Origin of the sequence: Schaalia radingae (genome assembly GCF_900106055.1) — a bacterium.
Taxonomy (GTDB): domain Bacteria; phylum Actinomycetota; class Actinomycetes; order Actinomycetales; family Actinomycetaceae; genus Pauljensenia; species Pauljensenia radingae_A.
The window spans coordinates 1-115,343 of sequence record NZ_LT629792.1; the positions used below are offsets into that span (position 1 = coordinate 1).

Here is a 115,343-nt window from a genome sequence, read left to right on the forward strand (position 1 = left end):
AACTGGCGCGTGAGTCGATGAGCGTTTTCGGCACGCTGTCCACGCCGAGCAGGTCGTCAATCAGGCCGGTCAGGCAGATTCGACCACATCACGCACTGGTTCAGCTCAGTCAGTCAGCGTCATCGGATCAGTGCTGTGGCCACGCTCATCGACTTTCGGGCTGTCCATGCTGCCGGAGTCAACTGGCCGCACGATCATTGCACCCGCCGGTGAAGTCGCGCCTCCCGAGGACGCCTCTTTCACATCCGTGACACGCGTCGAAGTCGATGCTGATGATGGTCACACCCACACGGAGGGCGCATCTGATTCGACTCGCACGGTGCTGACCTCGACTCGTGAGCTCACGGAGTTGCTGGCGTGGGATGCGCCTACAGACAGCGATGAGCTGGATGCGCGTCAGGCAGCCCAGGCAATGGGTGCTCTGATCACGCGTCAGCTTCCCAATATCGCCCGACCTCAGCTCGTGACCGTGGCGCGCAACACCGCCGTCAACTCCGAACTGGTATCACGTATCCGCTCCCTGACACAGTCGGACTGGATGGCACCGCGTTCCTTCGCCGAGATTGCAACGTCAGAGCCCACCGATACCGAGCGTGAAGACGTACATCCCACACCTGAGGTCCCTGACCATTGGGAGCACACACTGCACACGCTGAACGAAGTACGCGCTCAGGTTGCAGCCTTGGCGACCGCACTCGACGAACCCCACCAGCTGACGAGCGTCGTCAACATGGCGATGCTCAACGCCGTCAGTGCAGGACACGACGATGATCACGCCATTGAGGCGGCGAAGAACCTGCAGGGAGCGATCAGCGAGCTGTACTCACTGGTCCATGCCGAACCATCAGCGACGATCAATGTCATTAACAAGACGGCTGCGTTCCCTGTGCGCGTGACGAATAAGCTACCGTGGACAATCACCGTCACCGCAACGCTGAAACCTGACGATGCGCGTCTTCGTGCGACACCCAGCGCCGCTCAGCCCCTCGAGGCGAACTCCACTGGTAACGTCGAAGTTCCAGTTCAGGCCATCGGATCGGGGAATATCGACGTCACCTACATTGTGGCCACACCGCGTGGCACCATACTCGATAGCTCTCAGTCCGTCATGGTACGTTTGCGCGCACAGTGGGAGGATATTGGGACGTGGTCAATCGCGGGGCTGGTTGCAGTGGCGTTCTGCGTCGGTTTGATTCGCAATGTGCGCTCGCAGTGGCGATCACGCGACCCGTTAGTGTCGTCGCGACGCAAGCACACACACTCAGATGATGGAGACACACCATGAACCAGTCACACGATGCATCTGATTCGCGTGCCCCCAGGCAGACGTCCCTGCTGAAGTCGTCAGCCATCATGGCGTCAGGCACCCTGGTCTCCCGCATCCTCGGATTCGTGCGAACCGCGCTGCTGATCATCGCGATCGGTGAAGGTGCCGGCTCCGTGTCAGCGACCTTCCAGGTGGCCAACACGCTGCCCAACACGGTCTACAACATTCTGGCGGCAGGTGTCATCGACGCTGTCCTCGTTCCGCAGATCGTGCGCGCACTGAAGTCGCGTTCTGGGGATCGTTACGTCTCGCGCCTCCTCACGCTGGCCGGACTGATCCTATTCGGCGTCACCATCGTGATGATGGTGGGCTCGCCGCTCCTGGTGACATTGTTCGCCTCCAGTTACGAGGGTCCCGCCCGCGCACTGACCATCACCTTCACATTGCTGTGTTTGCCGCAGATTTTCTTCTATGGGGTGTACAACCTGCTGGGCGAATTGCTGAACGCGCGCGGCATGTTCGGTCCCTATATGTGGGCGCCGGTGCTCAACAATGTCATCGCCATCCTGGGTCTGAGCATCTTCCTGATCTTGTGGGGCCCTCACCACGGTGTCTTCCCGATTGAAGAATTCACCTCTTCTCAGTTCTGGGTGCTGGCCGGATCGGCCACGCTCGGCGTGATCCTCCAGGCATTGATCTTGCTGATACCGCTGCGTCACGCTGACGTGAAGCTGCGCATCGACTGGCATTTCAAGGGCACGTCCTTCAAGTCCGCCTCACGCGTGGCCGGCTGGACGTTCGCCACGCTCGGCGTGAGCCAGATCGGCATTATTTCAACAACGAACCTGGCTACGCAGGCTGACCACTGTGCCACTCTGCATGACGCGTCCATTGCCGGTTACGTGGCCTACACGGCAGCGTTCATGGTGTACATGGTTCCTCAGTCATTGATCTCCGTGTCGCTGGCGACCGCGATCTTCACTCGGATGGCCAATGCGGTCACCGAAAATGATCACCGGGAGGTCGCGCGGAATTTCCACACAGGCGTCAATGTCATCACCTTGTTGACGCTGCTGGCTGCGGCCATTTTGATCGCGGCAGCTGTGCCGGTCATGCAGCTGGTGTTGCCGATGGCCTCGCCGGAGAATGTGCGCGCCTACGCGGCAGTGTTGATCGCCCTGATGCCGGGCGTTGCTTCGACCGGCATGGTGCTGATGAGCCAACGCGTCTTCTTCGCCTACGAGGATGCCAAACCTGTTTTCCTGATGGGAATCGTCCCGACGATCATTCAGATCATCGTCGGATGGTCAGTTTTCTTCCTGGCAGGACCCGGCTGGTGGACGATCGGGGCCAGCGCAGCTGAAACGGTGTGCCGACTCCTCCAGGGCTTTATCGCCGTCTTCTGGGTTGCGCGAAAGATTCGCTACGTCAACCCGGGTCTGATTGTCGCCAGCTATATCAAATACTTCACTGCCGCCGGTGTGGGGGGTCTGGCCGGTGGTGTGGCTATCTGGCTGATGGGGGCTTCCACCCCGATCGATCAGTGGGTGGCGCGTTGGCTGGTCGCAGCTGTGAAAGCCGTGGTGGTCGCCCTCGTCGTCACCATCGTGTTCGCATTGATGATGCGTCTGCTTGATCCTGCCTCCACCAGTGATGCTGTGCGCAAGGTGAACCGGCGACTACCCGTACCAGCGTTGATCCGCAAGGTGTTCGTCGTTGAAGGAGCGGGCGCCTCCACTGCCTCTTTTGCTTCACACGCACGTACCACCGTGCCGCAAGCCCCCGACGCTGAGCGCGACGAGTCGGATTCAGCTGCCGCAGATCGCGCGCAGCCGACAGCAGATTCTGGTGAGCAGCAAAGCACGCAGGCCGACGCGGTGGTGGACGGGTCCTCGCACGATACCGATTCGCAACGCACGCAGATTCACTTCTTTGACTGGTCAAAGTTCCTGGGTCGCGAGCAGGCTGAGGTTGGTCAGGAACTCACCGACGCGCAATACGACACCACTCTTCATGCTGACCCGTTCCCCGCTGACGCTCATCACAGTGATGACCCGGCCCAGGTGGAAGAGGATGCACAGATCCTCTCGAGCATTCTGCAAAGAGGGTTTTCACCTTCAGATCCGACGAACACGGGTGAGATGCCGGTGGTCAGCAGGTGGGGTGCCGCGGCGCCGGAGCCGGATGCTCAAGACGGCCTCGCCTCGGCGGTGACGCCCGACGAAGAGACTCCACACTTAGTACAATCCCAAGCGAACGACCTGCGCGCCTCTGAACCGACGCCAGCTCACACACCTAAGGAGCATCCCGTGCCCTACCCACCCGAACCTGATGAGAACGACGAACTCGATCAGTTTGGCTCTCATGAACATGGCGCTCATCAGCCCGCGCGTCCCAGCTTCGATGAGATTGCGTTCGGCAGGCTCACCGATCATGCCTCCTCGGGTCACGAGTCGAGTGATCACTCCGTGCCGCCGGCAGCTGCCGCTTCAGGTGGCATAGGTGCGGCCGGCGCTCTAGGTACAGCCGGCACAGCAAGTACGACGGGAACAACCGAGGCTGCGGGAGCTGCGTCTGAGACCGGGCAATCTGCAGCAACCGAACAGCCCACAGCAACCGAGCAGCCCGAGCCGGCCTCGAACGCATCTTCGACGACAAGCCGTGCCCTCACCACGCGCATCAATCCCACGATTCCGACCGTGATTTTTGCGGCGATCCTGGTCATCGGTGGCGGGCTGTGGGGTGTCAAGACCATGCTCGCACCTGTATCCGGCGAAGGCTTCTCATTCAGTCCTACCCACAACGAGCAGGAATCCGGCCAATCTGCAGAACAGTCAGGATCCGGCCAGTCAGGATCCGATCAACCTGTCGAACCGGAAATCATCCGTCCGCAGGTCACCTCCGTGGATGCTTTGTCGTGGCGTAACGACAATGGTGACAACCCGGACCAGGCGATCTACGCCATCGACGGGAAACTGGACACCGCATGGAGGTCGCGTTCCTTCGACTACAACCAGTTCCCGCCCGATGAGATCGTCTCACTCAAACTGAACCTGCAGGAAAAGGCCACCGTGTCCAAGGTGACTGTCCACATGGCTCCGGGCACTACCGGAGGCGAGCTGGTCCTCACCTCCGTCGACCCGTCAGTTGACGTCACCGCTGCACGTCACGGCACAGAGCTGGCAACCACGGCAATGAGTCCGACAACTGACATCACATTACCGGAGCCTGTTGAGACCCAGGGCCTCGTGTTAATGTTCCGCTACATGCCCTCGTCTGACGAAGGTAGCAACCAGGCGTGGGTCTATGAAGTCACTGTGGAATGACAAGGTGCATCATGACTGATTTTTCCGTCTCCTCTATCCCCTCTATCAACGCAATCAGCCTGGGCGACAGTCAGGCGGACGATGCAACGGCCCCTCAAACCGCCGACCAGGCCACCGAGGCTACACAGTCTCACACCGACGGCACCGTTCATGACGTCATCATCGTCGGATCAGGCCCCGCCGGATACACGGCAGCTGTCTATACCGGGCGCGCCGGCCTGAGGCCCATCGTCATCGCAGGTGAACTGGACGCAGGTGGCGCCCTGATGAACACGACGGACGTGGAGAACTTCCCCGGTTTCCCTGAGGGTATCCTCGGGCCCGAACTCATGGAGAATATGCGTGCCCAGGCCGAACGCTTCGGTGCCGATATTCGTTTCGAGGATGCCCGCAGCGTCAGCCTCGAGGGCGACGTCAAGACCGTGACACTCGATGACGAGACACTGCAGACTCGCACCGTGATTCTCGCGACCGGCAGCGAATACCGCCACATGAACGTGCCAGGTGAAGATGAGCTTTCCGGCCACGGCGTCAGCTACTGCGCCACCTGCGACGGCTTTTTCTTCAAGGACAAGGACCTGGCGGTCATCGGTGGCGGCGACTCTGCAATGGAAGAAGCAACCTTCCTGACTCGTTTCGCACAGTCCGTCACGATCGTTCACCGTCGCGACGAACTGCGCGCCTCCAAAGTGATGGCAGACCGCGCCAAGGCTGACCCGAAGATTTCCTTCGCGTGGAACTCGACAGTAGCCAGCGTCGAGGGCGACACCGAGGTGGAAGGCCTCGTTTTGCGTTCCACCGTTGACGACTCTGAGACCACCTTGCCCGTCCAGGGCGTGTTCGTTGCGATCGGACACCTGCCACGCACCGACATCGTGCGCGGCCAGATTGACCTGGACGAAGCCGGTTACATTACCGTGAACGAGCCGTCGACCCACACATCACTGCCTGGCGTATTCGCCTGCGGTGACGCAGTGGACCACATGTATCGGCAGGCCATTACGGCAGCGGGATCAGGGTGCCGAGCCGCCCTCGACGCTGAACGGTACCTGGCAACACTGTGAAGCGTGTCGACCTGCGTGAACTCGACACGCTCCTTTCCGACGACCGCATCGTTTTCATTGCATGCCTGGCCCACTGGAGTCCCGAATCGCGCATGGTTGAGCCGGTTTTCGACGAACTTGCAGGTGAATTCGCTGCAGATGTCACGGTTGTGGCTGTCGATACCGACGCCCCGCAGTTCGTCACCTTTGCGAAACGATGGCATGTGACGTGGGTTCCCAGCGCCGTCCTGATCAATCCGTATGACGACGAGCAGCCCACCCGCACGTGGGATGGTGCGCAACCGAAAACCGAGTTGCGTCACGGACTGGACAGTGCTTGCGCGATGAAACATCGGCGCGCTAGTGTGACCTGATTCATCATATGTCGCCTCACGAGTGTCACCGTTACTGACCGTGTGTGAAGTGGTGGCACACTGGTGATAGAACGTGTGATCAGCACTTGCGTAGCACAATGGAAGGAAATCGTTGTGAGCCAGATGCCCGGCCGGGAAGCCGCTCAGCATGGAAACCGTCTCGACCCATGGTTTGACCATTATGCCGAGCGAGCTCACAACCTGCGCGCCTCTGAAATCCGCGCGTTGTTCTCGGTAGTGTCGCGCCCCGAAGTTGTCTCACTGGCTGGCGGCATGCCCAACCTGAAGGACCTGCCTATTGAGCGCCTGGCTGACTCGGCGCGCGACTTGATCGCACGCAACGGTTCGGTCGCAATGCAATACGGCTCCGGTCAAGGCTGGGAACCGCTGCGCGAACAGATCTGCGACGTCATGTCCTATGACGGCATCGCAGGTGCCGACCCGATGACGTTGTCATCACCACCGGTTCGCAGCAGGCCCTGGACCTTGTTTCCGAATTGTTCATTGACGAGGGTGACGTTGTCATCGCGGAGTCGCCGTCATATGTGGGAGCCCTTGGTGTGTTTCGTGCGCGTCAGGCCGATGTGGTGCACGTCGACATGGATGCCGATGGCATCATTCCGCAGGCGTTGGAGGATATGATCCACTCTCTGCGTAAGTCTGGAAAGACGATTAAGTTCCTGTATACGATTCCGAACTTCCACAACCCAGCGGGCGTGACGCTGAGCGAGGAACGCCGACCGCACATCGTTGAGATCTGCCAGCGTGAACACGTGCTGATCGTGGAAGATAACCCCTACGGACTGCTCGGCTTCGGGTCAGATCCGCTTCCCGCATTGAAGTCCTACGCACCGGAAGTCGTGGTCTACCTGGGATCGTTTTCCAAGATGTTTGCACCGGGCTTCAGGATCGGATGGGCCTACGCACCCCACGCAGTCCGCGACAAACTGGTCCTGGCCAGCGAGTCAGCGATCCTGTGCCCCTCGATGGTGGGTCAGATGGCGATCGGCGGGTACCTGGTTCGATTACGAGCACTGGTCACAGCCAGCGTGCCGAGAAGCACGCCTTCACGGTTCCATGTGTCACGTGCAGTGCGCGGCATGTACTTCATGCCAACGCCTTCATCATACATTGCGGATCGCAACGCTTCGGTGATACATGGAACGGAAGGTTTTGACCTGGCTGTACCAGTTCGTTAATCAACCAGGTACCCGCCGATCGCCATCTGACCCACCATCGAGGGGCACAGGATCGCTGACTCGCTGGCCAGGACCAGTTTTGTCGCGGACTGCGTGGGGTGCGTAGGCCCATCCGATCCTGAAGCCCGGTGCAAACATCTTGGAAAACGATCCCAGGTAGACCACGACTTCCGGTGCGTAGGACTTCAATGCGGGAAGCGGATCTGACCCGAAGCCGAGCAGTCCGTAGGGGTTATCTTCCACGATCAGCACGTGTTCACGCTGGCAGATCTCAACGATGTGCGGTCGGCGTTCCTCGCTCAGCGTCACGCCCGCTGGGTTGTGGAAGTTCGGAATCGTATACAGGAACTTAATCGTCTTTCCAGACTTACGCAGAGAGTGGATCATATCCTCCAACGCCTGCGGAATGATGCCATCGGCATCCATGTCGACGTGCACCACATCGGCCTGACGCGCACGAAACACACCAAGGGCTCCCACATATGACGGCGACTCCGCGATGACAACGTCACCCTCGTCAATGAACAATTCGGAAACAAGGTCCAGGGCCTGCTGCGAACCGGTGGTGATGACAACGTCATCGGGGTCGGCACCTGCGATGCCGTCATAGGACATGACGTCGCAGATCTGTTCGCGCAGCGGTTCCCAGCCTTGACCGGAGCCGTATTGCATTGCGACCGAACCGTTGCGTGCGATCAAGTCGCGCGCCGAGTCAGCCAGGCGCTCAATAGGCAGGTCCTTCAGGTTGGGCATGCCGCCAGCCAGTGAGACAACTTCGGGGCGCGACACTACCGAGAACAACGCGCGGATTTCAGAGGCGCGCAGGTTGTGAGCTCGCTCGGCATAATGGTCAAACCATGGGTCGAGACGGTTTCCATGCTGAGCGGCTTCCCGGCCGGGCATCTGGCTCACAACGATTTCCTTCCATTGTGCTACGCAAGTGCTGATCACACGTTCTATCACCAGTGTGCCACCACTTCACACACGGTCAGTAACGGTGACACTCGTGAGGCGACATATGATGAATCAGGTCACACTAGCGCGCCGATGTTTCATCGCGCAAGCACTGTCCAGTCCGTGACGCAACTCGGTTTTCGGTTGCGCACCATCCCACGTGCGGGTGGGCTGCTCGTCGTCATACGGATTGATCAGGACGGCGCTGGGAACCCACGTCACATGCCATCGTTTCGCAAAGGTGACGAACTGCGGGGCGTCGGTATCGACAGCCACAACCGTGACATCTGCAGCGAATTCACCTGCAAGTTCGTCGAAAACCGGCTCAACCATGCGCGATTCGGGACTCCAGTGGGCCAGGCATGCAATGAAAACGATGCGGTCGTCGGAAAGGAGCGTGTCGAGTTCACGCAGGTCGACACGCTTCACAGTGTTGCCAGGTACCGTTCAGCGTCGAGGGCGGCTCGGCACCCTGATCCCGCTGCCGTAATGGCCTGCCGATACATGTGGTCCACTGCGTCACCGCAGGCGAATACGCCAGGCAGTGATGTGTGGGTCGACGGCTCGTTCACGGTAATGTAACCGGCTTCGTCCAGGTCAATCTGGCCGCGCACGATGTCGGTGCGTGGCAGGTGTCCGATCGCAACGAACACGCCCTGGACGGGCAAGGTGGTCTCAGAGTCGTCAACGGTGGAACGCAAAACGAGGCCTTCCACCTCGGTGTCGCCCTCGACGCTGGCTACTGTCGAGTTCCACGCGAAGGAAATCTTCGGGTCAGCCTTGGCGCGGTCTGCCATCACTTTGGAGGCGCGCAGTTCGTCGCGACGGTGAACGATCGTGACGGACTGTGCGAAACGAGTCAGGAAGGTTGCTTCTTCCATTGCAGAGTCGCCGCCACCGATGACCGCCAGGTCCTTGTCCTTGAAGAAAAAGCCGTCGCAGGTGGCGCAGTAGCTGACGCCGTGGCCGGAAAGCTCATCTTCACCTGGCACGTTCATGTGGCGGTATTCGCTGCCGGTCGCGAGAATCACGGTGCGAGTCTGCAGTGTCTCGTCATCGAGTGTCACGGTCTTGACGTCGCCCTCGAGGCTGACGCTGCGGGCATCCTCGAAACGAATATCGGCACCGAAGCGTTCGGCCTGGGCACGCATATTCTCCATGAGTTCGGGCCCGAGGATACCCTCAGGGAAACCGGGGAAGTTCTCCACGTCCGTCGTGTTCATCAGGGCGCCACCTGCGTCCAGTTCACCTGCGATGACGATGGGCCTCAGGCCGGCGCGCCCGGTATAGACAGCTGCCGTGTATCCGGCGGGGCCTGATCCGACGATGATGACGTCATGAACGGTGCCGTCGGTGTGAGACTGTGTAGCCTCGGTGGCCTGGTCGGCGGTTTGAGGGGCCGTTGCATCGTCCGCCTGACTGTCGCCCAGGCTGATTGCGTTGATAGAGGGGATAGAGGAGACGGAAAAATCAGTCATGATGCACCTTGTCATTCCACAGTGACTTCATAGACCCACGCCTGGTTGCTACCTTCGTCAGACGAGGGCATGTAGCGGAACATTAACACGAGGCCCTGGGTCTCAACAGGCTCCGGTAATGTGATGTCAGTTGTCGGACTCATTGCCGTGGTTGCCAGCTCTGTGCCGTGACGTGCAGCGGTGACGTCAACTGACGGGTCGACGGAGGTGAGGACCAGCTCGCCTCCGGTAGTGCCCGGAGCCATGTGGACAGTCACCTTGGACACGGTGGCCTTTTCCTGCAGGTTCAGTTTGAGTGAGACGATCTCATCGGGCGGGAACTGGTTGTAGTCGAAGGAACGCGACCTCCATGCGGTGTCCAGTTTCCCGTCGATGGCGTAGATCGCCTGGTCCGGGTTGTCACCATTGTCGTTACGCCACGACAAAGCATCCACGGAGGTGACCTGCGGACGGATGATTTCCGGTTCGACAGGTTGATCGGATCCTGACTGGCCGGATCCTGACTGTTCTGCAGATTGGCCGGATTCCTGCTCGTTGTGGGTAGGACTGAATGAGAAGCCTTCGCCGGATACAGGTGCGAGCATGGTCTTGACACCCCACAGCCCGCCACCGATGACCAGGATCGCCGCAAAAATCACGGTCGGAATCGTGGGATTGATGCGCGTGGTGAGGGCACGGCTTGTCGTCGAAGATGCGTTCGAGGCCGGCTCGGGCTGCTCGGTTGCTGTGGGCTGTTCGGTTGCTGCAGATTGCCCGGTCTCAGACGCAGCTCCCGCAGCCTCGGTTGTTCCCGTCGTACTTGCTGTGCCGGCTGTACCTAGAGCGCCGGCCGCACCTATGCCACCTGAAGCGGCAGCTGCCGGCGGCACGGAGTGATCACTCGACTCGTGACCCGAGGAGGCATGATCGGTGAGCCTGCCGAACGCAATCTCATCGAAGCTGGGACGCGCGGGCTGATGAGCGCCATGTTCATGAGAGCCAAACTGATCGAGTTCGTCGTTCTCATCAGGTTCGGGTGGGTAGGGCACGGGATGCTCCTTAGGTGTGTGAGCTGGCGTCGGTTCAGAGGCGCGCAGGTCGTTCGCTTGGGATTGTACTAAGTGTGGAGTCTCTTCGTCGGGCGTCACCGCCGAGGCGAGGCCGTCTTGAGCATCCGGCTCCGGCGCCGCGGCACCCCACCTGCTGACCACCGGCATCTCACCCGTGTTCGTCGGATCTGAAGGTGAAAACCCTCTTTGCAGAATGCTCGAGAGGATCTGTGCATCCTCTTCCACCTGGGCCGGGTCATCACTGTGATGAGCGTCAGCGGGGAACGGGTCAGCATGAAGAGTGGTGTCGTATTGCGCGTCGGTGAGTTCCTGACCAACCTCAGCCTGCTCGCGACCCAGGAACTTTGACCAGTCAAAGAAGTGAATCTGCGTGCGTTGCGAATCGGTATCGTGCGAGGACCCGTCCACCACCGCGTCGGCCTGCGTGCTTTGCTGCTCACCAGAATCTGCTGTCGGCTGCGCGCGATCTGCGGCAGCTGAATCCGACTCGTCGCGCTCAGCGTCGGGGGCTTGCGGCACGGTGGTACGTGCGTGTGAAGCAAAAGAGGCAGTGGAGGCGCCCGCTCCTTCAACGACGAACACCTTGCGGATCAACGCTGGTACGGGTAGTCGCCGGTTCACCTTGCGCACAGCATCACTGGTGGAGGCAGGATCAAGCAGACGCATCATCAATGCGAACACGATGGTGACGACGAGGGCGACCACCACGGCTTTCACAGCTGCGACCAGCCAACGCGCCACCCACTGATCGATCGGGGTGGAAGCCCCCATCAGCCAGATAGCCACACCACCGGCCAGACCCCCCACACCGGCGGCAGTGAAGTATTTGATATAGCTGGCGACAATCAGACCCGGGTTGACGTAGCGAATCTTTCGCGCAACCCAGAAGACGGCGATAAAGCCCTGGAGGAGTCGGCACACCGTTTCAGCTGCGCTGGCCCCGATCGTCCACCAGCCGGGTCCTGCCAGGAAGAAAACTGACCATCCGACGATGATCTGAATGATCGTCGGGACGATTCCCATCAGGAAAACAGGTTTGGCATCCTCGTAGGCGAAGAAGACGCGTTGGCTCATCAGCACCATGCCGGTCGAAGCAACGCCCGGCATCAGGGCGATCAACACTGCCGCGTAGGCGCGCACATTCTCCGGCGAGGCCATCGGCAACACCAGCTGCATGACCGGCACAGCTGCCGCGATCAAAATGGCCGCAGCCAGCAGCGTCAACAAGGTGATGACATTGACGCCTGTGTGGAAATTCCGCGCGACCTCCCGGTGATCATTTTCGGTGACCGCATTGGCCATCCGAGTGAAGATCGCGGTCGCCAGCGACACGGAGATCAATGACTGAGGAACCATGTACACCATGAACGCTGCCGTGTAGGCCACGTAACCGGCAATGGACGCGTCATGCAGAGTGGCACAGTGGTCAGCCTGCGTAGCCAGGTTCGTTGTTGAAATAATGCCGATCTGGCTCACGCCGAGCGTGGCGAACGTCCAGCCGGCCACGCGTGAGGCGGACTTGAAGGACGTGCCCTTGAAATGCCAGTCGATGCGCAGCTTCACGTCAGCGTGACGCAGCGGTATCAGCAAGATCAATGCCTGGAGGATCACGCCGAGCGTGGCCGATCCGGCCAGCACCCAGAACTGAGAAGAGGTGAATTCTTCAATCGGGAAGACACCGTGGTGAGGGCCCCACAAGATCAGGAAGATGCTCAGACCCAGGATGGCGATGACATTGTTGAGCACCGGCGCCCACATATAGGGACCGAACATGCCGCGCGCGTTCAGCAATTCGCCCAGCAGGTTGTACACCCCATAGAAGAAAATCTGCGGCAAACACAGCAATGTGAAGGTGATGGTCAGTGCGCGGGCGGGACCCTCGTAACTGGAGGCGAACAATGTCACCAGGAGCGGCGAGCCCACCATCATCACGATGGTGACGCCGAATAGGATCAGTCCGGCCAGCGTGAGGAGGCGCGAGACGTAACGATCCCCAGAACGCGACTTCAGTGCGCGCACGATCTGCGGAACGAGGACAGCGTCGATGACACCTGCCGCCAGAATGTTGTAGACCGTGTTGGGCAGCGTGTTGGCCACCTGGAAGGTCGCTGACACGGAGCCGGCACCTTCACCGATCGCGATGATCAGCAGCGCGGTTCGCACGAATCCGAGGATGCGGGAGACCAGGGTGCCTGACGCCATGATGGCTGACGACTTCAGCAGGGACGTCTGCCTGGGGGCACGCGAATCAGATGCATCGTGTGACTGGTTCATGGTGTGTCTCCATCATCTGAGTGTGTGTGCTTGCGTCGCGACGACACTAACGGGTCGCGTGATCGCCACTGCGAGCGCACATTGCGAATCAAACCGACGCAGAACGCCACTGCAACCAGCCCCGCGATTGACCACGTCCCAATATCCTCCCACTGTGCGCGCAAACGTACCATGACGGACTGAGAGCTATCGAGTATGGTGCCACGCGGTGTGGCCACAATGTAGGTGACGTCGATATTCCCCGATCCGATGGCCTGAACTGGAACTTCGACGTTACCAGTGGAGTTCGCCTCGAGGGGCTGAGCGGCGCTGGGTGTCGCACGAAGACGCGCATCGTCAGGTTTCAGCGTTGCGGTGACGGTGATTGTCCACGGTAGCTTATTCGTCACGCGCACAGGGAACGCAGCCGTCTTGTTAATGACATTGATCGTCGCTGATGGTTCGGCATGGACCAGTGAGTACAGCTCGCTGATCGCTCCCTGCAGGTTCTTCGCCGCCTCAATGGCGTGATCATCGTCGTGTCCTGCACTGACGGCGTTGAGCATCGCCATGTTGACGACGCTCGTCAGCTGGTGGGGTTCGTCGAGTGCGGTCGCCAAGGCTGCAACCTGAGCGCGTACTTCGTTCAGCGTGTGCAGTGTGTGCTCCCAATGGTCAGGGACCTCAGGTGTGGGATGTACGTCTTCACGCTCGGTATCGGTGGGCTCTGACGTTGCAATCTCGGCGAAGGAACGCGGTGCCATCCAGTCCGACTGTGTCAGGGAGCGGATACGTGATACCAGTTCGGAGTTGACGGCGGTGTTGCGCGCCACGGTCACGAGCTGAGGTCGGGCGATATTGGGAAGCTGACGCGTGATCAGAGCACCCATTGCCTGGGCTGCCTGACGCGCATCCAGCTCATCGCTGTCTGTAGGCGCATCCCACGCCAGCAACTCCGTGAGCTCACGAGTCGAGGTCAGCACCGTGCGAGTCGAATCAGATGCGCCCTCCGTGTGGGTGTGACCATCATCAGCATCGACTTCGACGCGTGTCACGGATGTGAAAGAGGCGTCCTCGGGAGGCGCGACTTCACCGGCGGGTGCAATGATCGTGCGGCCAGTTGACTCCGGCAGCATGGACAGCCCGAAAGTCGATGAGCGTGGCCACAGCACTGATCCGATGACGCTGACTGACTGAGCTGAACCAGTGCGTGATGTGGTCGAATCTGCCTGACCGGCCTGATTGACGACCTGCTCGGGCGTGGACAGCGTGCCGAAAACGCTCATCGACTCACGCGCCAGTTCGGTCAGACGCTCATCGCCTAGCTCTTGCAGCCGAGCGGGGTCTGCATCCATGCTGGGCAGGGCAACAACCTGCCCCCCCGATCCGACGAGGGTGTCCAGTGCGCGCGAGACAAACGCGGAAGTTGCCGGTGAATGCCACCATGACGGTGTGGGGTACCTGGGTGAAGGCCAATGAGGAAACGGAGTCATCTCTGCTGGACCGGCGCTTCCGCTTTGAGGCTGATCGCCGGATTGAGAGCCTGCATCTGCCGCCGTGCCGTTCGCGCTGCCGGACTGAGTGCCTTCAGGTTGGCTGCTTTTACCGGATTGCGCCGGGGAGGCCGAATCAGAATCGGAACGGGCAGTGGATTGGGACTGGCTGGTCGGAGCAGTCGACTGCGGCTGGGCGCTTGTCCCGGCAGATTGAGCCTGGTCAGCGGTCGTAGTCGGTGAGCGCAGCCGCCCGTCGGCGTCAAGAATGCCGGTGCGCACAAAACTGGTCAACGCTTCAGGATCAACAGCCAGTGTCACGCCTGGTGTGCGGGCAAGTTCACTGAGAGCTTTCCACTGCTCCGTGGAGCCAAATGCCTGAGTCGACGTGAAAGGAACCAGCACCGATATGGGTGTCTGCTGACGCTCATAGTAAGAATCCCACACGACCACGGAGCGGTCCTCACCGTCTATATCACCCTCATCAGTCGTGGCCAGCGCCTGGACGCAAATACCGCGCGGCCCCCACTCAAAACTGTCATCCAGCGGCAGCTCCTCGGCGGGAACCGACAAGGTGAAACCCACTTTCTGACGCGGGCCAAGCTGCCTGTCGATGGTGCGTTCGGCTACCGGGATGCCGGCATCAGTGTGGCCCGAAAAGTATGCGCTCAGGTCAGGTGCCGCGACCGCTGAATGGACGGACATGAACAGGCGCAGCACAGTTGACGAGGTGGCCTGTGCACCCGAAAGGTTCGTCAATGTGCCCGACACGGTGAGCGTTGACGTGTCATCAAGGACAGTGGGTGTGATCGACGTGATCGACACCTGCAGATTGCCGCCCTCATCGGCTTCACCGAGCACGCTGGGGCGCGTGGTGTGAATACCGGACGGGTCACCCTCGGACGTGGAAGTAAAAGAAGCAACACGCGCACTGGTGTCAGTTAGTGGCATGCTCGAGGCACCCGCGGGCGCGCACAGGCACGCGGCAGTCACAATGGCAGTGACGACCGTGGAGAAAACGCGTGCGCGGCTCTTCATCACACGTCCCGGTACAAAAGATCCAATGCGATTCTGACGATACGACGCTCGTTCGGATAGGCGAGTTGGCGCATCAGCTGCTGCAAGGATACCCACGACGCGTCTTCAGCTTCGTGATCAGGGTCCATTTCCACGGTGATCGATCCCGACACGTAGCCCATGAGGAAGTGGTGCACCACCTTGTGAACACGCCGATCAGGAGAGGAAAACCAGTAGTCGATCGACGCGAGGTGACGAATGATCCGTCCGGTAATCCCCGTCTCTTCCGCAACTTCGCGCAATGCGGCTTCCTGAGCGGTTTCGCGTCCCTCCAGGTGGCCTTTCGGCAGGCACCATTCGATGCGGCCGGCCCGGTTACGTCGCGCAATGATCGCTGCGTAAGGGGTACCGTTGACAACATCGATAACGAGGCCGCCCGCCGATGTTTCTCCCACAATCGGCAGGCGGGAACTGGCAGAGTGATACGCCCGTATCGAGGCATGGTGGCGTGGGGGACGAGGTGTCCCCACACGGCGCTCATAACGACGGGCTGACATAGTTCCACTCTATTAGTCTTGGAGCGATGGCGGGTGACGTGACATTCCTGCGTCGCGGCTCCTGAGGTTTTTCGAGGCCTGAAAACGTGGCACTCTAGTACGTAATGGATACGCACAAGCACGGTTCCCACGCTGACCGCCAGCAACTGAAAGGACACGGTGTGAAGACACGCGCACTCGAGGGTGTCGGATCTCAGGACGTGCCAGCTTTGCTGGTCAACGCTCAACGCACATTCAGCCATCTACCTGCGCAAGTACTGGAAATGGCGCACCTTTTTGACGACGCTGGCCAGGAAATTGCGCTGGTGGGCGGACCTGTGCGCGACGCGTTCCTCGGCGTGACGCCGCATGACTTCGACTTCGCAACATCGGCACGCCCCGACGAAACCGAGGAGCTGCTCAGCAAGTGGGCCGACGCCGTGTGGGACATCGGCAAGAAGTTCGGCACGATCGGAGCACGCAAAGATCACATCGTTGTGGAAATCACCACATACAGGTGCGACGAGTATGACATCGGCTCACGCAAGCCTGACGTCACATTCGGAGACACGCTCGAGGGAGACCTGACGCGCAGAGACTTCACTGTCAACGCCATGGCGATGCGGCTGCCGACGATGGCACTTGTGGACCCTCACCACGGTCTTGACGATCTGGCCGACGGACGCCTGCGCACACCTGTCACCGCTCAACAATCATTCGACGACGACCCGCTGCGCATCATGCGTGCGGCGCGTTTTGCCGCCCAACTGGGCATCGACGTCGACATGGATGTGATGGATGCGATGGAGTCGATGGCCTCACGGCTGTCGATTGTGTCCAACGAACGGATCCGGGCCGAATTTGAACGCCTGATGGTCAGCCCGTACCCGCGGCGCGGCATCGAACTCATGGTGCACACCGGCGTGGCAGCTGTTGTCATTCCGGAGCTGGACGCACTGGTCGATACGCGCGACGAACACCGTCGCCACAAGGACGTGTACGAGCACACGCTGACCGTGCTCGATCAGGCGATGGACCTGGAAACCGGGCTCGATGGCGCTGTGCCGGCACCGGACCTGATTTTGCGGCTGGCCGCGATCATGCACGATGTGGGCAAGCCTGCCACGCGGCGCTTTGAAAAAGACGGCACCGTGTCGTTCCACCATCACGAGATTGTCGGCGCGAAACTGACGCGCAAACGCCTCAAGGCCTTGACCTTTGACAGACACACAGTTGATGCGGTGACGCATCTGGTGGCGCTGCATCTGCGTTTCCACGGTTATGGCGAACAGGCCTGGACTGATTCGGCTGTGCGCCGCTACGTTGCTGATGCTGGTGACCAGTTGGAGCGCCTGCACCGCCTCACTCGAGCTGACTGCACGACGCGCAACCGCCGGAAAGCGATGCACTTGTCGGCCGCTTATGACGATCTGGAAGCACGCATCGCTCAACTACGTGAACAGGAAGAACTCGATGCGATCCGGCCGGATCTGGATGGCAGTCAGATCATGGAAATCCTCAACATTCCACCTGGCCGCGATGTGGGTCGAGCACGCCAGCACCTGCTGGACCTGCGCATGGAGAACGGCCCGATGGGTCAGGACGCGGCACGTGAGGAACTACTGCGCTGGTGGACCGAGCAGGGTGCCAGGGACTGAAACACCCGCCGGCCGCCCAAGGCACGGCGTTCGCACCGTAAAACAGTGGCCGGACTGTACACTCAATGTGAAGGGCGTCATAGCGTGGATCGGACGCCCTCGCGCCACGACAAAGGATGAAAGAAGCTCACGATGACGATTACTTCACCTGAAACGGCAAGTGCTGATATTGGCGTGTATGGAATGGGCGTGATGGGGTCGAATCTTGCGCGTAACCTCGCACGCAACGGGTATCGCACTGCGGTGACGAATCGTTCACCCGGTCGCACGCTGCGCCTCATGGACCAACATGGCGACGGATCCGAGGGCATCTTCATTCCCTCGGAAACCACCGAAGACTTCGTGAAATCGCTCGAAAAGCCGCGCGTGGCCATCATTATGGTGCAGGCAGGTGAGGCCACTGACTGGGTCATCGAACAGCTTGCGGACCACATGGACGAGGGTGACATTATCGTGGACTGTGGAAACTCCCTGTTCACTGACACGATTCGCCGTGAAAAGTGGGTGCGTGAGCGTGGGATGCACTTTGTCGGTGCTGGCGTTTCAGGCGGTGAGGAAGGTGCTCTGTGGGGGCCGTCCATCATGCCGGGTGGAACCGAAGAGTCCTACAAGCGCCTTGGCCCGATGTTTGAAACGATTTCCGCCCATGTGGACGGCGAGCCGTGCTGTACGCACGTGGGTGCTGACGGCGCGGGTCACTTCGTCAAGATGGTACACAACGGCATCGAATACGCAGATATGCAGGTCATCGCGGAGGCCTACGACGTGCTGCGCCGCGGCATGGGTGCTACACCGTCCGAACTGGCGGACATTTTCGACGAATGGAATGCGGGCGAGCTGAATTCGTACCTCATCGAGATCACGGCGCAGGTGCTGCGCCACAAGGATGCAAGCACAGGTGAGCCGCTGGTGGATATGATCGTGGACCAGGCATCGCAGAAAGGCACCGGCAAGTGGACCGTGCAAACAGCGCTGGACCTGGCAGTTCCCGTCACCGCCATTGCTGAAGCAACCTTTGCGCGCGGCGCATCCTCGCAGACCACGCAGCGTGAAGCCGCACAACACATGGAGGGCCACGCCCAGGAACTGAAGGTGGAACAGGCCGATCATGACTCCTTTGTTGAGGACGTACGACGCGCCCTGTTCGCCTCCAAGATCATCGCCTACTCACAGGGATTCGATGAGATCGCTCAGGGGGCACACGCCTACAACTGGACGATTGACAAGGGTTCTGTGGCGCGGATCTGGCGCGCAGGATGCATCATTCGTGCCACGTTCCTGTCCGACATTGGGCAGGCGTACGACGAGGATCCCGATCTGCCTCTGCTCATGGCAGCCGAACCCTTCGCCTCCCGGATCGAGGAATGCATCCCGTCACTGCGCAAGATTGTGGCATTGGCAGCGACGCACGGCATTCCTACCCCCGTGTTCTCGTCGTGCCTGGCCTACTTCGACACGGTGCGTGCCGACCGACTGCCGGCAGCACTGATTCAGGGTCAGCGTGATTTCTTCGGCGCGCACACCTACCGGCGCGTCGATCGCGAGGGAACATTCCACACGCGGTGGGCTGACGAGGGCAAGCCTGAAGAACAGTGGGACTAGGCTCGGACCATACCCAGGTGTGATTCCCTTCATGGAAAAGCTGGGATTTCCATGTGAAACGAGGGGAATAGTGGCGCGGTTCATGGCGCGATCACCGTCGACATGCTTACGCTGAAGGGCAAGGCTCATAGAGACGGTGCCTGTAACGAAAGGTGAACGCGTGTCGAAAAACGGCAGGATGAATCCGGATGAGGCCAAGAACGGGCGTCACTCGTCCCGCTCATCGCACGGCACATCGCGAGGGGCGATGCGTCCCGATCCGGCATTCCCCAAGCGCGCAGCGCGACATGAAGGAACCCATCGGTCATCCGCTTCCAACTCGTCGCCCGGGACTTCCAGGCAGGCTGGCTCCGCTGCGGCAGGCAATGCCGGTGGGCGGAAAGGCGAAACCAGCCGGTCGAACTCACGCAAGACCAGTGGACGCACAGCGAATGGGCGCAAAAGGCGGTCATGGGGTAAACGCATCGGCCTTGCCTTCGTGTTCAGCGTCCTCGGCGTCATTATTGCCGGACTGGCATCCTTCCTGTTCCTGTACGCCACGTTGGATATTCCCAAGGCCGACCAGGTGGCCCTGGCTCAGACCAGCACCGTGTATTACGCGGACGGCACCTCCGAGATGGGGAAGTTCTCTGAGATCAATCGCTCCATCATCGACACGTCCACATTGCCGGACTATGTGGGGCAGGCCGTTGTTGCCTCCGAAGACCGCACTTTCTATTCCAACTCCGGAATAGATCTGAAAGGCATTGCGCGTGCCCTCGTCAATAATCTGAGAGGACTGCCGCGACAAGGTGGCTCCACGCTCACCCAGCAGTACGTGGAGCGCTACTACATGGGTGAGACTACTTCGCTGAAAGGCAAGGTCAAGGAAGCGGTCCTGGCGGTGAAGATCAACCGTGAGCAAACCAAGGACGAAGTGCTGGGCAACTACCTCAATACTATCTATTTCGGCCGGGGAGCCTACGGCATCGAAGAAGCCTCGAAAGTCTTTTTCGGACATCCGGCATCAGAACTGACCCTGTCAGAATCCGCGCTGCTGGCAGGGATCATCCCGGCACCATCGGCGTGGGATCCTGCAGAAGATCCTGATATGGCGCACTCACGGTGGGAACGAGTCATCTCACTGATGGTGCAGGACGGGTGGATCGACCAGGCGGAAGCAAATCAGCAGCAATTCCCGCAGACCATTGATTTCCAGGAGACGACCTCGTCAATGACCGGGACGACCGGCTACCTCCTGCAGCAGGTGCGTCGCGAGCTGGCCGAGACAGGTGCGTTCACTGATGAGCAGATCGATTCGGGTGGCCTGTCGATCATCACCACTATCGACAAGGCTCGTCAGGAAGCCGCAATCAATGCGGCCCAGATGATGAACGAGGTCGAGGGATGGAACCCTGATTCCATGCACGTGGCGCTGTCTGCCATTGACCCTGCAACGGGGGAGATCGTCGCTGAGTTTGCGGGCAGTGACTATCAAAAAGTTCAACGTAATGCGGTCACTGATGACATTGCACAGGCCGGTTCAACCTTCAAGCCGTTTACCTTGCTGGCGTATGCCGATCAGGGCGGTAGTGTCTACGATCAGGTTGATGGCAGTTCACCGCGCTCATTTGACGGCCTGGCTGAACCAGTGTCGAACGTGGGGAACACCTCGTGGGGTAATGTGTCGTTGATTAAGGCAACGTCCTATTCAATCAACACGGCTTTTGTGACGTTGAATGAGAAAGTCGGTCCGCAGGCGACAGTGGACACAGCCGTGAAGCTGGGAATCCCTGAAGACACGAACGGGCTCGATGCGACGCTGCTCAACACGTTGGGTGTGGCATCAACGCACAACATTGACCTCACCCATGCGTATGCCACTATCGCCAACGGCGGGACACGGATGAACCCGCATATCCTGCGAGAGGTGCGTGACTCTGTTGGCAACAAGGTCTACAGCGCGCAGCTTGAGTCGGAAAAGGTCTTTGATGCAGAGACGGTCAGCGCGATTATGCCGGCGCTCAAGGCAGTGATGGAGCCGGGTGGCACCGGTGAGAAGGCGGCAGTTCTGGGACGTGAAGCGGCCGGTAAGTCCGGTACGTCTGATGATCAGAAGTCCGCACAGTTTGTTGGAATGGTTCCGGGCCTTGTCGCCAGTGTCTCGATGTATCAGTCCGACGAGGCCGGCAACCCGGTTTCGCTGGATAACATCGGCGGCCTGTATCAGTTCCACGGAGGCGACTGGCCAGCTGACGTGTGGGTGAAATTCATGGAGGCTGCAACTGCTGACCTGCCTAACGGTGACTACTCGTGGTACACCGAACCGAACCCAGTTCAACAGAACACTCCACCAACGCCGACACAACCTCAGTCGGTCCAGCCCACCCAGCCGACTCAGCCCACACAACCCGAACCAGCTGAACCGACTCAGCCCACACAACCCGAACCAGCTGAACCGACTCAGCCCAGCCAGCCTGGTCAGGGTCACGATGACGACCACGATACGGGCGGCTCTCAATCCTCCTAGACGTCTGGCGCTGGTGGGCACGTGGGCCTAGCCGGTTGGCTATCCGACTGCATGAAAATCGAGCCGCACCCACAGTGTGGAAAAAATCCACTGCGCGGGTGCGGCCCGGTATGAATGTGCCCGGCGTCCCGGAGCCTCCTTACAGAAACGGAGTACTCATCGGAACGCCGGGATCACACTCGGTGGTGTGTCACTGTCACTCAGCGATGACGCGGACATGCAGGTTTGCAGACACCTCAGAGTGCAGGTTGACCTTGACGGTGTAGTCTCCCAGCGTCTTGATCGGAGCAGGGATGACGATCTTGCGGCGATCAATCGTCTGGCCGATCTGATCCTGAACGGCCTGAGCGATGTCGGCACTTGAAACGGCGCCAAAGAGTCGATCGTTGGAACCGGTCTTGCCGGAAACAGTCACGAACTTGACTTCCTGGAGCTGATCGCGCACGACGCGGGCATCGTCGACGGACGCGATTTCGCGCTTGCGGCGAGCACGAGCCATGTCGTCAATCTGGCGCTGAGCACCCTTGGACCATGCAGTGGCAAGGCCGCGAGGAACCAGGTAGTTGCGAGCGTAACCGCTTCTCACCTCGACAACGTCACCGGCTGAACCGAGCTTGTCGACATCGTGGGTCAAAATGAGTTTCGTTGTTGCCATCAGAAAAAGCCTCCCTATGAATCTCAGCGACCGGACGAAGAGTACGGCAGCAGAGCCATCTCGCGGGCGTTCTTGACGGCCTTGGCGATGCGGCGCTGTTCCTGTACGGATACGCCAGTGACACGGCGGGCACGGATCTTGCCGCGGTCCGAGATGAACTTACGCAGCAAAGCGGTGTCCTTGTAGTCAATGGATTCGATCTTGGCCGACTTCAGCGGGTTGGCCTTCTTCTTAATGGGCTTATTGCGAAGTTGAGGCTTCGCCATAGTGTTCTCCTTGGATCCAGGTAATCGCTGTGATTACCCCATACGAAAAATGAAGCGATAAGAATGCATTGCGAAAGCGCGTTGCGTCAGATCAGCGTCGCCCTCGTCAATTGAATTTAGAAAGGCGGCTCTTCACCGAAAGAGGACGCTCCCTCGGTGCGCCACGGATCGGAAGTGGACCCTCCGGCGGGCGCATTGTAGCTGCCTTGTTGCTGACCATATCCACCCTGCTGGCCACCGCCTTGCGAGTAGCCACCCTGGTAGCTGCCGGAACCACCTTGCGCGCCAGCGCCTGACTGGCTCTGGTATCCACCCTGGGAGTATCCGCCCTGGCCGGAATCGCCTCGAGGAATGCGGGTCACTTCAGCCTTTGCGTAACGCAAGGATGGGCCGACCTCGTCAACCTGCAGGGACAATTCACTGCGCTGCTGGCCATCGCGCGTTTCATAGGACCGCAAAGTCAGGCGACCCTGGACGATGACGCGCATGCCTTTGCGCAGGGTTTCGGCCACGTTCTCAGCCGCGTCGCGCCAGACGGAGCAACGGTAGAACTGTGTGTCTCCGTCGCGCCATTCGTTCGCACTGCGGTCGAACGAGCGTGGGGTCATTGCCACCGAGAAGTCGGCAACGGCTACTCCCGATGACGTGAAACGCAATTCGGGATCTCTGGTCAGGTTTCCGACGATTGTGACGACAGGTTCTCCAGCCATGTCAACTCCTTTGGTGGGTGGTCAAACGCTCTTAATTCAGCGTGCGTCAGGGCGCATCAGTTTGTGGCGCAGGATGGACTCATTCAAGCCCATCAGACGTGTTGCTTCCTGTGCAGCCTCAGGCGTTGCTGTCATGTTAATGACAACATAGATGCCTTCAGATTGCTTCAAAATGTCGTAGGCAAGACGACGCTTGCCCCAGACGTCCACCTTTTCGACGGAGCCGTCGCTGGCTTTCACAGGGGCCAGGAACTTTTCCATCATGGGGACGACGGTGCGCTCGTCGATCGTTGGATCGAGGATCACCATCAGTTCATATGTACGCACGTGTGTACCCACCTCCTATGGTCTTAGCGGTCACGGACTTTCCGTGACAGGAGGGTAATGCGTGGACAGTGTCCCTTATGCAGAACACGGTCCGAGTGTCTATTTTAGTCGCTTCGAGGCTCTCTTAGCTACCCCGCGGAGTGAATCTGTGCGGTCGAGTTCGCCACATCCGACGGCCGGCAAGGAGGCTCATGTTCAGTGCAGGTCGGCAATAGCGCGGCGCGGTGACCACCAGGTGCGCCACGCGTTCACGAGGCCGCGCACCCCCAGGAACACGAAACCGAAGATCAGCCACAGCGCCACCATTGCTATACCTTGATCCGCTGGGCTCAGTGCGTCATCAATGCGTTGGGCAGCCATCCATCGCTCCAGTGTCCACAGACACGGAAGGTAGACCACCATCATGAAGACACCGCCAAAGGCCAAGGTCTTGCCGTGCCCCGCGCCGATCAGGACGCCGTCAAGCAAAAACACGACCCCTCCCAACGGCATGGCGCAGGCGCTGGCAATCAGCGCCCATGTCGCAATGCGGTGCATCGATGGGTCAGAGCCGAAGAAGTGAGGCAAAAACGGGCTGGAAGCAGCGATGAGTACCGCGAGAATCAGGCCGACAGCTGCGCCCCACACGGTGAGTTTGCGCAGCAGGGTGCGCAGGTGCTCGCGGCGTCCGGCACCCAGATCGAAGCCCACCAATGCCTGCGCGGCGATGGCCAGCGCATCCAGTGCCAGCGCGGTGAACATCCACACGGCGTTGACCACCTGGTGTGCCGCCAAGGCGGTGACGGAAATGGAGGTGGCAACCATGAGGGTGGCGATGGTGGCGATCCTCATGGCGACGGTGCGCACGAACAGGGGAGCGCCGTCCAGAGCCGCATTCCAGATTCCCGCTCCTGATGGCCGCAAGGACACGTGCCGGCCTCGCGCTTTGGACAAGATGACGGCGACAAGGACGACAGCCATCAGTGTCTGAGCCAGCGCGGTTCCCAGTCCCGAGCCGGCGATCCCCATGTCCAACCCGTAGATGAACAGCGCGTTGAGGGCGACGTTGAGTGCTGCACCTCCGACGGCAACATACAGCGGCGTGGTCGTATCGAGCAGGCCGCGCAGTGTGCCTGTGGCCGCCAGGACAACGAACATTCCGACCAGGCCGGGAGAGGCCGTGTGCAGGTAGGCGAGCGCGTGCGGCATGACGTCAGGTGAATTGCCCAGGGTTTCCACGAGCGCCCGACCGCCCAGGATCAAGCCGCATGCGGTGACAATGCCGCATCCGGCTGCCAGCCACATTGCTTCAATACCGGAGCGAATGGCGCGCACGCTGTCACCGGCCCCGAGTGCCTGTGCAGCGAGCGCGGTTGTGGAATAGGCCAGAAAGACGAACAGTCCGACGATGGTTTGGACGATGGTGGTGGCGGTGGCCAGGCCGGCCAGCTCTTCAGTGCCAAGGTGGCCCACCATCGCGGTGTCGATGAGGGTGAAGATGGGTGCTGCGACGAGTGCTCCCAGTGCCGGGATTGCGAGGGACAGAATCTGACGGGTCAGTGACCCTGAGGGGGTGGTGGGGGCGCTGTGAGAGGAGTGTGACGCGGATGAAACCGCACCTTTATGTTCATCTTGAGGGTCGCAAGAATTCATCTTCTGTTCATCCACTGATTACGCTCCTATTTGTTGTCCACACATTGTGCATAGATCTGTGGACAACCTGGTGGTGATGTTCCGCATGAAAACGCCTCTTGAGCGATTCGCATGGTGGTGAGGATCAGATCCCTGTCCCAACTTTATCCACATGTGCTGTGGACGACCTGCCGAGTTGTCCACAGTCTATCCACACGTTATCCACATCAAGTGATCCTTGAGAGCTTCGCGTGAGGCGGAAAAAGAGGATAACCTCGCGTATGCGCGCACGAGCGGGCGCAGGCAATGGAAGGATTGGCAGGCCGATGGCGTCAGATTCAGATTTTGACCGGGTTCCACCGCAGGATCTGGATGCGGAGATTTCTGTGCTGGGCTCGATGATGCTGTCGAAAGAAGCCATCAACGACGTCACGGAAGAGATTCGCGGCTCGGACTATTACAAGCCTGCTCACGAAACTATCCACAACGTCATCGTGGATCTTTCCGGTCGAGGCGAACCGGCCGACGCCGTCACGGTGGCCGGCGAATTGCAGCGTCGCGGCGAGCTGCAGCGCGTCGGAGGCGCCACATATCTGCACACCCTGATTGCAGCCGTCCCCACAGCGGCGAACGCCGGATATTATGCGCGAATTGTGCGCGAGCGATCGTTGCTGCGACGCCTCGTCAGTGCCGGTACACGCATTGTGCAGCTCGGCTACGCTGATGCCGGCGGCGACGTCGATGAAATCGTCAACCAGGCGCAGGCGGAAATCTACGCTGTTTCAGAACGTCAGGCGAGCACTGATTACCTGTCGATGTCGGACGTGTCGGAGTCCATCCTCGACGAACTTGAGGAAATTGAACGCAACAAGGACAAGCTCAAGGGCGTGCCCACCGGGTTTGCTGATCTGGACCGACTCACCCAGGGTCTCCACCCCGGTCAGATGATTATTGTCGCCGCCCGACCGGCAATGGGTAAATCGACACTTGCACTGGACTTTTGCCGCTCGGCATCGATCCGCCACGGTGTCACATCGGTGATCTTCTCACTGGAAATGTCGCGCTCCGAAATTGCCATGCGCCTGCTGTCGGCAGAATCCGGCGTCTTCTTGCAGAAGATGCGCGCAGGTGAGATGACCAGTGAAGACTGGAGGCGCGTGTCTGCCACCACGGCGAAAGTGTCCGAAGCTCCGCTCTTTATTGACGACTCGCCCAACATGGCGATGACGGAGATTCTGGCCAAGTGCCGCAGACTGAAACAGCAGCACAACCTGGGCCTCGTTGTGGTGGACTACCTGCAGTTGATGACAGCTGGACGCGAGATGGAATCGCGTCAGCAGGAAGTGTCCACGCTGTCTCGCCAGCTGAAGCTGCTCGCCAAAGATATTGAAGTTCCGGTCGTGGCTGTCGCACAGCTGAACCGTGGGCCTGAGCAGCGAACAGATAAGAAACCGATGATGGCTGACCTGCGTGAATCCGGGTCGTTGGAGCAGGACGCCGACGTCATCATGTTGCTGCACCGCCCGGAGTACTACAACTCCGAGGAACGCCCCGGTGAAGCCGACATCATCGTCGCCAAGCACCGTAACGGTGAAACTGCGACGATTCGCGCACTCTTCCAGGGTCATATGGCACGTTTTGCGAACTTCACGGGACGTGAAGAACCGGGCGCATAACCCCTTCACTTCATCAGGGTTTACCCTGAATCTCCCCTTGCCTTCGGTTTGGAGGGTAGCCAAGCGGCGCTGAGTGTTGCACGGTAGAAGGCAAGGAAGGAGAGTGAAACCTGATGAGCACACTCCGCGACACTTTTCGTGGCACCACACCTATGACCCCGACGCTGCGGTCATTCGACCAGACTGATCGTCGCCATGTTCAATGCACGAATGCGCGCCATATTGCCGCCCGTAGTCACACCGACACGACGATGATTGACGTTGAGGAAGTGCGTATGCATATGCGCATGCGGGGCGCTCGCCCTCGAACCACAATGCTGGCCGGAGGAAACTAAGGGGTACGGGCCACCCGCTGGAACACGTAATACGCGGGAATAGCAAGCAGGAACCAGACGGCAATGACGAGGTGATGGCGCATGTCGTCAGCCGGTGGGAACACAGTCATGAGCGTATTGGCCATCCCGTGGAACACCATGCACCACAGGACTGATCTGGTGAAGGCGACCAACAGTCCCAACCACGCACTGAGCGCGAAAGAGGTCAGTGCGAATGCCGCAAATGAGGATCCCTGATGCGGGTTGCCGTCGATCCACCACAGGGGGATATGCCAGCATGCCCATACCGCCCCTACAACGAGGGCCGCTACTAGGTCTGGCGCTATGAAATTGTGAAAGCGGCGCGCGAGCAGAGGCTGCATGATTCCACGCCAGCCCCACTCTTCATTGCCGCCGGCCACCAGCGTCACGACCAAGAAGATGGACACGATGGCGATCAATGAGGTGCCTGCCGAGTCGGCGGGTGCACTCCATCCGTGTGATGACAGCCAGAATGCGGCGACCTCAAGCAAAGCGCACAGGAGAAAATAAAGCGCAGCGTGCGGGGCACGACGGGTCAGAAAATGCGCGAGATTTTTCCACGAAAAACCACCCGGCAGGCACACGCAAGCGGCGATGGTCGGGCCGAATCCACCCAGAACAAACAACGCCATAGCGGGAATGTCGGTGGCGCGAAGTGATGTGAAGTGGACCAAGAGTGCTGTCGCGCCCCAACAGATCCATGTGATCGCGAATGTCGTGAGTAGATATGTCACAAGACGGCGCCACGGATTATCGCGCACGGCCCTGCTCCTTTCACGTGCAGCGTCGAGCGGGCCGGGCTCTTCGGCGCCTGTTTATTCCGATGAGAGTGTGAACTTGAAGGAGTAGCGCTGGGCATCGTAGTAGTGAAGGCCGTATTCAACTGCTGCGCCCGCACCGTCATATGCCGTGCGCTCCATTGTCAAAAGCGAGCTTCCAGTTCCTATGTGTAACAGATCCGCTTCGACCTCGCTGGCGTTTCGGGCACCGACAGACTGGGTGGCGGACAGCAGCTCGATGCCGCGCTCGCGGATGCATGAATACAAGCCCTGGTGCGCCAGATCTGTGAATGAGGGGGCGTAGCGAGCCGGCAGCAGATTCGTCATGATCGCCAGTGGCTTGTTGTCGATCCAGCGGCGGCGGGTGACGCGAACAATTTCCTCGTCGACGGTGCATCCGAGTTTGGCGGCGTCATCCTCGTCGGCCAGGAGAACTTCATAGCGCAGCACTTCGGTGCGTGGGGTGAAGCCGGCTTTTGTCAGGTCGTCGTTGAGGGAGGTCAGGGCGAGGGGGCGGCGGACGTGTTTGGGGGTGACGTGTGTGCCGACGCCACGCCGGCGGGTCACTAGGCCACGGGAGACGAGTTCCTGGAGTGCGCGGCGCGCGGTGGGGCGGGAAACGGACAGGCGGCATGCCATGGAGATTTCATCTTCGATCAGTCTGCCGGGTAGGAGGGTGCCGGTGGAGATGAGATGTTCGAGAGGTTCGGCGATCTGGGTGTACAGGGGCGTTGAACTGGTACGGTCCAGATCGATTGACAGCTCAAAGGGTTCGTCGAGATTTCCTTGGTCACTGGCCATTGTGGGTTCCTTCAGATCGTCTCATGATGGGTTCATGTCATTGAGCGAATCGTATCACCTGAGGACAAACGAATATTTGTTATGACATGCGAGGTTGGTCGGTGCGGAGCGCGGAAAGCCGATGGTGTCCGCCTTGACAGAGGCCTTCATGCTCTATATTGTTTTAGTGATTAACAAATTGAAGTGATGTGGCGACAGAGCTGCGTACGTGCACATGGAGGTGTCTTTACTATGAGTGAATTGTGGTCAAACGGTCCTATCCCCTTCGTCGGGACCGACGATCCGAAAGCGGGCATGGGATTCAGGTACTACCAGCCAGACCGCGTCGTTGCCGGAAAGACAATGGCAGAATGGCTGCGCTTTGGCGTGGCATACTGGCACACATTCAACCAGCGCTTGGTTGACCCGTTCGGAGATGGAACCGCTCAGCGTCCCTTCGACCGCTATACCGATCCGATGGAACTGGCACTGGCAAAAGTGGACTACGCATTCGACTTCTACACCAAGCTCGGTGTGCAGTACTTCTGCTTCCACGATCGCGACCTCGCTCCCGAGGGTGACACCCTGCGTGAGAGCAACAAAAACCTGGATAAGGTCGTCGACCGGATCGAACAGCTCCAGCGCGACACCGGCATGAAACTGCTGTGGAATACCTCGAGCCTGTTCACTAACCCGCGGTTCCTGTCCGGCGCTGCCACCTCGCCGTTCGCGGACATCTATGCGTACTCAGCCGGCCAGCTCAAGCACTCTCTGGAAATCGCGAAGCGACTGGGCGCGGAAAATTACGTCTTCTGGGGCGGACGCGAAGGATACGAGAATCTGTGGAACACCGATCTCAAGCGCGAACAGGATCACATCGCCCGCTTCTTCCACATGTGCGTGGACTACGCCAAGGAGATCGGCCTGGACGCACAGTTCCTCATCGAACCCAAGCCCAAGGAACCGACGACGCACCAGTACGACTTCGATGCTGCCACGTCGATCGCATTCCTGCAGACCTACGACCTGGCCGATCACTTCAAGCTCAATCTGGAAGGTAACCACGCGAACCTGGCCGGACACACCTACCAGCACGAGATCCGCGTGGCGCGTGCCGCCGGAATGCTCGGCTCGCTCGATGCCAACCAAGGTGACAAGCTCATTGGCTGGGACATCGATGAATTCCCATCTGACCTGTACGAAACCACTGCAGTGATGTGGGAAATCGTCGACGAGGGGCAGATCGGGCCGCGCGGTGGACTGAACTTTGATGCCAAGCCGCGACGTACCTCGTTCACCGCCGAAGACCTGTACCTGGGCCACATCGTCGGCATGGATACGTATGCCGCAGGCCTGCTGGTTGCCGCCAAGATGCACGAGGATCGATTCATTGAAGAACTGGTCTCCACCCGATACGAGTCATTCGACTCTGGAATCGGTGCGACAGTTGAGGACGGGTCGGCAACCCTTGCCAGCCTGGAAGAGCATGCCCTCGATGTGCCGCAGGCTGACCTGATGAAGGCGGTGCGCTCTGACCACCTCGAATGCGTCAAGGCCACCATCAACAACTACATCATCGACGCGCTCGCGCAGGCCTGATCCGGCATCGCCCCGGTGGCACGCCGGGTGAGGTCAATAAACCGAGCCAACGTGCATACCAGACAGCCCATGAACTTGATTAAATGGTTCGTGGGCTGTTTGGTATGCCAAATGAGTTCGCGAGCCTGCTGCGTCGCAGCGATGGCACAGTCAAGAGTGTGTGATGAGGCAGAACGGCAATCACACATCCTCCCATAATTTGTACTGACAAAGTGTGACTGCGTGGTTATACTAGGTGGTGAGTGCGCAGGCCACCCTCGTCCTCATCGAAACAAGGGAATACGAGGTGGCACGGGCGCGGGAAGTGTGGCCATGACAGTGGTCGCGAACGATGACAATGACGAAGGAGCTGTCACAGGTGAATACAATTAAGCACTGGATTGGTGGTGCCGAATACGAAGGCACGCCGGTCAAGACTCTCGATGTCGAAAATCCAGGCACCGGTGAGGTGGTCAGCCAGCTGCTCCTGGCAAGTGATGACGACCTCAACCACGCAGTTGAGGTTGCAACCGAGGCGCAAAAAGAGTGGGCAGCAACGTCACTCGCCAAGCGCACCGCGATCATGTTCAAGATGCGTCAACTCGTCCTGGATCACCAGGATGAAATGGCCAAGCTGATCGTTGAAGAGCACGGCAAGAACTACTCCGACGCAATCGGTGAAATTCAGCGTGGACGCGAAACCCTCGACTTTGCCACCGCCATTAACGTCGCACTGAAGGGCGAGCACTCCGTCAACGTATCAACCGGCGTGGACATCTTCACCACCCGTCAGCCTGTGGGCGTAGTAGCAGGCATCTGCCCCTTCAACTTCCCGGCGATGGTTCCCATGTGGATGCACCCGCTGGCGATCGCTACAGGCAACGCCTTCATCTTGAAGCCCGCCTCGCCGACTCCGTCGGCAGCACTGCTGACCGCACGCCTCTACAAGGAGGCGGGCCTGCCTGACGGCGTGTTCAACGTCGTGTCCGGCAACCGCGACATGGTGCAGTCAATCCTCAAGCACCCCGGAATCAACGCGATCTCATTCGTTGGATCCACCCCGGTGGCACACATCGTGCAGGACACCGGTGTGACCCACGGCAAGCGCGTCCAGGCACTGGGCGGCGCCAACAACCACGCGATCGTGATGCCCGACGCAGATCTGGACTTCGCTGCACAGCACATCTCCGCCTCAGCCTTCGGTGCGGCCGGCGAACGCTGCATGGCGCTGCCGGTTGTCGTCGCCGTCGGCGGAATCGGCCCGAAACTGGCCGAGATGGTCAAGAAGCACGCCGATGCAATCAAGGTTGGCTACGGCATGGATGAGGGCGTCGAAATGGGCCCGGTCATCTCCGCTAAAGCCAAGGAACGCATCGTTGGCCTGATCGACGATGCGGAAAAGCGCGGCGCCACAATCGTGCGCGATGGCCGTGACCTGGTCATCGAGGGGTACGAGGGTGGTCACTTCGTGGGACCGACCATTATCGATGATGTTCCGCTGGATGCGCCGGTGTACACCGAGGAAGTTTTTGGACCTGTCCTGGCAATCGTCCATGCCGACACCTACGAGGAAGCGATGAAGATCGTGAACTCCAGCCCCTTCGGCAACGGTTCAGCAATCTTCACTAACGACGGCGGCGTCGCACGTCGCTTCACACTCGATGTTGAGGCCGGCATGGTGGGCGTGAACGTCCCGATCCCGACACCTGTTGCGTACTACTCCTTCGGTGGGTGGAAGGATTCGCTGCTGGGCGATACCCACATCCACGGTCCGGAAGGTGTCCGTTTCTACACGCGCGCCAAGGCGATCACGTCTCGCTGGCCCAGTGAGAAGACCTATGAGGCGACGATGTCGTTCCAGCGTGAAGAGTGACGCCGGTCTTCCCGTGCGCTGATCTTTTTCATTGACGAGGGCGGCTGTGCGCGGCACTGCTAGATGTGGTGTTGCGTATGGCCGTCCTCGCTATGTCTCATCGCGGTGGATGGCACATGGTCGCAGGACCTGGTCGCAACCTGGCATCGCACCCTTATTGGAATGCTGCATGCTCACCCGAGCAAAGCAAAAGGCGATACCGAAAGGTATCGCCTAGGTGAAGCCGCGTCAGCTGGACGCGATCGGGATCAGTCAGTCCTGGGTATCAAGAACACGCGTGAACAGTGCGTGTACTCCCAGAGCCAGAGTGCACAGTCCGGCAATCAGTGTGATAACTGGTGAAGCGGCGGCAATTCCGGCAACGAGGGCGACCAAGCTGATCACAAGAGCAACAACAAAGATGCGATGCTGAGCCGGTGCTGACAGCTGAAGCGTCAGGGCAGGCTGTGCAATTGCATACGATTGAGTTGATGTCATGGTCTCTCCTGTTTATCTTCGTCGGCCATGCAGGAGACCCGATGACACACACCGTGCACCCGCACGGCATTGTGTTCAATCCGGTGGGGCAGATTCTTCCCCGTGGATCAATGCACTTCCATTATCTCCCGTTATCAGCACCGATGCTGGTTGAGTTGATCACAGTAATGAACGCGTGCTCACTGGGCCACGTGGTAGCGTGTGGTAGATCGAGTCCCCGTTGGCGTAGCTGATGCTGACGAGACTGACTCTTGCTAAATGGCGTACACATACTGGAAAGGTTCCTGCGTCGCAGTGCAGGGATACCTCTGTCGTGAAGCGTTCAGACTACTGACAACGTCACTTGATTTGCTGACGCCACATCCGATCTTTGGAGTAGACGAGATTGAAGGATTTTCCATCCAGTCGGGCTTGGCTTTCGTCGAAACGCTTGGCAATCAGAGCGCTGGAGCCCATGAACTCGAAGGGCACGTCATCAACATCCTCGTTCAGCACCTGGTCACACAACTCGATGGCTTCATCGAACAGGCTTAACGGCATATCCATCGTCATATGGGAAATGAAAAGCCGGTCGTAGGAATCTGCAGTGCGCTCTTTCACGCTCAGCACACTGTCGCGGTATTCTTCCACAGACGTTGAATTGTGGTCCCACAGAAAGGTGCGCTGGTTGCAGGCGTCGCCGGTGATGAGGATTCTTTCTTCTGGGATAAGAATCGCAGTCATGCCGGGAGTGTGCCCGGGGAAGTGAAGGGCTTCCACGCATATTCCGCCCAAGTCGAAGATCTGACCGTCGGTGAGATCTTCGAAGTTCAAGGGGTGAGGTGGCACAAAATCAGAGTCGTTCATTCGCGGTGATGCATCACCGAGAGACAAGTCGATGAATTCACGGCGAACTTTCAGGGCTGCCATTTCGTCGTATACCGACACGTCCAGAGAATTCATGTAAACGTTGTCAAACTCTGGACCGCCCATTGCATGATCGACATGGCCATGAGTCAAGATGGTCACGATCGGCTTTTTCGTCAGACGTTCGACGAAAGCTCGCAGGCCTCGTATTCCCAATGACGAATCGATGAGAGCAGCGCGCGTAGCACCCTCCACCAGATAGAGGAGTTCACCAGTCAATGTGCGAATAGCGGTCACACGGTTTGTGACACGTTGTGCGGAGAAGAAATCAGTCATCGTGATTTCACCGAACCTTTCGAATAAGCGGGGTGGTCACGCCCTCCGAGAATTGAAGACGCGTCGCCATGGTGGAGCATCGTCGCACTTTTTGGTCCATTCAGCGCCCAGGCTTCGGTTCATGCCAACGTTTCGGCATCAACCGAAAATACACAAAAACCTCCAGCCAACCCGAATATCACCCGGATTGACGTGGAGGTTTGAGATGAAGGCCTGTCGGCCTTACTCCTCGACGCGTTTGATGTGCTCGGCCTGCAGACCCTTCGGGCCCTGCGAGACCTCAAAGTCAACCTTCTCACCCTCGTTGAGAGTGCGGAAGCCTGACGCCTCGATTTGTGAGTAGTGAGCGAACACGTCAGCAGATCCGTCATCGGGAGTGATGAAGCCGTAGCCTTTGTCCGCGTTGAACCATTTAACGACACCAGTGGTCATGAAAGCGCTGTCCTGTCTACAAAAGCCCCTGCGCAGGGGAAAAACCTCGATCCCGGTTGAGACCGACACAGTTTCATGCCCACCGCAAAGCGGAACATAACGACTGCGACATCAACGCTACCGCACATTGGGCTAGAAAAAAGGCAACACAGGTCACAGCTCGGTATCAGTCGACACGGACGCGTTCCGACGCGACTCATGTTTGAGGATCTGACGGGGTACCAGCTTGAGGGGCTCGACGCAACCCTCATGCAGGAGCCCCGATGCCTCATCGTGTGGAAAGTCTGCCGCGTACCTATCGCCCACCGCCCGCCAGCCGAAGCCCCCACCCCGCCTCAGTCCAGCAGAACCCGCGGCCATGCATCCCCACTCACTGCCGGCCATCCGCTGCCCGGCGCTTGGCGTCTGTCTCTGACGGCATGGGACTTTCGTCGGATCCTGGTGTGTGAACCACTTCATAAAGTAGGTGCGGAGGTATAGACACAATGACGCGTCCCCCGTCCGATGACATGCCGCACGCTGACACGCCGCATCCTGACGCGGCTCACACCCACACCCAGCCCAACCCAGCCACGCCAACTTCGACGTCGAAGCGTTCGCGTGGCACACGAAAACAGGCACACGCCAGGCAACGCCCGAGGCGTTCACCGCGCCCCGAATCAGGGCGCCCCGCAACCCTGACCCGCAGCAAACTCGTCGGCCGCATCATCGCGGCCGCTGCCCTTGTGACATTCCTGTTCGTCCAGCTGCCCGGTCTTGATGCGAGCGGCTCACGCATGTTCGGCATTTTCATTGCAGCCATCGCACTGTGGGTCACCGAAGCTATCCCGCTGGCCGCAACGGCAGTTGGCGTCATCTTGATGGAAGTACTCCTGATCTCCAACCAGGCAGTGCTCAGCGTCTCGGAAGAAGCGCCCGCCGCAACCGCCATCTTCGGCTCATTGGCCAACCCCGTCATCATTTTGTTCATGGGCGGATTTATGCTCGCCGACGGAGCCGCCAAATACAACGTTGATAAAGCGCTCTCCGCTCTCATGCTCAAACCCTTCCTGCGTAATGCGCGCATGACCGTCATGGGGGTCATGATGATTACCGCGCTGATGAGCATGTTCATGTCGAACACCGCCACCACCGCCACCATGTTCGCTGTCATGATGCCGGTGATTACAGCCTTGCCGAAGGGACGCGCGAGAACCGGCCTTGCGTTGTCGGTGCCGGTGGCCGCCAATGTCGGTGGCATGGGAACACCTGTGGGCACCCCTCCCAATGCCATCGCTCTGGGCGCCCTTCAAAACCACGGCATCCACGTCACATTCATTGACTGGATGCTGGCCGCAGTTCCGCTCATGCTTGTTGTACTGGTCATCGCCTGGCTGTTCATCGTCTGGCGATATATCCCCTCCGACGTCAAGTTCGACGTCGACACATCCGCAACCTTCGAGCGCACCCCGAAAGCCATCATGTTCTACGTGGTCGCCGTGATCACGATCGGCCTGTGGATGACTGAATCGCTCCACCACATTTCCTCCAACACAGTGGGCTTCATCCCTGTCGCCGGTCTGATGATCCTGGGTGTCATGGGCGGCGACGACGTCAAGAAACTCGACTGGCCAGTACTGTGGCTGGTCGCAGGCGGTATCGCCCTGGGAGCGGGAGTGGGAGCAACCGGCCTGGACGAGTGGCTCATCGGCTCAATCTCCTGGCAGGCAATCCCGATGGCGTTACTCTTGCTGACTCTGGCAGCAGTGGGCTGGGTGACCTCGAACGTTATCTCCCACTCCGCGTCCGCCAACCTACTCATCCCGATGGGGATGGGGCTGGCAGCAACGGTCAGCACGTCCCCGAGCCAGATCGCGGTTGTCCTGGCTCTGGGATGCTCGCTGGGAATGTGCCTGCCGATCTCCACCCCACCCAACGCCATCGCGTATTCGACAGGCACGACACCCACCCCCGAAATGGTCAAAGTCGGCATGGTTGTCGGCATCAGTGGCGTCCTTCTGCTCGCCTTCGTCGCTCCGCTCACGTGGCGCGTACTGGGGGTGCTGTAGGTGATTGACGAGGGCACCCCATCCGCACTCCATCCGCGGCACGCAGATGCCTGCGCCATCCTGGTGATAGGCGACGGGTCGGACGGGATTGCCGCGACACTGGTTGAGGACTTAACGGGTGCTTTCAGCCATATCGAGGTTCGCTCAATCGCCGACGTCGACGGCATTGACGCCGAATGCGCATACCTGGCGCGCAGCCGTACGCGCCTCGTCCTGGGATTTGTCACCAGCGAGGTCGGCTCTCTCGACCGCGCCTTCGAGGCACTGAAGGCATACCCGTGCACGCAGCACAATGAATGGGTGGTGGTGACGCGCAGCCGCACGCACACCGACATGAGCCGCGCCCTGGCCTCGGGGCTGCTGGCATCTGTCATCTCCGTGCCGTGGACCCTTCCGACGCTGGTGGCGCAAAGCTACGGTGCAATCACGCGGCTGCTGTTGCGCTATGAAATGAACGAGGCTGAACGTGAACGAATCGCCGGCCCTGTTCCCGACAATGCCGTGCGAGGCCCTGTGCTCTTTGGCCTTGACCACAGTGAACGGGAAGTACTGAATGACCTTCTGGCCGGGGCTGAACGAGTCCTGGGGCCGCGCCCCATCCTGGAGGTTGGCCCTCATACCGATCTGACCACGCAGGGTCAGCCCGTGCGCGCTGTGCACCTGGTACTCGACGGTCACGTTGCCCTGCACCGCGATTCCGACCAGGGTGACATTCTGCTGCACCATGCCACATCGGGACCCCTGATAGGGTTGGTGTCCCTGGCGCGCGGCGAAAACGCATTCTTCACGTCGACGACCACCACGCCGGTCAAGGTGGTGCGCCTGACCAATGAACAACTCCAGCTGGTCATCGCTGAAGATCCTCCGATGGCGGCGACGTTGGCTGCCCTCGCCATTCAATCCCTGGCCCGCCGCCTCGTGCGCGCAGAATATCTGCACATCGAAAACCGCGTCCTGGTTGACGACCTGCGGCACACGCGCGCAGAACTTGTGGAGCGAGCCCGTTACGCCATGCTCGGTGAACTCAGCGCCGGCATCGCGCACGAACTGAACAATCCGATCACCGCGGTGGACCGGGCTGCCGACCATTTGCGTGACGACATCACAACGCTGATGGACAGTGCCTACGCGGACCATGACCCCAGTGACAAGCTGCGCGCCGCTCATGAAGCCATGACCCGCGCGCTCGACGCACATCCGCGTTCCACCGCCGATGAACGCCGACTGGTCAGCGAATTGATGTCGGAACTGAAAGTCAGCCGCCAGTTCGCTCGCCGCCTGGTGCGAGCAGGAGTACACGATGTGGCAACTGCGCGACCTCTTGTTGCGGCGTCAGCGCCTCCCTCGTATATGACGATGGTGGAGACCGGCGCGCAGATCGGATCCTCGCTGCGCTCGCTGACGGTGGCGGCGGGGCGCGTGGTGCAGTTGACCGATTCCCTGAAGGGCTACGCGCGGCCTGATGGTACCGATGCGCGCATCGTTGACGTGCGTGAAGGGATCGAGGACGTATTGCGTCTGACGGCGCACCGCCTACGCCACGTCGAGGTGCTCCGTGATTTCGAGGGCGAGCCGCTCGTGGTGGGTCATCCGGCCAAACTCGAACAAGTGTGGACGAATGTGTTGGTCAACGCGGCTGAAGCATTCGAAGACGAGGACGAAGCCGATGCCTACGCCCAGCCGGCGCGCGGAGATGAGCCACCGAGTATCACGGTCAGTGCGCGCACAGCAGGGCCGGATGTGGTGGTCGACATCGTGGATAACGGGCCGGGGATTCCCGCCAACGTGCTGGCAAAAATGTTCGAGCCGCATTTCACCACCAAATCGGGCCGCGTTCGTTACGGTCTGGGCATGGGGATGTCGATCTGCCGGTCGATTATCACAGACGCAGGCGGCACCATCAACGTGGCATCTCAGCCCGGACGCACACAGGTCACGATACGTCTGCCGAAAGCTGCCGACCACGAGGGCGGCCCTACCCACAGTGAACACAAGGAGAGATCATGACGTTAGCTGTTCTCATACTGGAAGATGAAGCGGAAGTGCGTGACGCTCTGGAACGCGACTGTGACGAGTTCTGGGACACGCTGCGACTGGAGACTGCCGAAGATGTTGACGATGCATGGCAGGCGATCCGCAGCATTGACGAAGACGGCGATGAGCTTGCGCTGGTCCTGGCTGACCACCGTCTTCCCGGACGGAACGGCGTGGACTTCCTGATCGACATGATGGATGAGCCCTCCACGGTCAATACGCGGCGCGTCCTGGTGACCGGTCAGGCCGATCAAAGCGACACGATCCGCGCCTTGAATGAAGCCAGTCTGGACTATTACATCGCCAAGCCGTGGGTACGTGATGAGCTGGTGGCAACGGTGCGCGACCAACTGACCACCTATGTCCTTGAATCAGGTGTTGACCCGTTGCCGTACATGCCCGTGCTGGATGCGGTTCGTATTATGGATGCCATGCGATAGTCCCCGCTCACAAGGAGGCGTCATGGATATTGCAGTGATCGGGTCGAACAATGTCGACCTCATTACCTACATCGATCGCATGCCCACCGAAGGGGAGACGCTCGAGGCGCCCTCGTTCCAACTGGGGTGCGGTGGCAAGGGGTCGAATCAGGCGGTGGCCGCTGCGCGCCTGGGATCGCGTGTCCTGATGGTGACCTGCGTAGGTGATGACATTTTTGCCGACATGACGGTAGAAAACTACCGCAATAACGGCATCGACACAGACCACGTCAAGCGTGCGCACGGCACGTCGGGTGTGGCGCCGATCTTTGTCGATCCACACTCGCGCAACTCCATCCTGATTGTCAAAGGCGCCAATAACGACCTGACTCCTGAGGACGTGGAGGCCTGCCGCGAGCAGATTGCACAGTGCGCACTGATCGTCTGCCAGTTAGAAATCCGTCTGGATACGGTCTATGTGGCGATTGCGCTTGGCGAACAGGTCGGTGTACCCGTGCTGCTCAATCCCGCTCCCGCCAGCCCTGATTTCAACTTTGACTGGGCGCGGCGCTGCACCTACCTCATGCCTAACGAAAGTGAACTGACACTGCTGACCGGCATGCCATGTGACAGTGATGAAGGTGTTGAGGCTGCGGCGCGCACCCTCGTTGAACACGGCTGCCGACACGTCATCGTCACGCTCGGGTCACGCGGGGCGTGGTGGTTCACGCGGGCCAACGAGGGTGGCTTGCACGTTGTCAGTCAGCGTATTGACGCACTCCGTGTGGATCCGGTGGATACGACTGGAGCAGGGGACGCGTTTATCGGAGCCTTTGCGCACCGGATCGTCCACGGCGATGCAATTCCGGAGGCTCTGGAGTACGCCAACAGTTATGCGGCAATGTCGGTGCTCAAACGCGGCACCCAGTACTCATATGCCACAGCCGACGAATTTGACCGGTGGCGTGCCCAACGCACGCAGTGAGACGCGAGTGCTCGTCTGCGCGCAGTAAGGCGCGAGCGGTCCTCAGCACTCAGTTGGGGGATGAGCGGCTATGACGGGACTACGACGCAGAAAGTGTGTCCCGGAGCGGCCCAGCCCGCCGGTCACTCGGGCCGAGTGGCATCTGCCCACACCTGACGCCACTTGTCGGCCAACGAGTCAATGTTTTCGTGCGCGTTCAGGCCGCTTGGCTGGGGAACAACCCACAGGGATATGCCGCGCGGCCAGTTGTCAATCGTGTCAGCATCTTGCTGCCCGAGCTTCGCGTGAGGTTGCCTGAACGCCGTGCGGTACGCGGTAATTCCGGCGATGGCAACGGCGCGTGGATTCAGGTCGCCAACCCGAGTCACCAAGTGGGCAGCGCCCTCGCGCAGTTCATCGCGGCTCAATTCATCTGCGCGTGCAGTGGGCCTGCCGACCAGGTTCGTGATGCCGATTCCGCGTGACAGAATATGTTCCTCATCTTCGGCGCTGAGGCCGCAGGACGCATCGATCTCATAGTCAGTCAGGCCCGCTCGAGCGAGAGAGGGCCAAAAGCGGTTACCCGGTCGCGCGAACGGTGCATTAACGGCCGCAGTCCACAACCCCGGATTGATTCCGACGATCAGGAGCGTCAGTTCAGCTCCAACGCAGTGCGGACCAGGTAGTACATCGTCAAGAGCCAGAGGATCATCGGTGGCAAAGTACGCCAGATCACTCTGGTGTGGCTTGCGTCCACCCAGAGGCGACGGTCGGCGTAAAGACTTCATCGCTATGGCCGTCAGGCACTTTCCTGCGACCGTTCCACGCGTGCTGTCCACGCCATCGGATCATCGACGAGGTGCTGTAGGACTCGGTGTGCCGCGCCGATCGTGGCAAGTGAAGCAGAGTGCTCGGCAATGCGGATTTCAGAGGGGCTGCCGGCAGAGTGGAGGACCCGTGTGCGCAATTCAGGCAGTGCCCGTTCGCGCAGTTCAGAGCCAATGTCAGCGACGGAGCCGCCCAACACCACCAAAGGAATGTCGAGCATGTTGATGACGGCAGACAGTGTGCGCCCCAGAGCGGCGCCACCCTCGTCCAATGCAACGCGGGCAGCAGCGTTGCCAGCTTGAGCAGCAGCGACAACATCGACATTTGTCGCGCCGCGTGCCAGACCTGCGCGCTCTACCAGTGCGCGCTGGCCGATGTAGGCTTCCAGGCATCCCGTCGCGCCGCATCTGCATGTCGGGCCGGCAGGGTCGGTGGAAATATGTCCGATTTCGCCTGCCCATCCGTGCGAACCGGGCAGGAGAGCGTGGTCAATGATGATGCCTGCGCCAATACCGACTTCACCGGACACGTAGACGAACGAGGGCGGCCCTGATGGGACGCCAGGTTGCGGACATGCTACGGCCCACGCTGCCAGGTCGGCCTCGTTCGCGACGGTGACGACACCCAGGTGGGACAGCGGTGCGAGCAGCGTGTGTAACGGCAGGTCACGCCACCCCAGGTTGGGAGCGAGGATCACAGCCTGAGCGGAAACAATGCCGGGCACGGCCAACCCGGTGCCAAGAAACAGTGTGTCGCCTTCTGCCGCGTCATCGGCTTGCGCTTTTACCCGATCAGCCAGCTCCCCCAGAGCGCGCATGGTCTGCTGCGGATCTGAGTCTGAAAAGTCGCCTTCCTGCACGCCTTCGGCCACGATCTGCCCTGACAGGTCCACGATGCGTGCAGCCAGGTAGGAGACGTTGACTTCCAATCCCAGTGCGGTCGTATATCCTTCCCGCGGGGTCAGGCGCACCGCTGGCCTGCCTCGTCGAGCATCAGTTGACGGGTCGAGTTCGGTGACCAGGTGAGCCGAGATGAGCTCGTCCACCAGGCGGGAGACTGTTGCTCGCGTAATGCCAGTTGTCGCCGCGACCGAGGCGCGGGTGACTGCTCCGGGATCGGCCAGGATATAGCGAAAGACGAGGGCGAGATTCATGGCGCGCAACGACTGAGCTTTGACGCCGCCGTTGCCACGTGAGGATGTGCGGGCACTGCGCGGCAGGGAGGTGAGGCGTGATGAGGACTTATGTGCTCGGGTCATTGTTCTCTCACATTCTGGTTATGTGTCAGCGTCGCGACGTGGCCTTATGGGTTGACTATACTCGCTCACACCGCTATTTTGTTTAGTAACGAAACACAATGGGGTTCTCGTGCACGCCACGCCTCTTCCAAGCAGCGTGAAATTATTCAACATGGAACAAGGAGCTGAACATGACGATGTATGGACCGTACGTTGCGGGCGTGGATACGTCGACCCAATCATGCAAAGTTGTCATCGTGGACGCCCTGCGCGGAACGGTCGTGCGTGAAGGTAAAGCGACGCACCCTGACGGCACGGAAGTGGACCCGCAGGCTTGGTGGGACGCGTTCAACGAGGCCGTCAAAGCAGCAGGTGGCCTGGAGGACGTGGTGGCGCTATCCGTGGGCGGACAGCAGCACGGCATGGTGTGCCTGGACAAAGATGGAGAAGTCATCCGACCCGCCCTGCTGTGGAACGACACGCGTTCAGCCGATGCTGCCCGTGACTTAATTGCGGAATACGGCGAGGGTGACGAGGAAGCCGGTGCCGCGTGGTGGGCTGATGCCACCGGATCAGTGCCCGTCGCCTCACTGACCGTGACGAAGCTGCGCTGGCTGGCAGACCACGAACCTGAGAACGCGCGCCGTATTGCAGCTATTTGCCTGCCGCACGACTGGCTGACGTGGAAAATCATGGGAACCGGTCGACTGGAGGATCTGCGCACGGACCGCTCCGATGCGTCGGGTACCGGTTACATGGACCGCGCTACGCCAACCTACCGCCGCGACATCCTTGCCCACGCGTTGCGCATCGACGAGGACGTCGCACGATCCATCATCTTGCCGGAAATCCTCGGACCATGGGACGTGGCCGGACGTGGTGATGAGTCGCGAGGCTGGGGTGAGATCATGCTGGGACCAGGGTGTGGAGACAATGCGGGGTCAGCGCTGGGTGTCGACCTCAAACCCGGTCAGGCTCTGCTGTCACTAGGCACATCCGGAGTTGTTGCCGCCGTGTCAGATCACCCGGTTGCTGACCATTCAGGACTGGTGACCGGCTTTGCCGATGCGACAGGAAACTGGCTGCCGTTGGCGTGCACGCTCAATGCCTCGCGCATCATCGACGCAATGATGGCGGTGATCGATGCGGGTTACGACGAGTTTGATAATCTTGCCTTGAGTGTGGACGATGCCGCGGGATTGACTTTAGTGCCCTATTTCGAGGGCGAGCGCACCCCGAACCTGCCTGATGCTACGGCTGAGCTGAAGGGCATGACTCTGAAGAACTCGGATCGTGCTCACGTGGCACGCGCAACGGTGGAAGGACTGCTGAACTTGATGAAGTTCGCTCTGGATGCGGTGCGCGCACTGGATGTGAAGCTCGAACACGTGGTCATGGTCGGCGGCGGAGCGAAATCGCGCGCCGTCCTCGAACTGGCCGAAGAATTCCTCGGCGCAACAGTTACGGTACCTAAGTCGGGAGAATACGTAGCGTTGGGCGCCGCCCGTCAAGCAGCGCGCGTGATGGAACGCGCAGGAAAGGCACAGTGATGACGCAGATTCCACAGACCATGAAAGCCAGCGTCCTGATTCGCCAGGGTCTCATTGAGATGGAGGAACGACCGGTTCCGACACCGGATGCGGACCAGGTGCTGATTCGCGTGGAGTCGGTGGGGGTGTGCGGCTCGGATGTGCACTACTACCACAAGGGCCGCATCGGTGACTTTGTGGTGAACGAGCCGATGATCCTGGGGCACGAAGCTTCCGGAGAGATTGTGGCCGTGGGCGATGACGTGGATCCGGCCCGCATCGGCCAGCGCGTTTCCATCGAGCCGCAACGGTGCTGCCGAGTGTGCGAATACTGCAAGCGCGGAGAATACAACCTGTGCCCCGATATCGAGTTCTACGCGACGCCGCCCATTGACGGAGCCTTTTGCGAATATGTCCTGATTCAGTCCGATTTCGCCTACGAGGTTCCCGACTCCATTTCGTGGGATGCGGCAGCCTTGATGGAACCCCTGAGCGTGGGTATTGTCGGAATCCGCAAAGCCCACGTGAAAGTGGGTGACCGCGTCTTTGTTGCCGGCGCAGGTCCGATCGGTGCGATCGTCATCCAGGTTGCGCGGGCATTTGGCGCTGCCGAGGTGGTCGTCAGTGATCCTGTTGAAGGTCGGCGCGATTTGGCACTGTCGCTGGGAGCAACCCAGGCTGTTGAGCCAAGTGACCCGGCACTAGATGGTCAACACTTTGACGCGTTCATTGACGCGACGGGCGTCACTGCAGCTGTGCAGGACGGCATCATGCGTCTGGCGTCTGGCGGCACCGCAGTGCTGATTGGTATGGGTGACGATGACATGTCACTGCCGGTTGGATTCATCACCGCGCACGAAATCAACGTGACCGGGATTTTCCGTTACAACAACACGTGGCCCACAGCCATCCACCTGGTAGCCAGTGGAGCGGTCGACCTGGATCGCCTGTGCACTGATCACTACGCCCTCGACGAAGCTGACCAGCCCATCATCAACAAGCCCGCGCCGACCACGCTGAAGTCGATCGTCCATCCCGGACAGATGACGCACAGCTCGCACTAAGAAGACCAGGGCGGAATGCCGGAGAGATCGACAGTCATGTTGAGGGCATTATGCAATGCATGTTTGCACGAACTAGCTCTGGGAACTTCAATTCACGAAAAAACTTTTGGGACCTACATATCTTTTGGTCCTTGGGGCTTGATTAGTCTGCAGGACACGGTTTAGGAGCGTATATGGGTGGCATTTTGTATTGACAACAATGTTTGTTTAGTTGTATTATTAATCAAAACCGAGATGCCAATGTGGGCGTGATTGGAGGGCTCGATATTGAGTCGGAAGATGAGGTTTTAGCAGCACGATAGGCGTAGTGATCTGTGTACCGTGCGGATAATAATGCCGTGACACGGTCATGACTTCTAATGTTGCGATTTCATTTCGGTGAATATGTTCAAAGATGAGAAGGAAACTGCCATGAAAATGTCGCGTTACACCATCCCGTTGCTTGTGACAACGGGCCTATTGCTGACTGCCTGTGGAAGTGGAGGGCAAGGCAGCGCTAGTGGATCCTCGTCAGGTGATGCAGAGATCACGCTACGAACGGTCGACTATTACAATAACTCCCCGGATAAAGAGTTTTACCAAGAGGCACTTGATAATTGTGCGGCTCAAGTAGGGGTCAAGATAGAAAGGGAGATGATCCCGGGAGACAGCCTTATCTCCAAGGTCCTGCAGATGGCTTCCTCTAAGACTCTCCCTGATGTCTTGCAATTGGACAATCCTGATTTGGCGCAGATTGCAGAGACTGGAGCTTTAGCTGATCTATCCACCTTTGGGATTGAACCGGGCGAAAACGTAATTCCTGCAGTTAAGGATGCGGGTAGCTTTGATGGCGTGTTTTACGGCATGCAGCCCATCGCAAATTCATTGGCGTTGTTCTACAACGAAGAACTTCTCCAAAGTGCCGGAGTTGAGCCTCCAACAAATTGGAAGGAACTCGAGGAAGTAGCGGCCAAGCTTACTGACGGAAAGCAATATGGCATTGCGTTCGCAGCTCCTTCAAACTATGAGGGAACGTGGCAATTCCTGCCGTTCATGTGGACTGCGGGCGGTGATGAGAAAGACATTGCGGGTGAAGGTGTTGTAAAGGCCTTGACCTTGTGGCGTGATCTAGTTCGAAATGGATCTGCATCGGCATCAGTAGTGAACTGGACTCAAGCTGACGTGAACGACCAATTCATGGCAGGGAATGCCGCCATGATGGTGAACGGTCCATGGCAAATCCCTCTGCTAAACGACTCAGGCATCAAGTGGAAGGCAGTTCCGATTCCTGTTCCGGAAGGACAGACGGACCCAGTGGCGCCTCTTGGTGGCGAAGTGTGGACCGTGCCGAACACCGGCGACAAACAAAAGCAGGAAAAGGCTGCCGAATTGGTCAAGTGCCTCAATAGTGACGAAGTTGAGAAGGACTTGTCCATTAAACGGTTTACAGTTCCTACAAATATGAGCCTCCAAGAGGGCTTCCTGAAGGAGTCTCCCGATATGGAAGCGTTTGTGGAGATGTGCAATGGAGCTCGAGCACGTACAGGTGAGCTAGGAACGAAATGGCCAGCAACGGCCACCGCAATTCATAACGCCATTCAAGAAGCGCTGGTAAACGGTAAGGAACCCTCCGAAGCCTTAGAGGGAGCCGCTGCTTCCCTGAAGTAATGGAAGCGATCTAAGAAAGACGAATTGGGGGAGATGCTCTCCTGTTAAGACAGAAACATAGGAATGGAAATGAATGAAAGTAAACTCGGGAATCGGCAAAAGCTGATAGGAGTGGTTTTTCTCGCGCCCGCAGTGATCTATATGTTGGCCTTCTATGGCTTTCCTATAGTCAAGAACTTTGTCATGAGCTTTCAGGACTATAGTCCCTCTACGTTTTACACAGGAGAGGCCCCGTTCGTTGAATTCGAAAACTACAAGGCGGTAATGGGGACACCTCTTTTTGGAAAGGTTCTACTCAACACTGTCATTTTTACGGTAGGATCATTGTTCGGCCAATTCACAATTGGCTTAGCTTTGGCAATCTTCTTCAATAGAACCTTTAAAGGTGCGAAGGTCATGCGATCGCTTCTTCTCCTACCATGGCTTATTCCGATGATCGCTTCGTCTGCAATTTGGCGATGGATTTTGGATAAGGACTCGGGAGTTCTAAATAGGGCTCTTGAGAGTATTGGAATCACATCAGGTGATACAGGTTGGTTAACTTCTTCCTCTCTCGCACTGTTTTCCGTCATTTTGGTGAATATTTGGATAGGTATTCCATTTAATACAACAATTCTCTTCGGAGGTTTGCAAGATATTGATCAGGAATTATATGAAGCAGCAGCTATAGATGGAGCAAATGGTTTCCAGAGATTCCGCAAGATTACATGGCCACTTTTGCGTCCCGTAGTGAATGTAGTTTTGATTTTAGGAGTTGTATATACAGTCAAGGTTCTTGACCTCATTCTGGGATTAACGGGCGGTGGGCCTGCAAATGCCACCCAGACGTTAGCAACACAGTCTTACCGCCTCTCCTTTACGGAGTTCAATTTCGGACAGGGTGCAGCACTAAGTACGCTCCTAGTGGTTTTGTCGGTGATTTTCGCTGCGATATACCTTCGTGCAAATCGCAAGTCGAATCTTGATTGAGGGGCAAAGTGACAGTGATGAACTCTAAGAAAACGAGTTGGATAAGAACACTGATAGGAATTCTCATACTCCTCATCTTTCTGTTCCCAGTATATTGGATGATCAACATTTCGCTCCAATCGGCAGGGTCGGCTGTGGTGAGCCCGATTTATCCAAAGTCTCCAACTTTCAGTGGATATCTAGCAGCTATTAGGGCACAGAGCGGACCCCTCCTAACAAGTCTGATTGTGGCAATCGGTGCTACTTTGGTTTCACTTATCATAGCGACACCAGCTGCATACGCTCTTGCGCGTTATCGCATTAAGGGGTCTTCGACGATTCTCCTGGTTATTTTACTTAGCCAGATGATTCCAACGATCGTTGTGGCGAATGCGCTGTATTCTGCTTATTCTGATCTTGGTCTTTTGAATACAGTGATCGGTCTTATCTTGGCTGACGCGTCCTTAGGAATCCCCTTCTCGATCCTGATCCTGCAGACATTTATGAAGAACATCCCGCAGGCGATCATTGAGGCTAGCTGGATCGATGGCGCGGGTGCTTTTCGGACGTTTGTCTCGATCGCATTGCCTATGTCTCGTAACGCTATTGTCACTGCTGGCTTGTTCTCTTTCCTATTTGCTTGGGGCGACTTCCTCTTTGCCTTGACGTTGACGACAAGTGAGGAGGTCCGTCCTATAACGCTGAGTTTGTATACGTATGTCGGCGCGTATGTCCAAGACTGGGGCATGGTTATGGCTACAGCCGTCCTGGCTTCACTTCCGGCGATTGTTCTGTTGGTTGTAGCTCAGCGGTTTGTCTCGGCCGGCGTTGCCGCAGGAAGTGTGAAGTAGGGGTAATGAAACTGGTTTGGGCGAATGGATGGAGTCGCGATTTCTAGAAAAAGGGATGAGGAGGGTAGTCGCTCTACGGTAGCGAAATTTGAAAGTTGACATGACCGCAATTCAGGAATAGTGAATGAAAGGAAAGAGCCTTGCAGCAGGCGTTTGAAAAAGACGGTCTAGGACTACGGTGGCGTGGTGACGGAACAACACTTTCAGTTCAGCCTTGGGGAAAGGACGCAGTCCGTGTGCGTTCACGACTCATGGCAGATGTCATCGAATCGAATTGGGCTCTGCTCGATCAACCTGAAGATCAGGAATCGAGCGTCGAACTCAAGGGCGATGAAGCTGTACTCGAGGTCGGATCGCTACGCGTCATCTTGCGCCAAACCGCGATGTGTGATGGAAAAGTTGGGTACGAGACTTTCCATTGCAGTATCAGTTTTGAGAAAACGGATGGAACACCATTACTGCGTGAAAGGGATCGGGGCGGGTCTCTGGACTTGAAGGCTCGCGATCTGCGTCCCGTTCTTGGCGGCGATATCTCGCTGACAATGTCGTTCGAGTCTCCAGAAGAAGAACATCTGTGGGGAATGGGCCAGTACCAAGAGGGTATCGGTGATCTCAAGGGAAGCACTCTTGAACTTGCTCATCGCAACTCCCAGGCGAGCGTTCCTTTTGTGATTTCCAGCAAGGGCTACGGCTTCTTGTGGCACAACCCTGCCATCGGGCAAGTAAGCTTCTCATCGAACGTAACTCAGTGGTCAGCAGAGCGCTGCGATCAACTCGACTACTGGATCACGGCTGGAGACAGCCCGCGGGAAATCAGTAAGGCATATGCCGCGGCAACCGGATTCGCTCCCATGATGCCAGAACATGGACTGGGGTTCTGGCAGTGCAAGCTCCGTTACTGGAACCAGGAGCAGCTCCTTGAAGTCGCGCGAGAACACAAGCGCCGTGGACTGCCCCTGGACGTCATCGTGATCGACTTTTTCCACTGGCCCCACATGGGAGATTATCGCTTCGAGGAGGAATTCTGGCCGGATCCTCAGGCAATGGTTGATGAACTCCATAGCATGGGCGTTGAGCTCATGGTTTCGGTGTGGACCCAGGTTGCGCACGCATCCGAGAACTGGGATGAGCTGAAGAAGAACAACCTGCTAGCACGGGCAGAACGTGGCCTAGATGTCCATATGGCGTTCCAGGGACCGAGCGCTTTCATTGACATGACCAATCCCGAGGCAAGAAAGTTCATCTGGGAGAAGTGCAAAGAAAATTACGGCAAGTACGGCATCAAGATTTTCTGGCTCGATGAGGCTGAGCCCGAATACGGTGCCTACGACTTCGATAACTACCGCTACAACGCTGGCCCCAACGTCAAGGTCGGAAATATCTATCCGCAGAACTACGCCAAAGCGTTCTATGACGGACTGGTTGAATCCGGCACTGACGACGTTGTTAACCTCTTGAGGTGCGCCTGGGCGGGCTCTCAGCGTTACGGTGCTCTTGTGTGGTCTGGTGACATTAGCTCAACATGGAAAGACCTGCGGTGCCAGGTTGCTGCGGGAATCCACATGGGTGCCGCAGGAATCCCGTGGTGGACCACCGACATTGGCGGCTTCCACGATGGTGTCATCACAGATCCGAAATTCAAGGAACTTCTCATCAGGTGGTTCCAGTTCGGAGCTTTCTGCCCAGTGATGAGGCTGCACGGTGACCGACGGCCAGTTGAAGAGGTCAGCGCCAAGGATGGCTCCTACAGACTGCCCAGCGGTGCTGAGAATGAACTCTGGAGCTTTGGAGACGACGTGTATGCCGTGCTTGAGAAGTATATTCATCTGCGCGAAAAGCTCCGCGACTACATGCGAGACGTCATGTTGGAAGCCCATGAAGAAGGACAACCTGTGATGAGAGGGCTCTTCCAGGAATTCCCGCTCGACGAGAAGTGCTGGTCCATTTCCGACCAGTACCTGCTAGGCGGAGACATCCTGGTCGCTCCAGTTCTGGAAGCCGCTGCAACCTCCCGATCGGTGTATCTGCCGGCCGGAGCTTCCTGGACTGACGCGTCAACGGGTGACAAGCACGAAGGCGGTCAGTCGATCGATGTCGAGTGCCCTCTGGACAAGATTCCTGTCTTCCTCCGAGACGACACGCATAGTGAACTAGTTGGCATGATCTAGTTCAACTGGGGTGGGTCGCGACCGCAAGGTTCGCGGCCCACCCTTTTTAATGCGACATGACAGGTGGTTGCTTCAGGTGGAGACATCTCGCGCTGCTGCGTCGCTTTTCTCGAACCAAAATGGTCAAATAAACCTAGTTAGATGAACAGCTCGAACTAAGGAGATCACAATGGAATCGGTGAGCGCGCGACTGTCGCAGGCAGGATACGAACTTCCGGAAGTTGCAGCACCGGTTGCGGCCTATGTTCCGGCAGTTGAAGACCGCGGAGTGATTCGCACATCAGGCCAGCTGCCATTGGAGAACGGTGAGCTTTCCTGCATTGGTGCAGTCGGAGAGGACGGCGCAGACCCAGACGATGCTTACGAGGCAGCCCGCATCTGCGCGCTCAACGCGCTTGCGGCAGCAGCAAGCGTCGCCGGAGACGTCGACCGCCTGGCACGCGTCGTCAAAGTCACCGGTTTTGTATCTTCCCGCCCAAGCTTCACCGGCCAGGCTGGTGTTCTGAACGGGGCCTCTGACTTCTTCCAGGACATCTTCGGAACGCCTCACGCACGTTCTGCCGTCGGCGTAGCCGCATTGCCGCTCAACGCGTCAGTCGAGGTGGAAGTCGAGTTCGCTCTGAATAACTGAACCCAGCCCACACGTCTTCCCGTCCAGGACGTCCCCTCGGTGTCAACGCGCACTAAGGTGAGAAAAGGGGGATAGCGATGCACACGAATGCCACTGAATACCCACGCATTTTAGTCACAGGTTCCAGCGGATATGTGGGAAGCAACCTCGTGCCCGCTTTGGAAGCACGAGGTTATGCCGTGCGTTGTTTCGATCAGGTGGCACCTGCCAGTGGTACGCGGGGCTCCCTCGTTCATGATGGTGTGTGCAGTGCGCAGCGAGAGTATGTCACCGGATCAGTGTTGGAACCCGCCCAGGTGGATGAGGCGATGCGCGGCGTTGATGGTGTCATTCACCTGGCGGCCGCCATCACCTTGAAGAAACGTGACCCGCAGGCGTGGAGGTTGAATTCGGCTGGACCCGGAGTCGTGGCCAGGTCGGCGCTGAAACACCACATCCGAATGGTTCACTGCTCGTCCGTGCATGCCCTCGACAATGCGACTAAAGGGGTCATCACTGAAAAGTCGCCGCCTGCCGGGCCAGATCGCCCGCTGTATGACCGCTCAAAGGCGGCAGGAAATCGAGCGGTGCGTCGACAGATCGCGCGTGGACTGGACGCGGTGGTGTGTATGCCAACCGGAATTATTGGGCCGACCGACCCGACACAGTCGCGCGTCAACGAAATCATTTTGGATGCTGCACGAGGCCGGGTACCTGCGGTCGTGGCTGGCGGCTTCGACTGGGTGGATGTACGCGATGTTGCCGGAGGGCTGATCGACGCCTTCGAGAAGGGCCAAACCTCGCAGCAGTACTTGTTGCCTGGTGTTCGAGCATCCATGTCGACACTGGTACGAATCGCTTCCGCGCTCGCAGGACATTCGGGGCGTGCGGTGCCGGTATTTCCGTTGCGGTGGGTGGACTGGCTGGCTCCCGTGGGCGAAAAAATCGGATCGTGGGTCAATTCGGATATTTTCACATCGGCATCGCTGGGTGCCCTTGAGGATCTGCCACACGTTTCAGGCGCGAAAGCGCGCAACGAATGGGACTATCAGCCTCGGTCGCTGGCAGTGACCATTCGCGACTTGCTTGTCGACGTGGGAATCGACGTGGTGGATGATCCCGGTGCCATGGTGGAGATGCGCCGCGATCTTGAGGCGATGTAGTGCAGGTAATTGAGGAATTAGGTGAAACGTTCTCGGGGCTCATCGACAACCTGGGCAACAATCGCGTTGACTGCAAGCCGGGTGGACTCAACAAGGTCTACGTGTTCAGGATCGAGAAGCCACTGCGTCTGAATTCCGTCCATCGCTCCAATCAGCGCTGATGCCGCTGCACGTAGTCTGTCATCAGAAAAAACCTTGTCGGGGTACCATTGTCGGATGGCTTCGGCGATTTCTTCGCGCAGATTGTAGAAACGCTCAATGAAGTAATCCTTTGCCGGATGGCCATCGGTTACAGATTCGGCAGACAGGACTGCATAGGTTTGCACAACGCCAGGCCGCTTTGAATTAATCTGTACGGTTCTCATGAGATGCTGAAAGAGCTCTTCACCTTTGGGAACTTCTTCCCTATCGATTTCTTCCAGATCGGATTTGTCGCGAAATCGGACGACTTCAAGAAGCAGATTTGTCTTTGAACCGAAATGGTGAAGTACCCCTGAGTGCGTCATCCCGACTCGGTTGCCTATTTCCTGGAGTGAGCCATTGCGGTACCCATGCTCTCCAAAAACACTCATTGCGACTTTCAAGATCTCTCGTCGTGTGGTGGCGCGGTTGCCACGAGGACGTCGTGATGGCGATTCAGAGACTGACATGAAGACATCGTATCGCATTGGTAACACTTCGTCCGTAACTTACTGACTTGTCAGTAAGTTGTGTTAATCTAGCTCACACAAAGACGGAATGCGCATGACTTGCGTGAACTACTCGATCACTGGAGATCACAATGTCGGCTTACGTTGGACTTCGGCGATACACGTCGGAACAGGATATTGACGCGAAGATCGGTGCTCTTGATCTTCGCTCCAAAGTTGGCCTGCTCACTGGTGAAACCACGTGGAGTCTGCCAGCGGAACCGACAATCGGCTTACGATCTGTTGTCATGTCGGATGGTCCGGTTGGCGTGAGAGGGACTGGCGGATCCGACGAAGAAACCTCACTCTTATTTCCCTCTCCCACATGTATGAGCGCAACCTGGGATGCGGATCTTTTGGAACAAGCCGGGCGCCTCATGGCGTACGAGGCGCGACGACACGGCGTGGACGTTATTCTTGCTCCGCTCGTGAATATTCAACGTACTCCCGTATCTGGTCGGCATTACGAAAACTCTTCGGAGGATCCATTTCTTGTATCCCGATCAGCAAATGCGATAATCCGCGGAATACAAAGCTGTGGTGTGGGCGTATGCGTGAAACACTACGTTGCCAATGATTCGGAAACAGAGAGAATCCGCTACATTTCGACCGTGGATCCAGCTGTATTGCGGGCAGTATATTTGGCTCCTTTTGAGCGCGCCCTCGAAGAGGTACAACCGGCATCAATCATGGCTGCATACAACGCCATTGATGATGGAGTGGAATCTAATCGCGCTACTGATCACCATCACTTGCTCACTGATGTACTCAAGAAAGAGCTTGGCTTTCAAGGACCGATTATTTCAGACTGGACCGCTACTTTAACGACAGAAGAATCTGCAAATGCAGGTCTTGACATTGTGATGCCCGGCCCTGACGGCCCATGGGGCGACCAACTTGTTCAGGCAGTGGAGGAAGGGAAAGTTGACGAGTCGCTGATCGACGACAAAGTGCGTCGTCTGCTGAGATTGGCAGATCAAGTGGGTAAGTTGGGCGAACATGTACCTGCAGAACTGGAAGCCTCAGATCACGCTGTCCTGCTTGACCTTTCCACCGCTGGGACAGTAGTTCTGAAAAACCATAATTCGGTCCCACTCAGTACGCCGCCCTCCTCACTGGCACTGATAGGCCCAAATGCAGTGGATGCGTACGTCCAGGGTGGGGGTTCTGCGCACGTGAATCCAGCACATGTTGTGTCCCCTGAAGAAGGAATGCATCGCGCATTTCCTGATGCGAAGATCACACTCGCACAGGGAGTGAATTCCAGGATCCACGCGCCGGCTCTATCTGCTGAAAGGCTAAGTGACCCGGCTGGGTGCCCAGGAGTGTTGGTTCGACAATATGACAAAGATGGGCACGAGCTATCAAGTGAAACGCAAGCGTGGAGGGGAAATGTCCGCGACCTTGTCGACGGAGCAGAGACAATTCGCCTAACGGGAAACATCAATCTTCCCGAACATGGAACGCATCGTATTGGCCTGGGACATGTGGGTACACACCAGCTCACGTTGAACGGCAATCCTGTCGAGCAGTTTGAGCGCGAAGTGAGCGACGATGTTGTTCTTGATTCATCGATCAACCATCCGTTGACGAACTTGTTCGAGGTGGAGGGAGGCTCCTCAGTTACTTTTGATGCCCAATTCTCCGTAGTGCACTCATTGTGGGGAAACTTTGCCTTGGCCTATCTCCGGCATGAACTCCCCGGGCCGACAGATAACCAGAGGATTCAGGAAGCCGTTCAAACGGCCAGAAAAGCTGACACTGTCATCGTCATGGTGGGAACGAATGACGATGTCGAATCTGAAGGATGGGATCGAACAAATCTGGATCTGCCTGGACGACAGAATGACCTAGTCAATGCAGTCCTGGATGTAGCCCCTGATGCGATCATTGTTGTCAATGCCGGTGCTCCTGTGTTGCTGCCATGGCTTGAAAGAGCTCGCACTGTGTTGTGGACCTGGTTCCCTGGAGAAGTATGTGGCGACGCACTTGCTGCGATTATGGCAGGGGAGAAAGAGCCATCTGGACGGCTACCTTGGACCCTTCCCTCCCGGGCTGAAGATGTGCCCATTCCCAATGCCATCCCGAACGATGAATCACGCGTACTATACTCAGAAGGACTGAATGTCGGCTACCGTTCCTTTGGCATGGAGTCCGGACGCGTACCCGCCTGCTCATTTGGTCACGGGTTGGGCTGGTCCACATGGGAGTATTCCAACGCAACATGTGAACGATGCGACGATGGATGGACGCTCAGTGTCGACGTAAAAAACACGGGTACACGTGAGAGCAGGGAAGTGATCCAAGCGTATGCAGTTCCGACAAATCCGACCATTGCTCTGCCGAATTACTGGTTGATCGGCTACACCAAAGAAACTATTGCACCTGGAGGTCAAAACACCATCAAAGTAGAAATACCACGTCACACATTTAGAACATGGGATGACTCCGATCATCAATGGGTGAATGTACACGGAACCTATCGAATTCTAATTGGTAGGTCGGCTACAGACATTCGGGCACAAGTCATCTTGAATAACTGACTGATTCAAGCATTCATATCGATCACAGGAACCCATCAAGTGCAAGGAGGCACGCAATGAGATCGAAAAGAACACTGATGGCGCTGGTGGCATCGCTTGCAGGCGCTGCGCTGGTAGCTGGATGTGGTGGAGGAGCAGCAGGCGGCCAGTCTGGTCAGGCTGCCTCAGGCTCTAGCGCAGCTACTCAGGGCGGCGTAGCGCTCACAATTGGAAAGCCGGATGGAACTCAAACCAATAATTCCAATCCGTTTGTTGCCACGTCGTCAGGTCGCGTCATGGGCTACGTACAGGTTATTTATGAACCATTGGCCGATTTCAACGCAGTTAAACCGCAAGAAGACTCCAAGCCTCGTTTGGCAGAATCATGGGAATTCAGTGAGGACTACACGGAAGTCAAGATCAACGTTCGGCAAGGTGTGAAGTGGACCGATGGTGAAGACTTGACTGCCGATGACGTCGCCTATTCTTTCCAGATTCGGAAAGACAATGAAGCGTTGAACAGTGACGCCCTTCCCATTGGCGATATCGCGGTCGATGGAAATACCGTCACGATCAAATTCACTCGACCTGTGTTTGTCAATGCACAGAAAGTCCTAGGAACTTTTATTGTTCCTGAGCATATTTGGAAAGACATTGCAGATCCTGTTACCGACCTCAACCAAAATCCAGTGGGAACAGGCCCATTTGTTTTTGAATCCTGGTCAAATCAAGCCGTCATTTTGAAAGCTAATCCAGAGTATTGGAACGGAATGCCGAAAGTTCCTGAGCTTCGGTACACGTCCTATAATGATAACTCTGCGCTGACGACAGCACTGATAAAAGGTGACGCGCAATGGGGATGGACATTTATTGCCGACTACGAAAATGTGTATGTAGCCCCGGATCCTGACCATAACAAGGCGTGGTTTCCAACGAATCTGAGCGTCGATGCACTGTTCCTGAATACGACTAAAGCACCCTTTGACAACCCAGCTTTACGTAAAGCAGTAGCAATGGTCATTGATCGGGATGCGATTTCGACACAGGCCTCTTCGGGCGTTTTCCCTGCAACAAAGTCAGTGACTGGTCTGCCGAGCCCCGCTGGTGATGAATTCCAAACTGCAAACTACAAAGGCAAGGAATACACGCCTGATATTGATGGTGCTAAGAAAGTCCTCATGGATGCGGGATATACATATAGCGGTGACAAATTGATGGATCCCTCAGGGAATCCGGTGACGTTCACACTTGCAGATCCTGCAGGATGGGCTGACTACCTGACTGCGTTGCAGATCATTTCTGAAAACGTCAAAGAAATCGGTATCGATGCAACAGTTGATGCCCCAAACGTTGATACATGGAATACCAACATCGCAACGGGGCAGTTCGATGCAATTCTGCACTGGACAGACTCAGGATCAACGCCGTGGAATATCTATTCCAACATCATGGATGGACTGCAGCTCAAGCCATTGGGCGAAACTGCTGCTTGGAACTTCGGCCGCTACGACTCGCAAGAGGCAACGGACGCGCTGGCAGAATATGCGACTGCATCTTCAGATGATGCGCGTACGGCAGCGTTGGAAAAGATTCAACAGATTTTTGTTGATGAAGTGCCCGCTATTGTGACGACCGCCCGTCCGGCGCTTGCTGAGTACTCGACCAAGTACTACACAGGATGGCCCGACGAAGACAATCCCTACATGTCGCCGGACCCAACACAGCCAGGCGCAGCATTGATCTTGATGTCGCTTGAGCCTGTCAAGTAATCAAATTCGATATGCATGTTCTCATTGGAGATCGTGCGAAGCTAACGGTCTGCCGCACTTCTTCATGCGGAAGTGCGGCAGACGCTGGCCGCCCCTTCATCATGCTCTCAACCAATTGGTCCCGCCTGCAGCTTCCTACCAGCGTCACTGTATTTCATGTCAAGGAGATCGTCTGATATGCCAGCAACCGACATCACACGTCATGACCCTGTGATCGAAGCACGCAATCTCACTAAACACTTTCCTGTTCGCGGTATCGCCAATCGCGGCAAGTCCGTGCATGCAGTTGATGAGGTGAATCTATCAATTCATGCAGGTGAGGTAGTCGCCCTCGTCGGAGAATCCGGTTCCGGCAAATCAACGGTTGCCAAACTACTCTGCGCGCTTATAGGTAAGACGGACGGTGACATCCTTCTGGACGGGCATTCAATCCGAATTCGTGGGCGCCGCTCATATCGCAAACACGTTTCTGAGGTGCAGATGATTTTTCAGGATCCCTTCGCCTCTCTTAATGGAATCCACACAGTCCGCTACGTATTGTCGCGGGCAGTGAGAATTCACAACCGGCATCTGTCCAGATCTGAAGTTGACAAACGTGTTCTTGAGCTCTTGTCGCGAGTTCAGCTCAGCCCTCCAGAACGGTGGATCGACAAGTTTCCACACGAGCTTTCGGGAGGACAGCGTCAGAGGGTCTCTATCGCTCGCGCTCTAGCAGCTCATCCGAAAGTTCTTCTGGCCGATGAACCCATATCGATGCTTGATGTTTCGATCAGACTGGGAATATTGAACCTGTTGCAGTCCCTGCGCGACGACGATGGAATTGCCATCTTGTATATCACTCACGATGTGGCATCGGCACGCTACTTCGCCGACCGCACTATTGTGATGTATGCGGGGCGAATCGTTGAAGAGGGTCCTTCTGAAGACGTCACTCAAAATCCTCAACATCCTTACACACAGCTCCTCGTTTCCTCCGCACCTGACCCAGATCGCCTGGCTGAAGCAACGGAAGAGGACACAACCGGTGAGCCTCCCAACCTGATTACGCCGCCTCCAGGGTGCCGATTCCATCCTCGATGTCCTCTCGCCAAGGCGCAATGCTCCACAGAACTGCCACCATATGTGCCGGTTCATCGCCGAGATGGTCTCGCAGCATGCTGGTTACTTTCAGAGGAGGCATTATGAAACAGATCATTCGAAAGATCCTGTTTTACCTTTTTACTGCATGGGCGGCATTGACGATCAACTTCATTGTGCCGCGACTGATGCCTGGTGATCCTGTCCAATCTCTCATGACACGCTACCAAGGCAATCTGAGCACAGACGCCATCCAGTCATTGACGGTACTATTTGGCCTTGATAAGGAAACATCGCTGTGGGAACAATATGTCACCTATTTTCAACAGGTTTTTCGCGGTGATTTGGGCTTGTCCTTTACGTTCTTTCCCTCGCCAGTTATCAGCATCGTTGCACAATCCCTGCCCTGGACTATTGCACTGGTCGGTATTGCCACAGTTATCTCCTTTGTCCTTGGCTCAGCAATTGGAATGTATCTGGGATGGAGGCGAGGAACGTGGGCCGATTCGCTGATTCCGCTGACCACTTTCTTTTCTTCGGTGCCTTATTTTTGGATTGGGCTTCTTGCAATTGCACTACTCGCAGTAGCATGGCCTATCTTTCCTGCGTCCGGTGGATATGAGTCAGCACTGATCCCGGCATTTACATCGACATTTATCGGATCAGTGCTGTACCACGCGATACTGCCAGCTTTTACAATTGTTCTTTCATCCATTGCCGGATGGATACTCGGGATGCGCAACATGATGGTGACAGTTTCATCTGAGGACTACGTCACTGTTGCCCACGCAAAGGGCTTAAGCGAAGGTCGTGTCATGGTGGCGTATGCAGCACGTAACGCAGTTTTGCCTCAAATATCAGGGTTCGCATTATCCCTTGGTTTCGTAGTCTCGGGCACATTGGTCATGGAAATGGTGTTTTCCTATCCAGGCGTGGGATATGTGCTCTACCAGGCTGTTCAGTCCAAGGACTATCCACTGATGCAGGGAGTGTTCCTGGTGATCACGTTCTCAGTTCTGGTGGCGAACATCTTGGCAGACGTTGTTTATGCGTTCTTAGATCCCCGTATTAGGCAGGAGGCCTAAGAGATGACGATTCAACCGACAACAGAGATGACCGAAGAGCAAGGCCTCGCTCCGGATCCGGTCACCAACGAGGGCAAGGTGGAGAGTGTCCGTGCGCCTAAACGAGTACGCTTTGTCTTCCTGCGTAACGCTAAGGCGGCAACTGGTGTAGGGATCCTGCTTTTCTTCTCCATACTTGCTGTCATTGGTCCGTGGATCGCTCCATATGATCCCAACAAACTGGGGCCAGACATTATGCAAGGCCCATCGGCGGCGCACTGGCTGGGCACGACAAACACCGGTCAAGATATTCTGTCGCAAATTCTTGTCGGGACGCGCGGTGTCATGATCGTTGGGTTTTCGGCTGGAATTATCGCCACTGCTCTTGCAGTACTCGTTGGCGTGACTGCAGGATTTGTCGGAGGAGTCGGAGACGATATCCTTTCAGCTCTATCAAATGTGTTCCTTGTGATTCCCGCGTTACCTCTGATCATCATTGTGACGGGGCAATTGCCAACGTCATCTGAATTCACGATTGCTTTCGTGATTTCAATTACTGGTTGGGCGTGGGGAGCGCGTGTGCTACGTGCTCAGACGCTGTCGTTACGGCAAAGGGACTTCGTACAGGCGGCGCGCGCAAACGGCGAATCCATGCCACGAATCGTGTTATTTGAAGTCTTGCCGAATCTGACAGCGATTATTGCTTCATCTTTTGTCAATACCGTGAATGCGGCCGTTTTGTCAGAAGTGACGCTGGCATTCATTGGAGTGACGTCGATTTCGGATTGGAACTGGGGAACAATCCTGTTCTGGGCACAGTCGAACCAGGCGCTATTCAGAGGAGCATGGTGGTGGTTCGTTCCAGCCGGGTTGTGCATCGCCATGCTGGGAATGGCATTGGCATTAGTGAACTTCGGCATTGATGAATTCGTGAATCCTCGTTTGCGTTCGACAGGTATGAATGCGCGCACGTTGAGGAAACGCGGTATTCGACCAAGGATTGGATTCACCCCTGTTGCCGTGCCTGCCACGAATAAATCCGCGCGGCAACAGCGCTCACGGGCCGACGGCCACAAACGCTTACCTTCGGAAGAAGGAGGTCACAGATGAGGGATCATATGAGCGAAGCATCCGATGTTGTTCTCGATATTCGCGATCTATACGTTGATTATGGGTTTACAGAAAACCCAGTGAGTGTCCTGAAAGGCGTTTCACTGGAGCTACGACGTGGTGAAATCTTGGGCTTGGCGGGAGAATCCGGATGCGGAAAGTCAACGCTCGCGTACGCTGCGACTCGTTTGTTGCCACCGCCGGGGGTTATCGTCGGTGGCGAAGTGATCTTCACGGATCGAGACGGGACCCAGCGGAACCTGTTGCGACTGTCTGATTCGGAGCTTCGCCAAACACGCTGGGAGGACACTGCCATCGTTTTCCAGGGTGCGATGAACTCGCTCAATCCTGTTCACCGTGTTGGAGCACAGATTGCCGATGCGATTCATGCGCATCGACCTGGGGTGAGTCGACACCAGGCGTTGGTTCGAGCGCGCGAGCTGTTTGAGTTGGTGGGCATCTCTGCTGACCGTGTGATGTCGTTTCCGCACCAACTGTCAGGCGGCATGAGGCAACGCGCGATGATTGCAATGGCTTTGGCACTGGAGCCGCAGGTTCTGATCATGGATGAGCCGACGACAGCGCTTGACGTCGTCATGCAGCGCCAGATTCTGGGCCAAATCCTTAAATTGCGTGAAGAGCTCGACTTCTCAGTCATTTTCATCACGCATGATGTGTCGTTACTCATCGAAATGGCTGATCGCATTGCCATCATGTATGCCGGAGAAATAGTTGAAGAGGCTGGGGCCCAGGACATCTATCGACGTCCACGTCACCCCTACTCGAAAGCTCTGCTTGCATCGTTTCCACCTCTACACGGGCCGAGGCGTACATTGGGCGGAATTCCTGGAACTCCGCCGGACCTGTCACAAACAATTACTGGATGCCCTTTTGCCCCACGATGCGCTTACGCAATGGATCAGTGCCGTGAGAACGATCCGGAACTTCTCTTTCCCGTGATCTGTGGGCAGAAAGAAGACAGGCGCGTGGCGTGCCACCTTCATGATGGGAAATACAGTCAGCAGGAGGCTCCTGCCGAGTTGACGAAAAAATAGTGGAAGGATCGCGAGCGACATCCGATGAGCTGCTAGCACGAATCCTTTTTCTGGCAAACGAGGAACGGCCACAGAACCACGTACCGCTCACCAGTGTGAGTGTCACGGTGACGTGATATCTGTGGCCGTTGCCCGTATCAGGTTCAGCTTGGGCATCACAACGCAGAAATGATTGCTTCGACTGAGGCTTTGGCATCACCGAAGAGCATGTGCGTGTTGTCCTTGAAGAACAACGGGTTCTGTACACCCGCATAGCCGGTCGCCATCGAACGTTTGAAGACGATGACATCGTGTGCATCCCACACCTTTAGCACCGGCATTCCCGCAATCGGGGAGCCGGGCTGCTCGGCGGCAGGATTCACCGTGTCATTCGCGCCGATGACGAGGACGACGTCAACATCACCGAAATCATCGTTGACCTCATCCATTTCCATCACGATGTCGTAGGGAACCTTGGCTTCAGCCAGCAGCACGTTCATATGACCGGGCAGGCGACCTGCAACAGGGTGAATACCGAAGCGGACATCCACACCCGCCTCGCGCAGTCGCTTCGTCAGGTCCGCGACTGGATACTGTGCCTGAGCCACTGCCATGCCGTACCCGGGAGTGATCATGACGTGCTGCGCATCCGTCAACATCTCGGCGACACGCGCAGCGTCAATCTCGCGATATTCGCCTGTTTCGTCCGAGGCTGACGCAGTCGCACCTGTCGATCCGAAACCGCCCAGGATGACGGAGATGAACGAACGGTTCATCGCCTTGCACATGATGTAGGACAGGTACGCGCCGGAGGAGCCGACAAGCGCGCCAGTGATAATGAGCAGATCATTGTTGAGCATGAAGCCGGCCGCTGCCGCAGCCCACCCGGAATACGAGTTCAGCATGGACACGACAACGGGCATGTCTCCGCCGCCGATCGCGGCCACCAGGTGCACACCCAGTGCCAGCGCGATGAGAGTCATAATGATTAACGCTGCAATGCCAACTCCGGTGAAACCGTCCTGACGCACGAACAGTACCATCAGGATGAGGCAGACGACGATGGCAGCAAGGTTGATCCAGTTGCGCCCCGGAAGCATCAACGGTGCGCCCGAAATCTTCGCGGACAATTTGAGGTACGCGATGATTGAGCCGGTCAAGGTGACGGCACCGATGAAGATGCCCAGGAACACTTCACCGAGGTGGAATCCTCCCAGCAGAAGCGCATTGGCGTCGGGTGCCAGGTAGGAATTGAACCCCACCAGCACTGCTGCCAGGCCGACAAATGAGTGCAGCAATGCGATCAGTTCCGGCATGCCGGTCATCTGAACGTTGCGTGCCTTCCAGATGCCGATCACTGCGCCGATACTCATTGCCAGCGCAATCAGGATCGCGGTGACGACCACCCCGCGTGCCGGCTGCGACGTGAGAGCCAGGACTATGGTGGCGACCAGCGCAATCGCCATGCCGATGATGCCTGAATTGTTGCCACGTTGAGCCGTCTCATGTCGGGACAGTCCGGCCAGCGCCAGGATGAAGAATATGGCGGCAACAATGTAGGCGAAAACAACGAAGTGTGAAACGAAGCCGCCCGACAGGAGGTCGGCACCCGGAATTTCAGCTGACATGAGGTCCTGGGGAAACGGTGTGACAAGGTTGGTGAACACGGTAAATCTGCCTCAGTCTTTCTTGAACATCGCGAGCATGCGGTGGGTGACTGTGAAGCCGCCGAAAATGTTGATCGACGCGACGAGTATGGCGGCAAAGGAAATGATCGTGACCAAAACGTTCGACGATCCGATCTGAAGCAGAGCGCCGACCAGGATGATGCCGGAAATCGCGTTCGTCACCGACATGAGCGGCGTATGCAACGAGTGCGTCACGTTCGTAATGACGTAGAACCCGACGACCACTGCAAGCGCCAGCACGATGTAATGGCTGGAGACCATCAGCGGTGACGTCAAAATCAACAGGGCGGCCAAGGCTATCGCCACGACAATTCCGATCACGCGGTTACGCTTATGGGACGCTTCCTTTCGTGACTCATCAGCCGCTCTGGCAGCGACTGCCGCCGGGTCCTCGCGCGGAGTCGGAGCAGGAGCGGGAGCCGCCGACACGTTGACCGGCGGCGGTGGCCACATCACGTCGCCCTCGTGCGTCACAGTGATGGAGCGAATGATCTCATCATCCATGTCCAGCGTGAGCTGACCATCCTTGTCGGGCGTGGCCAGACGCAACAGATTCACAATGTTTTGCCCGTACAGCTGGGAGGATTGTGCTGGGAGTCTGCCCGCCAGGTCGGTCAGGCCGATAATGGTGACGCCACCTTCGGTTCGCACAATTTCCCCGGGTGACGTCAGTTCACAGTTACCGCCGTTGGCAGCTGCCATATCCACAATCACGCTGCCCGGACGCATCGCATCAATCGCGTCGGCACTGAGCAGGCGCGGAGCGGCACGCCCCGGAATGTTTGCTGTCGTGATGACAATGTCGGAGCAGGCAGCCTGTTCGGCGTACAGTATTTCAGCTGCGCGCGCCTGATCAGCGTCCATCTCCTTGGCATAACCGTCACTGGATTCCTGACGGCCCACCGGGATCGGAACGAATGTGGCTCCCATCGATTCAACCTGTTCGCCCACCTCGGGACGCACGTCGGTTGCGTAGACTTCAGCGCCCATGGAGTTGGCGGTGGCGATCGCTGCCAGACCGGCAACTCCCGCACCGATCACATAGATACGTGCCGGCGGCATTTTCCCGGCCGCGGTGACCTGACCGGTGAAGAGGCGGCCAAATTGATGAGCGGCCTCAACGACGGCTCGATATCCGGCAACATTGGCTTGGGAGGACAGGACATCCATCGCCTGAGCGCGTGAAATTCTCGGCACGGTGTCCATAGCCAGCGCGGTGATGTTCGCCCTCGCCAATTCGTCGAGCAGTTCGGGGTGGCGCGCGGGTGCCAGGCGGGAAATCAGTGTTGCGCCCGACTGCATCGCCGCGATCTGCTCGCTTGTGGGGGCGTCGAGAGTGAGGACAATGTCGGCTCCCCACGCACCGCGGTCATCGACGAGGGTGGCTCCCGCATCTTCGAATAATGAATCAGGAAATTGAGCGGTTTGCCCAGCGCCTCGTTGTACGCACACGTCGAAACCCAGTTTCTTGAGCTTGGTGACGGTGTCAGGGGTGGCTGCGACAAGTGGCTGATCAGCATTGCTGGCTGGTACTCCGACGAGCACGCGTACTCCTTTGTTCAAGCAGCGACTGTGCGATGCTCGTGGCACGCGCACAGAAAGGTGTTGTGAAGAAGGCACAGCGCAAAGTTGAGCGTTGCGCCGCATTCACGTCTTTATCGTATAGGTGGAAACCGTCATGCGCCGCATCTTTGATCTGCTAATGCGTCAAAAGCTGGAAAGTCGTGGTGGGCAACGATTACCGTTAAGACATGAATTACTTCGACGACGATGACGAATCAATGGACAAGGTGGACAACCTCGACGCGGTTGAAGCAGACATTTCAATTGCAGCGGACCTCGAATCCGTATGGAAAGCGGTCAGCGAGCCGGGCTGGTGGGTCAACGACGGGCCATTCGGCGACCATGAATTTGAGCGCGGCGAGGATGGCCTGTACCGTATCGAAGATCCGGATGCCGGTGCATGGCTGATCGAAAAGGAAGATGAAGATCCGATGGATCTCATTTCCTTCCGGTGGTACCCGCTGGCAGGGGACGAATTCCCTGAAGAACGCACCACGCGCGTGGAAGTATCACTGTCCGAGAAGGACGGCCAGGTACAGGTGCACGTCGAGGAATCAGATATTACATCCGTCAGCGATGACGAGGCTGAAGTGCGCCAGGCATGGGAAGATGCGCAGGGCACGTGGGATGTTGTCCTGCCGGCACTGAAGGCCTACCTGGAAGGCGCAGCCTGAGGCTGTGCCGCTGCGCCGTACACGAACTCAGTGCGCAGCGCAATGTCGGTATCTACTTGACGAGCAGGCGGTCGCTGATTCGCCCCTCCGGGTCAATCCACGGTTGAAAGTCGACGGCGCGCCCGTTGATGGTGAATGTGAACCGTCCTGTTTGCTGCACGTCGAGTTGATCAGCACCTGAGCGGCTGGCCACCTGGCAGAATTCCCGTATCTGCTGGCGTTCCGAATCTGTCAGCCAGCTATCTGGGTCAGAACATGAATGAACACCCATGACATGCCCGAGGTCCCGGGTGACGGCGTTGACCTGGTCAGAAAGCAGGGAGCCGCGTGTTCGCACGAATGCGACATCGGGATCTGGTGCCACCAGCGAGGTCAACCAGTATCGAGACAGCGCATTACGCAGCGCATTTCTGACGGCCGGACCACTTGGATCACGATGGCGTTCGGTGTTGTCCCAGTAGGGAGCCGTGTCGGGTCCCACTCGCATTCCATCAATCAGCCCTACAGACGATCCAATCAAAGCGCCAGACCCCATGATGTAGACATCTGGCACAGCTTGGCGAATCGTACGCAGACCCTGGCGGTAGGCTTCCTCTCGATCACAGTCCTGGTAACGGACTCCGGGGATGGCGGCACCATTGAGGAAATCGAGTTTGAAGTAGGTGAATCCCCAGCCGTGTGCGCGTTTCATGACGTTCGTCAGCCACTGCTGGGCACCGGGATGTGTGGTGTCGAGTCCGAAGTATGGTTCGCCCCAGTTATATCCGGCGTGAGCCAGTGTGCCATCGGCGTTATGAATGAAGTATTCGGGGTGTTCGCGTACGATCGGGGCACTGCTGCGGGCAATGAACGGCGCCATCCACAGACCCGGCCGCATGCCGGCGTTGTGAATGAGGGTGGCACAGTGGTCCATGCCGTGTTCAAAATCTGTGTTCGCCTGCCAGTCGCCAACTGTTTTCTCCCAGCCGTCGTCAATCTGCAGCACGCGATAGCCAGCTGTCTGCGCGTGCGGCACTTCGGTTTCAATAGTGTGTTCGGTGATTTCTTCGAACCAGGAGTACCACGATGACCACACAGGTCCGCAGTCCTGACGTGAATGAAATTCTGGAATCGAATCAGCCAGAGCGCGTGCATATGCGGCGAAGATTTCGCATTCTTCCCCTATGCCGATCCACCAGGTCAGCTCGCTGTTGTCGTGCTCTGGATCCAGCGGGGCAGATGCGACCTGCTGACCGGTCACGGTGAAGACGCCGGTGCGGCCTCCCAGTGTTCCGACCACGATGACGCGATGCGTTGACGAGTCGACTGTCCACGCTGTCAGCAGGTAGGAGCGGTGGTCAGTTGTTGAATCGGTGGCGGGATCTTCCGCCGTCAGGAGGCGTTCGTCGTTGTCCCACACGCGCCACGGTTCGCGATCGGTGTACCACCATGCTGTCGGCGACCAGGAGTTGATGCCGTGGCGGTAAAACTCACTGATGGAGTGGCCATCAACGTCAATCCTCAGCGTGTCAGCGCGCAGCTGTGCTCCGGTGACACTGAGTTCGAGGGGTGACATGGATGGTGCGTTGAGGACGCAGGAAGTGGTGGTGGTTTTGAGACGCAAATGCATGGGAGTGCTTTCGGATGGCGAAGAAAGTGAGAAGGGGCAGGGAGTGCTGGAGGTAGGAGGAGACTGCGGGAGGGCAGGGTGACGTGGCAGTGGCAAGGTGCCGCCCGCAGATTGCGGTCGGCGGGCGGCACCTGGTGTTGCTGAGCGTATGCAGCTCAGCAGTGGTATCTGGTCCGACTATTGATCTGCAAGGATGCCGTTAATCGTGTCGTTCAGCTTCGGCAGAGCTTCAGCTGGGTCAACGCTTCCGCGCTCGATCTGTTCGATGACGGTGTCTGCTTCACTGTTGATTTCATCAGCCTTGAAGGTGATGGGGTAGTACGACAGTGATGACGGATCCTTTGTGATGTCAATGTATGCGGAGACATCCACTCCGTTCGCTTCGTGAGCCTTGGCAGCTGCTTCAGACTGCGACGTGATGGACGGGAAGACCACTGCTTCCTTGGCGATGACGGACTGGCAGTCTTCCGATGTCAGGTACTGAACCCACTGGAATGCCTGATCCTTGTGAGTGGAGGATGCCATGATCGATGGTGCAATGCCGTTGATGATGGTCTTGCGGCCTTCTGGTCCCTTCGGCAGCGGTGCGAACTTGAAATCGCCTGCCTCGGAGTTTGCCCAGGTGTTGATGCGCCATGAGCCGTCTGGGATCAGGGCAGCTTTGTTCTGCTCCATCATCGGTTCGAGGCCGAGGTTGCCGGCCTGTTCAAGCGGAGTGACGTAGCCTGCTTCAATCTGCTTCTGCCACCAGGTGAGAGCCTCGATCAGTTTGGGATCGTTCATCTGGTACTGAGTGCCGAACGGGTTCTTGTCGAGGTATTGGAAGCCGTTTGAGAGCGCCAGCCATGACCATGGGCCCTGGCCGACAACGCCGCCACCGCTTTCAAGTCCCCATCCGTATGTGGCAACTTTGGTCTTGTCAAAGTCGGCCTCGTCGCCACGCACACCATTTTCGTCGATGGTCAGATGAGCGATGAGTTTGCCGAATGAACCGCCGTCCTGCGGGTTCCAGTCCAGGTCCTTCAGGGATTCGGGATCAATCCCGGCGTCTTCAACATCTTTGGCGTTGTACACCAGTGCGATTGTGTCCCAGTCCTGCGGAATGCCGAAGGTCTTGCCGTCGTAATCCCACAGGGAGGCAAGGTCGCCGGTGTACTGGCTCATGTCGATCTGTGCCTTGTCAATGTACGGCTTGAGATCCTCGAGGGCGCCCTTGGATGCGAGCTCCGGGTAGTGCGCAACGTGGTTTGTGATCACATCGGGAGCTGTTCCTGAGGAAATGGCAACTGACAGGTTCTGCCAGTAGTCATCCCAGCCTTTCTGGTCAATGGTGACCTTGATGCCGGTCTTCTCCGTAAAGTCGGCTGCGCACTTTTCGTATGCCGGCTTCTGGTTTGGATCCCACAGGCTGTAGGTGATTCCCTGTGAATCCGATTCGCCGGACATGCCGGCTGCACCGGAGGTACCTTCGTCTGTCAGTTCGGCAGGTGTGCAGGCGCTCAGTGCCAGTGCGGCCATTGCTGCCGCACATGTTGAGGCGACTACTTTCTTCATCATCTTCTCCTTTGAAATTGTGTTGGAAAAAACTTTGCGGAACGTCAAAAGGTTTGTGTTACTTAGCGGACGTCAGACCGATTGATCCGACAAGCTTGCGACCCAGCAGGATGAGCACCAGCAGCATCGGAAGAGTCTGCAGGGTGGCAGCAGCCATCAGCCCGGCCCAGTCGGGGCGCGTGGAAGGCGATGCCTGCTGGAAAACGGCCAGCGCAACGTTAAGCAGTCGTACTGCGTGCTTTTGTGCGACCAGTTGCGGCCACAGATACTCATTCCATGCGAAGACCGCCTGGATGATGGCGATCGTGGTCAGGGGTGCGGATGCCATTGGCGCGATGATCTGGACGAATGTACGCCAGTGCCCGGCACCATCCAGCGTTGCCGCCTCTTCAACTTCACGCGGAATGGACAGGAAGAACTGGCGCAGGAAGAAGATCGCGAACGGGCTGATGAAGAAATAGGGTGCCAGCAGGCCGGTGAACGTGTTGAGCAGACCGGCGTTCTTGATCAGGATGAAGTTGGGCAGCACGATGAAGATTGGTGGAATCATCATGCCGGTCAGGAACAGGGCGAACAGCGCGTTTTGGAAGGGGAAACGCAGGCGTGAGAATGCGTATGCCGCCATCGCGGAGGTCGTGACCTGGCCAACCACCAGCAGAGCCGTGAAAATTACGGAGTTACGCAGGTAGAGCCAGAAGTACATGGTTGCTCCGGATCCGCCTGCAGCGAGGTCCTCTTTTGGTGTTGCCAGACCGAGGACGCGTTTGAAGTTGATCCACGTTGATTGCTGTGGAATCAGTGAGTAGTCGCCGTTGAAGATCTGCGCATTTGGGGTGAACGCCGTGCGGATCATCCACACGAACGGCACCAGTGTAATGAAGAGCAGGATAATCAGGGCGATCCATCCGGCAACGAGACCCGGGCGAATGGGGCGGCGATTCTTCTTCGCAGCCCTGCTGGCCTGCGTGTCAGTGCGATCAGCTTTTCGAGACAGTGACGTCATGACTTCACCCCAGATCCGTTTCGGTTGCGCGGGTGACGCGCAGTTGAACCAGCGTCATCAGCAAGATGATGAGCAGCAGCACCACAGCCATGGCTGCTGCGTATCCCATCTGGCCTTGCTGGAACGCTTTTTCGTAGATGTAGAAGTAGATCACGCGCGTCGAGTTAACAGGTCCGCCTTTCGTTGCCACGGCCACGGTGTCAAAGATCTGGAATGACCCGATGGTGGAGACCACCACGACCATGACCAGAATGGGTCGGATCAGCGGCAGTGTGATGGAGAAGAATGTGCGCCATGTGGAGGAACCGTCAATTTCAGCAGCCTCGTACACCATGGTCGGAATGATCTGCATGCCCGCGAATATCAGTAACGCGGTGTAGCCCATATTGCGCCACGAATTGACGAGGGCGACGGTGTAGATCGCGATGTCAGGGTTAGAGTAGAAAGCGATCGGACCGACATTGAGATAGGACAGCATGTGGTTGAGCAGTCCAACGTTGGGATCGAGGACGAACAAGGTGATCACTGCGATCGTCACGTTGGGAACAAGCCAGGGGACGAGCAGCAGGGATCGGATCAGGGTTGAATGCGAGATCCGCTGCATCAGGGTGGCGATAGCCAGGCCCAGAGCTGTCTGCGTGGAAATATTGACGACCACGTAGATCGCGGTCACGACCAGTGCATGACCGAAGTGATGGTCGCCGATGAGTTTGCGGTAGTTGTCAAAACCGACCCAATGAGGCGTGCTGATCATGTCCCAGTCGGTGAACGAAATCTGCAGGCCGCGGATCATGGGCCACAGGTAGAACAGCAGGAAGCCGAAAATGGCAGGTGCCAGGAATACGAGCGCAACCGGAACATCGCGCAGTTTGCGTGAATGCCGGTGCGTCTGTGCGGGTGAATGCGCGCCCTTGCTTTGTACAGTAGTGCTCATGAGGTCCTTCGTCTTTGAGCCCTCGACGGGTTGAACAGTTACTATTATTAGGTTACTTTCTTTAATAAGTCAATGTGATGGAGAGAGAGTCGTGTATGCCTGCTCCTAAACGCCTTCAGCGGCGCGCGAATATGGCGCGTGTTTTGCGTTACTGCCTTGAGAGTCCGCGCACTCTCAGCGACATTGCTCAGCAGTGCAGCATCACCCGCCCCGCAGCGGAATCAGTTGTCAGCGACCTCGCGGATCTGGGATGGATTACCGAGGTCGCCCCTCCGCAGGGATTCACATCATTGGGACGCCCCGCAGCGTTCTACGGAATGGCTACCGATGCCGGCCACGTCCTTTCCCTCGATATTGGAGCCCACCACATCACTGCGATGTCTGCTGATCTTTCAGGCAAAATCCTGGATGAACGAAGCATCAACATTGATGAAGACTGCTCTGCCGATACGCGTATCGACGTAGCTGTTGACCTGACGAACGAGGTGCGCGAACACACCACCTGTGGGACAGCATGGACCTGCGCTGTCGCTTCGCCAGGGGTTCAGCATGATGGACGTGTGGTCTACTTCGGGGGTGAAGGCATGCCCGGTTGGCAGGGACTGGCACTTGATCAGATTTTCAGCGACAGACTTGGTGTGCGCGTGCGAACAGCTGGAGACTGTGCGCTGGGTGCCCGTGGCGAATCCTGGAAAGGCGCTGCCAGCCAGTATTCCGATGTCGTCTTTATCCTGGCGGGGCGTCGTACCGGTGCTGCGAGTGTCATCGACGGTCGTGTGCGTGAAGGCCTCATGGGCAGCGCCGGTCTGATTGGTGAACTCCCGTGCATTCGCTGGAAAGACCTTGAATCGGAAACATTCGTGTCGCACCGATTTGCGGGCCGTACACCCACGCGAGAAGAGCTGTTCGAAGGAGCCCTGGTCGCTCATGACGGTGACGCTGATTACCAAGGCGCGATAGCTGAATACGCACACATTCTTGCGCAGGGAACTGCTGCGATGATTCTTGCTATTGCTCCGCAATGCGTGGTGATCGGCGGACAGTTTGCGCGATACGCGTCCCTGTTTTACGACCAACTAGTTGACGACCTCACCGACCTATGTCCTTTCATGCCCCATGTCGCAGCCTCCACACTGGGCAGACGCGCCGTCGCATTAGGAGGAATTCGACTCGGCCTTGATGACATTTTTGACCAGATCACTCGTCTCGTCACGCACGCCGACTATTTTCCGTCAATTTCGCCGAATACGCTGTGGAAATAACTCTCCAGAGCCAGCACGTACTATACTCACGTTTACTGCCACGGGAGCCCAGTTGTGCTGGGTTGAGAGGAGGGGGAACAGGGCCCCTCGACCGTTGAACCTGATCCGGGTTAAAACCGGCGAAGGAAGGCTCTCTTCTCGTGCGCGTCTTCAAGGTCATACACGAGAAAGAGGACACGATGACTGACCAGAAGCCGCGCCTGAGCTGGCGCGTTGTTGATTTTGTGACAGCTGCAATCCTCGCGGTAGCCTGCGGCTGCATTTTCCTGCTGTGGAACCAGCCCGGTGATTTATGGACCAAAGCGATGGATGCCCTCACCCCGGGTCTGGGCGGAATCGCCGTTGGAATCTGGCTGATTGGCGGTGTTCTGGGTGGCCTCATCATCCGCAAACCCGGTGCCGCACTGTTCGTTGAACTCCTGGCAGCATGTATGTCCGCAGCTCTGGGATCACAATGGGGCATCGGCGCGGTGTATTCAGGCATCGTGCAGGGACTCGGAGCTGAACTGATCCTCCTGATTGTTCTGTACCGCCGCTTCACATTGCCGATCGGCATTCTGACCGGTATGGGTTCAGCTCTGGGTGCATTCGTCTGGGAATTCATCGCCTACAACCACGCCAAAGGCGCACTGTTCAACGTCACGTACTTCATCACCACGCAGATCTCCGGCGCATTGCTGGCAGGCCTGCTCGGATGGTTCATCGTGCGCGGACTGGCTCAGACCGGCGCGCTTGACCGTTTCGCAGCTGGACGCGAGCGCCACGAACTCGTATGAGTCCGGCGGCAACTACCCGCGTGGATATCGGAGCCTCCGTTCACATCGACAGATGGGGATGGCGGCACGCCGGTAGACGCGCATGGGCACTGAATCAGATCACCCTCGACATCAGGCCCGGCGAACACGTCCTCGTACTGGGGGCATCCGGGTCCGGCAAGTCAACACTGCTGTGCGGTATTGCCGGCGTACTCGGAGGTGACGACGAGGGTGAATCTCACGGCACGCTCACTGTTGACGGGGCTCGCCCCGAACAAATGCGTGGCTCCATCGGCCTGGTCATGCAGGATCCGGAAGCACAGGTCGTGCTGGCGCGGGCCGGTGACGACGTCGCATTCGGATGCGAGAACCTGGCGGTGGAACGTGAGGAAATCTGGCAGCGCGTCGATCAGTCGCTGCACATCGTGGACCTGAATATTCCGCTGGATCATCCAACGTCAAAACTGTCCGGTGGGCAGAAACAGCGTCTTGCCCTGGCAAGCGTGCTCGCCATGGATCCGCGTCTGCTGCTTCTGGATGAGCCGACAGCCAATCTGGATCCGCAGGGCGTCCAGCAGGTCCGCAACGCGACCCGCGCAGTACTGGAACGTACCGGTGCCACAGCAATCATCATCGAACACCGCGTTGACGTCTGGATGGAGCTGATTGACCGCGTCATCGTGGTGATCGACGGCGCAATCGGTGCTGACGGCACCGTGCAGGAAGTCCTGCATGACCAGGCTGATTACCTGCGTGAATGCGGGATCTGGCTGCCTGGTGACGAAGAAGCGGTGATCGGTGACAGTCGGCGTGACGTACGCAATCAGCACACTGACAGCATCGTGAGTGGCAGCCAGGCTGATCCGGTCACCACCAACACGGATGCCATCACTGTCAGTGACCTGACTATCGGATACGACCCGGATCATCCGATTCGGCGCGACATTTCGATGCGTATTCCGCAGGGCAAATGCACCTGCATTGTCGGCGGAAACGGGTTGGGAAAGACAACACTGGCTTTGACGATGGCCGGCCTGCTCAAGCCGCTTGACGGCAAGGTGCGAATCGATCCGGCGCTCACTGCAGCGTCGGATAAAACCTCTGCGCCCGGCGAGGGGCCCGAACAGACAGTCTCACGCCGCCCGGAATGCGCCGACCCGTACGAATGGCGCTCGCGAGACTTGGTCGGACGATTGTCCATGGTCTTCCAGGAACCCGAATACCAGTTCGTGTGCCGTACTGTTCAAGAAGAGCTCGAACTCGGGCCGACACTGGCGAAGCTGAAGGACGATCAGCGCGACGAACTGGTCAAGCGTTTCCTGAAAGCTCTGAAACTTGAGCACCTTGCTCGCGCGAATCCCATGACACTGTCCGGTGGAGAAAAACGCCGCCTGTCGGTGGCGACCGCGCTGATCAGCGCGCCGGACATTGTGATCGCCGATGAGCCGACCTTCGGACAGGACCGGTCCACATGGGTCGAACTGGTGGCACTGCTGCGCTCAGTGGTCGATGCCGGCACCACGCTCGTGGCGATCACGCACGACCACTCATTTGTTGAAGCAATGGCGGACAACGTCATTGATCTGAGCGAAGTTGGAACCGACGCACGCACAGATCCGGCATCTGCCGGTGGTAGTGAGAGCACAGATGGCGTGGACGCCCTCGGCAATGAGGGGCATTCGCGTGCACACAGGCGGGGCGCAATGCTCAAAAAGGTCAACCCTGTGACGCAGGTGCTGGGAATCGCTGCAATGACGACCCCGCTGATCGCTTCCATTGACACAGTCAGTGCAGGCATTGCGCTGATCTGTGAACTGCTGCTGCTCCCACTGGTGGGAATCAGTGCGAAACAGATAGCAGTGAGAATGATCCCGGTCATCATCGCCGCACCGCTGGCGTCTGTGTCAATGCTCCTGTACGCCGACCCGGGTGGAACGCTGTACTGGCACTGGGGGCCGATGGCGATCAGTGACCGCTCCATCGCGTTGGCAGCAGGAATATTCCTTCGTATCATCGCCGTCGCAATGCCGGCGATCGTTGTGTTCTCTCACATCGATCCGACTGACATGGCAGATGGACTCGGACAGATACTGCACCTGCCGGCACGCCCCGTCCTGGCATCCCTGGCAGGTGTCCGTATGGCCGGACTCATGATGGCCGACTGGAAAGCGCTCATGCAGGCTCGACGCATGCGCGGCCTCGGTGACGCCAACAGGTTCATCGCGTTCTTCCAGGGAGCGTTCGCACTGCTCGTCTTTGCGCTGCGCCGCTCCGCCAAACTGTCGGTGACGATGGAAGCACGAGGATTCGGTGCAGATACGCGGCGCACTTGGGCGCGCCCCTCCACAGTCAGCTGGGCGGACATGGTCTTCATGGTGCTGTGCATCGTGATCCCGGTGATCGCACTGACCACAGCAATCCGTTTCGGCTGTTTCGAATCAATCGGCACCTGAACAGGAACGAAGACAGACGAGCCGGCCGCAGGTACCTCACTGGGTACAGCGCCGGCTCGTCTGTCTGTCTGCGGCGCATCACCCATGCAGTAGGCTGACTGAGTGCCGACTTCCCATATTGCCAAAACTGACGACGTCAACCCTTTCGAGCGTGCCACGTCCTCGTATGGGCACATCCGCCCCGGATACCCGGCTGCAGCGGTCGACACACTGATCGGTGCCTGCGAGGCGAGCGGCCTGCAGACCGAGTCGCCAGTGCGTATCGCAGACATCGGTGCCGGCACAGGAAAAATGACGTTCGCACTGGCACGGCGTGAAGTCGATGTTGTTGCCGTTGAACCGGCCCGGGCAATGCGCGATCAACTCACCGGCGTTCTTCATGGGCATGACGTCGCCGACAATTCGGCCATGAACGAGGGCGACCCAGCTGCGGATGGAACACCATGGCATCAGGCGCACTCAGGGCTTATCCGCGTGACTGATGGAACCGGGGAGCGGACCACATTGCCGGATCGAAGTGTCGACGGTGCAGTATTTGCACAGTCGTGGCACTGGGTCGATGCGCATGAGGCGAGCGCCGAGCTGGCGCGAATTGTTCGACCTGGCGGCGTGGTGGCAGCAGTGTTCAACCAGATGGATGTGCGGATGCCGTGGGTGCACCGCCTGACACGGATCATGCGTTCGGGCGACGTGCACCGGCCCGACAAACCACCCAGGTGGGACCCGCCGATCACACCGGCGACGCTGCATACCTGCAGGTGGATGCACGTCTTACTGCCCGAACAGGTGATGGAACTGGCACGCACCCGCTCCTCGTACCTGCGGGCGAGCACGGCCATGCGCAAACGCATGCAACGCAACCTGCACTGGTACCTGTACGAACACCTGCGCTACGAAAGCGACCAGTGGGTGTCCATCCCTGTCGTCACGATGACGTGGATTGCGCGCAACGGACTCAACTAAAGTGTGCCGGCAGCTTTAACAGTGATGCCGGGGCGATTCTTACGCGCTGCCACCAGCGCAAACCCTACCCATTAATTCCAGGATGGCGGATGTCGAGCTGGGCACGCACCTGATCGATCATGTCCATGACCTCCACCGTTGTGCGCCACGGCATCACACTGCTTTGGGTGTGACCCTGGGCCAGGCAGCGCGCCACTTCAGCCGCCTCATACTGGAAGCCGCCGGGAATGCGGGCATCCCACTGTTCCACGACTTCGTTCCCCTCGTCATCCCACGTGCGCAACTGCAGGATACCGGGCTGGTAGAACTGCTCAGGCAACTCCAGGCACCCACCTGCACAGACCACTTCGGCCGCTGTAGCTGAACGCGCATCCATCGCGGCGCGAGCCACACCCAGCGCATCGCCTGCGCGCACAGTAACAACCTCAGCGGTGTCAAGGTGATCAGGACGCATCCGGCCGTGCGCCGACAGCTCCTCGGGCGCACCGAGCACCTGATGGACAAAAGACAGGGAATACACGCCCAGATCCAGCACGGCTCCGCCACCCAGCTCAGGGCGAATGAGGCGCGGAACGTCAAGGAGGCGCTGCCCGTGATCAGCATGAACCGAATGCACCGCTCCCAGACCCCCTCCGGCGAGGATGGCGCGAAGAACGTGATGGTGAGGCAAGTGGCGCATCCACATAGCCTCCATCGCAAACAGGTGCGCTCGTTCAGCCGCATCGAAAACATCGCGTGCCTGCTGTGCCGTCATCGTGAACGGCTTTTCCACCAGCACAGGCTTGCCCGCACGCAGAGCCATCAGCGCGCAACGTGCATGGTAGGGGTGGATCGTCGACACATACACCGCGTCCACGTCATCGCACGCCACGAGTTCCTCGTACGAATCCACAGCCCGCTCGACGTCATTGTCACGTGCAAACGCCTTTGCCCTGGACGGTTCGCGGGCAGCGACCGCGACGACGCGTGAAGTCGTGTACGAATTGATCGCGGTACACATCGTGCGGGCAATGCCGCTGGCACCAATGATTCCCCACTGAATACTGGGAGCATCCATCGGGTCAGGGATGTGCACGTCGCCAGCCAGGCGGCGCATCGCAGGCGGCAACTCCGGGAGGGTTTGATGGGGGGACGAGGGTGTCTTCGATGTATCTGGCGTCATAATTCGATTCTGTCACATAAGTGTGCCGACTACGTGCGGTCGAAGGTGACGCCAACGTCAGGTGAATCGTGGTGATGCGGTGCGATGTTCGTACAATAAAGAGGACACGGACGTGAACGTATCCCCACGTCTGACATTCCATGCAACACGGAGGTGACGGGTGCTCGACAGTCCATCTCTGCTCGGCATTATCGCCGCGCTGGTGATGTATGCAGTGTCCGTGTCGCCGTCCCTGCTGCCCAGATCCTGGTGGTGGCAAGCCGTCGTGTCCGGCGTTCTGGCATCGCTCGGATACGTGGTGGGAGTGGTGATCGAGAGCGCGGGAACGTTAATTTTGCGCCTGACTGACTTAACCATCAGTGCCTCGCCTGCCACCGAAACCGGGTTGCGGTGGGCCGCATTCGTTATTTTCATGATCTGGTTCATCCGATCAGTTGTTCAGTCATTCATCCACGCCCGCTCAGCTGCGCAACTGGTGGACATGCCCGGTCCGCGAATCAGTTCCATCCTGCTGGGAATGGTCGGAGCATTTGTGCTCTTCCACGTGATCATCGGTGTACTGGATGCGTTGCTGTGGATGCTGGCCACCCTGGTCACTTTCCTGGCGCGATGGATACCGGTGTGGATCGCGTTGGCGGTGGGATGCGCAATCATTGTGGCGCTGCTGATCCTGTTGACCTCAAAAGTGATTATCGCTGGAGGTGTCACGTTCTTTTCCCGAAAGGCATGGGAAATGAACAACCGCACCGCCAAAGGGATCTTTCGTCCCGAGGTGCCCGAACGATCCGGATCCCACCATTCCCTGGTGTCGTGGGCATCCGTTGGCGGTCAGGGCCGCGTGTTTTTGGGACGAGGCCCCTCGCGCCACGACATTGAAGAGGTGACCGGGCGCGAGGCCCTCGAACCTATTCGCGTCTACGCCGGCATGCCGACAGGCGGGCAGACCCTCGCTGACGCAGCTGACATGGTGGTGCGCGAATTGGAACGCACCGGCGCATTCGAGCGGGCGGTCATCGCCGTCAATACGTCAACGGGATCCGGCTGGGTTGACGAGTGGGAAGTGCAGCCTCTGGAGTACCTGAGCTGCGGCAACTGCGCCACAGCATCGATGCAGTATTCCTACGCACCCTCGTCCCTGCATTGGATGACCGGATTGGACCACTGCGTCGAAGCCGCGATCATGCTGTACCAGGCAGTCAAGAAGGCAGTGGACGGTCTGCCTGCTAATCAGCGGCCGGCGTTGTATATCACTGGAGAGTCGCTCGGCGCATTCGCCTCACAGGCTGTGTATACCGACCTGGCCGATGTGATGCGTCAGGTGGACGGTGCGCTGTGGGTGGGGACGCCCTCGTTCACCCCGATGCATCAGGAGCTGACAGAAAAGAGGCATCGCGGATCGCCCGAGGTGGCACCTGTTGTGGACAATGCGCGGCATGTGCGCTTTGCGACAGGTCCGGAGGATCTGCGCCACGATATATACGGCCGTGAACTCGGGCCGTGGCACTTCCCGCGCATCATCTACGCACAACACCCGTCCGACCCGGTGGTGTGGTGGACGGGCCGCCTGGCGTGGTACCAGCCGGACTGGATGCGTGAAAAAGCCGGCCGCGACGTGTCACTGTCCATGGAGTACACCCGTATCGGGACATACCTGCAGGTGCTGGCTGATTTGCCGGTGGCGGGTCGGGCACCCGGTGGGCACGGGCACACCTACCACCACGAACTGATCCCCATGTGGAAGGAACTGCTGGGGCTTGGGGACGCAGAACGTCCCAACACGCTGCCCGATGGCCAGTGGGCTGATGATGCGATGCTGCGGAGGATCGGGCACGCCATTTCCGCCAACATTGCGCTGTCCGAACGCCAGTAGGCGGCGGTCAGGCAGGCTGCCGGAGAGCGAGTCCCTTGAGCGTTACTGGCGCGGAACTGCGATATCGACGGCAGACTCGTCAACCCTGACATGTACCGTCGAGGCTGTTCCGACCGGATCCCCGTCGACTTGCACGATGCACGGCTGATCGACGTCGACCTTGACATCGCGGCACTGGCGAGCTGTCATGTGGCCGGTCGAAGCAGGCAGATCCAGTGGTGTCCATCCTGCTCCCTGCGCAAGAATCTTCCCCGCAACGTCTGCCCAGCCAAGCAGACCTGCGCGCACGTCCACTGCCACCACGTCGAGGAGTCCGTCAGTCGGATCCGCATCAGGCACCAGCACCAGGTAGGGCAGCTCACCACAGTTGGCAACCATGATGGTCCGTGCCGGCACATCGCTCAGTTCTTCAACATCAGGGCGGTCACCCTCGTCTGCCTGCGCGTCGGGGTGTTCTGCCAGGTCAGGAGCCACCGTCGACTGGTCGGCGGAGACAGCATCCTTCAACTTCAGTGACGCCTTCATGCGTTTGCCGTGCAGCGCCTTCACACCGGAAATGACGTAGGCAATCCACCCGATCTTCTTCTTCAGACCAGAATCCGTGTTCGCCATCGTCTCGCCATCAAAGCCCATTCCTGCAATGACCGTATAGGCGAATTCATCATCCTCTGCGATGGTGTCACCGTTCGCATCCAGGCGTTCGCGTGCTTCGCGGATCAGCTGGCCTTCAGCGGTCAGGTCGCCAACCTCGTCCGGATCTTCCATCCGCAGCCACGCCAAGTCACCGTGAATAAAGGTGCTGCCCAGCGCAATACGGATGGCTTCATCCAGGTCGTCGGTGGGAATATTCAGGTTGCGTGCCAGCAGGTTGCCGGTTCCGGCGGGGATGATTCCCATCGGCACGCCGCTGTGAGCCAGGCTGGCCGCAACTGCACGCACGGTCCCATCACCGCCAGCAGCGATGACCAGTGATGCGCCCTTCGTCAGGGCCTCAATGGCCTGCCCGGTGCCGGGATCTTCCTCGCTTGTCTCAATCCACTCGATGTGGGAGACGTTGCATGAGCGCGCTACTTCTTCGACGTGGGCCTGGAACTGTTCAGTATCGGACTGTTTGGCAGGGTTGAACACGACCCACACGTTCTCCAGCGTCTTGTCGCTCTCATGGGTGTTGACGTCGAACTGGGCGTCCTGGCGCGCATTTGAGCGCGATTGCTGGAAGGCGAGCCAGCGTACGACCAACACCAGACCAGCTGCTGTAGCGCCAGCCGTGGCCAAACCGATCCATCGTGAAAGATTGATGCGTCCCATGAAAAGCTCCTATCTGACGGTGCGACTGTCTGGACTGTGCAGCTTCGAGTTCCCAGCGGTGCGGACGGGCCGGCCCGCCAGTCCTGTTCGACTCTCTGGTACCTTCTACCTCTATTGTCGGGCAAAGTGGGCGCAGGGGCGCGGCGGTTAATCCTTCTGCCTACTTCTCGGCCGCCGGCTCGATCGCCTTGCCGGCTTCAGCAGCCTGATTCTCGATGGTGCGGATGAAGTAGTCAACAGGGTAGACACCTGTCAGGTACGCGTTGTTGATGAAGAACGAGGGTGTTCCCGTCAACCCCACTGATTTGCCGTGCTGCGTATCAGCCTGGACGGCGTCCTTGATCTTCTCGGACGTCAGGTCGGCGCGGAATTGATCCAGGTCTGCCACACCTACCTGCTCAGCAATCTGCGTGACGGACTCTTCAGTGTAGGACGCATGATCTTGCGTGGGAGCCTGAGCGAAAACCGCTTCGTGGAATTCGACGTACTTGCCCTGCAGGCCGGCTGCCCGCGCAGCGGCGGCAGCGATGTCAGACCCCTTGTCGGAGAAGATCACCATGTCGCGGTACTCGATGCGCAGCGTCCCATTGTCAATCAGTTCCTGAAACTTGGGCTCAACCTCCTGGGCGTACTTGGCGCACATGGGGCACGAGTAATCCGAGTACTCGACCATCACGACGGGAGCGTCGACCTCGCCGCGCGCCATCGGGTCGTTGGGATCGCGTCGTGGCTCATCGGCCAGAATCTTCAACGCCTCCTCATTGGTCTGCGAGGGAGCGTAGTCCAGCTGCTGTTGAGTGGTTGCGGATTCAGAGTTTTCACCTTGCTGCGATGCCGCCTCGTCCTGTGTCTGCGAGGACGCCTCGCTTTGTGCCTGTGACGGCTGCGGCGCGGTGCTTCGCCCAACGAACACTCCGGCGGCGAACGCCAGGACCACTGCCAAAACAGCGGCAATGGCGACCAGGACGGATGACGAGGAGCGCGACGACTGTGAGCGCGCCGCACGAGCATCAGTGCCGTGCGTAGCTGATCCTGCTGGTGCGGAATTCTCGTCTGCACCAGCAGAGCCGGTGGAGGAGGCTTGTGAGCCGGAGACGGGCACGGTGCGCGTCAAATGTGAATCTGCGCGACCAGGTGATTCAGAATCAGAAGAAGTACGCTGAATGTCCATACACGCACATTATCGCGTTTTACGTGGCCACGTCGGTCGAGCCACCTCCGGTGCACAACGCGATGCGATCCGAAGATTCAGAGCAGATCCTTCTTCTGCATGATCTTGAGGGCCGCCCATCCGAAGGGGATACGACCGTAGAAGGTCACCAGTCGGTACAGGACGGCAGTGGACAGTGCCACCGAGACGGGGATGCCGGCAACCTGCAGTCCGCCGGTCAACGCAGCTTCCACCGGACCGATACCGCCAGGCGAGGGGATCACTGATCCCAACGAGTTCGACGCCAGATATGTCACCGCCAGGGTCAGCAGGTTGAGCTCACCGCCGAAAGCCTTGAGCGCTGCCCAGAACGCGCCGACGAAGCCGATATTCATCACGATGTTTCCACCCAGGACGGCGGCGATACGCTTGGGCTGACCCACGATCCAGATCAGACGCGGGTAGATCTGCTTCCACGTCGGCTTGATTTTTGCCCACAGCCACCTGCGCAATTTCGGCACTGCGAGCGCTGTGGCCACCACCGCCAGTACTGCGACCACGATCAGCACGATCGTCGACGTCGGCAGGGAAATGTTAAGCGGTGTGGATGATGCTCCGGTCAGCAAGATGATGAGAAGCAATGCGACAGTTGTCAGGAACTGGGAGATCTGCATGAGCGTGACCGTGGTGATCGCCATCGGTGTCTCAACTTTTTGTTTATTGAGGAAGCGCAGGTTCAGCGCCGCAGGACCGATACCGGCAGGAGCCACGACCGTCACAACGGACGCGGCGATCTGTGCCAGGGTCGCGTCAGACAGTTTGATCTTCTCGGTAGACAACGCCACCAACGGCACGGCAGCACCGAACCACGTGAGCGCACCCAGGATGAACGCGATAAGAATCCACACCGGGCTGGCAGACGTAACAGCATCAGCGATTTCGCGGAAGTTCATCGAGCCGAGCACGACGATGAGGGCCACCGCGAGGATCGCGACCGTGATAATCGTCTTCGGGGCGAAGCGTTCAAGTTTCAAAAGCTGGGCGGATTCGTTCTTCTCATCGCCCACAATCGCAGTTCGCAGATTTGCCAACGTTTCACTCTTACGCACGGCACGGCTGATCTGCGCGGGCAGCACCGCGCCTTGCAACACCGGCGCGCTGGCCTTGAGTTCACGGATGCCTACCGCGCGCACCGCACTTTCCAGGGCGCGTTTTTCACCCACGCACACCGACAGCAACACCAGCATCTGAGCAATGTCGATCCTGCGGTTGAGCTCGTTCGTTGCCACTTCGCCCTGATCCCAGCCGAGCAGCCATACCTGTCCGGACGCGTCCAGCATCACCGAGTCGAACGTGAGATCGCGGTGCGTGATCGACCGGGAATGCGCCAGGAGTAACTGATTCCACACCTGATCCAGTACGTCGTCAGACAGGAGGTGATCAGGCGAATCCTTGAGCGTTGTCACCGGCGGGATCGCCTTGGATGCCACCAGGATTGAATCGCCTACCTGGGCCATTCCCAGTGGTTCAGCAACATGCACGCCAGCTCTGTGCGCAGCCAGCGTCGTCAGCGTGGAGCGTTCAGCGTTGGCTTTCAGCGACGGCGAGACCCATCGTGATATCCCGCGCAGACGCAGATTGTTCCATACGTCGATCAGCGTGCCTGTCAGTTCGCGACCCGGATCAAGCACCTGTACTTCCCACAGCCTGCCGTGGTCATCCCACACCGCATAGTGGCGGGCGTCGGGGCGTTGCGGGTAACGCGTGACGGTGTATTCAACCAGGTCCACATCGGTGGTGAACATGTGCAGATCCTGGCGCGTGGAAGTGACGTCAGCTTCCTCATCAGTGGAAGTGGTCACCTCATCGGTCACGTCAGTTTCAGGCGTGCCGGCATTGGTCGTCTCGCTGCCGGCTTGCACCGCGGTCGATCCTGGCCGAGCACCCACTAGTGCCGTATCGCGCCCCGGCTGCATGTCGGCCCCACTGATTACCGAGGCAGACCCGTCCCCTGTTGGATGGCGATCCGGATTGACGCGCCGTGAGTCTACCTCGTCAATCTTCCACGTCACCAGCGGCGAGGTTGACGTTTCCAGGTCGGAACGGATGATCCGCGAGGGGACAATGCCGATCGACAGCAAGCCTTCGACAATGTCGATTCCAGTGGCACGCTGATCCTCGAAACCGAGGACCCATCGTGCCAGTGAGCCGATCATACGGCCAAGCAGCAGGGAGACGAGCGCTGACGGAAGGCTCATGGTGCCGCGAATGACGCCGAAAAATGCGACGACCGCCAGACCGAGCCAGCCGTAGCGGATGGAACGCATATGCGTCGTTTCGCCGGCTGTGGTGAATAACGCGGCAAGCGTCATGAGGACCAGGTTGATGGCGGCGTGTGCGCCGAAGGTGCCGGTGGCACCTAACGGAGCCGTGAAATCGGCAGGTACATGATCGAGCACTATCATCAGAACCCAACCAGTGAACGTCGCGATCGCCGCGGTCAGGAGTGTTTCGATGATGGTGGTGAGTCTTCCTCGCCGGGCAAGCGCGCCCACGATGACGATAGGGCCGGCCAGAATGATCAGGCCCTCGATCAGCGTGACGGGCAGCAGGAAAATGGCTCGCAGAGCGCCGGCAAAGACGTTGCGCACATCGTCGGTGACCCCTTGCGTGGTTGAATGGGCGTACATACCCAACACCCACACCAGTGCGATTCCCAGGAGTGCGAGGATAACGTCGGTCAGATCCTCACGTCGGCGCGTGCGCTCCTCATGACGGTCAGCGAAATACGCGGGCCGCGACAGGCGCGGAAGGGGAGCGGTCGCGCGTTGAGTGGCGGCGAGCTGGTCGATCGACAGGTCATCGATGGACGCGTCGGGGTTTGAGCCGGGCGGCTCAGTGTCAGTCTTGGCAGAAGCGTTCGTGGTGGATCCGTGCGGTGTGGGCGTCGACGGGCCTGACGTCGCGGAGGGCGATGCGGATGTGGGTGTGGCTGAGCCAGGTTCGACCCAATCGGATGTCGTCGACTGGGGTGCCGTCGAATCCGCGCCCTTCAAAGTCATACGATCTATCCTAATGGCGCAACGCCTATTCGTGCAGTAACACATATAGGGTAGTGCGTGCACCGTTTTGAGGTGTTATGCCCCGCTAATGAAAGGGAACTTGTGCTGGCTGTAACCGTGATGCCAACCGATCAATCGTGGTTGACAACCGTCATCGGTTGGTTCCACGATCCCGAATCCTTGCTGCTCGCGATGGGTCCGTGGGTGCTGTGGGGCACGCTGCTGATCGTCCTGATCGAATCGGGCATTCTGTTTCCGGTGCTGCCTGGCGACTCCCTGCTGTTCACGGCCGGTCTGCTTCATGAGCGCCTGGGGCTGCACCTGCCGACCTTGATTGCACTGACGTTCGTCGCTGCGTTTATCGGCGCACAGATCGGCTATTGGCTGGGGCATCGATTCGGGCGGCGTCTCTTTTCCGACAATGCGCGGATTTTGAAGACCGAGCATTTGCACCAGGCTGAACGCTACTTCGTGAAGTATGGCGGGCGCTCGCTGGTGATCGGGCGTTTCATCCCGTTTGTGCGCACATTCATTCCGCTTGCCGCCGGTATCGCGCGCTACCCGTACGGCAAGTTCGTCATCTATAACTCGCTGGGCGCTCTGGCCTGGGGCGTGGGCATCACATGGGCCGGCTCCGCGCTGGGCGGTATCCAATTCGTTCACGATAATTTGTCAGTCATTATCATCCTGATCGTCGTGGTCTCGGTCATCCCCATGATCGCCGAGTTCGCCATTCAGCGTGTCCGTCAGTCTCGCAAAGGTCGCGCTGAAGCAGCCGAAGCATCCGCGCAGGTGTCGGATGCAGTCGATGCCGACTCCGAGGCTGCTGATCGCAGGTCCGGGTCAGTCAGCTCTGGTCCCGAAGCTGTCGACCCGAAGCCTGAGGCATTTCGGCGGGCCGGCAGCATCGCAATTGACGAGGGTGACCCGACCGGCACCGATCGCGCCACAGAAAGCTGATTCATGAACTGGGTTGCATGGTTGGGGCTGATGCCACTGGTGATCGCGATGGTTGTCATCGCAATCCTTCCCGGCTATTTCTGGGTGCGCACACAGATCCGTTCATCGGTGGTGGCTGCTGCAGCCGGACCGGCACTCACTGTCGGAACCGTGTCGATCCTGTCGATGATCTGGCATGCGCTGGGAGTTCCGTATACCCGCGCTACCGTTATGCCGGTCCTGGCATTGCTGACCTGCGCCGGAGCTGCGGTTTATGTGCTGCGTCGGCGCGCAAACCCTGAACATGGCGAACTGCTTGGAGACAGCCTGGTGGCGCGGCCACCACTGCGGGCAGATGCGCCGGCCTCGCACGCCTACCGCATTCTGTCGCGCAGAGCGCGCGGCGCAATCTGGTTCATGGTGTTTGTCGGCTGGGTGCTGGCCGCACTGCCCATGCTGATCGCGGCCAATCCGCGTGATCCCGTGCAACAGTGGGACTCTGTTTTCCACGTCAATGGTGTGTGGTCGATTCTGGAGACCTCACGTGCGGATCCTTTCGGAGGGTTGGCACCTCTGTACGGTGGACGTGAAGTTTTCTACCCGAACGCCTGGCATGCGTTCACGGCGCTGTTCGCCACGCCCGAAACCGTGATTCAAACGTCGAACGCGGCCTCGCTGGCACTGATGGCGCTGTGGGCGATCGGTGGCACAGCGTTCACTGCTGTCGTCACCACTTCACGGGTTGCCGTTGTCGTGGCACCCGTTGCTGCGGGCTGCATGCTCTCCATGCCGGCTGACGCCCTGACCATGTACAACCAGTGGCCCAACGCGTTGGGAGTCATCCTTCTGCCGGGAATTGCTGCAATGAGCCTGGTCTGGGGCAGGCGGTTGGCGCGATCGACCGATCGTGGGTTGGCTGGCGCGTTTGCACATCTTCCGCTGGGAGGGCTGATTGCCCTGGGCTTCGTCGGCATGGTGCTCGCCCACCCCACGGCCGCGTTTTCACTGGCTGTGCTGCTGATTCCACCGATCATTGCGTCCATGTTCATCCTCGTCAGGCGCTCCGCGTGGATCGGTCACTACGGCGTGGCTGCGGCAACAGGGGTGGTGTGCGTGGTGGCGGTGTGCGCGCCGCTGTGGATGCTGGGTATGGATCGCGTGCAGGCGATGGGGGATTACCCGAGGCGGGGCATTTCTTACGAGCAGGCTTTCTCGACCTTCCTGACCCCTTATCCGCCTTTCACCCGCACCATCGGCTTGATCTTGACCATCACGATCACCGCGGTGCTGATGCTGATTGGCATCATTGCGCTGATCCGCGGCGCATTTGTGTGGTCTCGAGTGGTCAAGAACGACATTCCCACCTGGCCGTGGCCGTCAGTGGTGCAGCCCGAGGCAGCAGTGCCTTCCGGCGCAGCGGCCCCCTCCGACGAGGCAGCGCAAACCGATGCAGCGCTCCACTGCCAGACAGCAGATTCTCACGATGCGGCAGAGCAGCCCTCGGCAATGCTGCAGGATTCGACGGAGCCGCCCTCGTCGACGGCCTCCATGACCGTGAGCGAACGAGCCGACCTGTGGATCGCAACGCGCCAACGCGTGCGCGAATCGTATGGGCCGCGTCCGACAACCTGGCTCATTGTCTCTTTCCTGCTGTTCGCGGCACTGACTTTCATGGCGTATGCGCCAGATTTTCCCGGACGCACCTACCTGCTGGCACCGTGGTACATGGATGCTCGTCGCATCATGGGGGTACAGAACCTCACGATGATTCCTCTGATCGCGTTCGGTTTCGAGCAGCTCGTGAACTGGGTGCGCTCGCACAGGGTGCGCGCCGCTGACGAGCATCATGCGCAATCGTCACTGTGGCGGGTCGGCGCACTGCTCGGCGTGTGGATCGTTGCCATGTCACTGGGCGGCGCGATGGATGCTCGGCTGTGGGCGGTGCGATACGTGTACGACGCAGATCACCTAGGCAAACCCGGAATGTCAACGAACGCGGAGCTGAACATGTTCCGGCGCATGCCTCAGACGGTGCCAGAAGATGCGTTGATCGTCGGAGATCCCATCGCCGGCGAGGCCTACTCGCTGTCGATCGGACAGCGTCAGGTCGTGTTCAGGCAACTGTCGACGGTTAACAAGGACACGGTTTCGCAAGATATCCTGCGCCGATCCTTTAATGAGATCCACACCAATCCCGAAGTGTGCCAAGTGGTTCGTGACCTTGGAATCACGCACTTCTTTGAGGACGAAGATGGCCAGTACTACAACTTCGCACGCTCCTCGCGAATGCCAGGGTTCTACAACGTGGACACATCCCACGGCTTCGAGCTGGTCGACACTGGCGGCACGGCGAAACTGTACCGCATTACTGCCTGCGACTGACGAAGCGCAGGGCGCGCGGAGTATGACTCAGTGCTTGTCAGCTGAGACCTGCTCGCCGGCTTCTGTGGCAGCCTGGTTTTCCTGACGGTCGGCTATCGGCTCCCAATCGTCGTGGTCGATGCCTTCTTCTTCAAGTTCCTCCGCGGCGACGGCCCCCATCGCGTCGACCAGTTCGACGTTTTCAACATCGGAGTCCTCGACTTCGTGGCGCAGCTGCCTGGCGTGTTTGCGGGAAAAACCGCGATCGAGGCGCAGACGGCGACGTATCAACTTGAGAATGCGGCCGCGTCGCTCCGACTCGTCGATGATGTCCTGGCGAGTCTTGATCCACGAGTAAAACAGCACCACCATCAGCACGATGCCGCAGTACCCCAAGATCGGGAAGAGCTTGTTGACCAGCTCTTTGAACCCGAGGAATGACAGCCCGAACCCTGCCACTGTCAGCGCCAGCAAGATGACGCGGAACCGCATGTCGCCACCGTGCGAGAAACGCTTGGCCAACGCGTAGAACATGGCAATCGCGGTGTTGAAAATCATCAGGAACGTCACGATTGCCATCGCAAAGCCAAACCACGGATGGATGTGGTTGACCAGTGCCAGCATCGGCATGTCCTGGTCATACACGGTCGTCATTTGCGTCAGCAACGCGCCGGCGACCAGTGTGAGCAGTACGCCGTAGACGATGCCGCCGATCATTCCCCCGCGCCCGGCAACCTTCAGATCCGTGATGTCACCGCCCATGACGATCGCCATCGACACAACGGTGGACAGACACACGCCCACGTAGTTCAGGGTCGAAATATGCCACGCCGGAAGGGCCGTGTCCACCAGCTGCGCAGACTCGTGGATATCCTCCCACGCCGCATCAATGTGCGTGAATGACCAGATCACCACGATGAGGACGCACAGGATCAGCACGGGCGTAATCATGCCGATGATCTTCGTAACCTTGTCCACATCCAGCATTCCCACCAGCATGACCAGCACCGTGATGATCGCGGAACCCACCCATGTCGGCAGTCCAAACTGCTGTTCGAGATTCGAGCCGCCACCCGCAATCATGACGAAACCCAGGCTAAAGAGCGTAAACGTGATGATGATGTCGAACAGGCGGGCAAGGAATGGATGTGCCACCCCGCCGAATACCACGTTGTGGTCGCTGGCCAGAAAGTATGATCCGAGCTGAACGACCACCAGACCTGCGAATGAGAACACCGCACCGGTGATGACGGCGCCGACGATGCCCCACACCCCAAATCCGGAGAAATACTGCAGAACTTCCTGGCCTGAGGCAAAACCTGCACCAACGGTGATGCCGATGAAGGCAAGGGCAACAGTCAAGACTTTTTTATTCATGAACGGCTTTCGACGCGAACATTTCCTTTGATACTTTAACCTGCTTTGCTCGTTCACATGCGACTTTTATGCCGGGCGCCAGCGGCAGCGATCGGCCAGTTCGGCGATTCTTCCTTGTGTTCGCCGCTATTGACGAGGGTGGCTTCCACCTCCACTGCTGTCACTTAATCCACACGCTTATCCACACATGGGGAAAACTACATCAGTGTAATTCAGCAGATAGCTGTGGCTTGACGTCGCTTATTTCGCCGACACCTCGCCGGTAGGGGGACCAGGTTCGGCCTGGTTCTGCAACACTGATTCACCGTCAAGATTGTCGTGAGCAATACCATGCGCATCAAGGTCGGCACACGTTTCTGACCCGATGGACTCCATTAGCTGAGCGTCCTCAATGGGTGAGGCGCTCACCTCACGGTCCAGGCGCGCCTGGTCGCGCCTGGAAAACACACGATCCGTGCGTAGTTTGCGTCTGAGCAGACGCGTGATTCGCCCTCGTCGATCAGTTTCCTCGTTAATTATGCGGCGCGTGCGAATCCACGAGTAGCCCAGCACGCCCATCAGGATGAAGCCGGCATAACCAATGACGGGGAACAGCCAGGTCACCAGGTTCTTGAAGCCGAAAGCCGACAGGACGGTGCCGGCCACAACCAGCGTCACCAGCACCAGGCGAAAACGGCCGGTGCTTCCTGTGGAGAAGCGTGAAGCCAGCGCGTAGAACATGCCGATCGCAGAGTTCAGGATCATGCCGAAAACAACCAGTGCCATCACGTGCCCCGCCCACGGTGCCGCGCTGGCGGCCAACGTCAGCATCGGCATGTCATCGCGGTACACGGTCGGCACGTGCACATACAGCGACACCGTAATCGCCAGCAGGAGGACTCCGAAGAACACGCCGCCGAGAAGGCCGCCAAAGCCAGCCACTTTCGGATCGGAAATATCGCCACCGATGACGATCGCCATTGACGCCACCACGCATAGGTTCATTGCCACGTAATTCAGTGACGACAATGACCAGTGCGCAATGGTGGTGTCAACCAGCTGCGTTGAAGCGTGGATGTCACTCCAGGTGGCGTCGATGTGTGTCAGCGCGTAGATGGTCACCACCAGGACGCAGATGATCAGCACCGGTGTGAGCGCGCCGATGATGCGCGTAACCCTGCTGACATCCAGAAACCCCATGGCCAGAACAACCACGATCACGATCGCTGAGCCAACCCATGTCGGCAGGCCGAACTGCTGATTCAGGTTCGTTCCTCCGCCGGCAATCATGATGAAACCAATTGAAAAAGCTGTGACAGTGACCGTGACGTCGAACAGGAATGCCAGAACCGGGTGCGCCACCCCGCCGAACACGACTTTGTGATCGCTGGCCAGGAAATAGGAGCCGAGCTGGACAATCACGAAACCTGCGAATGAAAACACGATGGCAGCGGCCAATGCGCCGACCAGGCCCCACGGACCAAAACCGACGAAGTATTGAAGCACTTCCTGCCCGGAGGCAAAGCCTGCACCCACGGCGATCGCAATGTACGCCATGGCAACGGTCAGGACTTTCTTATTCATCTGTCGATCCGTTCCCGGGTCGCTTCCTCACTGATGGGCGCCTCCAATAGCGCCGGCGCACCGTCGCGGCGTGGCACACGCCGCGGGGAAAGTCGCCCTCGTCAGTGACCCGAAGTAGTGATACCCACGAACTATAGTTGACCAACCCTGCCGTGTGCGCGCGATTGAGGGGCGTCACCGCACATGCCCGCGACCCCTCCCCGCTGGCGCGGTAGTAACGGGCGGTGTATCTGAACTACCATGAACACATGATTGATATGCGTGCCTTGCGAGAAGATCCCGAACCGGCCCGCGCCTCACAGCGTGCGCGCGGCGCAGACGTGGAACTGGTGGACCGAATCCTCGAAGCCGACACGAAGCGGCGTGAACTGCTCCAGGAATTCGAGCAGCTGCGCTCGCAGCAAAAAGAGGTCTCTCGATCTGTGGGGCGTGCCAGCAAGGAAGAGCGGCCCGCAATCCTGGCTGAGGCCAAGGAACTGGCTGCGCGGGTCAAGAATGCTGAGGCCGCATCGAACGAAGCAGGCGAAGAAGCCGACAAACTGGCACGCATGCTGCCGAACCTGATTCTGCCGGGAGTGCCCACCGGTGGTGAAGAAGACTTCGTGGTGCTGCGCCATGAAGGCCCCGATCCGCGTGACTTCGCGGCCGAAGGGTTCGAGCCGAAAGATCACCTGGAAATCGGTGAAAAACTGGACGCAATTGACGTCGAACGCGGCGCCAAGATTTCAGGATCGCGTTTCTACTACCTCAAGGGAATCGGCGCGCGCCTGGAGCTGGCGATGATGACCATGGCGCTGGATCAGGCTGTCGCTGCAGGTTTCACTCCGATGATGACGCCGACGCTGGTGACGCCGCAGGTCATGGGTGGCACAGGATTCCTCAACGAGCATTCCGATGAAATCTACTACCTGCCTGCTGACGATCTTTACCTGGTGGGAACCTCAGAAGTCGCGCTCGCGGGCTACCACATGGGTGAGATTCTGGACCTGAGTGACGGCCCGAAGCATTACCTCGGATGGTCAACCTGCTACCGGCGCGAAGCTGGGGCAGCCGGGCGCGACACGCGCGGCATTATCCGTGTCCACCAGTTCAACAAGGCGGAAATGTTCTCGTTCTGCCGCCCTGAGGATGCTGAAGAGGAGCACAAGAAATTCCTTGCGTGGGAAGAAGAGATGCTGGCGAAGATGGAACTGCCCTACCGCGTCATCGATACTGCGGCCGGCGACCTCGGCACCTCGGCAGCACGCAAGTTCGACTGCGAGGCATGGCTGCCGACCCAGCAGCGCTACATGGAGGTCACCTCCACATCGAACTGCACAACCTTCCAGGCCCGGCGCCTGGGCATTCGAGAGCGCCGCGATGGCCAGATGTTCCCGGTTGCCACGCTCAACGGCACACTGGCGACAACCCGCTGGCTCGTCGCGATCCTGGAGAACCATCAGCGTGAAGACGGGTCCGTGCGCGTGCCTGAAGCAATGCGGCCCTACCTGGGTGGAATCGACGTCCTGGAGCCGCGGTGAGCATCCCGCTCCTCACACCGCCCCCGTCCGGCGAGCAGGCCATCCCCTTCGATGAACTCGTCGCGAGGGCCGAGGCCGGCCTGCCCTCGTCACTTCCCGGCGATCCGACCAAAATCATGGTCGCCCTGGACGTTGACGGCACATTGTTGCTTCCCGAGGGTGCCTCTGAGCGTGTCATCAGCGCATTCCATGACGGTGTTGCTGCCGGAATGAAGATGGTGATCGCCACTGGGCGAGGCGTCAATGCCGTCGACCCGGTCTTTGGCTATCTGAAAGCCAGTCAGGGGTGGGCGGTGTGTTCGAACGGCACCACGATGGGTCAGTGGGATCCTCAGCTCGAGGGTGGTCGACGCGTGGTGCGCCGGCACAGTTTCAATCCCGCAGAAGCAATTGACGCGTTACGCCAGGTCATGCCGGATGCATTGATCGGGTCAGAACGCGACTATGGATACGCTGTTTCTGCGCCGTTCCCACATGGTGAGCTGATCGAAACGTTCCGCGTCGAATCGATGGAGAACCTGCGCAGCACTCCCAGCACCAAACTCGTTGGCCGTGCGCCGTCGTTGACGCGTGAAGAATTCAGCGAGGCGATCGCGCAGACTGGCCTGGCTGACACACATGAAGTGGCGATCGGATGGACGTCCTGGGTGGATGTCGGTCCTCGCGGCTTTACCAAGGCGACCGGTCTGGAAGAACTGGCCGAGTACCTGCAGGTGCCCCATAGCGGCATCGTCACGGTGGGGGATGGAACGAATGACATCCCGATGCTGCAGTGGGCTGCGCACGGCGTAGCGATGGGCGGCGCTGATGAGGACGTGCGCAGTCATGCCGACGCGGTGACCGGGTCGGTGGAGAATGACGGCGCTGCTGCTCTGGTTCGCGCGATTTTGAATCGCTTCTGACTCACCGGCTTGTCACGGACCTGAGGACGGCGACTGGCGGCTCGACACGCAAACGGTGTCTGTCAGGTGTCAAAACCGAGTTATTGCTGACAAAAAGGACCCTCGGCTCCTCACGTTCGTGGCCAATGAGATATAAATGAAGTGGCTTATCGTAATGGTTACGGCCGATACGAGGAGCACCCGTCACACACGTTGAACGCCGACTCGCTTGCGTATGCCGCAGGGGTGAATGAGCGCTCAGTCCATACATTTGAAGGCAGGAGATGTCACGATGTATTCACACGCATCGCCCCTGGAGCATTCTCCGCTCGAATCACAGTGCTCATCATCGACGCACACATCCAAGCCAGATGCTCACGGTGCCACACGTCCCCCTCGGCAACCACGAATGCGACGAGCACTGATTGCGGCTCTGGCTGTATGCGCATGTGGAGCATTGGCGAGCTGCGGGACGCCCCAGGCGCAGGAGAAAACCGAACTGGACTTTTTCCAGTTCAAAGGTGAAGCCAAAACAGATTTCGAAGAAATCGCGGCTGACTTTGAGGCCGAAAATCCCGACATTGACATAGTCATTAACCAATCGGCAGATGCGGACACCGCGATCCGTACGCTCCTGGTGAAGAACCGCCCGCCGGATGTCATCACCCTGAACGGTAACGGAAAATTCGCTGACCTGGCACGAGCCGGCGTCTTCCACGACTTTTCAGGTGACCCGCTGCTTGAGCACATTAACCCGGCTGTGCAGGACATTCTGGCTGACCTGGGAAATGCGGAAGGCGAAGTCAACGGTGTCGGCTATCTGAACAACGCAGACGGCATCATCTACAACCGCCAGATTTTCAAGGAACAGGGCCTGGAAGTTCCCTCCACATGGGAAGAACTGCTCGATGTGTGTGAAAAGCTCAAGGCCGCTGGCATCACACCGTTCTACGGGACGGTGGCCGACGCGTGGACCACACTGCCCTCATTTAATGGGTTGGGCGCCTACGCCGCGCGCGACGGGTTCTTCGACACCATGCGCGAGCAGGGTACGGATATCGGGCCGGATTCGGCGGTGTCGTTCCAGAAGAACTTCACCGAACCGATGCAGCGCCAACTCACCTTATTCGGATACGCACAGGACGGATGGCGTGCCCGAACCTACGACGACGGCAACGCCGCATTTGCCAACGGTGAAGTCGCCATGCTGATGCAGGGTATCTGGGCGCTCAATCCGATCCGTCAGGCAAACCCCGACGTGGATGCGGCAATTTTCCCGTATCCGGCTCCCGAAGGTGAGGGCGCCGACCAGCGCCTGCTGGTGACTGGCGTGGACGTCGTTGTGACGATGGGGAAGGGGGCGGCGCACCCTGAAGAGGCACGCCGCTTCTTCGACTACCTCTTCCAGCCTGAAGTCATCGAGAAGGTCGCGAAGTCGCAATCCATGTTCCCCTCCCTCAGGGAAGCTGACTACCCGGATGATCCGGCAATTCAGGAACTGGCTCCGTTCTTCGATGGAGGCCACATCGCAGGATTCGTGGACCACCACGTTCCCGCCTCTATCCGACTGGACCCTCTGGTCCAGCAAGGATTGTTTGACGCAGACCCATCAGTGACACTGCAGCAGCTGGATCGCCAGTGGCGTGAATACGCTGCACGCACTGTGGAGTGAAAGGAAAATCCATGTCATCAACACCTGGTGCTGGCGCCGGATCGCACAATGCCGGCAGCACGGACGGCGAAGACGGCCGCATGGTTGACCTGCCGCCACAGTTGCGCGAACGCATGCGCTCACGAGACACAGCAACGGCGAGTGAACCTGCACGTTCGGTGACCACCACGGCAACGGCTACGGCCGTGTCGGGTACGGCCTCATCGGGCACGCTCTCGGCTAAGTCCTCGGCCTCGTCCGCACGCAGATCCGGTTCAGATAAGGGGAAGCGACGGACGGTGTCGCCCACCAAGGACCGCACGTACACGATGATTGTTGTGCCCGCGCTCATTGCGTTCGCACTGTTCCATACACTGCCCGTCCTGATCGGCGTGTTCTTCTCGTTCACGAACTATGCCGGATACGGAACGTGGAAATTCGTTGGAATCTCCAACTACATCAACATTTTCCGCGACGAGCGCATGTTCCACGCATATGCGGCCACCTTCATTTTCGCCATCATCGCCACGATCCTGACGAACGTGATCTCACTGATCATCGCCGTGGCGCTGAACTCGAACATTCTGGCCCGTAACTTCTTCAGAGGCGTGTTCTTCATCCCCTACGTCCTGTCGGTGCTGATCATCGGCTACGTCTTCAAATTCATGTTCTCAACATCGTTGCCGAAGATTTTCTCCAGCATTCCGCTGTTCAGAGACAACATTTTGACGCACCCGATCGCCGCATGGGGAGCGATCATCACGCTGGCCGTGTGGCAGGCAAGCGCATTCGCGATCATCTTGTACCTGGCCGGATTGCAAACCGTTCCAGACGATGTGTACGAGGCTGCCGCACTGGATGGTGCGAACTCGTGGCAACAGTTCTGGAAGATCACGTTCCCACTGATCGGCCCCTTCTTCACCCTCAATATGGTGCTGAGTTTGAAGAGCTTCCTGCAGGTCTTCGACCCGATCATCGCGCTGACCGACGGCGGACCGGGCACGGCAACCGAATCGGTCTCCGTCCTGATTTACCGAGGCGGCTTCACCGGCGGTGAGTTCGCCTACCAGACAGCAAACGCGGTGTTCTTCTTCGTGGTGATCACCATCGTGTCGCTGTTCCAATTCAGAATTTTGCAACGTGGGGAGGGAAAGTAACATGACTGCTCCCATGACACCAGGCACACCGATCGAATCAACGTCCTCGTCAACGTCGTCGCCCTCGACGCGAGGGACAGCCGGGCAGAACTCGGCCAACACGTCGACGCGCAAGATACGCCCTTCAAAGAGGCGCCGCATCAACTGGGTGGCCACGCTGTTTATCCTGTTCACGTCTCTGGGCGTGCTGATCCCGATGTACCTCGCCGTGGTTGTTGCGCTCAAGTCGCCTGATCAGGTGCTCAACGGCAACGGGTTTGAACTGCCGACCTCGATCCGCTGGCAGAACTTCGCGGACGCCTGGGAGCGCGCCGACTTCAAACACGCGCTGGTCAACACCGTGTTCGTCACAGCACTGACCCTGGTGTTCACGATTTTGACCTCGTCGATCGTGTCCTGGGCGATTGCACGTAACCTGCATAAGCCGTTCTTCAAGGGCGCGTTCTACTACCTGCTGTCGGCACTGTTCATCCCGTTCCCGATCATCATGCTGCCGATCATCAAGCAGATGTCGATCCTGCACCTGGATCGACCCATCGGCATGGTCATCCTGTACACGATCTTCGGATTGTCGATGAACTCGTTCATCTACGTCTCCTACATCCGCTCGATTCCCATTGAGCTGGAAGAGGCGGCGCGCGTGGATGGCGCATCCACGTGGCGTGTGTTCTGGCAGGTGATTTTCCCACTGCTCACTCCGATGAATGCGACGGTCGGAATCATCACGTGCGTGTGGGCATGGAATGACTTCATCTTGCCGCTGGTTGTGCTGACCGACCCGGCGCACCGCACGCTGCCGCTGGCACAGTATGTGTTCCAGGGACAGTTCAACCTGGACTACTCGGTGGCATTCGCCTCCTACCTGATGGCGATGGCTCCGCTGCTGCTGGTCTATGTGTTCTCTCAGCGCTGGGTGATCTCGGGTGTAACCCGCGGATCCGTGAAGGGCTGATCCCGTACACATAACTCAAGGGGCGCCTCGGGGTGTGAACTCCGGGGCCCCCCTTGAGTTATTGACATGTGACAGGGGCGACGTCCACAGTCGAACTCGTCAACTCCGTCACACATGGATGAACGAGGGCGTCGCTGCGTCGCTACTGAGACGGATGCGCAGTGTCATCGGTTCGTGCTGTCATGGTGATCCGCATTGCTGGTGATCCGCACGCTCAGCGGCAAGTGTGGTGAGAACGTCCTGCAGCACTAGTCCGTGGTTGTGCTCGGGGTCTTTTGCCGCGATGAGCAGCGTGACAACATCGCAGGTGAGATGGTTTTCCACGAAGTCGCGTGCGGCTCCGCTGTCAGCCAGTTCCTGACGGTAGCTGTGTGCAAACTCCTCAAATCGTTCGGGTCGGTGTCCGAACCAGGTGCGCAGCTGCGGTGATGGTGGCAGGTCCTTGTTCCATTCGTCCAGGGCGGCGCGCTCTTTGGAGATCCCCCGTGGCCAGAGACGATCGACAAGAACCCGGAGGCCGTCAGACGGCTCCGGATCCTCGTAGATGCGTTTGAGATGAAACTCAGGCATTCACGACAAGCTCTTTCTTGAGGCCGCCGAGTGCCTTGGAGACGGGGCAGTTGTCCTTTGCCCACTCAGCCTTTTCCTTGAAGGCTTCAGCATCGAGGCCGGGAACCTTACCGCTGACGGTGAGTTTGGCTCCGGAAATGCCGTCCTTCGGGTTGAAGGAGACCTCAACAGTGGTGTCGAGGAATTCGGGTGCATGTCCGTTTTCGGTCAGCTCGTTGGTCAGTGCCATCGAATAGCAGGTGGCAAAGGCTGCTGCGATGAGTTCTTCGGGGTTCGTGGTGCCCTGGCCTGGATCAGTGCGCTTGCCCCACGCGACGTCCAGTGTGACCACACCGGATGTTTCGAGTGTCGTTTGTCCGGCGCCGTCTGTCAGGCCACCTTCCCAGTGGGTGCTCGCAGTGCTCACAGTTGAATTCGCCATTGTGACTCCTCTCATAGTGGATGTGCACTTCATGTCTACCCTATTTGCCGGCTCGGCGCGCCCTCAATGGAAATATTCAGCGCGCGGCGAGATTATCCGGAGTGAGGTCATGCGCGTGGGAATGCGGTGTTGGCGCCTGGCGGCGCTGTCACATCCAGCCGAACCTGGCCGGGTGCACCTGGACGTGTTGGCTCATCTGTCGCCGCACGACCGAGTGCACCTAGCGCTCGTAGGTCACGCATTGCAAATCGTTGAATTCGTGATAGGTCAGCAATCCAGCGTCACGGAATCCGAGCCGCTCAAACAGTGCCCGCATGGGCGTGTTTTCGGATCCGTATCCGCGCGCAGATGCCCGTTCGGTGACTGCGTCGCAGCGAATTCAATCAGCTTGCGAGCCAGTCCCATTCCGCGAGCTTCTTCGGCAACGATCAGTCGGTGCATCACCCATGTTCCCTCCTTCCCTCGCGCGGAGTCTTCCACGTCAGATTGGCCGCATCGTAAAACGGGCCGGGAGTGTCGTCGATACTCAGATAGGCCAGGACGTCTCCTCTGCTGGCAACCCCCCCATCCGTAGCCGCTTCGAATATCTGCCTCAATATGCTCGGTCAATGGATAGATGCCAGATTGCCACTGATCAAGTCCATCGCGCTGCATCCGATCAGCTTCGCGGGCAAACAGCGCCATGATCTGCTCGGTGTCGGCACCGATCGCGCGGAATTGGCGCGCGCCTCAATCAAGCGCTCAAGGTAGAAATCAACGGATCAAGGTATAAGACTTTGAACTATCAACGGGCAAAGGTCTTAGTCAACTGGTCAAGGTGCTACGGGAGCGTCGGATCAACTGGTCAAGGTAAGAGCGCCTCCACGTGCAGTCTCCTCACAGCCAACTGCAAACCGGCGCCGACCCGTGAAAGCAAACCGCGCCCGCCCCGTGAAAGCAAACCGGCGTGCACGTCACGCAGACGCACACGCCGGTCAGCAGTTCACAGCCCTGCGGGCGCTCAGAAAGACGACACCTCGTAAAGGGAGCGTCCCTCTTTCACGTGCCCGCGCTGGAGGCCTTACTTGGCAGCTTCTTCAGCTTCCTTGTTGGCCTTCTCATCGGCTTCAAGCTTGGCCTGAGCAGCCTCTTCAGCCGCAGCCTTTTCCTCGTCGGTCGGGGTTTGCGACGCGCCCTGCGCGTCATCAGCGCTTTCTACCTCAACGTCAGGCAGTTCAACATCGGTGTCCAGGTCAGCCCAGTATTCCTCGGCCCACGGATCTTCGATCGGCTGGCTTCGACGCCACAACAGGTATCCCACACCAGCGGCGCTCAGCCCCAGTGCCGTCCAGCCGAGGCACTTGGCAACGCGGTGTGACTTACGCTTTGGGGTCGGCGTGGTCAACGCATGTGATCCGGCATCGGCAGCGCGGCGAGCGCGTTCGATCAGGTCACCGTCAGTCTGAGCGGCAGCCGTTGCTTCCGTCCATGCGCGGTTCACGCGAGGCATGTAGTCATCCTCGGCACGCTTACGTGCTTCTTCAACCACGGGACGAACCTTGTCTGCAGCATCGCGGGCACGGTCAGTCGCTTCGTCAATGTAAGGTTGGGCAGACTTGCGGGCGCTGTCTGCAGTCTTGCGAGCATTATCCAATACCTCCTGAGCGCGCGGGCCGGCCCAGTCCAAGCCCTGTTCCGCCAGGTCAGCGACCTTTTCGGCAGCGGCATGAGCCTGCTCAGCCAGAGTGGACCCCAGCTGAACGGCATCAGATTTAATCTGCTCCGGATCGAGTTGGTGTTTCTTAGCCATTGATGCCTCCGGATCTTGTTTCTTCATTGCGACGAATGACGCAAAGGGTCTTCCCTCCTATTGTGCACCGTCACACGATTCAATGCACTTCAATCACACCATAAAAGGCCGGCAGACAGTGACCATTTACGTAAAATGCGCGCTGGGCGAACGGCTGCCCACACGCGTGCTCACAGGCGGAAAATCTGTCACTATAGATTCATGCAAGCTATTCTTCATACTTCACAAGGCGATATCCGCCTGGACCTGTACCCCGACCACGCACCGTTCACGGTGAAGAACTTCGTGGGGCTGGCAACCGGTGAGCGCGTGTGGACGCACCCCGGCACCGGTCAGGAAATGAGCTCACCGCTGTACAACGGCGTGATCTTCCACCGCGTCATCGACGGCTTCATGATCCAGACAGGTGACCCGCTCGGCACCGGCACAGGAGGTCCCGGCTACCAGTTCAATGATGAAATCCATCCGGAACTGAACTTCAACGAGCCGTATGTCCTGGCAATGGCCAACGCCGGAACCCGCATGGGGAAGGGCACCAACGGATCCCAGTTCTTCATCACCGTCGCACCGACCCAGTGGCTGCAGGGCAAGCACACGATCTTCGGCAAGGTGGCCGACGATGAGTCACGCAGCGTCGTCGACGCGATCGCACAGGTTCCCACCGACGGACGCGACAAGCCGCGCGAAGACGTCGTGATTGAATCCGTGGAGATTCTTGACAAGTAGACGCGGGCTGATGCCTGCATCATCAGTGACGAGGGCGACCACCGGTAAGCTGGATACTGCCAGCCCTGACAGCCGGATGGGACGCCCTCGTCCACTGTGGCGGGCGCAGCCCTTCCAACGGTGAGTTCGAACAAAGGATGAGTATGGCCAAGATGCCTCAGTACGGTCAGCGTTCAGACCCGAATGCGGCTCCGCCGTGTCCACGCCACCCTGATGTGCAGTCCATCGACTACTGCAAGGTATGTAACCGTCCGATGTGCTCGCAGTGCCGTGTACCGGTGGAAGTGCGCGCCATGTGTGTGGACTGTGCGAAGAAACGAGGCCGACGCGGACGCCGTCAGATGCGCTGGACTCAAAAACCGACAGTGACGATGGTGCTTATTGGCCTGTGCGCAGTGACATTCGTGGCGATGAAGCTCATTCCGCAGGTCTACAGTTCCCTGGCGTTCATGCCGGCGATCGGATGGCTTGAGCCCTGGCGAATTCTGACGACTGCATTCCTGCATGCCAACGTCCTGCACATCCTGTTCAACCTCGTCGCACTGTGGTTCGTCGGCTCGAGCATCGAGCCTGTGCTTGGATGGTGGCGTTTCCTCATCCTGTATATCGCCAGCGCGATCGGTGGCAGTGCCGGTGTCCTGGCCTGGTGCTTCGTCAGCCGACAAACACTGTTGGTGACCACTGTTGGGGCGTCGGGCGCCGTATTCGGCCTGTTCGCCGCGATTTTCGTCCTTCAGAAGATGAGCGGGATCAATACGACATCGATTCTGATCCTGCTGGCAATCAACCTCGGTTACGGCTTCATCGTGCCCAATATTTCCTGGCAGGCGCATGTCGGCGGCATGATCGTGGGCGCGCTGGTGACGTGGGGCTTTGCGCATATCATGAGGCGCCCGCCGCGTCGCAGGAGCGGTGAGGTCGTCGTCAACCGTCAGGCCGAGGCCACGCGCAAGACACGCATCAGCGCACTGGCCGGTGCAGGAATGCTGATCGCCGTGTGCGCCGTGGTGGCTGTGGAATATGCCGCGTTGCTCGCTTTGAACTACTAGTCGGTTTACGGGCGGACGAGGTGAGGTGAGCGCCGCCGCATGGTAAATGAAGTCAGCGCGCTCGCCGAGCAGCCGAGCTTACCGCCAGCGCAGCGTCATCAGGAAACCGATCAGCATAATGCCGAAACCGATGACCAGGTTCCACCATGAGATACCGGGGATCGGGAAGCGTGCGGACGAGATGTAGTACACCATGACCCACACCAGGCCAACAATGAGCAGTGTAATGAAAGCCGGAGCCCACCACGATGGGCTCATGGGGATGTCTTCAGTCCATGAGTGGACTTCGGTATCCTGCTCAGCTACTTCGCCGCTTTTGCGCTTGCGTTTTTTCGACTCGGCCACAACCTACTCCTGATCGCTCTCCCGGAATGGGGCCGGGACTTGAATAACTGCCGTGGCGCGTTATGCGCCTGGATATCCTCTAGCGTAGTCTCGGAGTGGGGTATCGGCCAAAGCGATCGACGCGCGGTGGTCGTTTTCGGTCTATCTCACTGTGGTCTGCCGCCTGCCAACGTGATGCACCCACCGCTCAGATATGGTCCGACCAGTCAGGAGGGATGATGAGCGACAGCGATTCGCCGCAGTCACCTCCGCCGAGCTATGCCCCGCGTGCGCGGATGGATCCACCACGTAAACGTTCAGGGGAGCGTTCGCCCAAGAGACGAACGTGGAAGAAAACCCGCTCAGCACTGGCAATCCTGGTCGTGATGGTCACCTGCGGCGTCGTCTTCGGCGTAGCGGCCTCCAATACGCGGGGCCAGGCATCAAGCAGCGACGTCAACCTGCTGTCCATGGTGCGAGACAGGCAGGAAACCGTTCAGGAGCTGACAGATCAGCGCAACAGCCTGCGCGAATCCATCCATCGCTACGTGGACACCACCTCATCGAGTGACGATCCTGCAACGAATGAGGGAGCTGCCTCGTCAATCCCGATCGGAACGACTACCGCTGTTCAGGGGCCGGGTGTCACCGTCACGCTCACTGACGCGCCTGCAGATCAGATTTTGCCCGAGGGTGCCCAGCCCGACGATCTGGTGATTCACCAGCAGGACATTGAAGATGTGATGAATGCGTTGTGGCGCGGCGGTGCGGAAGCGATGACGGTGCAGGGCAAGCGCGTCACGTCACGCTCGGTCATTCGCTGTATCGGCAACGTCATCCTGGTGGACGGCACCTCGTATTCACCGCCGTATGCGATTTCCGCCATAGGCGATCCTGATCGCCTCAAGCGAGCAATCAATTCAGATGAGAGAATAATCAACTATAAGAGGTATGTCGTGAAGTACGGCCTGGGCTGGCGTCTGGATGAAGAAAAGGACTTGACATTCACCGCACTGCCCGAAGACACTTCACCTCAGTACGCGCGCATTGTGGAGGATCATGGCTAGTTCAGGCACACCGGCTCACGTCCGGAGGATTGAGAGCGCCCCAGCATCATTGCCGACCCGCATCATCGGAGTGATCGGTGAGTTGCTCATCACCGTTGCCATCATCCTGGGCCTCTTCGCGTTCTGGCAGTTGTTCTGGACGAGCTACCAAGTCAGCGGGCCGGCGCAGGAAACGGTTCTGCAATTCGAACAGGAACACCAGGCCCCGCAAAAATCAGGTGAACGGCGCACGGATGAACCACCGGCGATCGATCAGCCTGCTCCTGGTGAGGTCTACGGCGTTGTTCACGTGCCGAAATGGAACTGGGCAAAGATTCCGCTTGCTGAAGGCACCACTCCCGATGTGCTCGCGAAAGCGTATGCCGGGCACTACGTGGAAACGGCTCAGCCGGGCGCCCTCGGCAATTTCTCTGTCGCCGGGCACAGGCGAACCTACGGCAACAACTTCCGTTTCATTGATCGCCTCGAACCTGGTGACCAGGTCGTTGTTGAAACGGCCAACACGTACTACGTGTACACGATGGACAATTTCGAGATCTACTCCGCCGACGATGAAACAAACATCAAGACGATCGCTCCAGTCCCCGGCGACCTCAGTTTTTCTGAAACCCCTACCGAGCGGTGGATGACGATGACGACGTGCCATCCCGAGTGGTCGAACACGGAGCGATACATCGTGCACCTCAAGCTGGATTCGTGGACGCCCAAGGAAACCGGTGTTCCTGCAGCACTGGCCAGCGAGCCTGCGAAATGACCGCCGTATTTGTCTTGCCCCGCGTGTGAAGAGAGGATTCGACCAACATGTACGCATGGATTTTCCGCCACCTACCTGGCCCGGCCTGGCTCAAGACCATCGAGGCTATTTTGCTGATCGTTCTTGTCATCGCCGTGCTGTTCCAATGGGTGTTCCCGTGGTTCCAGTCCACTTACATTGACGGGAACGTCACCGTCTGATGACAACACCTGGAAACGACTCGTCAATGGCCCCAACCGAATCTGCTCCGCGCCAGCGTCGAATCCTGTGCGTGGACAACTATGACTCATTCGTCTGGACCATCGTCGGCTACCTGCGTCACCTCGGCGCGCACGTGGACGTCGTGCGTAACGACCAGGTGGATCTTTCCCTCATTGACGAGGGCGCCCGCGGGGCCGCTGCTGATGGTGAGCGTACGTATGACGGCGTGCTCGTCTCACCCGGGCCAGGCCGACCCGAGGAGGCAGGAAGCCTGCTTGATGTGATCGATGTGTGTGCCAGATGGCACGTACCGATGCTGGGAGTGTGCCTGGGGCATCAGGGACTGGGTGAGTATTTCGGAGCGGACGTGGTGCGCGCTCCCGAATTGATGCACGGTAAGACCTCACCGATTACGCACGATGGGCGCGGTGTTTTCGCCGGCGCGGAGAATCCTCTCACCGTCACGCGTTATCACTCGCTGGTTGTCGATCCTGCGACGGTGCCGGAGTGCCTGGAGGTCAGTGCGACCACGGACAGTGGCATCATCATGGCGTTGCGCCACAGAGAGCTTCCTCTTGAGGGCGTGCAGTTCCATCCTGAATCGGTGATGACGCGCTCGGGCCACCTCATGCTGGCCAACTGGTTGGCAGCCTGCGGTGACGCGGATGCGCCCAGGCGCGCACGTGAGCTGACACCTGTGGTTGCCGAGCGCTCTGAGCTAACCGACTAACGGGCCGACCGCGGAGCCGGGCACCGAGCCGGCGCTTACCGTCGATTACTTAGTTGCCACTTTGAGAGCCTGAGGACGATCCCCTCGAGACGTACACCTTCACCGTGCCACCCTGGGAGACGAGCTGGCCTTCGCCGGGCTCAACGTTGACGACCATTCCCTTGGCGACATCGTTGCTGTCCATCTCGTACACATCCGGAACCAGTTTGAGTTCCTTGAGAGCGTTGACCACAGCTTCCTGGGACTGGCCGGGAAGGCCGGCAGGGATAGCCACATTTCCGGACGCAAGCTGCAGCGTGATTTCTGAATCCTTGGCGACTTTTTCACCGGCAGCGGGTGCGGAGGAGACGACACGATCCTTCGCCTGCTCGGCGGAATCGACGCTCGTGACGGATCCGACCCGCAGTCCGGCTGCTTCGATCGTGGAACGCGCCTGCTCCTGGCTCATTCCGTTGACATCAGGAACGGCAACCTGGTTGCTGCCCGAGGACACGATGAGCGTAACCGTCGATCCCTTCTTGGCCATTTCCTTAGCCTTCGGTGAGGTTTCGACGACGCTGCCTTCAGCAATATCATCGGATGGCTTCTTCTGGTCGGAGACCTTTACTTCGAAACCGGCGTTTTCCAGGATTGTGCGCGCCTGATCCACCGGATTGCCGGTGACATCAGGAACGGGCTGGGAAGCTGGTCCCGAGGAGAGGAACACAGTAACTGACGAGCCTTCTTCGACCTGGGTGGAGGGCGGCGGATCAGACTGAGCGACGCGGCCTTCTTCCACATCTTCCGATTCGACGGGATCACCAATGGCGAAGACCAGCCCCGCACCTTCGACAGCCTGTTTGGCTTCCTCCTGCGTCATGCCGATCAGAGCATCAGGAACGGTGGCCTTTTCAGGATCCTTGTTCGACTGCATGAGGGCGACCGCACCGATTCCCAGCGCGCCAATCAGAAGAATCACCAGTGCGACGATCAGACCTGTGCGCTTCTTGCGCAGTTCTGCTTCCTCCTCGGTCGCCACAGACGTGTCAGCGTACTGGGCACGGTTCCTGTTCGTATAGCTCGGCGGTGGCGGGGGAGGCGATGACATCTGCGACAACGGCATCGTGGCGGTCGCACCAGATGAGCTGCCCGCATTGGCCAGTGCGGCCGTCTCCCACACCTGGGTGGCAGGTGCATCCACGTCAGCACCGTGTACGGCCCGGATCAGGTCAGAACGCATCGATGCTGCTGAGGAGTACCGATCCTCACGATCCTTCGCCAGGCACTTCATCACCACTCGGTCAAGCGACTCCGGAATATCCGGTGTAATGGACGAGGGCAGCGGTGGCGTCGAGGAGACATGCTGATAGGCCACGGCAACGGCGGAATCTCCCTTGAACGGCGGCCGGCCTGTGAGCAGTTCAAAGAGGACGATGCCGGTGGAGTACAAGTCGGAACGCGCGTCGACCTGTTCACCGCGGGCCTGCTCAGGGGACAGGTACTGCGCCGTGCCGACTACCGCATTGGTCTGCGTCATGGTCGCCTGAGAATCTGTCAGAGCGCGGGCGATACCAAAATCCATCACCTTGACCTTGCCGTCAGTGGTGAGCATGATGTTGCCCGGCTTGATGTCGCGGTGGACGAGCGACTGCGAGTGGGAATATTCCAGTGCCGACAAGACGCCGGATACGATCTCGACCGCCTCGTCGATCGGAACCGGAGTGCCGTCAGCCAGCAGATCCTTAACGGTGTGTCCTTCGACGTACTCCATCACGATGTAGGGGACGGATACTCCCGAACCATCGGGCGTGGTGACGACCTCTTCGCCAGTGTCATACACGGCGACGATATTGGGGTGGTTCAAAGAGGCTGCCGCCTGCGCTTCACGGCGGAAACGGGTCTGGAAGATCGAATCGCGCGCCAGGTCTGTTCGCAGCATCTTGATCGCGACGATGCGACTCAGGCGCGTGTCGAATCCCAGGCGGACTTCCGCCATGCCGCCTCGCCCGATGAGCGAGCGGATTTCGTAGCGTCCGCCTAGACGGTGGGCCATGGAATCGGCCATGTGTGAGCCTCCTCGATGATGAATTGACTCATCCCTAGGGGTAGAGACAATGATCCAAATCTATTGTAAAGGGTGGCAATGACGATCAGGACGATCGTGACAAAGATCAGTGCGATGATCAACGCCCGTCCCAGGACATCGCGCCGTGTCAGTGGCGGTGACACCTGCGAACGGTTGAAGCGCGTGGGTGTCGGCGAGCTCGCCTCATCGTGCTTGTTGAACCCGTTGCGCGCATTCGCACGGTCCACTGCGTGCCACCGGACGCGTGGGCGACCATCGCTCGACGAGCCAGATGTGTGCGCAGCTGTCGACGCACCGGATGCGCGATTCTTAGTCGAGGCGGCAGGGGAGTGCCCTGTCGACCCGGAGTGACTGCGGGACGCCTCATGCTTGGTGTCGCGTGCCTGCGCAGTGGCACGCGCGCTTTGTCGCCTGAGCGCTTCCTGACGCTCCTGACGTTGCCTACCGGCCTGCAGGCGGCGTTCATGTGCCTCACGTTCGCGCTCCGCTGTCGCCTGAGCTTCCACTTCTTCGCGTTGACGCTGCTCCTGACGCTGGCGTTCCTCGGCGCGCTGTTTGAGGCGAGCCACCAGTTCCCGTCGACGCCGCTCGCGGGGATCCAGTGGTTTGTCGAGGGCATCCTCGTCAATGGTGGTATCGATTGTCAGATCCAGAACGGGAGCGACAGACGTTGTTGCATCAGCGAGAGCAGGGCCACCCCCGGCAGGAATCGCTGGCATGGCAGGCGTGGCTGACGTGTCCTGGTGGGACGGCGCGATGACGGGCGGCTGAGCGGTGGTGTCGTCGGTAATCTCAAGGGCAGGAAGCGGGCGGGGAGCTGTCGACAGGTGCAGCGTGTGAGCAGCCTGAACCAGTTCACGAGCCAGAGCCGCACCGGATTGGGGACGAGACTTCGGGTTCTTCTCCAGCAGCTTCATCACGATCCGAGCAAACGGTTCAGGCACGCTGGATGGCAGCGGCGGCACAGGGTCATTGACGTGCGCAAACGCAATATCGACCTGGGTCTTTCCCGTGAACGGGCGCTTACCCGATGCAGCTTCGTAGGCAATGACACCAAGGGCGTACAGATCCCCAAGGGTTGTCGCCACTTCACCCATTGCCTGCTCGGGAGGCAGGTACTGAGCGGTTCCCATCACCATGCCTGCCGCTGTCAAAGCGGCCTGATCGGCAGTGCGGGAGATCCCAAAGTCGGTGAGTTTGACGACTCCGTCAGGCCTGATCAGGATATTGGCCGGTTTGATATCGCGATGCACCACTCCTGCCGCTGCCGCTGCGTGCAGAGCCATCGCCACCTGAATCATCATCGGAATGATGTCCCGCACCTCCAGGGTGCGCCCGCCGCGCAGGTAGTCCGTCAGGGGGCGGCCCTCGACCAACTCCATCATGATCCAGCCATACCCGCCGGCCTCGCCCGAATCCAGAACAGACGCAATGTTGGGATGCTCGATACGCATCGCGTTACGTGCCTCAATGCGCAGACGGGACAGCGGAAGCTGATGGCCGGACAGTTCCGGCCGCAACACTTTGGCCGCCACGATGTGCCCGGTCTGCTTATCACGTGCCTTCCACACTTCACCCATGCCGCCCTGTGCGATCCGCGTGAGCAGCATGTAGCGCCCGCCCAGCAAGTGTCCGGGCATGTAATGGTTATGCGTTGCTTCACTCATTGCAGGCCAGCCTCCAAAACGGCACGTGCGATCGGACCGGCCGTGTCACCACCATGAGGTACGGGCTGTTCATCATCACCTTCCACCAAAACGGCTATCGCGATCTGCGGGTCGTCGGCCGGGGCGAACGCAACGGCCCACGCATTGGCCTTGCCGGACCCGTCACCCGTTTCCGCCGTGCCGGTCTTTGCCGCCACTTGCCAGTTGCTCAGCGCCATCAGGCCGCCCGTGCCGTACGGCTCATTCACCGTTGACACCATCATCGAGGTCAGCTGGGAGGCCACACCAGCGCTGATCGGTTCAGCAAGCCTGGTCGGTGTCATCTGCTGAGTGGACTGCAGATCGGCGTCCACGATCTCACGTATGAGCTGCGGCTTCATCATGACGCCGTGGTTACCCACCGCCGCGGCCACCATCGCCATCTGCATCGGGGTCACCTGGACGTCAAACTGTCCGATCGATGTGAGCGCCCGTTCAGGCGCATTGGCATCTTCCGGGTAACGCGAGGGTGTCACCGTCAGCGGAATGGACAGTTCCGTTCCGAATTGAAAACGTTCGGCCATGTCGGCCAGTGCCGTGTCAGGCAGCTGCTGAGAGGCAATGACAAAGGAGGTGTTGCAGGAGCGGGCGAATGCTTCACGCAAGGCAGGTTTTCCGTTGCCGCAGGTTGTGGATTCGATATTCGACACCGTCGTAGTGGACTCGGGCAGTGGTGTCTCCACCGGCGAATCGACGGGCGTATCGGGTGTCATGCCGTTTTCGAGCAGGGCTGCTGCCGTCAGGATCTTGAACGCTGACCCTGGTGCGTACCGATTTCCCGCGATCGCACGGTTCGTCAGCGGCTGCGCAGGGTCGGCAACCAGGGCGTCATAGGCATTTTGAACAGTCTGAGCATCGAAAGAGGCCAGTGGATTGGGATCGTAGCTGGGTGATGAATACAAGGCCAGTACCGCTCCAGTTTTTGGGTCGAGGGCGACCACCGCGCCTTTCCTAGCACCGAGTGCTTCAGCTGCCACCTGCTGCATCTGTTCATTCAGTGTCAGAACCACGCCACCGCCCTGACGCTCCGACCCTGTGAACAGGGTGCGGATCCGATGCATCAGGAGGGCGTCCGACCGGCCATCCAGAACGTCTTCGGATGCGCGCTCAATGCCGCTGGCCTGAGAAAACACAGAAGAAAAGTAGCCAGTGACATGTGCGTAGAGCGGGCCTTGCGAGTAGTAGCGTTGGAAGCGTGCAGAGCCCTCCTCCTTTGAGGAAGAAGCAACGGCGTCACCACCGACGATAATGGGGCCACGATCGATTTCTGCGGCGTGCAAGATGGTGCGAGTATTACGCCCATCTGCGTTCAGGGATGGAGCCTGGAAGAACTGGATAGACGTTGCCGCGCATGCCAGGGCGGCAAACATGACAAGCATCAACAGGAACAATCTGCGGATCTGCGTGTTCACTGTGCCTCACCACCCTCAGATGCAGTGGCGGTTGTGCGGTGATCGGCACTTGCGGAGCGTGACTGAGCCAGCGCATTGTCACCGGCGTGGGAAGCGTGTCCACTGATCGCTGAGGAGGGGATCGGGCGGGTGGGGCGCCTCGCAGCATCGGAAATACGCACCAGCAACGCGATCATCACCCACGACGCCACCATCGATGATCCGCCGGCAGCAAGGAAAGGGGCAGTCAGGCCGGTCAACGGAATGACTCGCGTAATACCTCCCAGGACGACGAACACCTGAAGTCCCAGTGAGAAGCTCAAACCAGCAGCCAGTAGCTTGCCGAATCCGTCGCGCACACCGATGGCTGCGCGCAAACCGCGCTCAATCAAAATCAGGTACAGCAGCAAAATGGCCAGCAGCCCGGTCAGTCCGAGCTCTTCAGCCAGTGACGACAAGATGAAGTCGGACTCGGCGTGGACCACGAGGTGCGGGTAGCCACGCCCCCAGCCGGTGCCCATCAGTCCGCCGGAAGCCTGACCGAAGAGGCCCTGGACGACCTGATAGGACCCCACTTGCGCGTTGTACACGTCATTGTCCAGGGCATTGAGCCATACGTTGAAACGGTTCTGAACGTGTGGGAACGCGCGTACTGCCAAAATAACGGCGGGAGTGAACATGACAACGCCGATCACCAGCCACGAGGGACGGTTGGTCGCCACGTACAGGATCGCCACGAACATGCCGAAGAACATGAGAGATGTGCCCAAGTCACGCTGGAGTACCAGAATCGCGATGCCGATGAGCCACACCACCAGGATCGGACCTAGGTCACGTGCGCGCGGCAGGCGCATTCCCAGGATCTTCGGACCGCCGATGGCCAGTGAGTCCCGCTTGTTGACCAGGTAGCCGGCAAAGAAGATGGCCAGGGTGACTTTGACGAGTTCGCCTGGCTGCAAGCTGAGCGGCCCCATGCGGATCCACACGCGCGCGCCCATTTGTTCACTGCCGATGACAGGGAGCATGGGCAGGAGCAACAAGACCAGGGAGATCACTCCGAACGTGTACGTAAAGCGGCGCAGGAGGCGGTGATTCCGCACCACGATCAAGGTGAGTGCTGCGGCAACCAGTGCGACACCCACCATGATGAGCTGCTTCGTGCTGGTTGGCATGAGGTGGCCACCAGATTCAGTGTCGTAACGCCCGAGCATGTCATAGGTCAGATCCAGGCGGTAAATCATCGCCAGTCCCAGCCCGGTCAATGCCACCGAGATCGGCAAGATGACAGGATCGGCGTAGGGTGCCAGCACGTGCATCCCGATTTCAGCGGCTATGGCAACCACCAGCAGGATCACGATATGCATCCCCAGGTTCGAGGGGATAACGCCGGTGCGGTTGATCGTCGTCAGCACGTAGCCGCCGATTCCGATGGCCAGTGCCACCACCATGAGCGCAATTTCCACCAGGCGTCGAGGACGTGTCGGCGCCACCATCACTGTTGCCATTACAGTGCCTCCACGTCGGAGGAATCACTGTGGCGGAGCGACTGTGGCTGCGGCTGGCTGCCCGACTGTGAGGAACGTGATGACTGTGGCCGGTCACCACCCGATTGGGCATCCGTACCGTCTGGTCCCTGGGCACTCACGGGTGCCAGCTGCGCAATATATGCGTCGATTTCCTCGCGTGAGGAACGGGTGACAGGTTCCTGCAGTCGTTCACGATCCACGTTATCGAGGGAAGCCAGCGAAATAGAGGTGACCTCCACGCGGTGCGAAAAGGCCCACGGCCCCAGCGTCTGAGGAATTCCCTGGTAGATGGCGACCGCCCCGTCCTCGCCAATCGCATAGTACTGCTGCTGTGACCAGCGGTATCCCAAAAAGCCTGCCAGGACCACAGCTGCTACGGCCAGCACACCCACGGCAATGGTCCACCACCGCATGCGAGGCCGCTCAGGTTCAGCGGCATCCTCGTCAGGATCTGAAAGTGAATGAGTCGAGGTTGATCGGGCCAGGGCCGCTGCGCGCGCAGCAGCACCGTCACCTCCGCGGGTGGGTGCCTGACGGTCGGTCGCGGCAGCACCCACAATTTCAGGAGCAGTCTGGTTCGTTGTGCCTGCCGGAACAATATCCGCGATCACGCACGTCACATTGTCAGGCCCACCGGCACGCAACGCCAGGTCAATGAGCTTTTCGGCGCACTCGCCCGGATCTTCATACTCGGTCAGCACCGAACCGATCGTGTCTCCCGATACCACTCCGGACAGACCGTCTGAACACAGCAGCCAGCGATCTCCCACAACAGCCTGACGCATGGTTTCGTCAGGAACCACGCTGGCCTGCGAATCCCCTAGAATCTTCAGCACCACGTTGCGCTGAGGATGCTGTTCAGCCTCGTCAGGCGTGATCTGGCCACTGTCAACAAGGTACTGGACAAAAGAATGGTCAGTGGTGACCTGCGTGAGGGTGTGGCCACGCATCACGTAGGCACGAGAATCACCAATATGGACCATCGCCAGTTTTGAGCCGGCACGCATGATCGCAATGCAGGTGGTTCCCAGACCCTTCAGCTCCGGGTCAGTTTCCGAGCGTTCACAGAGCTCATCGTGTGCATCCACCAGGCTGTCATGCAGGAGCTTGGCGATCGAATCAGCTGGATATGATTCCGAATCCAGGTGCGCCAGGTGGGCGATCGCGACGGATGAGGCGATATCACCGCCGGCCGGGCCGCCCATACCGTCAGCGAGTACAAGCAGATTGGGGCCCGCGTAGGCAGAGTCCTGATTGTTCTTGCGGACCAGTCCGATATCAGACCGGGCTGCATAGTGAAATTCGATTGCTTCAGGACTCACGACGCTCACCTGACCAATTCAAGCGTGGTTTGTCCGATGCGAATCGTCGTGCCGGGATGGACGACGGTCGGCTGTGTGATGCGCTCGTCGTCCACGAACGTGCCGTTGCGGGAGCCGAGGTCCTCGATGACCCATTCGCCGTCTTGTGGGGAGAGCATGGCGTGCTGCCCCGAGACGTACTCGTCCTCCAGCACCATGATGCAGTTCGGGGAGCGTCCGATGGTGATCTGGGCGGAGCCAAGTGTCAGAGTCATTCCGACCAGCGGGCCGCCTGTAATGAGCAGTGATCTGGGAATCAGTTCATCTGATGCGCGATCCTTGCGAGCTTTCTGCGACTTCTTGCGTCTCTTGTCAGCGGTACGCCGGCCCTTGCCACGAGGGGTGACAACGGTTCCGAAAATGTCTCGACGCAGCGTGGACACTGCGGCGAGCACCATCAGCCACAGCAGAGCCAGGTATCCGACGCGAAAAACAGTAAATGCCAGATCGCTTGTCATCACCGTTCCTCGTCAGCTGGTTCAGGATGGGTCCAAAACAGGATCCGGGTTCTGCCCACCGTCAGTTGGTTGCCATCCACCAGAGTAGCGGCATCGATGCGGTGTCCCTCCACAAAAGTCCCGTTCGTGGAACCCAGGTCTGTTGCGATGACCCCGGTGGGAGTGATGCGCAGTTCGAGGTGATGGCGTGACACGCCTGAATCGGTGATGACAATGTCGCAGTCTGAGCCGCGCCCGATCACGGTGACTGGTTCGGTCAGCAGCCAGCGGTCTCCATCCACATCGATGATCGGATGTTCAGGGGAAGCCTCGAGCACTGTCGCCGGAGCGACTGCGCCGCGCTCATTGGCAGCTTCAACGATGAGTTGCCCAGTCAGTTCAGATTCGTCTTCCTCGAAACTGACTGCGATGGGGCCAAGCAATGCATAGCCGTGCTGAGTGGCGTACTCTGTCGCGTCGCGTTCAAATTCATCGACGAGGACGGGCATGTCGTCACCGATGGATTCCAGATCCGTCACGGAGGTACGCACGACGAACTTATTGGGCGCGATGGTGCGGTCGGAGGAGACTTCCTGGAGGTTATCCTCCATGGCACGTCGGATTGCAGAATTCACGTCAACTGGCTTGAGGCCGGAACGAAAGACACGAGAAAAAACCGAGTTCACACCTTTTTCGACCGCGTTTTCGAAACGATCAAAGATGCTCATGGCGTCCCCTTCCCTTGCGTCACGCGTAACACTCCGATCACGCATGCACTACTGATGCAGTGCAAAGGCCAGTGTAACCGTGTCGGCGGAACACTCCTAAGCGAACATTCCGACGAGGACAGGACCGACAGGACTTCAGCTGTCTGCGGCACAGAGTCGGTACTCATAGTAACGACAATACCGGCATGGTTGTGTCTGGTGGAACATAAAAGGGTGGATTCTGGCCGATTGGCTCGCTATCATCGGCGCCATGATGGCACTACGTGAATACAACGGCAGTTCCAACCGCCTCGGCCGGCACCGGTGGTGCACCGCCCTGGCGTGCGTCGCTGTGCTCACGGGACTCACGGCGTGCAATCCTGGTTCTGGGGACACTGCGCCATCGGGCACACAGGAATCAGGCCAGTCTGCTGCGTCAAGCGCACCCCAGTCTGGCCCGCCCACCTCACCTGCCGGGATACGGTCCCACGTCGCTGACATGCCTGAGGCGCTTCCCGCTGATGACCCGCAGATCGGTCATGTCATTGACCGTTCGTCCACGGCAGACATCCCTGTGACCTGGCCGGGTATCCAGGGATTCGACGACGTCAACGCGTTCATGGAGCAGCGGGCCCTTGAGATGGCATCCTGGCCGGATTCTCAGGAAGTGCGCTACGACGTGTCCTTCGCTGCGGGGCAGTGGATCGGGTTCGTCCTCGAAGCCATCACCGGCACCGACGACGGCGAGGTCACGCGCTCGTCATCATGGATCGTTGATACCCAGGACCAAACGGTGGCGCCTGCGGCCGCCCTCGTCAATGAGGATGAGCGGGTGCAGCTGTTCCCTGCCGCCAAGCGTGCGTTGCGTGAGGCAGATCGAGACCCGGGAACCTATCAGGACGCGTTGGCCAGGCTCGGCTTGCGTACGAACGAGGCGTGGCATGGGCCAGATGATGTGCGAATCGGCCAGGACGGCTCATTTGCGCTGATCCTGAACGCTGATAGTGGAGTGAACGCTGATCGCGCGGTGCTGGAAGTGTCCCCCGATCAGGCTGCCGAGGTGTCGAGCGACCTGGGTCGCGCTGTAACTGCGGCGGTGACAGGAGGCGCGGAATTTGCTGGGCTTCCCCAGCCCGAACCGCCATTCGTTCCCCTCGAGCCGCTGCCCGCAGATGGATCAGGTGTGATGGGTATGGTTCCGACCGAGAATGTGGATTGCAGTGCGGCGCAGTGTGTGGCGTTGACGTTCGACGATGGTCCCGATGCGAACCTGACGCCAAAACTGCTCGATGTGCTTGCATCGAAAGGCGTGCACGCCACGTTCTTCCAGTTGGGACCCAGTGTGGCGGCGCGCCCGGATATCACCGCTCGCGCTGTGAACGAAGGGCATGTGGTGGGGTCGCATTCCTGGTCGCACCCACAGCTCGACACGTTGCCGGTCGAGGGGATCCGTGATGAGGTAGCGCGCTCGCGGGATGCGATTCAGCAGGCCAGTGGGCTGTTGCCGGCGCTGATGCATCCTCCGTATGGAGCGACCAATGACAAGGTAACCGGCGTGCTCAGTGAGGCGGGTCAGGCAGCGATCTTCTGGGATGTGGATTCTGAGGACTGGAAGAACCGCGACGTCAAGAGCACGACCGATCGGATTATGGCGACTGTGCGCGCCGGGTCGATCGTCCTGATGCACGACGTTCACCCTTCGACCATTGAAGCTGTCCCGGGCATCATTGATCAGTTGCAGCGCCAGGGCTTCACGCTGGTCACAGTGCCAACGCTGCTCGGTGGCGTGGAGGCTGGGCAGTCGTATTATTAGGGGGCTGGCGCTGCCGCGGAGGCAGCGTTACTGGCGAGTAGGTGGCCGGCGGTCATGCTT

The 115,343-nt window shown here is 58.8% G+C and carries 90 protein-coding genes and 4 pseudogenes; 51 read left to right on the forward strand and 43 right to left on the reverse strand.

The features are described from left to right. Positions 1-70 precede the first annotated feature (70 nt). The 5 genes and pseudogenes from BLT69_RS00005 to BLT69_RS00025 all read left to right on the forward strand — a co-directional run. A pseudogene (locus BLT69_RS00005) lies at positions 71-1,285 on the forward strand (DUF6049 family protein); the annotation flags it as partial. Continuing rightward, positions 1,282-4,593: a murein biosynthesis integral membrane protein MurJ gene (murJ, locus tag BLT69_RS10935; protein WP_092648033.1), complete on the forward strand. Its 3,312-nt coding sequence runs from the start codon at positions 1,282-1,284 to the stop codon at positions 4,591-4,593. The pseudogene BLT69_RS00005 and the gene murJ (BLT69_RS10935), both read left to right, overlap by 4 nt. 11 nt (positions 4,594-4,604) lie before the next feature. Next, positions 4,605-5,657 (forward strand): thioredoxin-disulfide reductase, encoded by a 1,053-nt coding sequence (gene trxB / locus BLT69_RS00015; protein WP_092648034.1) that lies wholly within the window; start codon positions 4,605-4,607, stop codon positions 5,655-5,657. After that, a complete protein-coding gene (locus BLT69_RS00020; RefSeq protein ID WP_070726064.1) occupies positions 5,654-6,010 on the forward strand; it encodes a thioredoxin family protein in 357 nt (118 codons plus the stop codon). The genes trxB (BLT69_RS00015) and BLT69_RS00020 overlap by 4 nt, the downstream gene beginning before the upstream one ends. Before the next feature lie 123 nt (positions 6,011-6,133). Next, positions 6,134-7,029, forward strand: a pseudogene (locus BLT69_RS00025) (aminotransferase-like domain-containing protein); the annotation flags it as partial. Positions 7,030-7,164: 135 nt separating this feature from the next. Here the strand turns inward: BLT69_RS00025 and BLT69_RS00030 are convergent. The 6 genes and pseudogenes from BLT69_RS00030 to BLT69_RS00055 all read right to left on the reverse strand — a co-directional run. After that, positions 7,165-8,112 (reverse strand): annotated as a pseudogene (locus BLT69_RS00030) (aminotransferase-like domain-containing protein); the annotation flags it as partial. A 123-nt stretch (positions 8,113-8,235) separates the two neighbouring features. Beyond that, positions 8,236-8,592 carry a thioredoxin family protein gene (locus BLT69_RS00035; RefSeq protein WP_070726064.1) on the reverse strand — a complete coding sequence of 119 codons (357 nt, stop codon included), beginning with the start codon at positions 8,590-8,592 and terminating at the stop codon, positions 8,236-8,238. Beyond that, the gene (gene trxB, locus BLT69_RS00040; protein ID WP_092648034.1) at positions 8,589-9,641 is read right to left on the reverse strand and encodes a thioredoxin-disulfide reductase; all 1,053 of its coding nucleotides are present in this window, start codon (positions 9,639-9,641) and stop codon (positions 8,589-8,591) included. The genes BLT69_RS00035 and trxB (BLT69_RS00040) overlap by 4 nt, the downstream gene beginning before the upstream one ends. A gap of 11 nt (positions 9,642-9,652) precedes the next feature. Then, the gene (gene murJ / locus BLT69_RS10940) at positions 9,653-12,964 is read right to left on the reverse strand and encodes a murein biosynthesis integral membrane protein MurJ (protein ID WP_092648033.1); all 3,312 of its coding nucleotides are present in this window, start codon (positions 12,962-12,964) and stop codon (positions 9,653-9,655) included. Then, a complete protein-coding gene (locus tag BLT69_RS00050; RefSeq protein ID WP_092648035.1) occupies positions 12,961-15,474 on the reverse strand; it encodes a DUF6049 family protein in 2,514 nt (837 codons plus the stop codon). The genes murJ (BLT69_RS10940) and BLT69_RS00050 overlap by 4 nt, the downstream gene beginning before the upstream one ends. Beyond that, complete coding sequence (locus BLT69_RS00055) at positions 15,474-16,010, reverse strand: NUDIX hydrolase (protein ID WP_082628632.1); 537 nt, start codon at positions 16,008-16,010, stop codon at positions 15,474-15,476. Before BLT69_RS00055 ends, BLT69_RS00050 begins: the two co-directional genes overlap by 1 nt. A gap of 212 nt (positions 16,011-16,222) precedes the next feature. On the opposite strand from BLT69_RS00055, the gene BLT69_RS00060 reads away from it, so the two are divergent. From BLT69_RS00060 to BLT69_RS00070, 3 genes are all read left to right on the forward strand, one after another. Continuing rightward, positions 16,223-17,647 carry a CCA tRNA nucleotidyltransferase gene (locus BLT69_RS00060; RefSeq protein ID WP_082628699.1) on the forward strand — a complete coding sequence of 475 codons (1,425 nt, stop codon included), beginning with the start codon at positions 16,223-16,225 and terminating at the stop codon, positions 17,645-17,647. 132 nt (positions 17,648-17,779) lie between these two features. Continuing rightward, the gene (gnd, locus tag BLT69_RS00065; RefSeq protein ID WP_058237597.1) at positions 17,780-19,249 is read left to right on the forward strand and encodes an NADP-dependent phosphogluconate dehydrogenase; all 1,470 of its coding nucleotides are present in this window, start codon (positions 17,780-17,782) and stop codon (positions 19,247-19,249) included. Positions 19,250-19,409: 160 nt separating this feature from the next. After that, complete coding sequence (locus tag BLT69_RS00070; RefSeq protein ID WP_058237598.1) at positions 19,410-21,758, forward strand: transglycosylase domain-containing protein; 2,349 nt, start codon at positions 19,410-19,412, stop codon at positions 21,756-21,758. Positions 21,759-21,954: 196 nt separating this feature from the next. On the opposite strand, the gene rplI is transcribed toward BLT69_RS00070, so the two are convergent. From rplI to BLT69_RS00095, 5 genes are all read right to left on the reverse strand, one after another. After that, a complete protein-coding gene (gene rplI, locus BLT69_RS00075) occupies positions 21,955-22,413 on the reverse strand; it encodes a 50S ribosomal protein L9 (protein ID WP_058237599.1) in 459 nt (152 codons plus the stop codon). Positions 22,414-22,436: 23 nt separating this feature from the next. Beyond that, complete coding sequence (gene rpsR / locus BLT69_RS00080; RefSeq protein ID WP_058237600.1) at positions 22,437-22,679, reverse strand: 30S ribosomal protein S18; 243 nt, start codon at positions 22,677-22,679, stop codon at positions 22,437-22,439. 116 nt (positions 22,680-22,795) lie between these two features. Continuing rightward, a complete protein-coding gene (locus tag BLT69_RS00085) occupies positions 22,796-23,389 on the reverse strand; it encodes a single-stranded DNA-binding protein (protein ID WP_092648036.1) in 594 nt (197 codons plus the stop codon). Positions 23,390-23,425: 36 nt separating this feature from the next. Further along, positions 23,426-23,716: a 30S ribosomal protein S6 gene (gene rpsF, locus BLT69_RS00090; protein WP_058237602.1), complete on the reverse strand. Its 291-nt coding sequence runs from the start codon at positions 23,714-23,716 to the stop codon at positions 23,426-23,428. A gap of 195 nt (positions 23,717-23,911) precedes the next feature. Further along, complete coding sequence (locus BLT69_RS00095) at positions 23,912-25,363, reverse strand: MATE family efflux transporter (RefSeq protein WP_257590335.1); 1,452 nt, start codon at positions 25,361-25,363, stop codon at positions 23,912-23,914. A 290-nt stretch (positions 25,364-25,653) separates the two neighbouring features. On the opposite strand from BLT69_RS00095, the gene dnaB reads away from it, so the two are divergent. Together dnaB and BLT69_RS00105 are read left to right on the forward strand one after the other, a co-directional pair. Continuing rightward, positions 25,654-27,003, forward strand: a complete 1,350-nt coding sequence (gene dnaB, locus BLT69_RS00100) for a replicative DNA helicase (protein ID WP_058237603.1) — start codon at positions 25,654-25,656, stop codon at positions 27,001-27,003. Between the two features lie 113 nt (positions 27,004-27,116). After that, positions 27,117-27,338: a hypothetical protein gene (locus BLT69_RS00105; RefSeq protein WP_058237604.1), complete on the forward strand. Its 222-nt coding sequence runs from the start codon at positions 27,117-27,119 to the stop codon at positions 27,336-27,338. Here the strand turns inward: BLT69_RS00105 and BLT69_RS00110 are convergent. Beyond that, the gene (locus BLT69_RS00110; protein ID WP_157886257.1) at positions 27,335-27,991 is read right to left on the reverse strand and encodes a CPBP family intramembrane glutamic endopeptidase; all 657 of its coding nucleotides are present in this window, start codon (positions 27,989-27,991) and stop codon (positions 27,335-27,337) included. The genes BLT69_RS00105 and BLT69_RS00110 overlap by 4 nt on opposite strands. Before the next feature lie 183 nt (positions 27,992-28,174). Next, entirely contained in the window at positions 28,175-28,939 is a 765-nt protein-coding gene (locus BLT69_RS00115) for a GntR family transcriptional regulator (protein WP_092648037.1), read from the reverse strand. Positions 28,940-29,170: 231 nt separating this feature from the next. On the opposite strand from BLT69_RS00115, the gene xylA reads away from it, so the two are divergent. Continuing rightward, positions 29,171-30,517: a xylose isomerase gene (gene xylA, locus BLT69_RS00120; protein WP_092648038.1), complete on the forward strand. Its 1,347-nt coding sequence runs from the start codon at positions 29,171-29,173 to the stop codon at positions 30,515-30,517. 358 nt (positions 30,518-30,875) lie between these two features. After that, positions 30,876-32,369 carry a CoA-acylating methylmalonate-semialdehyde dehydrogenase gene (locus tag BLT69_RS00125; protein WP_058237940.1) on the forward strand — a complete coding sequence of 498 codons (1,494 nt, stop codon included), beginning with the start codon at positions 30,876-30,878 and terminating at the stop codon, positions 32,367-32,369. Between the two features lie 252 nt (positions 32,370-32,621). Here the strand turns inward: BLT69_RS00125 and BLT69_RS00130 are convergent, their stop codons facing one another. The 3 genes from BLT69_RS00130 to BLT69_RS00140 all read right to left on the reverse strand — a co-directional run bounded on the left by BLT69_RS00130 (position 32,622) and on the right by BLT69_RS00140 (position 34,460). Further along, the gene (locus tag BLT69_RS00130) at positions 32,622-32,846 is read right to left on the reverse strand and encodes a hypothetical protein (protein ID WP_092648039.1); all 225 of its coding nucleotides are present in this window, start codon (positions 32,844-32,846) and stop codon (positions 32,622-32,624) included. A gap of 339 nt (positions 32,847-33,185) precedes the next feature. Next, positions 33,186-34,028, reverse strand: coding sequence for an MBL fold metallo-hydrolase (locus BLT69_RS00135; protein ID WP_092648040.1), 843 nt, complete (start codon positions 34,026-34,028; stop codon positions 33,186-33,188). Between the two features lie 222 nt (positions 34,029-34,250). Then, the gene (locus tag BLT69_RS00140) at positions 34,251-34,460 is read right to left on the reverse strand and encodes a cold-shock protein (protein ID WP_058237610.1); all 210 of its coding nucleotides are present in this window, start codon (positions 34,458-34,460) and stop codon (positions 34,251-34,253) included. Between the two features lie 485 nt (positions 34,461-34,945). Here BLT69_RS00140 and BLT69_RS00150 point away from each other — a divergent pair, with 485 nt between their 5' ends. Genes BLT69_RS00150 through rbsK form a run of 4 tightly spaced genes read left to right on the forward strand, consistent with a single transcriptional unit; the run spans position 34,946 to position 39,946 of the window. Beyond that, positions 34,946-36,508, forward strand: a complete 1,563-nt coding sequence (locus BLT69_RS00150; RefSeq protein ID WP_257590336.1) for an SLC13 family permease — start codon at positions 34,946-34,948, stop codon at positions 36,506-36,508. Beyond that, complete coding sequence (locus BLT69_RS00155) at positions 36,509-38,515, forward strand: ATP-binding protein (RefSeq protein ID WP_092648042.1); 2,007 nt, start codon at positions 36,509-36,511, stop codon at positions 38,513-38,515. After that, a complete protein-coding gene (locus tag BLT69_RS00160; RefSeq protein ID WP_058237613.1) occupies positions 38,512-38,982 on the forward strand; it encodes a response regulator in 471 nt (156 codons plus the stop codon). The genes BLT69_RS00155 and BLT69_RS00160 overlap by 4 nt, the downstream gene beginning before the upstream one ends. A 22-nt stretch (positions 38,983-39,004) precedes the next feature. Continuing rightward, positions 39,005-39,946, forward strand: coding sequence for a ribokinase (gene rbsK / locus BLT69_RS00165; protein ID WP_092648043.1), 942 nt, complete (start codon positions 39,005-39,007; stop codon positions 39,944-39,946). A gap of 122 nt (positions 39,947-40,068) precedes the next feature. Here rbsK and BLT69_RS00170 read toward each other — a convergent pair whose 3' ends face one another. Beyond that, positions 40,069-40,764 carry a mismatch-specific DNA-glycosylase gene (locus BLT69_RS00170; RefSeq protein ID WP_257590337.1) on the reverse strand — a complete coding sequence of 232 codons (696 nt, stop codon included), beginning with the start codon at positions 40,762-40,764 and terminating at the stop codon, positions 40,069-40,071. Further along, positions 40,725-42,011 (reverse strand): ROK family transcriptional regulator, encoded by a 1,287-nt coding sequence (locus BLT69_RS00175; protein ID WP_092648045.1) that lies wholly within the window; start codon positions 42,009-42,011, stop codon positions 40,725-40,727. The genes BLT69_RS00170 and BLT69_RS00175 overlap by 40 nt, the downstream gene beginning before the upstream one ends. A gap of 170 nt (positions 42,012-42,181) precedes the next feature. Between BLT69_RS00175 and BLT69_RS00180 the strand changes: the two genes are divergently transcribed. The 8 genes from BLT69_RS00180 (at position 42,182) to BLT69_RS00215 (ending at position 51,970) form a co-directional block, all read left to right on the forward strand. After that, positions 42,182-43,540: a xylulokinase gene (locus BLT69_RS00180; RefSeq protein ID WP_092648046.1), complete on the forward strand. Its 1,359-nt coding sequence runs from the start codon at positions 42,182-42,184 to the stop codon at positions 43,538-43,540. After that, a complete protein-coding gene (locus BLT69_RS00185) occupies positions 43,540-44,583 on the forward strand; it encodes an NAD(P)-dependent alcohol dehydrogenase (protein WP_092648047.1) in 1,044 nt (347 codons plus the stop codon). Before BLT69_RS00180 ends, BLT69_RS00185 begins: the two co-directional genes overlap by 1 nt. Before the next feature lie 411 nt (positions 44,584-44,994). Next, a complete protein-coding gene (locus BLT69_RS00190) occupies positions 44,995-46,230 on the forward strand; it encodes a sugar ABC transporter substrate-binding protein (RefSeq protein ID WP_092648048.1) in 1,236 nt (411 codons plus the stop codon). 69 nt (positions 46,231-46,299) lie between these two features. After that, complete coding sequence (locus BLT69_RS00195; RefSeq protein WP_257590338.1) at positions 46,300-47,199, forward strand: carbohydrate ABC transporter permease; 900 nt, start codon at positions 46,300-46,302, stop codon at positions 47,197-47,199. A 227-nt stretch (positions 47,200-47,426) separates the two neighbouring features. Further along, entirely contained in the window at positions 47,427-48,029 is a 603-nt protein-coding gene (locus BLT69_RS00200) for a carbohydrate ABC transporter permease (protein WP_257525605.1), read from the forward strand. A gap of 140 nt (positions 48,030-48,169) precedes the next feature. Next, entirely contained in the window at positions 48,170-50,197 is a 2,028-nt protein-coding gene (locus BLT69_RS00205) for a glycoside hydrolase family 31 protein (protein ID WP_058237622.1), read from the forward strand. 169 nt (positions 50,198-50,366) lie between these two features. After that, complete coding sequence (locus BLT69_RS00210) at positions 50,367-50,828, forward strand: RidA family protein (protein WP_070726036.1); 462 nt, start codon at positions 50,367-50,369, stop codon at positions 50,826-50,828. Positions 50,829-50,905: 77 nt separating this feature from the next. Next, positions 50,906-51,970, forward strand: a complete 1,065-nt coding sequence (locus BLT69_RS00215; RefSeq protein WP_092648050.1) for an NAD-dependent epimerase/dehydratase family protein — start codon at positions 50,906-50,908, stop codon at positions 51,968-51,970. A 17-nt stretch (positions 51,971-51,987) separates the two neighbouring features. Here BLT69_RS00215 and BLT69_RS00220 read toward each other — a convergent pair whose 3' ends face one another. Next, positions 51,988-52,620: a TetR/AcrR family transcriptional regulator gene (locus tag BLT69_RS00220; protein ID WP_092649030.1), complete on the reverse strand. Its 633-nt coding sequence runs from the start codon at positions 52,618-52,620 to the stop codon at positions 51,988-51,990. A gap of 131 nt (positions 52,621-52,751) precedes the next feature. Between BLT69_RS00220 and BLT69_RS00225 the strand changes: the two genes are divergently transcribed. From BLT69_RS00225 to BLT69_RS00250, 6 genes are all read left to right on the forward strand, one after another. Beyond that, positions 52,752-55,202, forward strand: coding sequence for a beta-glucosidase family protein (locus tag BLT69_RS00225; RefSeq protein WP_092648051.1), 2,451 nt, complete (start codon positions 52,752-52,754; stop codon positions 55,200-55,202). A gap of 56 nt (positions 55,203-55,258) precedes the next feature. Beyond that, positions 55,259-56,950 (forward strand): ABC transporter substrate-binding protein, encoded by a 1,692-nt coding sequence (locus BLT69_RS00230; protein WP_092648052.1) that lies wholly within the window; start codon positions 55,259-55,261, stop codon positions 56,948-56,950. A gap of 177 nt (positions 56,951-57,127) precedes the next feature. After that, the gene (locus BLT69_RS00235; RefSeq protein WP_092648053.1) at positions 57,128-58,135 is read left to right on the forward strand and encodes an ABC transporter ATP-binding protein; all 1,008 of its coding nucleotides are present in this window, start codon (positions 57,128-57,130) and stop codon (positions 58,133-58,135) included. Next, complete coding sequence (locus BLT69_RS00240) at positions 58,132-59,112, forward strand: ABC transporter permease (RefSeq protein ID WP_070726026.1); 981 nt, start codon at positions 58,132-58,134, stop codon at positions 59,110-59,112. The genes BLT69_RS00235 and BLT69_RS00240 overlap by 4 nt, the downstream gene beginning before the upstream one ends. Before the next feature lie 3 nt (positions 59,113-59,115). After that, on the forward strand, positions 59,116-60,201 hold the full coding sequence (locus BLT69_RS00245; protein ID WP_092648054.1) for an ABC transporter permease: 1,086 nt from the start codon (positions 59,116-59,118) through the stop codon (positions 60,199-60,201). Next, the gene (locus tag BLT69_RS00250) at positions 60,198-61,256 is read left to right on the forward strand and encodes an ABC transporter ATP-binding protein (RefSeq protein WP_257590340.1); all 1,059 of its coding nucleotides are present in this window, start codon (positions 60,198-60,200) and stop codon (positions 61,254-61,256) included. Before BLT69_RS00245 ends, BLT69_RS00250 begins: the two co-directional genes overlap by 4 nt. A 155-nt stretch (positions 61,257-61,411) precedes the next feature. On the opposite strand, the gene pntB is transcribed toward BLT69_RS00250, so the two are convergent. Together pntB and BLT69_RS00260 are read right to left on the reverse strand one after the other, a co-directional pair. Further along, a complete protein-coding gene (pntB, locus tag BLT69_RS00255; protein ID WP_092649032.1) occupies positions 61,412-62,863 on the reverse strand; it encodes a Re/Si-specific NAD(P)(+) transhydrogenase subunit beta in 1,452 nt (483 codons plus the stop codon). A 51-nt stretch (positions 62,864-62,914) separates the two neighbouring features. Further along, on the reverse strand, positions 62,915-64,468 hold the full coding sequence (locus BLT69_RS00260) for a Re/Si-specific NAD(P)(+) transhydrogenase subunit alpha (protein ID WP_092648055.1): 1,554 nt from the start codon (positions 64,466-64,468) through the stop codon (positions 62,915-62,917). Positions 64,469-64,674: 206 nt separating this feature from the next. On the opposite strand from BLT69_RS00260, the gene BLT69_RS00265 reads away from it, so the two are divergent. Beyond that, positions 64,675-65,160, forward strand: a complete 486-nt coding sequence (locus BLT69_RS00265) for an SRPBCC domain-containing protein (RefSeq protein ID WP_058237627.1) — start codon at positions 64,675-64,677, stop codon at positions 65,158-65,160. A gap of 52 nt (positions 65,161-65,212) precedes the next feature. Here the strand turns inward: BLT69_RS00265 and BLT69_RS00270 are convergent, their stop codons facing one another. The 4 genes from BLT69_RS00270 to BLT69_RS00285 all read right to left on the reverse strand — a co-directional run bounded on the left by BLT69_RS00270 (position 65,213) and on the right by BLT69_RS00285 (position 70,260). After that, positions 65,213-66,769, reverse strand: a complete 1,557-nt coding sequence (locus BLT69_RS00270; protein WP_092648056.1) for a glycoside hydrolase family 36 protein — start codon at positions 66,767-66,769, stop codon at positions 65,213-65,215. Positions 66,770-66,946: 177 nt separating this feature from the next. Beyond that, a complete protein-coding gene (locus tag BLT69_RS00275; protein ID WP_092648057.1) occupies positions 66,947-68,326 on the reverse strand; it encodes an ABC transporter substrate-binding protein in 1,380 nt (459 codons plus the stop codon). 55 nt (positions 68,327-68,381) lie between these two features. Continuing rightward, the gene (locus BLT69_RS00280; RefSeq protein WP_092648058.1) at positions 68,382-69,326 is read right to left on the reverse strand and encodes a carbohydrate ABC transporter permease; all 945 of its coding nucleotides are present in this window, start codon (positions 69,324-69,326) and stop codon (positions 68,382-68,384) included. Positions 69,327-69,330: 4 nt separating this feature from the next. Then, positions 69,331-70,260, reverse strand: coding sequence for a carbohydrate ABC transporter permease (locus BLT69_RS00285; protein WP_058237630.1), 930 nt, complete (start codon positions 70,258-70,260; stop codon positions 69,331-69,333). Between the two features lie 95 nt (positions 70,261-70,355). On the opposite strand from BLT69_RS00285, the gene BLT69_RS00290 reads away from it, so the two are divergent. The 4 genes from BLT69_RS00290 (at position 70,356) to BLT69_RS00305 (ending at position 75,693) form a co-directional block, all read left to right on the forward strand. Next, positions 70,356-71,522 carry an ROK family protein gene (locus tag BLT69_RS00290; protein WP_058237631.1) on the forward strand — a complete coding sequence of 389 codons (1,167 nt, stop codon included), beginning with the start codon at positions 70,356-70,358 and terminating at the stop codon, positions 71,520-71,522. 179 nt (positions 71,523-71,701) lie between these two features. Then, entirely contained in the window at positions 71,702-72,298 is a 597-nt protein-coding gene (locus tag BLT69_RS00295; RefSeq protein WP_058237943.1) for an ECF transporter S component, read from the forward strand. Between the two features lie 20 nt (positions 72,299-72,318). Continuing rightward, complete coding sequence (locus BLT69_RS00300; RefSeq protein WP_257590341.1) at positions 72,319-74,730, forward strand: ATP-binding cassette domain-containing protein; 2,412 nt, start codon at positions 72,319-72,321, stop codon at positions 74,728-74,730. Positions 74,731-74,832: 102 nt separating this feature from the next. Next, the gene (locus BLT69_RS00305) at positions 74,833-75,693 is read left to right on the forward strand and encodes a class I SAM-dependent methyltransferase (protein WP_092648060.1); all 861 of its coding nucleotides are present in this window, start codon (positions 74,833-74,835) and stop codon (positions 75,691-75,693) included. Between the two features lie 64 nt (positions 75,694-75,757). Here BLT69_RS00305 and BLT69_RS00310 read toward each other — a convergent pair whose 3' ends face one another. After that, positions 75,758-76,855: a Gfo/Idh/MocA family protein gene (locus tag BLT69_RS00310; RefSeq protein ID WP_082628638.1), complete on the reverse strand. Its 1,098-nt coding sequence runs from the start codon at positions 76,853-76,855 to the stop codon at positions 75,758-75,760. A gap of 160 nt (positions 76,856-77,015) precedes the next feature. Here BLT69_RS00310 and BLT69_RS00315 point away from each other — a divergent pair, with 160 nt between their 5' ends. After that, the gene (locus BLT69_RS00315; protein WP_443592064.1) at positions 77,016-78,725 is read left to right on the forward strand and encodes an alpha/beta hydrolase; all 1,710 of its coding nucleotides are present in this window, start codon (positions 77,016-77,018) and stop codon (positions 78,723-78,725) included. 42 nt (positions 78,726-78,767) lie between these two features. Here BLT69_RS00315 and BLT69_RS00320 read toward each other — a convergent pair whose 3' ends face one another. From BLT69_RS00320 to BLT69_RS00330, 3 genes are all read right to left on the reverse strand, one after another. Continuing rightward, a complete protein-coding gene (locus BLT69_RS00320) occupies positions 78,768-80,033 on the reverse strand; it encodes a diacylglycerol/lipid kinase family protein (protein WP_058237634.1) in 1,266 nt (421 codons plus the stop codon). 160 nt (positions 80,034-80,193) lie between these two features. Continuing rightward, positions 80,194-81,204: a DsbA family protein gene (locus tag BLT69_RS00325; RefSeq protein ID WP_058237635.1), complete on the reverse strand. Its 1,011-nt coding sequence runs from the start codon at positions 81,202-81,204 to the stop codon at positions 80,194-80,196. A 77-nt stretch (positions 81,205-81,281) separates the two neighbouring features. Further along, positions 81,282-84,245, reverse strand: a complete 2,964-nt coding sequence (locus BLT69_RS00330) for a lysylphosphatidylglycerol synthase transmembrane domain-containing protein (RefSeq protein WP_058237636.1) — start codon at positions 84,243-84,245, stop codon at positions 81,282-81,284. A gap of 120 nt (positions 84,246-84,365) precedes the next feature. Between BLT69_RS00330 and BLT69_RS00335 the strand changes: the two are divergent. Further along, positions 84,366-85,004: pseudogene (locus tag BLT69_RS00335) on the forward strand (DedA family protein); the annotation flags it as partial. Positions 85,005-85,208: 204 nt separating this feature from the next. After that, a complete protein-coding gene (locus BLT69_RS00340) occupies positions 85,209-87,566 on the forward strand; it encodes a DUF6541 family protein (RefSeq protein ID WP_154955729.1) in 2,358 nt (785 codons plus the stop codon). A gap of 27 nt (positions 87,567-87,593) precedes the next feature. Here the strand turns inward: BLT69_RS00340 and BLT69_RS00345 are convergent, their stop codons facing one another. Together BLT69_RS00345 and BLT69_RS00350 are read right to left on the reverse strand one after the other, a co-directional pair. Continuing rightward, positions 87,594-88,922, reverse strand: a complete 1,329-nt coding sequence (locus BLT69_RS00345; RefSeq protein WP_058237638.1) for a YkvI family membrane protein — start codon at positions 88,920-88,922, stop codon at positions 87,594-87,596. A gap of 240 nt (positions 88,923-89,162) precedes the next feature. Continuing rightward, positions 89,163-90,485 (reverse strand): YkvI family membrane protein, encoded by a 1,323-nt coding sequence (locus tag BLT69_RS00350; protein WP_092648061.1) that lies wholly within the window; start codon positions 90,483-90,485, stop codon positions 89,163-89,165. Positions 90,486-90,733: 248 nt separating this feature from the next. Here BLT69_RS00350 and serS point away from each other — a divergent pair, with 248 nt between their 5' ends. The 5 genes from serS (at position 90,734) to BLT69_RS00375 (ending at position 96,646) form a co-directional block, all read left to right on the forward strand. Continuing rightward, entirely contained in the window at positions 90,734-92,005 is a 1,272-nt protein-coding gene (gene serS, locus BLT69_RS00355) for a serine--tRNA ligase (protein ID WP_058237640.1), read from the forward strand. Further along, the gene (locus BLT69_RS00360; RefSeq protein ID WP_058237641.1) at positions 92,002-92,907 is read left to right on the forward strand and encodes an HAD family hydrolase; all 906 of its coding nucleotides are present in this window, start codon (positions 92,002-92,004) and stop codon (positions 92,905-92,907) included. Before serS ends, BLT69_RS00360 begins: the two co-directional genes overlap by 4 nt. Positions 92,908-93,178: 271 nt before the next feature. Beyond that, positions 93,179-94,558: an ABC transporter substrate-binding protein gene (locus tag BLT69_RS00365; RefSeq protein WP_257525606.1), complete on the forward strand. Its 1,380-nt coding sequence runs from the start codon at positions 93,179-93,181 to the stop codon at positions 94,556-94,558. A gap of 11 nt (positions 94,559-94,569) precedes the next feature. After that, the gene (locus tag BLT69_RS00370; RefSeq protein WP_227469227.1) at positions 94,570-95,694 is read left to right on the forward strand and encodes a carbohydrate ABC transporter permease; all 1,125 of its coding nucleotides are present in this window, start codon (positions 94,570-94,572) and stop codon (positions 95,692-95,694) included. Between the two features lies 1 nt (position 95,695). Beyond that, the gene (locus BLT69_RS00375; protein WP_257525607.1) at positions 95,696-96,646 is read left to right on the forward strand and encodes a carbohydrate ABC transporter permease; all 951 of its coding nucleotides are present in this window, start codon (positions 95,696-95,698) and stop codon (positions 96,644-96,646) included. Positions 96,647-96,826: 180 nt separating this feature from the next. On the opposite strand, the gene BLT69_RS00380 is transcribed toward BLT69_RS00375, so the two are convergent. The 3 genes from BLT69_RS00380 to BLT69_RS10945 all read right to left on the reverse strand — a co-directional run bounded on the left by BLT69_RS00380 (position 96,827) and on the right by BLT69_RS10945 (position 98,291). Next, positions 96,827-97,216, reverse strand: a complete 390-nt coding sequence (locus BLT69_RS00380) for a DUF488 domain-containing protein (protein WP_092648062.1) — start codon at positions 97,214-97,216, stop codon at positions 96,827-96,829. Further along, entirely contained in the window at positions 97,209-97,637 is a 429-nt protein-coding gene (locus BLT69_RS00385; RefSeq protein WP_070726002.1) for an OsmC family peroxiredoxin, read from the reverse strand. The genes BLT69_RS00380 and BLT69_RS00385 overlap by 8 nt, the downstream gene beginning before the upstream one ends. A gap of 267 nt (positions 97,638-97,904) precedes the next feature. Next, positions 97,905-98,291 carry a GNAT family N-acetyltransferase gene (locus BLT69_RS10945; protein WP_227469255.1) on the reverse strand — a complete coding sequence of 129 codons (387 nt, stop codon included), beginning with the start codon at positions 98,289-98,291 and terminating at the stop codon, positions 97,905-97,907. Here BLT69_RS10945 and BLT69_RS10720 point away from each other — a divergent pair. Then, a complete protein-coding gene (locus BLT69_RS10720) occupies positions 98,235-98,387 on the forward strand; it encodes a hypothetical protein (RefSeq protein WP_157886259.1) in 153 nt (50 codons plus the stop codon). The genes BLT69_RS10945 and BLT69_RS10720 overlap by 57 nt on opposite strands. A gap of 310 nt (positions 98,388-98,697) precedes the next feature. Here BLT69_RS10720 and BLT69_RS00390 read toward each other — a convergent pair whose 3' ends face one another. After that, positions 98,698-99,426 carry a hypothetical protein gene (locus tag BLT69_RS00390; protein WP_257590342.1) on the reverse strand — a complete coding sequence of 243 codons (729 nt, stop codon included), beginning with the start codon at positions 99,424-99,426 and terminating at the stop codon, positions 98,698-98,700. Positions 99,427-99,627: 201 nt separating this feature from the next. Between BLT69_RS00390 and BLT69_RS00395 the strand changes: the two genes are divergently transcribed. Both BLT69_RS00395 and BLT69_RS00400 read left to right on the forward strand, forming a co-directional pair. Then, positions 99,628-100,152: a peptidylprolyl isomerase gene (locus BLT69_RS00395; protein ID WP_058237647.1), complete on the forward strand. Its 525-nt coding sequence runs from the start codon at positions 99,628-99,630 to the stop codon at positions 100,150-100,152. A 143-nt stretch (positions 100,153-100,295) separates the two neighbouring features. Beyond that, positions 100,296-101,201 carry a rhomboid family intramembrane serine protease gene (locus tag BLT69_RS00400; protein WP_227469223.1) on the forward strand — a complete coding sequence of 302 codons (906 nt, stop codon included), beginning with the start codon at positions 100,296-100,298 and terminating at the stop codon, positions 101,199-101,201. Positions 101,202-101,279: 78 nt separating this feature from the next. Here BLT69_RS00400 and BLT69_RS00405 read toward each other — a convergent pair whose 3' ends face one another. Next, positions 101,280-101,546, reverse strand: coding sequence for a cell division protein CrgA (locus tag BLT69_RS00405; protein WP_058237648.1), 267 nt, complete (start codon positions 101,544-101,546; stop codon positions 101,280-101,282). Between the two features lie 218 nt (positions 101,547-101,764). On the opposite strand from BLT69_RS00405, the gene BLT69_RS00410 reads away from it, so the two are divergent. The 4 genes from BLT69_RS00410 to BLT69_RS00420 are packed head-to-tail and all read left to right on the forward strand — an operon-like array spanning position 101,765 to position 104,277. Then, positions 101,765-102,592 carry a DUF881 domain-containing protein gene (locus BLT69_RS00410; protein WP_257590343.1) on the forward strand — a complete coding sequence of 276 codons (828 nt, stop codon included), beginning with the start codon at positions 101,765-101,767 and terminating at the stop codon, positions 102,590-102,592. After that, positions 102,585-103,346, forward strand: a complete 762-nt coding sequence (locus BLT69_RS00415) for a class E sortase (protein WP_082628640.1) — start codon at positions 102,585-102,587, stop codon at positions 103,344-103,346. Before BLT69_RS00410 ends, BLT69_RS00415 begins: the two co-directional genes overlap by 8 nt. A gap of 47 nt (positions 103,347-103,393) precedes the next feature. Further along, entirely contained in the window at positions 103,394-103,546 is a 153-nt protein-coding gene (locus BLT69_RS10950) for a hypothetical protein (protein WP_193599985.1), read from the forward strand. Further along, positions 103,546-104,277 (forward strand): anthranilate synthase component II, encoded by a 732-nt coding sequence (locus BLT69_RS00420; RefSeq protein ID WP_227469219.1) that lies wholly within the window; start codon positions 103,546-103,548, stop codon positions 104,275-104,277. The genes BLT69_RS10950 and BLT69_RS00420 overlap by 1 nt, the downstream gene beginning before the upstream one ends. A 49-nt stretch (positions 104,278-104,326) precedes the next feature. Here BLT69_RS00420 and pknB read toward each other — a convergent pair whose 3' ends face one another. From pknB to BLT69_RS00455, 7 genes are read right to left on the reverse strand one after another with little or no spacing between them, the layout of a single operon-like run. Beyond that, positions 104,327-106,321, reverse strand: coding sequence for a Stk1 family PASTA domain-containing Ser/Thr kinase (pknB, locus tag BLT69_RS00425; RefSeq protein ID WP_092648063.1), 1,995 nt, complete (start codon positions 106,319-106,321; stop codon positions 104,327-104,329). Further along, the gene (locus BLT69_RS00430; protein ID WP_257590344.1) at positions 106,294-108,009 is read right to left on the reverse strand and encodes a serine/threonine-protein kinase; all 1,716 of its coding nucleotides are present in this window, start codon (positions 108,007-108,009) and stop codon (positions 106,294-106,296) included. Before BLT69_RS00430 ends, pknB begins: the two co-directional genes overlap by 28 nt. After that, entirely contained in the window at positions 108,006-109,460 is a 1,455-nt protein-coding gene (locus BLT69_RS00435) for a peptidoglycan D,D-transpeptidase FtsI family protein (protein WP_092648065.1), read from the reverse strand. The genes BLT69_RS00430 and BLT69_RS00435 overlap by 4 nt, the downstream gene beginning before the upstream one ends. Beyond that, positions 109,457-110,944 (reverse strand): FtsW/RodA/SpoVE family cell cycle protein, encoded by a 1,488-nt coding sequence (locus BLT69_RS00440; RefSeq protein ID WP_092648066.1) that lies wholly within the window; start codon positions 110,942-110,944, stop codon positions 109,457-109,459. Before BLT69_RS00440 ends, BLT69_RS00435 begins: the two co-directional genes overlap by 4 nt. After that, the gene (locus BLT69_RS00445) at positions 110,944-112,287 is read right to left on the reverse strand and encodes a PP2C family protein-serine/threonine phosphatase (protein WP_092649034.1); all 1,344 of its coding nucleotides are present in this window, start codon (positions 112,285-112,287) and stop codon (positions 110,944-110,946) included. Before BLT69_RS00445 ends, BLT69_RS00440 begins: the two co-directional genes overlap by 1 nt. 5 nt (positions 112,288-112,292) lie before the next feature. After that, entirely contained in the window at positions 112,293-112,784 is a 492-nt protein-coding gene (locus tag BLT69_RS00450; RefSeq protein WP_058237654.1) for an FHA domain-containing protein FhaB/FipA, read from the reverse strand. After that, entirely contained in the window at positions 112,784-113,491 is a 708-nt protein-coding gene (locus tag BLT69_RS00455) for an FHA domain-containing protein (RefSeq protein WP_058237655.1), read from the reverse strand. Before BLT69_RS00455 ends, BLT69_RS00450 begins: the two co-directional genes overlap by 1 nt. Before the next feature lie 250 nt (positions 113,492-113,741). Between BLT69_RS00455 and BLT69_RS00460 the strand changes: the two genes are divergently transcribed. Further along, positions 113,742-115,283 (forward strand): polysaccharide deacetylase family protein, encoded by a 1,542-nt coding sequence (locus BLT69_RS00460; protein ID WP_092648067.1) that lies wholly within the window; start codon positions 113,742-113,744, stop codon positions 115,281-115,283. Positions 115,284-115,343 lie beyond the last annotated feature (60 nt).

Excerpts from the sequence above, each read along its gene's own strand:
- murJ (WP_092648033.1), top strand. The coding sequence starts at position 1,282 with ATGAACCAGTCACACGATGCATCTGATTCGCGTGCCCCCAGGCAGACG.
- trxB (WP_092648034.1), top strand. The coding sequence starts at position 4,605 with ATGACTGATTTTTCCGTCTCCTCTATCCCCTCTATCAACGCAATCAGC.
- trxB (WP_092648034.1), bottom strand. The coding sequence starts at position 9,641 with ATGACTGATTTTTCCGTCTCCTCTATCCCCTCTATCAACGCAATCAGC.
- murJ (WP_092648033.1), bottom strand. The coding sequence starts at position 12,964 with ATGAACCAGTCACACGATGCATCTGATTCGCGTGCCCCCAGGCAGACG.
- BLT69_RS00050 (WP_092648035.1), bottom strand. The coding sequence starts at position 15,474 with ATGAAGAGCCGCGCACGCGTTTTCTCCACGGTCGTCACTGCCATTGTG.
- BLT69_RS00055 (WP_082628632.1), bottom strand. The coding sequence starts at position 16,010 with ATGTCAGCCCGTCGTTATGAGCGCCGTGTGGGGACACCTCGTCCCCCA.
- gnd (WP_058237597.1), top strand. The coding sequence starts at position 17,780 with ATGACGATTACTTCACCTGAAACGGCAAGTGCTGATATTGGCGTGTAT.
- rplI (WP_058237599.1), bottom strand. The coding sequence starts at position 22,413 with ATGGCAACAACGAAACTCATTTTGACCCACGATGTCGACAAGCTCGGT.
- rpsR (WP_058237600.1), bottom strand. The coding sequence starts at position 22,679 with ATGGCGAAGCCTCAACTTCGCAATAAGCCCATTAAGAAGAAGGCCAAC.
- BLT69_RS00085 (WP_092648036.1), bottom strand. The coding sequence starts at position 23,389 with ATGGCTGGAGAACCTGTCGTCACAATCGTCGGAAACCTGACCAGAGAT.
- dnaB (WP_058237603.1), top strand. The coding sequence starts at position 25,654 with ATGGCGTCAGATTCAGATTTTGACCGGGTTCCACCGCAGGATCTGGAT.
- BLT69_RS00105 (WP_058237604.1), top strand. The coding sequence starts at position 27,117 with ATGAGCACACTCCGCGACACTTTTCGTGGCACCACACCTATGACCCCG.
- BLT69_RS00110 (WP_157886257.1), bottom strand. The coding sequence starts at position 27,991 with ATGGCGTTGTTTGTTCTGGGTGGATTCGGCCCGACCATCGCCGCTTGC.
- BLT69_RS00115 (WP_092648037.1), bottom strand. The coding sequence starts at position 28,939 with ATGGCCAGTGACCAAGGAAATCTCGACGAACCCTTTGAGCTGTCAATC.
- xylA (WP_092648038.1), top strand. The coding sequence starts at position 29,171 with ATGAGTGAATTGTGGTCAAACGGTCCTATCCCCTTCGTCGGGACCGAC.
- BLT69_RS00130 (WP_092648039.1), bottom strand. The coding sequence starts at position 32,846 with ATGACATCAACTCAATCGTATGCAATTGCACAGCCTGCCCTGACGCTT.
- BLT69_RS00135 (WP_092648040.1), bottom strand. The coding sequence starts at position 34,028 with ATGACTGATTTCTTCTCCGCACAACGTGTCACAAACCGTGTGACCGCT.
- BLT69_RS00140 (WP_058237610.1), bottom strand. The coding sequence starts at position 34,460 with ATGACCACTGGTGTCGTTAAATGGTTCAACGCGGACAAAGGCTACGGC.
- BLT69_RS00150 (WP_257590336.1), top strand. The coding sequence starts at position 34,946 with ATGACGCGTCCCCCGTCCGATGACATGCCGCACGCTGACACGCCGCAT.
- BLT69_RS00160 (WP_058237613.1), top strand. The coding sequence starts at position 38,512 with ATGACGTTAGCTGTTCTCATACTGGAAGATGAAGCGGAAGTGCGTGAC.
- rbsK (WP_092648043.1), top strand. The coding sequence starts at position 39,005 with ATGGATATTGCAGTGATCGGGTCGAACAATGTCGACCTCATTACCTAC.
- BLT69_RS00175 (WP_092648045.1), bottom strand. The coding sequence starts at position 42,011 with ATGACCCGAGCACATAAGTCCTCATCACGCCTCACCTCCCTGCCGCGC.
- BLT69_RS00180 (WP_092648046.1), top strand. The coding sequence starts at position 42,182 with ATGACGATGTATGGACCGTACGTTGCGGGCGTGGATACGTCGACCCAA.
- BLT69_RS00185 (WP_092648047.1), top strand. The coding sequence starts at position 43,540 with ATGACGCAGATTCCACAGACCATGAAAGCCAGCGTCCTGATTCGCCAG.
- BLT69_RS00190 (WP_092648048.1), top strand. The coding sequence starts at position 44,995 with ATGAAAATGTCGCGTTACACCATCCCGTTGCTTGTGACAACGGGCCTA.
- BLT69_RS00195 (WP_257590338.1), top strand. The coding sequence starts at position 46,300 with ATGAATGAAAGTAAACTCGGGAATCGGCAAAAGCTGATAGGAGTGGTT.
- BLT69_RS00210 (WP_070726036.1), top strand. The coding sequence starts at position 50,367 with ATGGAATCGGTGAGCGCGCGACTGTCGCAGGCAGGATACGAACTTCCG.
- BLT69_RS00215 (WP_092648050.1), top strand. The coding sequence starts at position 50,906 with ATGCACACGAATGCCACTGAATACCCACGCATTTTAGTCACAGGTTCC.
- BLT69_RS00220 (WP_092649030.1), bottom strand. The coding sequence starts at position 52,620 with ATGTCAGTCTCTGAATCGCCATCACGACGTCCTCGTGGCAACCGCGCC.
- BLT69_RS00225 (WP_092648051.1), top strand. The coding sequence starts at position 52,752 with ATGTCGGCTTACGTTGGACTTCGGCGATACACGTCGGAACAGGATATT.
- BLT69_RS00230 (WP_092648052.1), top strand. The coding sequence starts at position 55,259 with ATGAGATCGAAAAGAACACTGATGGCGCTGGTGGCATCGCTTGCAGGC.
- BLT69_RS00235 (WP_092648053.1), top strand. The coding sequence starts at position 57,128 with ATGCCAGCAACCGACATCACACGTCATGACCCTGTGATCGAAGCACGC.
- BLT69_RS00240 (WP_070726026.1), top strand. The coding sequence starts at position 58,132 with ATGAAACAGATCATTCGAAAGATCCTGTTTTACCTTTTTACTGCATGG.
- BLT69_RS00245 (WP_092648054.1), top strand. The coding sequence starts at position 59,116 with ATGACGATTCAACCGACAACAGAGATGACCGAAGAGCAAGGCCTCGCT.
- BLT69_RS00250 (WP_257590340.1), top strand. The coding sequence starts at position 60,198 with ATGAGGGATCATATGAGCGAAGCATCCGATGTTGTTCTCGATATTCGC.
- pntB (WP_092649032.1), bottom strand. The coding sequence starts at position 62,863 with ATGTCAGCTGAAATTCCGGGTGCCGACCTCCTGTCGGGCGGCTTCGTT.
- BLT69_RS00265 (WP_058237627.1), top strand. The coding sequence starts at position 64,675 with ATGAATTACTTCGACGACGATGACGAATCAATGGACAAGGTGGACAAC.
- BLT69_RS00270 (WP_092648056.1), bottom strand. The coding sequence starts at position 66,769 with ATGCATTTGCGTCTCAAAACCACCACCACTTCCTGCGTCCTCAACGCA.
- BLT69_RS00275 (WP_092648057.1), bottom strand. The coding sequence starts at position 68,326 with ATGATGAAGAAAGTAGTCGCCTCAACATGTGCGGCAGCAATGGCCGCA.
- BLT69_RS00280 (WP_092648058.1), bottom strand. The coding sequence starts at position 69,326 with ATGACGTCACTGTCTCGAAAAGCTGATCGCACTGACACGCAGGCCAGC.
- BLT69_RS00285 (WP_058237630.1), bottom strand. The coding sequence starts at position 70,260 with ATGAGCACTACTGTACAAAGCAAGGGCGCGCATTCACCCGCACAGACG.
- BLT69_RS00290 (WP_058237631.1), top strand. The coding sequence starts at position 70,356 with ATGCCTGCTCCTAAACGCCTTCAGCGGCGCGCGAATATGGCGCGTGTT.
- BLT69_RS00295 (WP_058237943.1), top strand. The coding sequence starts at position 71,702 with ATGACTGACCAGAAGCCGCGCCTGAGCTGGCGCGTTGTTGATTTTGTG.
- BLT69_RS00310 (WP_082628638.1), bottom strand. The coding sequence starts at position 76,855 with ATGACGCCAGATACATCGAAGACACCCTCGTCCCCCCATCAAACCCTC.
- BLT69_RS00320 (WP_058237634.1), bottom strand. The coding sequence starts at position 80,033 with ATGGGACGCATCAATCTTTCACGATGGATCGGTTTGGCCACGGCTGGC.
- BLT69_RS00325 (WP_058237635.1), bottom strand. The coding sequence starts at position 81,204 with ATGGACATTCAGCGTACTTCTTCTGATTCTGAATCACCTGGTCGCGCA.
- BLT69_RS00330 (WP_058237636.1), bottom strand. The coding sequence starts at position 84,245 with ATGACTTTGAAGGGCGCGGATTCGACGGCACCCCAGTCGACGACATCC.
- BLT69_RS00340 (WP_154955729.1), top strand. The coding sequence starts at position 85,209 with ATGAACTGGGTTGCATGGTTGGGGCTGATGCCACTGGTGATCGCGATG.
- BLT69_RS00345 (WP_058237638.1), bottom strand. The coding sequence starts at position 88,922 with ATGAATAAAAAAGTCTTGACTGTTGCCCTTGCCTTCATCGGCATCACC.
- BLT69_RS00350 (WP_092648061.1), bottom strand. The coding sequence starts at position 90,485 with ATGAATAAGAAAGTCCTGACCGTTGCCATGGCGTACATTGCGATCGCC.
- serS (WP_058237640.1), top strand. The coding sequence starts at position 90,734 with ATGATTGATATGCGTGCCTTGCGAGAAGATCCCGAACCGGCCCGCGCC.
- BLT69_RS00365 (WP_257525606.1), top strand. The coding sequence starts at position 93,179 with ATGTATTCACACGCATCGCCCCTGGAGCATTCTCCGCTCGAATCACAG.
- BLT69_RS00370 (WP_227469227.1), top strand. The coding sequence starts at position 94,570 with ATGTCATCAACACCTGGTGCTGGCGCCGGATCGCACAATGCCGGCAGC.
- BLT69_RS00375 (WP_257525607.1), top strand. The coding sequence starts at position 95,696 with ATGACTGCTCCCATGACACCAGGCACACCGATCGAATCAACGTCCTCG.
- BLT69_RS00380 (WP_092648062.1), bottom strand. The coding sequence starts at position 97,216 with ATGCCTGAGTTTCATCTCAAACGCATCTACGAGGATCCGGAGCCGTCT.
- BLT69_RS00385 (WP_070726002.1), bottom strand. The coding sequence starts at position 97,637 with ATGGCGAATTCAACTGTGAGCACTGCGAGCACCCACTGGGAAGGTGGC.
- BLT69_RS10720 (WP_157886259.1), top strand. The coding sequence starts at position 98,235 with ATGCTCGGTCAATGGATAGATGCCAGATTGCCACTGATCAAGTCCATC.
- BLT69_RS10945 (WP_227469255.1), bottom strand. The coding sequence starts at position 98,291 with ATGCAGCGCGATGGACTTGATCAGTGGCAATCTGGCATCTATCCATTG.
- BLT69_RS00390 (WP_257590342.1), bottom strand. The coding sequence starts at position 99,426 with ATGGCTAAGAAACACCAACTCGATCCGGAGCAGATTAAATCTGATGCC.
- BLT69_RS00395 (WP_058237647.1), top strand. The coding sequence starts at position 99,628 with ATGCAAGCTATTCTTCATACTTCACAAGGCGATATCCGCCTGGACCTG.
- BLT69_RS00400 (WP_227469223.1), top strand. The coding sequence starts at position 100,296 with ATGGCCAAGATGCCTCAGTACGGTCAGCGTTCAGACCCGAATGCGGCT.
- BLT69_RS00410 (WP_257590343.1), top strand. The coding sequence starts at position 101,765 with ATGAGCGACAGCGATTCGCCGCAGTCACCTCCGCCGAGCTATGCCCCG.
- BLT69_RS00415 (WP_082628640.1), top strand. The coding sequence starts at position 102,585 with ATGGCTAGTTCAGGCACACCGGCTCACGTCCGGAGGATTGAGAGCGCC.
- BLT69_RS10950 (WP_193599985.1), top strand. The coding sequence starts at position 103,394 with ATGTACGCATGGATTTTCCGCCACCTACCTGGCCCGGCCTGGCTCAAG.
- BLT69_RS00420 (WP_227469219.1), top strand. The coding sequence starts at position 103,546 with ATGACAACACCTGGAAACGACTCGTCAATGGCCCCAACCGAATCTGCT.
- pknB (WP_092648063.1), bottom strand. The coding sequence starts at position 106,321 with ATGGCCGATTCCATGGCCCACCGTCTAGGCGGACGCTACGAAATCCGC.
- BLT69_RS00430 (WP_257590344.1), bottom strand. The coding sequence starts at position 108,009 with ATGAGTGAAGCAACGCATAACCATTACATGCCCGGACACTTGCTGGGC.
- BLT69_RS00440 (WP_092648066.1), bottom strand. The coding sequence starts at position 110,944 with ATGGCAACAGTGATGGTGGCGCCGACACGTCCTCGACGCCTGGTGGAA.
- BLT69_RS00450 (WP_058237654.1), bottom strand. The coding sequence starts at position 112,784 with ATGACAAGCGATCTGGCATTTACTGTTTTTCGCGTCGGATACCTGGCT.
- BLT69_RS00455 (WP_058237655.1), bottom strand. The coding sequence starts at position 113,491 with ATGAGCATCTTTGATCGTTTCGAAAACGCGGTCGAAAAAGGTGTGAAC.
- BLT69_RS00460 (WP_092648067.1), top strand. The coding sequence starts at position 113,742 with ATGATGGCACTACGTGAATACAACGGCAGTTCCAACCGCCTCGGCCGG.